Raw genomic sequence first — 115,343 nt, 5'->3', positions numbered from 1 at the left:
CCGCTCGGCCACCGGCCAGGCCCCGTACGACGTAGGTCATGTGCTGGAGGTCTCCCGCACGCGGCACAGGGGGCGAGGTCCGGCCTCGTACCGGATCTGTGGCGGAGCCCCGCTCACAGGCTCACAGAGTGCGTCGTACGCCCGCCTGGCGTTCCAGGTCGCGCAGTTGCACCGCCAGGTTGCCCTGCACGGCGTCGTGGGCGGGGCCCCGGCGGCCCACGGGCAGGACCTCCTCGCCCCTCATGTCCTCCAGCATGAGGGCGAACGCCGCGTACAGCGCGGCCAGGGCCAGGAGCATGCCGAGTGCTCCGGAGATGTGGCCGAGCCAGGCGACGCCGGTGAGGTTGGCGAGGGCGGCCACGGCGAACCTCGGGACGGCGACGCAGAGGACCAGCCACATCGACCGCTTCCGATGGGCGACGGACGCCATCATGAGGGCGAAGGCGGCGAACACGAGGTTGAGCACGCCGAGCACGCGCACGCCCGAGGGCGGGTCGAACGCCAGCACGAGGGAGCTGGCCAGCCAGGTGCCGGAGAAGCAGGCCATCAGCGTCGCGGCGAGCACGTCCCGCGCTCCGAAGGCGAGGATGCCGACGATCAGTTGCAGGACGAAGGCCGGGAAGACGGTCAGGGCCACCGCCAGGTGGGCGTCTTCGCCCAGGAGCCCCAGCTGCATGCTTCCGACGATGAACGAGGCGATCGCCACCGAGAAGAAGCCGACCGGCATGGGGGTGGCGATGGGGCGGAGGGTGATGCGGGTCATCGGGCGCAGGTCCCGCTCGAAGTGCCTGCCGGCCTGGTGGGTCGGCTCTTCGGGCGGTTCGGAATCGTGAGGCACGGGTTCTCCTGTGAGGTTCCGCTCGGGGAACGGTACGGATCGGCACGGGCTCCGGGTCCGGGTTCGCCCGGGCGCGGACCAAGACCGGGACCGGGCCCGTGCGCCGATCAAGCGCGGGCCCACCGGTGATGCCGCCGCCGGCGAACACGCCGCACACCCCGGTGGCGTACGGCGGAGCGCCACGGCGCGGGCAAAGCCGCGCGGAGGAACCGGGTTCGTCCGTGCGGCCGGTTCCGCCCGGTGGCCCGGATCTGGTCAGGCGCTGTGCAGGGCTGCGTGGAGGGTGTCGGCGGCCAGTGTGATCGCGGCACCGGCGGCATGGGTCCCGCGCGGGGCGTCGAGCATTCCGGAGTGACCTTCCCGACGGTAATCCCGTCCAGCGCGATGTCTTCTCCGAGAGTGCACCGCTCCTGTCCCCGCCGCGCACCGGCCGCCGGGACCTTCTCTTGCCGGACGTTCCACGTCGCAGGAGAGCGGTGCGCGCTGAGGCGAAGTCCAGTGCACTCGCGTGCGATCGCGCCGGACGGGGCCTGCCTATCGTGACGGTGCGGCAGTCGCCCCCGCACCGTCCGGTGTGTGACCTCGCTTTTCTCGAGGCCTCGCCGTGTGCCGGCGGGCCGATCGCCGTCCGATTCCATCGGCGATGCCTTCCCCGGTGCCGACGTCGCCGGGTCCCGCCTGCCGCGCCACGCAGCGGGTCGAAGCCGCTTTTCCCCAAGGGAGTCCCAGAAGATGTCAACAATGCCCGTCGGCGGGCTGGTTCCCCGGCCCGTCGAGGACGCCGCCGATCTGGTCGTCCGCAACGCGAAGATCCACACCGGGGACCCGGCACGTCCGCACGCCGAGGCGCTGGGCATTCGCGACGGCGTCATCACGGTCATCGGCGACGACAGGGACGTGGCCGGGCACATCGGCCCGGAGACGAAGGTGGTCGACGCGCTCGGGCGCCGGGTGATCCCCGGCCTCAACGACTCCCACCTGCACGTGATACGCGGCGGCCTCAACTACGTGCTCGAACTGCGCTGGGACGGCGTGCGCAGCCTCCGTGAGGGACTGGCGATGCTGCGGGAGCAGGCCGCCCGCACGCCCAAGGGCCAGTGGGTCCGGGTGGTCGGCGGCTGGTCGGCGGAGCAGTTCGCGGAGCGGCGGCTGCCGACCGTGGCCGAGCTGAACGCCGCCGCCCCCGACACGCCCGTGTTCGTCCTGCACCTGTACCAGTCGGCCGTGCTGAACCGGGCGGCGCTCAAGGCCGCCGGCTTCACCAAGGACACGCCCGACCCCAAGGGGGGCCAGATCGTGCGGGGCCGCGGCGGTGAGCCGACCGGCATGCTGCTGGCCGCTCCCAGCGCCCTCATCCTCTACTCGACCCTCGCCAAGGCGCCGGTGCTGGAGGGCGAGGACAAGAAGACGTCCACCCGTCATTTCCTGCGCGAACTCAACAGGTTCGGCCTCACCTCGGCGATCGACGCCGCGGGCGGTTTCCAGAACTTCCCCGACAACTACTCGACCGTCATCGAACTGGCCAAGGCGGGCCGGTTGTCGATGCGCATTTCCTACCATCTCTTCCCGCAGACACCCGGCCAGGAGATCGACGACCTCACCCGCTGGATCGAAACGGCCCGGCCCGAGGACGGGGACGCATGGCTGCGGCTCAACGGCGCGGGTGAGAACCTCACCTGGGCGGCGGCCGACTTCGAGAACTTCACCCAGCCGCGCCCGGAACTCTCCTCCGGCTACGAGGTGGAATTCGAGAAGGCGGTCCGTCTCCTCATGGAGAACGGCTGGGGATTCCGGCTGCACGCCACCTACGACGAGACCATCCGCCGTGACCTCGGCGTCTTCGAGAAGCTCGCCGCGGAAGGGCTGTTCCCCGCCGGGAACCGGTGGCTCTTCGACCACGCGGAGACCGTGTCCGTGGAGAGCCTCGACCGCATCAACGCCCTCGGCGGGGCGATGTCCGTGCAGAACCGTCTCTCCTTCCAGGGCGAGGCGTTCCTGCGACGCTACGGGCCGGGAGCGGCCGCCGACGCCCCGCCGATCCGGGCGATGCTGGACCGCGGCATGACGGTGGGCGCCGGCACCGACGCCACCCGCGTCTCGACCTACAACCCCTGGGTCGCCCTGCACTGGCTCGTCAGCGGCCGCTCCGTCGGCGACCTCACGCTGCGCCCGCCGGCCAACCGCGTCGACCGGCGGACGGCGTTGACGATGTTCACCCACGCCGGAGCGAAGCTGACCGGCGAGGACGACGTCAAGGGCGTCCTCAGGCCCGGCTGCTACGGCGACCTCGCGGTGCTGTCCGACGACTACTTCACGGTGGCCGAGCCGGAGATCGCCGGGATCGAGTCGCTGCTGACCGTGACGGGTGGCCGCATCGTCTACGCCGCCGCCGAGTACGAGGGGCTCGACGAGGAACTCCCGCCGGTACCGGCCTGGAGCCCGGTCGCGCGTTTCGGCGGCTATCAGGCTTCCCGTCGTACGGCGCTCTCCGGCGCCCGGCAGGCGGAACTGCTCGGCGAAGCCGTCGCCGAATCGGAGCGGCACCGCCGGTGGCGCACCGCGCGGGGCCTGGCCCCCGAGGCCACGGGGACCCCCTTCGACCCCTGCTTCGACCTCTGAACCACCGGAAGCCTCCCGCCCGCCGGGCCCTCCTTCCGGTCCACGGCTCCGTCCGCTCGGACGGTTCCGCACGGCACGGTGATCGTCCGCGCCGTCACTTTCCCGAGAAAGGCACCTCGCCATGGTCAACATCGCCGCCGTCACCGCCGCCCCCAGCCCCGACCTGCTCACCCCGGACAACTGCGCGGTGCTGTTCGTCGATCACCAGCCGCAGATGTTCTTCGGCACCGGCAGCGGTGACCGCACCGCCATCGTCAACTCCACCGTGGGCCTGGCGAAGGCCGCGAAGGTGTTCGACGTCCCGGTCGTCCTGAGCACCGTGGCCGCCGAGTCCTTCTCGGGCCCGCTCATGCCGCAGCTGGCCGACGTCTTCCCCGAGCAGAAAATCATCGACCGCAGCACCATGAACGCCTGGGAGGACGTGAACTTCGTCGAGGCGGTCAAGGCCACCGGCCGCGAGAAGCTCGTCATCGCCGGTCTGTGGACCGAGGTGTGCGTGGTCCTGCCGGCCCTCTCCGCGATGGCCCAGGGCTACGAGGTCTACGTCGTCACCGACGCGTCCGGCGGCGTCAGCCCGCAGGCCCACGAGCACGCCGTACAGCGCATGATCCAGGCCGGTGCCGTCCCCGTCACCTGGGTGCAGGTGCTCCTGGAGCTCCAGCGGGACTGGGCCCGCACCGGGACGTACGCCGCGGTGGGCGACGTGGTCAAGGCGCACGGCGGCGCCTACGGTCTCGGCATGGTCTACGCGCAGGCCGTCATCGGCGCCCACGCCGCGGGCTGACCCCCACCACGGACACGTAGGAACAGGCAGGAACAGGCAGGGACTTGATGGACGCTGGACTGTTGATCCTGCGGCTCGTGACCGGACTCCTCGTCGCCGGGCACGGTGTGCAGAAGGTGAGCTTCCACCTGGGAGGCAAGGGACTGGCAGGCGGGACCGAGGAATTCCGCGCGGACGGCTTCCGCGGCGGCCGGCTCACCGCCCTCACCGCGGGAGCCGGCCAGATCGGTGCCGGCCTGTTCCTGGCGGCCGGCCTGCTCACCCCGCTGGCCGCGATGGCCGCCATGGGCGTGATGACGGTCGCCGGCACCGTGAAGTGGCCCAACGGACTCTGGGTGCAGAACGACGGCTACGAGTACCCCCTGGTCCTCGTCGTCGTCTCCGCCGCGCTGGCCCTGACCGGGCCGGGGCGGTGGTCCGCGGACCACGCGCTGGCCGTCACCCCCTGGCCGGTGTGGATTTCCGTGGCCGCGGTCGTCATCGGGCCGGTGAGTGGCCTGCTGACCCGCGTGGTTCTGCACCGGGCGGCTCCCCCGGCAGAAGGGACGCCTCACCCGCGGCCGGCCCCCTGACGGATTCCGGATGCGGCTGCCCGCCCGTCGCCCTGTGAGGCGGGCGGGTGCCTGGGTCCGTACCGGCGCGGGCAGCTCGTACGACCGCGCCGCGGTCGTGGGCCTATTGAGGTCACCCCCTTCGCGGAGCGCATAGGGCATGGGGCATGGGGCAAGTGGCCCGGGCCCGGCGGGGCACCGGTGCCCTCACCTGGGGCCTGTACCATGACGGCCAGGATCCCGGCCACTTCATCGAGAGCCACGTCGTCGCCTCGTGGTCCGAGCATCGCGCGCAGCACCACGTCCGGCTCACCCTCACCGGCCGGCGTCAGGAGGACCGGGCCATCGTCTTCTCGCCCCCCGGCACCCGCCTGGAAGTCCCCCCACGCCTTCGGCACGTCCGGGGACCCTGTCGTACCGGAGGACACCGGGGCGCCCTCGTCCTCGCCGCGACCGGGACCGGGACCGGGACCGACGGCCGACGGCCGACGGCACCTCACAGAAAGGAGACACGCCCGGTGGGCGATGTCGAGAAGAGTCTTGCGAAGTCGTTCGGCGTCACCGCGGCCGAGGACGCACGGGCCGGGAACGACCCGGACATCGACGTCCTCACCCCGCGGGACGTCCCGCTCGGCGGCCCCCGGGCGATGAAGGTACGGCGCACCCTGCCGCAGCGTTCCAGGACCACGATCGGCGCGTGGTGCTTCGCCGACCACTACGGCCCCGAAGACGTCGCCGTCACCGGCGGCATGCACGTTCCGCCGCATCCGCACACCGGTCTGCAGACGGTGAGCTGGCTGTTCAGCGGCGAGATCGAGCACCGGGACAGCCACGGCGTCCACGCGCTGGTGCGGCCCGGCGAACTGAACCTCATGACCGGCGGGCACGGGATCAGCCACAGCGAGGTCTCGACCTCCCGGACCACGGTCCTGCACGGCGTCCAGCTGTGGGTGGCCCTGCCGGAACGGCACAGGAACACGGGGCGCGACTTCCAGCACCACGTACCCGAGCCGGTGCGTGTCGACGGGGCCGAGATCCGGGTCTTCCTCGGTTCGCTGGCCGGAGTCACCTCTCCCGTGTCGTCCTTCACTCCCCTGCTCGGTGCGGAGGTCCTCCTGGAGCCCGGAGCCGGCGTCACGCTCGCGGTGGACCCCTCCTTCGAGCACGGTCTCCTCGTCGACACGGGCCCGGTCCGCCTGGCCGGCACCCTGCTGGCCCCGGCGGAGCTGGGATTCGCCGCCGAGGGGAACACCACGCTGACCCTGGCCAACGCATCGGATGAGAGGGCACGGTGCGTGCTGCTCGGCGGGACACCGTTCGAGGAAGAGATCGTCATGTGGTGGAACTTCATCGGCCGCGGCCATGAGGAGATCGCGCGGGCCCGGGAGGACTGGCAGAACGCCTCCGCGCGCTTCGGCACGGTCGAGGGGTACGACGGCGAACGCCTTCCGGCCCCCGAACTGCCCCACAGCATCCTCAGGCCACGCGGAAACCCGCCCCGCCGCTGACCCCCGGCAACCGAAAGGACTTCCGACCATGACCGACACCGACACCACGCCGACCGTCGAACGCGTCGACACCCGGCACCGCTACGAGATCCACGTCGGCGGACAGCGCGCCGGCCTGACCGCCTATCGTGACCGCGACCGGCAGCGGGTCTTCTTCCACACGGAGATCGACGACGCGTACACGGGCCAGGGCCTGGCCGGCCGGCTGATCCGGGAGGCGCTCGACGACGTGCGCGCCTCGGGCATGCGCATCGTGCCCGTCTGCCCCTTCGTGGCGGCCTACCTGTCGAAGCACGACGCGTACGACGACATCACCGACCCCGCGACCCCGGAGGTCGTCCAGTGGCTGGAGGCGGAACTGGAGCGCTCGTCGAGCCGGTCGTAGGCTGACGGACCCGCGTGCGGGGCGCGACCCGCACACCACCGGGACAGCATGACCGTCGACGGCCGGCACCGGCGGATCCGCGTACGCGCCGACGACCTCGGCGCCCGCTTCCCGGGCCTGCTCGACCCGATCCTCCACTACGCCGCGCCCGCGCCGGCGGCCGACGGGTCCGGATGACCCCGAGCCGGACCGGACGGCGGCCCGGCCCGTCGGCCGCTCCCCGGGACTGTTCGCCGGCCACTCCCCGGGGCTGACGAGTCACCCGAGCCCGGAGCCGCCGGGGAGCAGCAGTGCCGAGTCCGTGTGGAGGGTCATGCGCACGGGTGTGAACGTGGTGGCGGCCACCGGGGACCGGCCGGTGCCGGGGTTGCGGGCGTAGCGCGGATGGGCGCCCGCGCTGATCTGCCAGCGTATGCGGTGCCCGGCGGGGAAGCGGTGGGCGGTGGCGCTCATCGCCACGGCGACCTGCGAGGGCGCGTCTCCGGTCGTCCGAAGGCGGCCCAGCCCGTCACAGACGTTGACGGAGCGGCCCTGCGCGTCCACGTCGCACAAGCGGGTGAAGACGTCGGCGTGCCCGGTGTCCGTGGAGACGCTCAGCCGCGCGGAGACCGGACCCAGGACGTCCACCGGCTCGGTCAGCGGCGGACCGGTGAACGTCAGGACGTCGTCCCGGGCCTCCAGCCTGCTGTTGTCCCGGGGACCGGCGGTGCGGGAGAGCAGCGGGCCGCCCAGGGACGGGGTGGGGTCGGCCGGGTCGTAGCGGAACGTCGTCAGCGGTGCCGAGTCGGTCGGGGCCTGCCGGATGAGCCGGCCGCCGGGGGCGGGGTACCACGGGGTGGCGGCCTCGGCCGGCGGCCAGTCGTCGAGGTCCCGCCAGGCGTTCTCACCGCCGACATGCGCGCGCACCGTGGTGGGACGCAGGCCGGACGGGTCGGCGCACAGATGGGCGCGCAGCCAGGCGAGACTCTCCGCGAACACCTCGGGCCACCCCTGCTGCAGGGCGGAGGTGTGGGTCCAGGGGCCGACGAGCAGGGCGGTCTCGCAGCCGGCCCGACGCAGCCGGCCGTACTGCTCGAAGGTCTGGTCGGCCAGCGCGTCGTGCCAGCCGGTGATCAGGGCCGTGGGCACGCGGAGCCGCTCCGCCGACCGGTCCAGGGACGCGCCGTGCCAGTAGGGGTCATGGGGGTCGGGGTGTGACATCACGTCGTCCAGCCAGGGAATCTCGCCGCCGAGGGCGGACGCGTATGCCCCGCGCAGCGGCCGGGCGGTGGTGACGGCGCGCAGGCGGCGCTGGAGGCGCAGGGTCGCCCTCAGGAACGGCGCCATGCCCTGGTGCTGGTAGGTCATGCCCACGCCGACGGCGAGGGCGTTCTCCAGGCGCAGCGCGCCGTCCGCGTAGAACAGGCCGTAGGGGTCGTGCAGTCCCACCTGCACCACCATCGCCTTGAGCTCCGGCGGCGGGTCCAGGGCGAGGGCCCACTGCACGTACCCCAGATAGCTGGGGCCGACGGTTCCGAGTGTGCCGTTGAACCAGGGTTGCCCGCGCAGCCAGGAGACGGTGGCCCGGCCGTCCGCGGCCTCGTTGCGGCACAGGTCGAACGCGCCGCCCGAACCGCCGGTGCCGCGGCAGCTCTGCAGGACGACGTGAAAGCCCTGTTCGGCGAAGAGCAGGCCGTACATCGGAGACCACGGCAGGCCCCGGCCGTACGGCGAGCGGACCAGGAGGGTGGGGAGGTCGCCCTCCGCGCGCGGGAAGTAGTGGTCGGTGATCAACGGGCTGCCGTCGGCGGCGGGCACCACCAGCCCCGGCTCCCATCCGACGGCGTGCCGCTTCGCCGGCAGACCCCGCCAGAGCGCCCTCATCATCCGTGCGGACAGCGGCGGTCGACCTGCGGGTGGCGCCCAGGCGGATGCGGCCACGGCGTCGGGCGTGGGTGTGGGTGTGGACATGGTTCCCCTCCTCAATTCCGTACGATGTACGAGAATAGAGGATGCTTGGATGGCCCTCACACGAGCCGCCTCGACGACCAGCGGAAAGGAACGCGTGACCGTGCCCCCTGCCGAGGGTTCCGGCGCCCCGGGCGTCGACCCCGCACAGCTCTGGCTGCGTCCCACCGAACCCCGCAGGGGGCGCAGACCCTCCTTCAGCCGGGAAGCGATCACCGCGGCAGCCGTCGCCCTGGCGGACACGGAAGGGCTCGAAGCGGTCACCATGCGGCGGGTGGCCGCCGAGATCGGTGCCGGCGTCATGTCGCTCTACACCTACGCCCCCGACAAGGAGACCCTGCTGGAACTGATGGTCGACCATGTCAGCGGCGAACTGACGGTTACGGACCCGCCCACCGGCGACTGGCGCTCCGATCTGAAGACCATCGCGCACCTACAGCGTGCCCACATGCTGCGCCACCCCTGGCTGCCCGCCGCCCTGGCCACCCGCCGCGTGCCGGGCCCCAACACACTGGCCTTCCTGGAGCACGCGCTCGCCGTCCTGCGGCCCACCGGACTGGACGGTGCGGCGAAGCTGGAGATCTTCGCCCAGCTCACCGCGTTCGTGGCCGGACACGTCGGCCACGAGATCGCGCAGGCCGCGGTCTCGCGGTCCCCGGACAGGGCCGCGGCCGAGGCCCGCTACCTCGCCGCCGTCGCCGCCGACGGCCACCACCCGGAACTCGCCGAAGCCCTCGCCGCCCCCGGCCTCCCCCTCACCCCCGAGGCCACCTTCAGCCGGTTCCTGGGCCGCCTGATCGACGGCCTCGACGTCACTCACTGACACCCGAGGGGCAGCGGCCCCTTCCAGCAGGCCCCGGGACCGGCACGCACTCCACACCGGCGGACCCCAGCCGTCCGGCCGTCGCGTCCCGGCCGGTTGTCCCGTGTTGCTACGGTCCCGTGCGCAGCGGTGTCCGCAGGGCGAGAAGCGCCACGTCGTCGTCATTGGCGGCAGGGCGGACCCTGTGCAGCAACTGGTCGCTGAAGGAGGCGAGAGGACGGCGGACGAGCGCTGCCGCGTGCCGTCGAAGCCGTGACAGTCCCTCGTCAAGGCTGTGGCCCGGCTGCTCGATCAGGCCGTCGGTGTACAGCAGCAGGGTCGAGCCCGGCGGCAGCAGGACGGTTCCGTCGGTGCGGGGGACACGGATTCCGGTGCCCAGCAGAAGCCCATGGCCGTCGGTGAGGTACTCGGCCAGGCCGTCGTGGCTGACCAGGAGCGGCGGGGGGTGGCCGGCGTTGCTCCAGGAGAGTTTCCAGTGGCCTTGGCCGGCCTCTTCGATCCTGGCGAAGACCATCGTGGCCATGGTGACGTCGGTGATGTGCTGGAGCGCCTCGTCCAGGCGGTCGACGATGCCGCTGGGCGGCTCCCGCAGGGCCCAGGCGTAGGCGCGGAGCATGTTGCGCAGCTGCGCCATGCCCGCGGCGGCCTCCAGGTCGTGGCCGACCACGTCTCCGACGGCCAGCGCGGTCGTTCCGTCGGGCAGGGAGAAGGCGTCGTACCAGTCACCGCCGACGTGCGAGGCATCGGGTGCGGGCAGGTAGCGCACGGCCATCTGGAGTCCCGGCACGCGCGGCATCTGCGGCAGCAGATGGTTCTGCGTGGTCTCGGCGACCTTGCGCTGACGTTGGTAGAGGAGCGCGTTGTCCAGGGCGAGTCCGGTCCGGCGGGCGATGTCCTCGATCAGGGGAAGATCGGCCGGAGTGAAGTCTCCCGGTACCTCGGCGCGGCCCAGGGTCAGGGCTCCCAGGACCCTGCGCGTACTGCGGATGGGAACGATGGCCGCCGAGCGGATGCCGGTGGCCTCGAACAGACGGCGCTGCTCGACCGCGATACCGGAATCCGGTTCCCGCCGGTACGTCTGTGGACCCGCCACGGTGGACGCGGCTCCGCGCAGCGCCCTGGACAGGGGCAGGGGGGACTCCTGCGGAATGGGCGGCATGGGCCCTTGGAGGTCCTCGCGGCACACCAGCGTGCCGCCCTCGGCGTGGACCACCGCGGTACGCGAGACTTCGCCCCGCTCGGTGATCAGATCGACGACGGCCCAGTCCGCCAGCCGGGGCACCACCAGGGCCACCAGCCGGCGCAACGCCTCCTCCACGTCAAGCGTCGAGGTCAGCCGTGTGGTGGTCTCGGCCAACAGCGCCAGCCGTTCGAGCTCCGACAGTTTCCGGGGCGCCGACCGCGAGGGCGGTTCCGCCTCCTCTTCGCTCCGCGGCGCGTGGAAGAGGACCAGCGTGCCCGGTTCGCGGCCACCGGTGTCGTACGGGGTGATCAGCCAGGAGATGGGCAGTACGGTGCCGTCTCCGCGCGCGAAGTAGTCCTGCTCCCCCTGCGCGGTTCGCGCCGCGTGGAACTGCTGCCGCATGCCGCACCGGGCGGCCGGCACGGACTGGCCGTGCGCGTCGCGGTGCAGCAGGTCGTGCGCGTCACGGCCGAGCAGGTCCTCGGCACGGCACGCCAGCAGTTCCAGGGCGTGGGAGTTGACGGCCACGATGCGGCCGTTCTCGTCCACCACGTAGGCTCCGGTCCCGATGGCTCGCAGCGCCTCGTCGAGCCCTGGACCAGGTCTTTCCGAAGACCGCCTGCGGGTGGTCCCGGATTGCTTCGGCCCCGCCATCTGCTCATCTCCTTGCTCGTCGTCCACCTCCGCGCAGTCGGCGGCACAGCCCGTTGGACGGCATATGCCTCCTCTGATGCCCGGGGCAGGTGAATTCAGCCACGCCGCTGTCGGCGGCCCGGAGGTCCCTGACGGCGAGGCACCCGGCCACTCCCCGGGTTCCTCCGCTCGGCCCCCGCTACCCCGTCGCCGTTCGCGTGCGGGGCCATGGGCGTAGCGTCGAAGGAGTGAGGACGGGGTGTGTGACGGCCCCCGCCCTCACACGCCGTACCCGGCGGTGCGCTGCGCGTAGTGGATTCCGTTTGCGGCGCTCCCCGGTCACCGACCGTCCGCGACGAACTCGCCACGGTCGGGGAACCCGGGCCACCCACGGTCGTCTCCAGGTTCCAACGTCCTGCGCCTCACCGCTCCCGCCTGGGACACGGCTGCCCGGACCGGACGGGAACTCCTCGGCTACGACGCGGGAGTGATCGTTCCCACGCGCAGATACTCGGCGAACTTGATGTGGTCCAAGGACGCGTAGTCCTCTTCGGTGCCGGGCGGCTCGGAGCCGGACTCGGAAACGAAGGTGAACCGTTCCGAGTTCTTGACGTCGAACGCGCCGTACTCCTGCAATGCCTTGGCGACTATCCGCTCGTACGGTTCGAGCGAGGTGTCGGCGTCGATGTCGTACGCGCGATCCAGCCAGATGAACTGCCCTTCGCGCCAGCGGCCCCCTCCCCGGCCATCGCTTCCGACAGCCGGGAAGACGTACTGGCTGCTGTTGTCCGGGGTGCCGAAACAAAGGGCGTGGTCAATGCGTCCGGCCTTCCAGTCGGCGCGGGTGATCATCCCGGCCAGGCGGGAGAAACCGCTGCCTGTGGCCTGGCCCTTGTCGGAGACCGACGCGCCGCGCGTACGGGACACCGCTCCCCATTCACAGCTCGGCTTGCCGTCATGCACCTCGGCCCGCCAGCATTCCAGCGAGCGCCCGTCCGGTGTGATCACCACCGTCCACTGGCGCTCCTTCGGAGCCTGCCAGGCCGCGTCCCAGGGGAAGTCGATGCCCTCGAATGGATCGGGTCCCCATTGACCGACATGCTTTCGCGGCGTGACCGTGTAGGTCGGGGTGCCGGTGGTGGCTCGGTACACAAGGGGACTGGCCTTGCCGGTATGCAACTCCACGCGCCCCAGGCCGAGCAGGTCGGTGACCATCCGCGCGGAGTCCGACACCGGGCGGGGGTGCGGATGACGTTGATTGAAGACATCGTCGTCGGCGAAGAAACGCATGGCATGACCGGTGGAGTCCGGCCGTGACGACTCGCGGTCGAGCCGATGGGCGACGACGGCCCCGACGGCCGTCAAGGCGAGCGCGACGGCCCCGGCGACGGCGACGACGGGCCACCGGCGCCGCCGCGCCGGTGCGGTACCGAGTCCGGCCTCTGCCGCCCGCCACCGGTGTTCCCATTCCGCCCGATCGCCGCCGCAGGCCTCGGCATAGGCCAACGCGACCTCAAGAGGCGGTAGTTGCCCGCCCCGGGCGGCGGTGGACAGAGCACCGGGCGACTGCCCCGTACGTGCGGCCATCTGACGGTACGTCGGGTTGCCCGCGGAGTCGCGCAGAGCACGTAACTCTTCCGCGAACCGCTTCACCGGATCCTCCACCGGGTCGTCCGATCGAGGCGGTGGTGCTGCGGCCATCTGTCCGCCCTCCAAGCCGTGACCTGAGGTCTTCCACATGTGACATACGGTCAGTTACCGTGATTTTAGGGCTCGTCCAGCCGATGATGTGACTCCTTGCGACCCGATCCGTAGGCGCGGAACGATGTACGGCGGCGTGTCCGAAGACCAGGACGCCGGCTTCCGCGAGCCCGCGCGGCGGGCGTACCGCGGAAGGGTGGTCTGCGTGGATCAAGGATGGGCGGCCGTGGCAGGAGCCGGAGTGGCCGTCGTCGGCACCCTGTGCACCTCGTGGCTGGCCCAGGTGACCGCTCGCCGGCAGACGCGTGACCAGGGCGCGGTCGAACACAGCCGGGTCCTGCGGAGCGAACGTCTGGAGGCGTACCTGGCATTCATGAAGGCAGCGGAACCGGTCGACGGCGTGCTGCACCGGGTCGCGCATCAGGACGGTCCGCGAGTCGCCGTGTGGAATTCCCCGCCCGCGGCCGACGTGCTGGACGAAGCCCTGGTCGAGCTCGGTGCCGCGGTCGACGCGCTCTACAAGGCGCAGGCGCGGCTCGATCTGATGGGGCCGAAAGCCGTGGCCGTGGAAGCCGTGAACGTGTGGTCGGAGGTGAGATCCCTGCGGATGTACCTCGAAGGAGTGCGTCACGACATGCGTGCGGGCGGCCCGTCGGCCGATGGCTATCGCACCGGACTGCAGGCCGCGGTGGACGCGGTGGAGGTAAGCCGGGATCGCTTCGCCCAGCGCGCTCGCGAGGTGCTGGAGGCGCCGCCGTGAGGGCCGTTCACGGCCGGGGGGCCAGGCCCCGGCCCTCGTAGCGGACGTACTCGGGTACTCGGGTCGGGGGCCGGTGCGGCGAGTGGGGCGCCTCCTGTTCGCGGGTGGTGAGCCTGCTCGAAGGTGGTGGGCCTGCTCGGAGGGCCGACTGGTCCGTCATGGCGAGGGCCCGCTGGTCGGCGCATCGCCCGGCCGGCCCTCGTCCGGTGCGCGGCTACCCGGCCGCCCGGGTCTCCGCTTCGCGCCTGAGGTTGTCGACCCACTTGCGCAGGGAGTTGTCGAGCGCGGCCTGCAAGGCTGCCCGGTCGGCGAGGACCGGGGCGCCCGACCAGGACTCCTCGGTGTGGACGAGGACGCCGTTCCTGGTCGGGGTGAAGGTCCACACGTGGACGGCGGTGATGCCCTGGGCCGGGCCGCCCCAGACCAGGCGCTTGCCGTAGTCGGCCTGCTGCACGGTGGAGGTGATGTCCAGGCCCTCGGTGCTCCAGCGGAAGACCGAGCCGGGACGGAGACGGCCGGGAGTGTCCTTGACCACGACGTCCACGTCGGGCTGCCACGACGGCCAATTGGCGACATCGGTCTGCACCTTCCAGATCGTGTGGAGCGGCGCGTCGATCAGGATGCTGTCACGGGTGATCACCGGCGCACTCAAGTCGATGTTCACATCGGCGGTGTGCCGGGTGGCGGCGCCGGCCCTGACGGGGTCTTCGTCGGTGAGGGCGGCGGCGGTGCCGGTAGTCGCAAGGATGAGCGTAGAGGTCAGGACGGCGGACTTGGCCGCGGTGGTGACACGCATGATGCCTGCCTTAGAAAGGGGTTCGAGGAACCGTTGTCAAGTGGGCGACAGGGCGGTGGGGCCGAGGGAGAGGGACGACTCGAGCGGACGCCTCGGGCAGCCGGCGTAGTGGTCAGCCGGTCTGCTCGCCCAAGCCGTGGGTCGTCCATCTGAACGAGTCGCCGGGCAGCAGTGAACCGTCCGGCTTCGCCTCGTCCACGCCACGTCCGCTCCACCCAGGAGTCGATGTCGGCGTGCAGCGGCGAGCGCGAGAGGGGCCCAATCGCCGGGGGACGTGTGTGTGCCGGTCCCGCGTGACGCGTCAGGCGCGCAGGACGACCTTTCCGGCCACGGTGCCGGACTCGGCCAGCCGCATCGCTTCGGCGGCCTGGGCGAGGGGCAGTTCGGCGGCGATCCGGGCGGTGATCTCACCCCGGCGCAGGGCTTCGAAGACCTCGGTGAGGTCGTCGCGCAGCCGGGCCCGGAAGCGGTCGCGGTTCAGGGCGCGGCCGGCCCAGACGTTGAAGAAGCAGGCGTGGCGGCGGTTGGGCAGCGTGTTCCAGAGCCAGACGCGGGCCAGCAGCTTGAGGACGGGCCACTGCTTGGAACCTTCGTCGTCACGGGTGGAGGCGCTGCCGTAGGAGACGAGCGTGCCGCCGGGGGCGAGCAGGCCCCAGGAGTCGACGATGCTTCGGCCGCCGACGTGGTCGAAGACGGCGTCCACGCCGCGCGGGGCGAGTTCCCGGACGCGGGCGGGGATGTTCTCGGTGCGGTAGTCGATCGGGATCACCCCCTGTTCCCGCAGGGCGGTGTGGTGGCGTGCGGAGGCGGTCCCGATCACCCGCGCGCCCGCGGCCAGGGCGAGCTGGACCAGGACGGACCCCACACCACCGTTGGCGCCGTGCACCAGGACGGTCTGACCGGCGCGCACGCGGGCCTTGCGGTGCAGCATCTGCCAGGCCGTGATGCCATTGATCACCACGGTCTCCGCTTCCGCGGCGCCGACCCCGTCCGGGACGGGCACCAGGTCGGCGACGTCGAGGACCACGTGGCTGGCCCATCCGCCGATCTTCAGCAGCGCGGCCACCCGGGTGCCGGCCAGGCCCGCGTCGACCCCCTCGCCGGTCGCCGCCACGGTGCCGACCAGGTCGTAGCCGGGGACGAACGGGAAGGGCGGCTGGTCGTAATAGCGGCCGCGGCGCATCTGCTGCTCCGCGAACGAGACACCGGTGGCTTCCATACGGACGACGACCTGGCCCGGGCCGGCGGTCGGCACCGTCCCGTGCCGCACCTCCAGCCCCTCCGGCTCGACCTTGCCCGGCAGCACGACCTCGACCATCGCTGCGGCGTTCATGATGCCCTCCCTTGACTCCCGCCAGCCCTGTGAGTGGCTGGTGCGTTCGTTAGAAGTTATAACTCCATGCGCGAGTGACGGTCAAGCACATTCGTAATAGGGTCTAACGAAGAACGTCGACGGCCCGCCCGGCCGGCAGCCGGCTCCCCCACCAAAGGAAGGACATCCAGATGACCGCCGCGGCCAAGGAGACCCCACGCGAGCGCTACCGCGCCCAGCTACGGGCGGAGATCAAGGAACGCGCCTGGGAACAGATCGCCGCCGCCGGGGCGCCGGGACTGTCCCTCAACGCCATCGCCAAACAGATGGGCATGAGCGGGCCCGCGCTGTACCGGTACTTCGCCAACCGGGACGAACTGATCACCGAACTGATCCGCGACGCCTACCGCGGCCTCGCCGACACCATCCGCACCGCCGCCGCATCGGGTGCCGATCTGGCCGGCCTCGGGCACACGCTGCGCGCCTGGGCCCTGGACGACCCCCAGCGTTACTTCCTCATCTACGGCACACCGGTCCCCGGCTACCACGCCCCCGACGACATCACCGCGATCGCCTCGGAAATCATGCACGCCCTCCTCGACGCCGCCCAGCCGACCGCCGCTTCAACCCCTCCCGCGGCGGAGGTGGCCCGCCTCGAATCCCACCTAGCCGAACACCGGCAGTGGGCGGGCGACCACCCCGCCTCCCCGACGGCCCTGCGCCGCGCCCTGCACTTCTGGACCCGCCTGCACGGCGCCCTCTCCCTGGAACTGGCAGGCCACTTCACCGGCATGGGATTCGACCCGGCCGAACTGTACGAGAACGAACTGCGGCACCTGACGCAGTGAGGGGGCGGCCACGGCGACCCCGCCGGGGCCGCGGGCGGCACGAGACGGCCCGGGCCGACCGCGGAACGCCGCCCCGGCCAGTAACAAGGCCAGTGACAAGAGGCCCTTGTGACCATCTCGCACCGCACGCAAGGTCCGTACGCCCGACCGGAACACCACGTAGGGCAGAAGCCACACAGCCACGTGCGACGCGACTTGCCACATGGCTGTCCTACAGAACAAGCGCCCTGCGAGCGTCAGCAGTCCGAGGAAGCACGGACACAGCTTGCGACGTTGTCGCTACACCCGCCTGGTCCGCAGCTCAGGAACCCTTCTCGGCAGGCTCCAAAATCGCCACGCACTCCACATGATGTGTCATCGGAAACAGATCGAACGCCCGCAGCGTCCGTACCCGGTAGCCGCCCTCGCGGAAGTACCCCAGGTCCCGGGCCAGCGCAGCGGGATCGCAGGCGACGTAGGCGATGCGGCGGGCGCCGAGGGAGGAGAGGTGGGCGACCGTCGTGCGGCCGGCGCCCGCCCTCGGGGGGTCGAGGACGATGAGGTCGACCTCCGTGATGCCGGTGCGCGGCAGGACCGACTCGACCTTGCCCTGCTCGATGCGGACCCGCGGGAAGTCGGCCAGGTTGTGCCGCGCGTCCTCCACCGCCCGCTTGCCCGACTCGATGCCGAGGACCGCGCCCTGCTCGCCCAGGCGGTCGGCGAGGGCGCCGGCGAAGAGGCCGGCACCGCAGTAGAGGTCCAGGGCCATGTCGCCCTTGCGCGGCAGCAGGCCCTGCATCACCGCCGTGACCAGCGTGTCCGCCGCCTTCGGGTGGACCTGCCAGAAACCGCCGCCTCCCACCCGGTACGTACGGCCGTCCGCGCGCTCGCGCACGAAGGGCCGGCCGTGGACGCGGTGCACACCACCGGACTTCTCGTCCACCCGCAGGACCGACACCGGCCGGTCCAGCTCGACCAGCGGCAGGCGGGCGCCGGGGCGCGGGGTGAGGACCACCTGGCGGTCCTGCGAGCCGGTTGCCGCGATCGCCTCGACCGACTCCATGCCGGTCCAGTCCCGCTTCTCGATGCCCAGCTCGCTCACGCCGGCCGCCGCGATCATGCAGTGGTCGATCGGCTCGACCTCGTGCGAGCGGTGGCGGCGCAGGCCCGCCTTGCCCGTGGAGGCGTCCACCGCGTACTGCACCCGCGTGCGCCACTGCGGCACCTGGCCGGCGGGCAGCTTGTCGCCCTCGGCCGGGACCACCGTGCCGTCCCAGCCGGCCTCCTCCGGGGTGAGGCCGGCCAGCCGCTGGAGCTGTTCGGCGATCACGTCGGCCTTGAGGCGGCGCTGGGCGCCCGGCTTGGCGTGCTGCCAGTCGCAGCCGCCGCAGCGGCCGGGGCCGGCGAAGGGGCAGGGGGCCTCGATGCGGTCCTTGGACGGCTCCAGGATCCGTACGGCGTCCGCGCGCAGGAAACGCGCGCCCTCCTCGCCCTCGGTCACCCGGGCCACCACGCGCTCGCCGGGCAGCGCGTGCCGGACGAACAGCACCTGTCCCTCGGACGTACGGGCGATGCAGTGGCCGCCGTGGGCGACGGGGCCGATCTCGACCTCGTACTCCTCACCCACCAGAGACACCGGAGACTTGGTCGGTTCTGCCTGCATGGTGGGACGACTCCAGATCGAAGAGAGAAGAGAAGAGAAGTGGAAGGAGAGGGGCGGGGTGGTCGGCCGATGGTCGACAGCCCACCAGTCTACGGCCTTCCCGTCCCCCTCGGTTCCCATCGAGCGGCTCGCCTCGGCCCCCGCCGGACGGCCGCCCAGGCCCCGTCGGAGCCCTGACCCGAGCCCCGGCGGACGGCGGCTCCCCTCACTCCTTCCCCGACGGCTCCTTGGGCCGCTCCACGGCGGGGCCCCGGCGGACCGCGCCCGGTGCGCTCCACTCCTGGCGCTTGCGGGCGCGGGCCCGGGCGGCCTCGGAGGAGGCGAGCTGGTAGGGGACGGAGGTGACCATCACCCCTGGCGTGAAGAGCAGGCGGCCCTTCAGGCGCAGGGCGCTCTGGTTGTGCAGCAGGTGCTCGTACCAGTGGCCGACCACGTACTCGGGGATGATCACGGAGATCGCGTCGCGCGGAGACTCCTTGCGCAGGCTCTTGACGTACTCGATCACCGGGCGGGTGATCTCCCGGTACGGCGAGTCCAGCACCTTCAGCGGTACGTCGATGCCGCGCCGCTCCCACTCCTCGCGCAGCGCCTTCGTCTCGGCCGGGTCGACGTTGACGGTCAGCGCCTCCAGGGTGTCCGAGCGCATCAGCTTGGCGTAGGCCAGGGCGCGCAGTGTGGGCCGGTGGATCTTGGAGATGAGGACGACGGAGTGGACCCGGGAGGGGCGGACCATGTCGTCGCTCGGGCCCTCGGGTGCGGCGATCTCCTCGGCGACCCGGTCGTAGTGCTTCCGGATCGCGGTCATCGTCGCGTAGAAGATGCACATGCCGAGCAGGGCCACCCAGGCGCCGTGCGTGAACTTGGTGACCAGCACGACCACCAGCACCAGGCCGGTGAAGAAGGCGCCGAACGCGTTGATCGCGCGGGAGCGGATCATGTGGCTGCGCTTGGCCGGGTCCTTCTCCGCGGCCAGGTGGCGGTTCCAGTGCCGGACCATGCCGGTCTGGCTGAGCGTGAAGGACACGAACACGCCGACGATGTACAGCTGGATCAGGCGGGTGGAGTCGGCGCCGTAGATGAACACCAGCAGCGTGGCCGCGCCGGCGAGCAGCACGATGCCGTTGGAGAAGGCGAGCCGGTCGCCGCGGGTGTGCAGCTGGCGCGGCAGGTAGCGGTCCTGGGCGAGGATCGAGCCGAGCAGCGGGAAGCCGTTGTAGGCCGTGTTGGCGGCCAGGAACAGCACCAGCGCGGTGGCGGCGGCGAGCAGGATGAACAGGAAGCTGCCCTTGCCGAAGACCGCCTCGGCGACCTGTGAGATCACCGGGTTCTGGACGTAGTCGGGGCCGACCGGGATGCCGTGGTGCAGCAGGTCGGTGGCCGGCGTCTCGGCCATGCGGACCTTCGTCGTCATGGCGAGGGCGATGATGCCGCAGAACATGGTGACGGCGAGCAGGCCCATCATCGCGAGGGTGGTCGCCGCGTTCTTCGACTTGGGCTTGCGGAAGGCCGGGACGCCGTTGGAGATGGCCTCGACGCCGGTGAGGGCCGCACAGCCAGAGGAGAAGGCGCGCAGCAGCAGGAAGACCAGCGCGAAGCCGGCGAGGCCCTGGTGCTCGGCCTTGATGTGGTAGTCGGCGGTGGGGGCGCGCATGGTGTCGCCGAGGACCAGGTCCCGGAAGGCGCCCCACAGGATCATGATGAAGACGCCGCCGACGAAGACGTACGTCGGGATCGCGAAGAGCTTGCCGGACTCCTTCACGCCGCGCAGGTTCATCAGCGTCAGCAGCACGATCACGGCGACCGCGCAGAGCACCTTGTGCTCGACGACGAAGGGGACCGCGGAGCCGAGGTTCTCGATGCCGGAGGAGATGGAGACGGCGACGGTCAGGACGTAGTCCACCAGCAGGGCGCTGGCCACGGTGAGCCCGGCCTGGGGGCCGAGGTTGGTGGTGGCGACCTCGTAGTCGCCGCCGCCGCTCGGGTAGGCGTGCACGTTCTGCCGGTAGGAGGCGACCACGGTGAACATCAGCACGACGACCGCGACGGCGATCCAGGGGCTGAAGTGGTACGCCGACACGCCCGCGATGGACAGGACCAGCAGGACCTCCCCCGGCGCGTAGGCGACGGAGGACAGCGGGTCGGAGGCGAAGACGGGGAGTGCGATGCGCTTCGGCAGGAGGGTTTCACCCAGCCGGTCACTGCGCAGTGCGCGCCCGATCAGGATCCGTTTGGGCACGTCGGTCAGTTTGGACACGAGAGAGGATCGTAAGCCTTCGGTCTGGCGCCCGCCCACCCGGCGTGCGCTATCTGTCTCACGAGTGAAATCGGGGGCACGCGGAACTTCGGAATCCGTGGTGGCGGGTGCCCGCCGTGCCCCGGGGGCAAACGCCCCCTGTCACCGCACCCCGGGGGCCGTCCGCGCCCGCCCGCCGCGCCGGTCGGGGCCCCGCCCGTACCGTCCGGCCTCGGAATCCAGACCTCCCGGGCGTGCTCAGGATCACTCGCCGTATCACTCGCCGGCGGCTCGCTCCGTGCCGGGCAGGGGGGTGGGAGGCGCGTGGCGCCCGTGTGTAGCTTTGGGCCTCTGTCTGAGACCCTGATGCTTGAGCAGTAACTTTTGGACACCGGAAGGACGGTCGTGCACATCGTCATCATGGGCTGCGGAAGAGTGGGTTCCGCTCTTGCCCAGACCCTGGAGCAACAGGGCCACACGGTCGCCGTGATCGACCAGGACCCCACCGCCTTCCGCCGGCTCGGCCCCGGCTTCGGGGGCCGCCGGGTCACCGGCGTCGGCTTCGACCAGGACACGCTGCGCGAGGCGGGCATCGAGGAGGCCGGCGCCTTCGCCGCGGTCTCCAGCGGTGACAATTCCAACATCATCTCCGCGCGCGTGGCCCGCGAGATGTTCGGCGTGGAGAACGTGGCGGCCCGCATCTACGACCCCCGGCGCGCCGAGGTCTACCAGCGGCTGGGCATCCCCACCGTGGCCACGGTCCGCTGGACCGCCGACCAGATGCTGCGCCGGCTGCTGCCCTCGGGCGCCGAGCCGCTGTGGCGCGACCCCACCGGCGGAGTGCAGCTCGCCGAGGTGCACGCCTCCGCGAAGTGGGTCGGCCACAAGATCAGCAAGCTCCAGGAGGAGACGGGCGTCCGGGTGGCGTTCCTGACCCGGCTGGGCGAGGCGGTCCTGCCCACCTCCCAGACGGTGCTGCAGGAGGGCGACCTCGTGCACGTGATGATGCGGACGGACGACGTGGACAAGGTCGAGGCGGCGTTCGCCAGTGGCCCGGAAGAGGAGGGCGGTCACTGATGAGGGTCGCCATTGCCGGGGCCGGCGCGGTCGGCCGCTCGATCGCGGGCGAGCTGCTGGAGAACGGCCACGAGGTCCTGCTGATCGACAAGGCGCCGACCGCCATCTCGGTCGAGCGCGTCCCGCAGGCGGAGTGGCTGCTCGCCGACGCCTGTGAGATCACCTCCCTGGACGAGGCGGCGCTCCAGCGCTGCAACGTCGTGATCGCCGCGACCGGCGACGACAAGGTGAACCTGGTCGTCTCGCTGCTGGCGAAGACCGAGTACGGCGTCCCGCGCGTCGTCGCCCGGGTGAACAACCCCAAGAACGAGTGGCTGTTCAACGAGGCCTGGGGCGTGGACGTGGCCGTCTCCACCCCGCGGCTGATGTCCGCCCTGGTCGAGGAGGCGGTGAGCGTCGGCGACCTGGTCCGGCTGCTGCGCTTCAGCCACGGCGACGCCAACCTGGTGGAGCTGACCCTGCCCGAGGAGTCGGCGCTGGCCGGCACCCAGGTGGGGGACGTGGAGTGGCCACAGGACACCTCCCTGGTCACGATCATCCGCGGTACCCGGGTGCTGACCCCCTCCAAGGAGGACTCCCTGGAGCCGGGCGACGAGCTGCTGTTCGTGGCCGCCCAGGCCCGGGAGGAGCAGCTCGAGGAACTGCTGTCGGTGCGGCGCGAGAGCTGAGCCCGGGCAGGCGAGAGCCGAGCCCAGGCACACGGAAGGGCGCCCTTGGTGACAAGGGCGCCCTTCGTCGTCGTAAGAGGGCTGCTCACGCCCTCGCGGCGCTGCCGTCCGTCGTCGTACGCCGGCTGCTCACGCCTCCCGGCGGTGCCGCCCCCCGTGCGGCTCTCCGGTCGTCTCGGCCCCGGCCGGGGTCTCGGCGGCGAGGGCCGCCTTGCGCTCCTTCTCGGCCTTCTGCGCCTCCTCCTGCGCCTCCATCTCCGCGAACACGTCGATGGGCGCGGGCGCCTTGGCCAGGAAGACCCAGGTGAGCCAGACCGCGAGCAGGAACGGCGGGATCTTCAGGGCGATCAGGACCCAGCCGAGCTGGGTGGTGTCGGCCCACCAGTACAGCGGGAAGAGGATCGCGCACTTGGCGAGCAGGATCAGGCCCCAGGCCCAGCTCGCCTTGGTGTACGCCTTCTTGCGGCCCGGATTGCGGGTGCGCCAGGAGAGGTTCTCCTTGAAGACCGGGCCCAGGATGAGGCCGATCAGGGGGACCCCGGCGAGCGCGGTGACGACGTACGCCACCGCCAGTCCGAGCGTGTAGAGCATGCCGGGGAGGTAGAAGTTCTTCGCGTCGCCGGTGAACATCGCGAAGGCGACACCGAAGGCCACGCCGAAGACACCGCTGAAGGCGTGCTTGACCGTGTCCCGCATGACCAGCCGGACCACGACCAGCACCAGGGAGACCGCCAGCGCGGCGATCGCGGACAGGTGCAGGTTCTTGTTGATCGTGAAGACCGTGACGAAGAGCAGGCCCGGCACGACCGTCTCGACCATGCCGCGGACCCCGCCGAAGGCCTCGAAGAGCGCCGCCTCGGTCACCACGCGGGCGTCTTGGGGCTGAGTCTGGTCGGTGTCTTCGGTCGGCTTGTCGAGGGACGTCACCGGCTACTCCCGTCCGAGGGGTCGCAGTTCGTATTTCGGGTTGAACAGCACCCGGCGGCCCCGGCTCATCGAGATCCGGCCCGATGCGATCAGCTTGCGCCCCGGTTCGATCCCGACGATGGAGCGCCTGCCGAGCCACACGACGTCCAGTGCGGCGGAGCCGTCGAAGAGTTCGGCCTCCAGGGCCGGGACTCCGGCACGCGGACGCAGGGTGACCGTGCGCAAGGTACCAGTTACGGTGACGATCTGCCGGTCGTGGCAGTCGCCTATCTTGATGCAGCCCGCCGTCTCGGCGTCCTCGCGCAGCTCCTCCGACTCCAGGTCCTCCTGCGACGAGGAGAGCCGGTCGAGCATGCGCCGGAACCGGCCGGCCGGCTTTTCGGAACGAGGAACAGCAGTCATATGTGAAGCGTACCGGGGCCGCCGACAGGGCCGACAGGGCGCTGAGCGGGCCCGGCGGCTCACTTCTCGAACCGGTAGCCCATCCCCGGCTCGGTGATGAAGTGCCGCGGACGCGACGGGTCGGCCTCCAGCTTGCGCCGCAGCTGGGCCATGTACACCCGCAGATAGTTGGTCTCGGTGCCGTACGACGGCCCCCACACCTCCTGAAGCAGCTGCTTCTGGCCGACGAGGCGGCCGGTGTTGCGCACCAGCACCTCCAGCAGGTGCCACTCGGTCGGGGTGAGCCGGACGTCCTTGCCGTCGCGGTGGACCTTCTTCGCGGCGAGGTCGACGGTGAAGGCCTCGGTCTCCACGGTCGTCGGCTCGTCCTCGCCCGTCCCGGCCGGCTCGGCCCGGCGCACCGCGGCGCGCAGCCGGGCCAGCAGCTCGTCCATGCCGAAGGGCTTGGTCACGTAGTCGTCGGCGCCCGCGTCCAGCGCCTCCACCTTCTCGTCGGAGGAGTGCCGGGCGGACAGCACCAGGATCGGCACGCGGGTCCAGCCGCGCAGGCCCCGGATCACCTCCACGCCGTCCATGTCGGGCAGGCCGAGGTCGAGGACGACCACGTCGGGGTGGCGGGAGGCGGCGAGATCGAGCGCGGTCCTGCCGTCGGGGGCCGCGTCCACCTCGTACGCGCGTGCCTTGAGGTTGATCACGAGGGCGCGCACGATCTGCGGCTCGTCGTCGACCACGAGCACCCGGGTCATATGGTGTGCCTTTCCGGTTCGGTAGGGAATTCCCCGGCGGGGAGCGGCTCGGGGCGCGTAGCCGCCGCGCACAGGCTCAGCACCATGGTGAGCCCGCCGCCCGGCGTGTCCTCCGCGGTGAGGGTGCCGCCCATGGCCTCGGCGAAGCCCCGGGCGACGGCGAGGCCGAGCCCGACGCCGGCGCCGCGCGGGGCGTCGCCGTAGCGCTGGAAGGGCTCGAAGATCCGCTCCTTGGCCTCGTCCGGCACGCCCGGCCCGCGGTCCACCACGCGCACCTCGACCCGGTCGGCGATGGCGCTCGCGGCCACCAGGACGCGCCGCCCGGGCGGACTGTACTTGACGGCGTTCTCCACCAGGTTGGCCACCGACCGCTCCAGCAGCCCGGGGTCCACGGCGACCATCGGCAGCGTCTCGGGCACGTCCAGGCCGACGCTGTCCTCGGGCACGCCGCCCAGGGCCATCGGTACGACCTCGTCCACGTCGATCTCGCGGATCAGCGGCGTCACCGTGCCGGTCTGGAGGCGGGACATGTCGAGGAGGTTGCCCACGAGGTGGTCGAGCCGGTCGGCGCCCTCCTCGATGCCCTGCAGCAGCTCGGCCTGGTCCTCCTCGGACCAGGCCACGTCGTCGGAGCGCAGGGAGGACACGGCGGCCTTGATGCCGGCCAGCGGGGTGCGCAGATCGTGGCTGACGGCGGCCAGCAGGGCGGTGCGGATGCGGTTGCCCTCGGCGAGCGTACGGGCCTGGTCGGCCTCCTCCTGGAGGCGCCGGCGCTCCAGGACCACGGCGGCCTGGGCGGCGAAGGCGGCCAGCACCCGGCGGTCCGCGGCGGGCAGCACCCGGCCGGTGAGCGCGAGCGCCATGTGGTCGCCCACGGGCATGTCCACGTCGGCGTCCTCGGGGCGCTCCAGCGGCGGCCCGAAGCCGGCCCGGCCCGCGCAGGTCCAGGGCGCCACGTCGCCGGCCCGCTCCAGCAGCGCGGCGGACTCCATGGCGAAGGTCTCGCGGACCCGTTCCAGCAGCTCCTCCAGGCTGGTCTCGCCGCGCAGCACGTTGCCGGCGAGGAAGGAGAGGATCTCCGACTCGGCGCGCAGCCGGGCCGCCTGGTCGGTGCGCCGGGCGGCGAGGTCCACCACCGAGGCGACCGACATGCCGACCCCGAAGAAGATCGCGATGGCCACGATGTTCTTGGGGTCGGCGACGGTCAGCCGGTGCAGCGGCGGGGTGTAGAAGTAGTTCAGCAGCAGCGAGCCGAAGGCCGCCGAGGCCAGCGCGGGCAGCAGACCGCCGAGCAGGGCCGCGGCGACCGTGACGGCCAGGAACAGCAGCATGTCGTTGGCGAGGCCGAGGCCGGCGGTGTTCAGGCCGAGCGCGAGGACGACGGGGCCGGCCAGTCCGACCGCCCAGCCCCACAGGATCCGGGCCCGCCCGAGCCGGCCGCCGCGGGCCACGGGCAGCCCCCGGCCCTTGGCGACCTCCTCGTGGGTCACGATGTGCACGTCGAGGTCGGGGCCGGAGTCCCGGGCGACCGTGGCGCCGACGCCGGGCCCGAAGACGTACTGCCAGGCCTTGCGGCGCGAGGAGCCCAGCACGATCTGGGTGGCGTTCACCCCGCGCGCGAAGTCGAGCAGCGCGGCCGGTATGTCGTCGCCGACCACATGATGGAACGTTCCGCCAAGGTCCTCCACGAGCGTCCGCTGGACGGCCAGCTCCTTCGGGGAGGCCGAGGTCAGCCCGTCGCTGCGGGCGATGTAGACGGCCATGACCTCGCCGCCGGCACCCTTCTCGGCGAGCCGGGCGGCCCGGCGGATGAGGGTGCGTCCCTCGGGGCCGCCGGTCAGGCCCACCACGATCCGCTCCCGGGAGCCCCATATCGCCGAGACCCGGTGCTCGCTGCGGTACGCGTTCAGGTACTCGTCGACCCGGTCGGCCACCCACAGCAGCGCCAGCTCGCGCAGGGCGGTCAGATTGCCGGGCCGGAAGTAGTTGGACAGGGCCGCGTCGACCTTGTCCGGCGCGTATATGTTGCCGTGGGCCATGCGGCGGCGCAGCGCCTGCGGAGACATGTCGACCAGCTCGATCTGGCCGGCCCGGCGGACGACCTCGTCGGGGACGGTCTCCCGCTGGCGCACCCCGGTGATCGACTCCACGACGTCGCCGAGTGATTCCAGGTGCTGGATGTTGACGGTGGAGACGACGTCGACACCGGCGGCCAGCAGCTCCTCCACATCCTGCCAGCGCTTGGCGTTGCGGGAGCCCGGGACGTTGGTGTGGGCCAGCTCGTCCACGAGGGCGACGGCGGGGGCCCGGCGCAGCACCGCGTCCACGTCCATCTCCTCGAAGACGGCGCCCCGGTACTCCAGCCGTCTGCGCGGCACCTGCTCCAGGCCGTGCAGCAGCACCTCGGTGCGCGGCCTGCCGTGGTGCTCCACGAACGCCACCACGCAGTCCGTGCCCCGCTCGGTACGGCGGTGTCCCTCGGCGAGCATGGCGTAGGTCTTGCCCACGCCCGGTGCCGCACCGAGGTAGATCCGAAGCGTGCCGCGTCCCATGCCCACATTGTCTTTCCGTGCCCGAACCCTGCGCAGCGTCGACCTTACGGCCGCCCGGCGGACCGATCAGCCCCGGAGGGACGAGCGGGGGGCAACTTTGACGCAACCCTGACGAGACGCGCCCCGAAGGGGCGCGGGGAACTGCGCGAGCGACCACATCGGCGCCGCACCCGGCAACGGACAGGCGCCCCGAAGGGCGCGCCCCCGCAAAAAACGGGCCGCGCCCTTCGAAGGCACGGCCCGTACATCCCTGCTGAACTCAGCGGAGCGCCTAGCGGACTTCCGTGATCTCCGGGCCCCGCTGCAACTGCCCCATCCCGCCGGAGAAGCGCGAGCCCTCCTCCTGCTGGACACCCTCGGGCACCATCTGCGCGTCGTTCGGCAGCTTGAGGACGATCGGGTCGCGCGGAGCCATCGGGCCCTCGCCGCGCACCACGACCGTGTCGCGGAAGATCTGCTCCAGCAGTCCGGCGGCCTCCGGCTGCACCGCGCCCTGCCCGGAGATCACACCGCGCAGGAACCAGCGCGGGCCGTCGACGCCGACGAACCGGACGACCTGGAAGCCGCCGGTGCCGTCGGGCAGCTGCACCGGCACCCGGGCGCGCAGCTCCCAGCCGAGCGGACCCTCGACCTCGTCGACGATGCCACCCTGCTGGGTGATGCCGGACGCGATCTCCTCGCGTACCTCGGCCCAGATGCCCTCGCGCTTGGGCGCGGCGAACGCCTGGAGCTGGATGGCGCTGTCGCGCAGGACGACGGTGGCGGCGACGATGGCGTCCCCGGCGACCTCGACCCGCAGCTCCATGCCGTCGACGCCCGGCACGAACAGCCCGCCGAGGTCCACGCGGCCCTCGGCCGGGTCGCGTACCTCGCCGCTGTCCCACGGCCCGTCGGGCCGGGGTCCGGGCTCCAGCCGGAGCCGCTCGCGCCCAACCTCCTCCTCGTCCGCCTCGGTGTCGACGCTGTCGACGACCTGCTCGGCCTCGCCGGCCGCGTCCTCGGCGGCACCCTTCTTCTTGCGACGTCCGAACACGTCACTGTCCTTCCCGGTCGGATACGACCGAAGCGTATCGATTCCCACCCGTCGGACCGCCTACGGCGGCCTGACCGCTTGTGCCGCTGTCGCCGCCCACCGCGGCATGGCCGCCGGTGGACCCGAAGCCCCCCTCGGCCCGCGCCGAGCCGGGAAGTTCCGCGACCTCCTGGAAGCGGACCCTCTCGACTTGCTGGACGACCAGTTGGGCAATCCGGTCGAAGCGCTCGAACCGCACGCTCTCGCGCGGGTCGAGATTCACCACGATCACCTTGATCTCCCCACGGTACCCGGCATCAACCGTCCCCGGGGCATTCACGAGGGCGACACCGCAGCGGGCGGCGAGGCCGGACCGCGGGTGCACGAACGCCGCGTACCCCTCCGGCAGGGCGATCGACACTCCCGTGGGCAGTACGGCGCGCTCGCCGGGCGCCAGCTCGCAGGGCTCGGTGGTGCGCAGATCGGCCCCGGCGTCACCCGGGTGTTCGTACGCCGGGAGCGGGACGTCGGGGTCCACCCGGCGGATCAGCACGTCGAGGGGGCTACGGCTCACGGGTTCACCTCGAAGGCGCGGGTGCGCCGGATCTGGTCCGGGTCGTTCATGGCGGCCTGGATCTCCTCCCGGCGGCCGTGGTCGATGAAGTGGTCCACCTTGACCTCGATGAAGAGGGCGTCGGCGCGGACGGCGACCGGGCCGTCCGGGCCGCCGACGCGTCCGGTGGCGGTGGAGTAGATCTTGCGTCCGGCGACGGCGGTGACCTCGGCCGCCAGGAACAGCGTGGCGCCCACGGGCACGGGCCGGACGAAGTCCGTCTCCAGCCGTCCGGTGACGGCGATGGTGCGCAGCAGCCAGTTCAGCGAGCCGAGGGTCTCGTCCAGGGCCGCGGCGAGCACTCCGCCGTGGGCGAGCCCCGGGGCGCCCTGGTGGGCGGGGCGCACGGTGAACTCGGCGGTCAGCGAGACGCCCTCGCCGGCCCGGGCCGCCAGGTGCAGTCCGTGCGGCTGGCCGGGGCCACAGCCGAAACAGTGTTCGTAATGGGCACCGAGGAGTTCCCCGGGCGCGGGCGCGTCGGGGTGCCGTATGGGCTTGCCCGCGTCGGCGGGAGGCTGAAGAGCTGCGGAACTACCACTCACAGGCGCAGACCTTACCCGCGCATCCGCCCCTGACGGATCCCATGCCAAGCTAGGTTTCATGCAGCTCTCCGCCACCCCCTACGAAGAACGTCTCACGGCTCCCCGCTCGTGGTGGGTGATCAGCCTCCTGGTGGGCGTCTCGCTCGCCCTGATCCTGCTGCCGTTCGGCACCCTGCCCCTGCTCGGCGGCCTGGTCGGCGGTACGGCCGCGGCGGCCGTGGTGGCGAGCGCCTACGGTTCCCCGCGCATCCGGATCGTGGGGGACTCGCTGATCGCGGGCGAGGCCAGGCTGCCGGTGTCGGCGCTGGGCGCGACGGAGATCCTGGACGCCGAGGAGGCCCGCGCCTGGCGGACGTACAAGGCGGACACCCGTGCCTTCCTGCTGCTGCGCGCCTACATCCCGACGGCGCTGCGCGTGGAGGTCACCGACCCGGAGGACCCGACGCCGTACCTGTACCTGTCGACGCGGGAGCCGCAGAAGCTCGCCGCGGCGATCGACGCGGCACGCAAGGCGCACGCCTAGAACGCCCGGCTGACGCGGCGGCTAAGGCTCTTCGGGAAGCCCGGGCAGTTCCAACGGACGTTCCGGCTGCTCCAGCGGTGGCAGCTCCGGCAGCTCGTCCCAGGGCACCCGCAGCTTGCGCAGGTCCGCCCGGACGCGGTCGGCGAGCTTTCTGGTCTCCCGGCGGTTCACCACCGCCCCGACCGCGGCCCCGACCAGGAACGGCGTCAGGTTGGGCAGGTTGCGGACCATCCGCTTCATGATCCGCTGGCGCAGTTCGCGCTTCATCCGGCCGCCGAGGGCCGTGTCGTACGTCGACGGCTTCGTCACGTCGATGCCGCGCTCCCCCGACCAGGAGGACAGATACGCGGCGGTGCGGACCTTGAGGTTGCCGGGCGGGCGTACGCCGTAGACCTCGTGCAGTTCGGCGATCAGCTTCAGCTCGATCGCGGCGACCCCGGTGATCTCCGCGGCCAGTTCGGTCGGCATCGCCGGGGGTACCGGCAGCATCGCCGCCGCCCCGATTCCGGCGCCGACCGTGGAGGTGCCGGCCGCGGCGCCCTTCACCAGCTTGTCGGCCAGCTCCTCGGGCCCGAGGCCGGGGAACTGGCGGCGCAGGGTCGCGAGGTCGCGTACGGGGACACGCGGGGCGATGTCGATGACGCGGTCCGCGAGGTAGGCGAGGCCCGCACGGGCCCGGCTGCCGCCCCTGCGGGCGCCTTCCCGGGCCAGGTCCCGGGCCTTGTCGCGGATGACCATCGCCCGGCGCCGGGCGACGGGTGCGGGGTGCTGGGCGGGTGCCAGGGGGCCGTCCTGGTCCGCCGCCGGTCCGAGCGAGGCTCCCGCGCCGGGTGAGCCCCGCTCGTCGTCACGCGCGCCGTGCGGGCCGTCCAGCGGCCCTTGGTCCGCTTTCCCCAGGGGGAAGCGGCGCTTCCGGGGAGGGGTCGAGCCAGACATGGCCGACCCGTCCTCAGTCGCAGTCGCGGCAGATCGGCTGACCGTTCTTCTCCCGGGCCAGCTGGCTGCGGTGGTGCACCAGGAAGCAGCTCATGCAGGTGAACTCGTCCTGCTGCTTGGGCAGGACCCGGACGGCCAGTTCCTCGTTCGAGAGGTCCGCGCCGGGCAGCTCCAGGCCCTCTGCGGCCTCGAACTCGTCGACGTCCACCGACGAGGTGGACTTGTCGTTCCTCCGGGCCTTCAGCTCTTCAAGACTGTCCGAGTCGACGTCGTCGTCGGTCTTGCGTGGAGTGTCGTAATCGGTTGCCATATCGCTCTCCCCCTCTGGGTGTCTGCGGTGTTCTCCAGCGCACGTAACGCGTGAGAGGCCGGACTTGTGCCCGACCTGAAGCGGAGATTTTGCCTCACATCAAGGTCTGTTACTCAATCGACACCCAATCCGACCCCTCAGGAGTGATCGGCTTGGATGGCGGTGAGGACCGTACACGGTCCCGATGCCGCACCTCAAAGGCGCCCCACCGTGTACTTCCCGTGATCAACGCCCTTGAAAACCAGGACATTCCCGGCTTTCCATTCGTCACCATGATCACTCTCCGTGCATGGCCGGAAATCTGTCCATGTGACTGATCACACAAAGAAGCGTCCGTTCGGCGGCTGGAAAATTCCGCGTAGAGCGAACACGGCCCGCGTGTGTCCGTCCGCGTCACATGGGCAGAGTGACACACATCTCCAGGCCACCACCCTCCCGGGGACGGGCGTGGATGTGGCCGCCGTGCGCCCGGGCGACGGACCGGACGATGGACAGGCCGAGGCCCACGCCCTTGTCGCTGCCCGTGCGCTCGGTGCGCAGCCGGCGGAACGGCTCGAAGAGGTTGTCGATCTCGTACGCCGGCACCACCGGCCCGGTGTTGGAGACCGTCAGCACCGCCTGTCCGTGCTCGACCTCGGTGTTCACCTCGACCCAGCCCTTGTCCGGCACGTTGTAGCGCACCGCGTTCTGCACCAGGTTCAGCGCGATCCGCTCCAGCAGGACGCCGTTGCCCTGGACCACGGCCGCTTTGCGCTCGCCCCGCAGAGCCACGCCCTTGACCTCCGCCTCGGCGTGCACCTGGTCGATGGCCTGCGTGGCGACCTCGGCCAGGTCGACCGGTTTGCGTTCCACGATCTGGTTGTCGCTGCGGGCCAGCAGCAGCAGCCCCTCGACCAGCTGTTCGCTGCGCTCGTTGGTGGCCAGCAGCGTCTTGCCCAGCTGCTGGAGCTCCATCGGCGCGTTCGGGTCCGACAGGTGCACTTCGAGGAGCGTGCGGTTGATCGCGAGCGGGGTGCGCAGCTCGTGCGAGGCGTTGCCGACGAAGCGCTGCTGCGCCGTGAAGGCCCGCTGGAGCCGCTCCAGCATGTCGTCGAAGGTGTCCGCGAGCTCCTTCAGCTCGTCGTCGGGGCCGTCCAGCTCGATCCGGCGGGACAGGTCCGAGCCGGCCACCTGGCGGGCGGTGCGGGTGATCCGGCCGAGCGGGGACAGCACGCGGCCGGCCATCGCGTACCCGAACGCGAAGGCGATCACGGCCAGCCCCAGCAGGGCCAGCAGGGACCGGCTGAGCAGGTTGTCCAGGGCCGCCTGGCGCTGCTGGTCGACGCAGTGGGCGATCGCCTCGTTGAAGTCCGACAGCGACAGCGGGCCGGAGTTGATCGCGGTGACCGCGGGGCAGTTGTCGCTGGTGACCCGGATCGACGTACCGCTGACGATCTTGAACAGCGGCTGGTTGCCGGTGCTGATCGCCTGCGCGGCCAGCAGGTAGATGATCGACAGCAGCAGGATGCCGGCGATCAGGAACATGCCGCCGTACAGCAGCGTCAGCCGTATGCGGATCGTCGGACGCAGCCACGGGAAGGGCGGCTGCGGCCTCCTGGGGTCCCAGGTGGGCTTCGGCGGCGCCTGGGGCGGCGCGGGTGTCGCGGCCACGGGATCAGATCCGGTAGCCGGAGCCGGGCACGGTGACGATGACCGGCGGCTCGCCCAGCTTGCGGCGCAGCGTCATCACCGTCACCCGCACCACGTTGGTGAACGGGTCGGTGTTCTCGTCCCACGCCTTCTCCAGCAGCTGCTCCGCCGAGACGACGGCGCCCTCGCTGCGCATCAGCACCTCCAGCACCGCGAACTCCTTGGGAGCGAGCTGGACCTCCTTGCCGTCGCGGAAGACCTCGCGGCGGTTGGGGTCGAGCTTGATGCCGGCGCGCTCCAGGACCGGCGGCAGGGGCACGCTGGTGCGGCGGCCGAGGGCCCGCACGCGCGCGATCAGCTCGCTGAACGCGAACGGCTTGGGCAGATAGTCGTCGGCGCCGATCTCCAGGCCCTCGACACGGTCGCTGACGTCACCGGAGGCGGTGAGCATCAGCACGCGCGTGGGCATGCCCAGCTCCACGATCCTGCGGCAGACGTCGTCGCCGTGCACGAGCGGGAGGTCGCGGTCGAGGACGACCACGTCGTAGTCGTTGACGCCGATGCGCTCCAGGGCGGCCGCACCGTCGTACACGACGTCGACGGCCATGGCCTCCCGGCGCAGTCCGGTGGCCACCGCATCGGCGAGCAGTTGCTCGTCCTCGACGACGAGTACGCGCACGTCGCTTGTCCTTCCTGTGTCCACCCGCGTAGCGCGCCGCGGGCGCGTGCGGGCAGGGGTCTGCGTTGGGGTGAGACCCCCATCCTGCCCTTTTCGGCCATAAGTCGGCTGTAAGGCGGCCTCCGGGACCGCAGGGACACGGGTTGCGGGGCGGGAATACGAGAATTTCTCCCGCGGTTAGGTTTCCCCGGAGGGGAGCGGGGGGAGGACGGCTTTACACCCCGCGATCACGCTCTGCATGTGCCGCAGCACCATGCGGCACTCCGCCTTCCGCTTCCGCAGAGCGGGCGTGGGTGTCCGGCACCGTCGCCGCCCGGCCGGGCAGCGCTGGGCACCCGCGAGAGCCGTGATCGCCCCTTCCATACGGCACACCCCCGTGCCACCGACCCACGACCCAGGACGAGGGGGCGCAGCATGGACGCTTTCACCTCAGGACTTCTGCAGCGCATAAGGGCGACCGAGTCCGACCTTTCGCGGGCTCGTGACGAGGGCGACGACTTCCTTGTCGAAGTGGAGCAGGCGGAACTCGACGACCTGCGCCGCCTCGCCGCCGAACACGGTGTGGAGGTCGGCGCGTCACGCGTCTGATCGGCCCGAGCGCGACGAGGGACCCCGGCGAATCCAGCGCCGGGGTCCCTTCGCGTGCGTCCGTCGGCCGGGCCTCTGACCAGGTCGATCCGGTCAAGTCCCGGACGCGGTCCCGGACGCGGTCAGTCGTGCCAGGCCCCGAAGTCCTCCAGCAGCCGCTGGAGCGGCTCGAAGACCCCCGGGGCAGCCGCGACCGTCAGCTCCCGTGAGAGCGGCTCACCGGGCCGTCCGCCGGTCAGCGCGCCGGCCTCCCGGGCGATGAGGTCCCCGGCCGCGAAGTCCCACGGGTGCAGGCCCCGCTCGTAGTACCCGTCGAGCCGGCCGCAGGCCACGTCGCACAGGTCGACCGCCGCCGAGCCGCCGCGCCGGATGTCCCGTACCAGCGGGATCAGCCGGGCGGCCAGCGCTGCCTGGTGGGCGCGGACCTCGGCGACGTAGTTGAAACCGGTGGAGATCAGCGCCTGGTCCAGCGGGGGCGCGGGCCGGCAGGCGAGCGCCCGCTCGCCCTCCCACGCGCCCGTGGCCCACGCGCCGCCGCCGCGCACCGCGTGGTACGTCTCGCCGCGCATCGGCGCCGCGACGACCCCGACGACGGTCTCGCCGTCCTGCTCGGCGGCGATGGACACCGCCCAGGTCGGCAGCCCGTACAGGTAGTTCACCGTGCCGTCCAGCGGGTCGATCACCCAGCGGACGCCGCTGGTGCCCTCCGCGGAGGCCCCCTCCTCGCCGAGGAAGCCGTCGTCGGGGCGCCGGCCGGAGATCAGATCGGTGATCAGCTTCTCGGCCGCGATGTCCATCTCGGTGACGACGTCCACGTTGCTGGACTTCGTCCTGGCCACGGCCAGGTCGCTGGGGCGGCCGTCGCGCAGCAGCTCGCCGGCCCGGTGGGCGGCCTCGCGGGCGAGGGCAAGCAGGTCCCGGTGCAGGGGGTCGGTCACGGCTCTCCTCACGCGTAGGGGCCGTCAGCGCCCGCGGCGGCGGGGCGCGGGGTGCGGGCCGGGCAGCAGCCGACCGGGCAGACGTCGTGGCTCGGGCCGAGGGCGCCCAGGGCGCAGGGGGTGACCTCCCGGCCGCGCTCCACGGCGGCCCGCTCCAGGATCAGTTCGCGCACGGCGGCGGCGAACCGCGGGTCGGCGCCCACGGTCGCCGAGCGGCGCACCGGCAGGCCCAGTTCCCCGGCCTTGGCCGTCGCCTCGGTGTCGAGGTCGTACAGGACCTCCATGTGGTCGGAGACGAAGCCGATGGGGGCCATGACGACGGCGGGGACGCCGGCCGCGTGCCGCTCCTCGAGGTGGTCGCAGATGTCGGGCTCCAGCCACGGGATGTGCGGGGCGCCGGAGCGGGACTGGTAGACGAGCTGCCAGGGGTGGTCGACGCCGGTGCGCTCGCGGACGGCGTCGGCGATCAGCCGGGCCACGTCCAGGTGCTGGGCCACGTACGCGCCGCCGTCGCCGTGGGACTCGACGGGGCCGGAGGTGTCGGCGGCGGCGGTCGGGATGGAGTGGGTGGTGAAGGCGATGTGGGCCCCCGCGCGGACGTCCTCGGGCAGGTCGGCCAGGGCGCGCAGCACGCCGTCGGTCATGGGCTCGACGAAGCCGGGGTGGTTGAAGTAGTGCCGCAGCTTGTCCACGGCCGGTACGTCCACGCCCTCGGCCTGGAGGGTGGCCAGCGCGTCGGCGAGGTTCTCCCGGTACTGGCGGCAGCCCGAGTAGGAGGCGTAGGCGCTGGTGGCCAGGACCAGGACGCGGCGGCGGCCGTCGGCGGCCATCTCCCGCAGGGTGTCGGTCAGATACGGCGCCCAGTTGCGGTTGCCCCAGTAGACGGGCAGGTCCAGGCCGTGTGCGGCGAAGTCCTCGCGCAGGGCCTGGAGCAGGGCGCGGTTCTGGTCGTTGATCGGGCTGACCCCGCCGAAGAGGAAGTAGTGCTGCCCCACTTCCTTGAGGCGTTCCTTGGGGATGCCGCGCCCGCGCGTGACGTTCTCCAGGAACGGGACCACGTCGTCCGGGCCTTCGGGGCCGCCGAAGGAGAGCAGGAGCAGGGCGTCGTACGGGGTGGCATCGAGCGCGTCTGGCATGGGTCGATCCTGCCACCCGGCACTGACAGCGGGGAAACAGCGGTGCGACGAGTCGGATTCGGCCCATTCGTGGCCATTTGTCCGCACGGCTCGTATTGGCACATTCCGGACCACCGTCACGGGTTCACTTAGGGTGCCCTTACTTGTAAGCTGTATCGGCTCTACTCGCGCCTTACCGAACCGTTTCCGGAGACCCCGTGCCCAGCCCCTACAGAGCCTTGTTCGCCGCGCCCGGCACCAAGGCCTTCTCCGCCGCCGGACTCCTCGGCCGGATGCCGCTGTCGATGATGGGCATCGGCGTGGTCACGATGGTCTCCCAGGTCACCGGCCGGTACGGTCTCGCGGGCGCCCTGTCGGCCACCCTCGCGCTGTCCGCCGCCGCCATCGGACCGCGCGTCTCCCGGCTGGTGGACCGCCACGGACAGCGCCGGGTGCTGCGCCCGGCCACCCTGGTGGCCCTGACCGCGGCGGCCGGGCTGCTGCTCGCGGTCCGGTTCCGGTGGCCGGACTGGGTGCTGTTCGTCTGCGCCGCCGGGACCGGCTCGGTGCCGAGCCTGGGCGCGATGATCCGGGCCCGCTGGGCCGCGCTGTACCGGGGCACGCCCCAGCTCCACACCGCGTACTCGTTCGAGTCGGTGGTGGACGAGGTCTGCTTCATCTTCGGGCCGATCGTCTCCATCGGCCTGTCCACGGCCTGGTTCCCGGAGGCGGGCCCGCTGCTGGCCGCCTGTTTCCTCGCGGCCGGCGTCTTCTGGCTGACCGCCCAGCAGGCCACCGAACCGGTGCCGCACCCGGACGAGCGGCACGGCGGCGGCAGCGCCCTGCGCTCGGTGGCGCTGCGGGTGCTGGTGGCCACCTTCGTCGCCACCGGGTCGATCTTCGGCGCGGTGGACGTGGTCACCGTCGCCTTCGCCGACGAACGCGGCCACAAGGGCGCCGCGAGCGTCGTCCTCGCGCTGTACGCGGCCGGTTCCTGCGTGGCCGGCCTGGTCTTCGGACTGCTGCGCTTCGGCGGGGCGCCGGAACGCCGCTGGCTGCTGGGCGTGACGGGGATGGCCGTGAGTATGATCCCCCTCCTACTGGTCGGAAACCTGCCGCTTCTGGCCGTGGCGCTGTTCGTTGCGGGGCTGTCCATCGCACCGACGATGATCACGACGATGTCCCTCATCGAGGAGCACGTACCTCGCGCGCGGCTCACCGAGGGCATGACCTGGGTGAGCACCGGCCTGGCGGTCGGTGTCGCGCTCGGCTCCTCCGCGGCCGGCTGGGCGATCGACGCGGCCGGGGCGCGGGCCGGGTACGGGGTTCCGGCCGTGTCCGGGGCCGTCGCGGTCGTGGTCGGTTTCCTCGGGTACCGCCGGCTGCGCAGGCCGGCCGCGGGGCGGGGAGGCACCGTTGAGCAGCACAGCGAGCGGGACGTACGGAACCTGGCGTAACTGGGGCGGCAACGTCTCCGCGCGGCCCGCCCGGCAGGTCGCGCCGGCCTCGGTGGAGGAGCTGGCCGCGGCGGTGCGCCGGGCCCGGGAGGACGGCCTGAAGGTGAAGGCGGTCGGCACCGGGCACTCCTTCACCTCGATCGCCGCCACCGACGGCGTGCTGATCCGCCCTCACCTGTTGACGGGCATACGCGACATCGACAGGCGGTCCATGACGGTCACGGTGGAGGCGGGCACCCCGCTCAAGAGGCTCAACGCCGCCCTCGCGCGCGAGGGTCTGTCGCTCACCAATATGGGCGACATCATGGAGCAGACCGTCTCCGGAGCCACCAGCACCGGCACCCACGGCACGGGCCGCACCTCCGGCTCCATCGCCGCCCAGATCAAGGGGCTCGAACTCGTCACGGCCGACGGTTCGGTCCTCACCTGCTCCGAGAAGGAGAACCCCGAGGTCTTCGCCGCCGCCCGGATCGGCCTGGGCGCCCTGGGCGTCGTCACCGCGATCACGTTCGCCGTCGAGCCCCTCTTCCTGCTCACCGCGCGCGAGGAACCGATGCCGCTGGAGCGGGTCCTGTCGGAGTTCGACCAACTGTGGGCGGAGAACGAGCACTTCGAGTTCTACTGGTTCCCGCACACCGGGAACACCACCACCAAGCGCAACAACCGCAGCGCGGGTCCCCGGCGGCCGGTGGGACGGGCGGCCGCCTGGTTCGAGGACGAGTTCCTCTCCAACGGGGTGTTCCAGGTGGCCCAGTGGGCCGGCCGGGCCGCGCCGGCCGCCGTCCCGGCCATCGCCCGGATCTCCAGCAGGGCCCTGTCCGCGCGGACCTACACCGACATCCCCTACCAGGTCTTCACCTCGCCGCGCCGGGTGCGCTTCGTGGAGATGGAGTACGCCGTCCCGCGCGCCGCCCTGGTGGAGACCCTGCGCGAGCTGCGGAGCGTGGTCGACCGCTCGGGGCTGCGGATCAGCTTCCCGGTGGAGGTGCGCACCGCCCCGGCCGACGACATCACCCTGTCCACCGCCTCCGGCCGGGACAGCGCCTACATCGCCGTGCACATGTACCGGGGCACGCCGTACCAGGCGTACTTCACGGCCGCCGAGCGCGTCTTCACCGCGCACGAGGGACGTCCGCACTGGGGCAAGGTGCACACACGGGACGCCGAGTACTTCTCCGGGGTGTATCCGCGCTTCGGCGAGTTCACGGCGTTGCGGGACCGTCTGGACCCGGACCGGCTGTTCCAGAACGACTATCTGCGGAGGGTCCTGGGGGCGTAGGCGCCGTGGCGGACGCACCGGGCGCGCTGGGCGTGGGGCTCGGGGTGGCGGGGGCGGACGGGGTGGCCGGGGTGGCGCTCGGGGTACCGCCGGACCCGCCGCCCGGCTCGCCGCTTTGGGAGCCGCCCGGGGAGGCGCCGGGCGTCGGGGACGTGCTGTGCGCCGTGTCACCGCCGTCTGCCGGAGTGTCCCCCGGGGACGGTGTGTCCGACGGGGCCGGTGTGTGGTCGGACCGGGTGCCGGAGGAGGTCCGGCCGGTGACGGCGTCGCTCACGGTGGTGCCCTTGCCGCCGCTGAAGCTGTTGCCGGAGACCAGTTCGTACGTCGTGATACCGGCCATCGTGACCCCGAAGACCAGGGCGGCGGCGACCAGCGGGCGGCGCCAGCTCTTCACCCGCGCGCGGTAGACGGTGCCCTCGGTGAACTCCCCCGGCGCCGGCACCCCCTGTTCCCGCGGCCGGGCCGCCACCACCGCCTTCTCCCTCAGCTGCTCCCCGGTGCGCTTGAAGAAGTGCTGGAAGACCGTTCCGCCGCAGGTGGCGAGGACGCTGACCACGCCGGCGCCGAGGATCGTGCCGTACACCCCGAAATACGAAGCGAGTTTGGCCGCCACGACCGCCGCCAGGGCGCTGCCCGCCACCTGGGGGACGTTCAGATCGATCCGCTTGCGCCCCGTATCGGGTGTCTCACGCATACCCGGAACTTGCCTGCCTTTCCCGTACTTGATCGACATTGAGCGACCGACTGCACGAGAAGGGGACGTACGGACGAAACCATTAGTTCCGTTTCTGGCGATTGCGTGAACTTCACCACGTCATGATCGACAAAACCGGTTGCGAACGGCCAAGTCGCACCCCTTGCGAGAAGTTGGCCAGCGCGCCAATCCACGCACGTGGCCCGAATGGAGTACTGTTGCGAGCCCTGGGTCCGGTCTCCCACCAGGGGATCCGCGGCCCCGCTGGATCACCGGGAGGGGACTAGTTGCACAGGGTGACGGAGTTGGTCACTCAGCGTGGCGAACAGGTAACCGTGCCATAACGGCGGTCCCGGGCCCGCGCCCGACACGCCGGGCAACTCGGCAAGGTTGTGGCAGGCTGCACCCGGGCAGGCCACACTCGACTAGCGGAAGCAGCGACGCACGTGACGTCGGCAGGCACCACCCGGGAGGTCCCCATGCCCGAACTGCGTGTCGTGGCCGTCTCGAATGACGGCACACGGCTGGTGCTGAAGGCTGCCGACTCCACGGAGTACACACTCCCGATCGACGAACGGCTGCGCGCGGCCGTGCGCGGCGACCGGCCGCGTCTCGGCCAGATCGAGATCGAGGTCGAGAGCCATCTGCGCCCGCGGGACATCCAGGCGCGGATACGAGCCGGGGCCACCGCGGAAGAGGTCGCGCAGCTCGCCGGCATCCCCGTCGACCGGGTGCGGCGCTTCGAGGGGCCCGTGCTGGCCGAGCGCGCCTTCATGGCCGAGCGCGCCCGCAAGACCCCGGTCCGCCGCCCCGGCGAGAACTCCGGCCCGCTGCTCGGCGAGGCCGTGCAGGAACGGCTGCTGCTGCGCGGCGCCGACAAGGACACCGTGCAGTGGGACTCCTGGCGCCGCGACGACGGCACCTGGGAGGTGCTCCTCGTCTACCGGGTCGCGGGCGAACCGCACTCGGCGAGCTGGACGTACGACCCGCCCCGGCGGCTCGTCCAGGCCGTCGACGACGAGGCGCGCTCGCTGATCGGCGAGTCCGACGACCTCGCCGCGCCCGAGCCGAGCTTCCCGTTCGTCCCGCGGATCGCCCGGCTGCCCCGCGAACGCTCGATGGACCGTGCGCTCGAACGGGTGGACCGGGAGCGGCCCGCGCTGTCCGCGCAACCGCCGGAGCCGGCCGAGGAGAGCACGGGCGAGCGCGACTCGCTGACCAGCCTGCTGGAGGCCGTACCGAGCTTCCGGGGCGACCTCGTCGTCCCGGAGCGCCCGGCGGAGTCCGCGGAGGAACCCGACGACGAGCCCGCCGCCGAGGAGCCGCCGGCGCCCGCCGCCTCGGCCGGCTCCGCCTACGCGGACGTCCTCATGCCGCGCTCCGTCGGCAGTCACCGTGACCGGCTCGTCGGCGCGACCGACCGCCAGGCCGAGGCCGACGGCGTCCGCCCCGGCCGCCGCGCCGCCGTGCCGAGCTGGGACGAGATCGTATTCGGCACCCGCCGCAAGAAGCAGGAGTAGGCAGCCGAAGGGGGGCACGCGCGTGTGCCCCCCTTCGCCGGTTTCCCGGCCCTGGCGCTAGCGCGGGTCCGCCCCCACCGCCACCGGACGCGACGGGTCCGAGGACCACTCCGACCAGGAGCCGACGTAGAGGGCCGCCGGGATGCCCGCCACCGCCAGCGCGAGCACCTCGTGGGCGCCGGAGACGCCCGAACCGCAGTACACGCCCACCTCGGTGTCCCCGGACACCCCCAGGGCCTTGAAGCGGTCCCTCAGCTCCGCCGCGGGCAGGAAGCGGCCGTCGGGGCCCACGTTCTCCGTGGTCGGCGCCGACACCGCGCCCGGGATGTGCCCGCCGACCCGGTCGACCGGCTCCACCTCACCGCGGTACCGCTCCCCCGCGCGGGCGTCCAGCAGCACACCCGTGCGGGCCAGCTCGGCGGCCCCGTCCGCGTCCAGCAGCCCCCCGGCCGCCGGCGCCGGCGTGAAGTCGCCCTCGGCCGGGACCGGCACCTCGGTGGACAGCTCACCCCGCCAGGACGGCAACCCGCCGTCGAGGACCCGCACGTCCGGGTGACCCGTCCAGCGCAGCAGCCACCACGCGCGCGCCGCCGCCCAGCCCTGCCCGCCGTCGTACACGACGACCGGCCGGCCCGCCGACACGCCCGCGCGGCGCATCGCGGCACCGAACGCGGCGAGGTCGGGCAGCGGATGCCGGCCTCCCGTGCCCGGGGCGCCGGCCAGCTCCCGGTCCAGGTCGACGAAGACCGCGCCCGGGAGGTGCCCGGCCGCGTACTCGGCCCGGCCGTCGAAGGCCGGCGCGCCGGCCGCCTTGGCCAGGCTCAGCTGCCAGCGCACGTCCAGCAGGACGGGTGGGTTGTCACCGGTCAGCGCGGGCAGAAGTTCGGATGCGGTGATGATGGCTGTCATGGGGTCCATCCATACGCCAGGGGTGGCCGCGTCGTCCAGGTCCGGCTACTCTGCTCGGCCGGACAGGCTCGATCACGGACCGTACGGGATCGAGCACGTGGTGTACCACTGACGGACACCCGTCGGCCATCGTCAAGAAGCGGCGAAAGACGGCGGATCGGGCATCCTCTCGTCAGGTACGGCGAGCGGCGCGGTACGGCCCCGCGGCCCGCCGGAGGATGCGGGGACCGGCACGGGCGTGCGCGCCGACGGCGCGGACACCCCTTGCGGGGAGCGGAAGCGAACACGGCCACCGCGAGGGGCCGGGGAGAGAGTGATCGATGACCGAGGCACGGGAGCCGGCCGGTCCGCACGCGCGGCGTCTGCCCGGCACACCCTGCTGGGTGAGCCTGATGGTGCACGGGCTGGATGCCACCGAGGAGTTCTACGGCGAGCTGTTCGGCTGGGAGTTCCGGCCCGGTCCGCGGCAGCTCGGCCCGTATGTGCGGGCGCTGCTCGACGGGCGGGAGGTGGCGGGCGTGGGCCGGCTGCCGACGGAGCGCCGGCTGCCGGTCGCCTGGACGCCGTACCTCGCCTCGGACGACGTGGACCGGACCGCCGACTCGGTTCGGCTGTGCGGCGGCACGGTGGCCGTCGGCCCGCTGGATGCCGCGGAGGCCGGGCGGATGGCGATCGCCGCCGACCCTTCCGGGGCGGTGTTCGGGATCTGGCAGGGCGGCGCGCATCCCGGCGCGGCCCTGACCGGGGTGCCGGGCACCCCCGTGTGGAACGAACTGCTCACCTTCGAGACGGAAAGCGTCACGAAGTTCTACACGAGCGTCTTCCCCTACGAGGAGGAGCCGGTGGACTCCGCCGGTGACGACTGTCTGACCCTGCGTCTGGACGGCCGACCGGTGGCCGGGCTGCACGGTGTGGGCCAGGACCTGCCCCCGGACCGGGGGCCGCACTGGCGGACGCACTTCGAGGTCGCCGACCTGGACGCGACGCTGCGCCGGGTGGCCGGGCTGGGCGGCCGGGTCCTCGCACCGGCGCACGACGGGCCGCACGGGCGGGTGGCGACGGTGGCGGACCCGGAGGGCGCCGAGTTCTCGGTGGTCCAGGATCCGCGCTGAGCCCTCAGGAGGGCGAGACGGGCAGCACGTCCGGGGACAGGGCCGCCGCGCGGGCCGTCGCGGCGGTCATCCGGCGCCGGTGGTGCCGGCGGCACAGCACCTCGTAGCCGACCTCGCCCGCGGACTGGTTGACGTCCCCCACGACCACCTGGGCGCCCTCGACGACCATCTCGCCGTCTATCGTGCGGGCGTTGTGCGTGGCCCGGGCGCCGCACCAGCACAGCGCCTCCACCTGGAGCACCTCGATCCGGTCGGCCAGCTCCACCAGCCGCTGTGAGCCGGGGAACAGCTTGGAGCGGAAGTCGGTGGTGATGCCGAAGGCGAAGACGTCCAGGCCGAGGTCGTCCACCACGCGCGCGAGCTGGTCGATCTGCTCGGGCGCGAGGAACTGCGCCTCGTCCGCGATCACATAGTCGGCCCGGCCGCCCTGGGAGAGGTGCTCCACGAGGTAGGCGTACAGGTCCTTGCCGTCCTCGACCTCCACCGCCTCGGTGACCAGGCCCAGCCGGGAGGACAGCTTGCCCTCGCCCGCGCGGTCGTTCCGGGTGAAGATCACGCCCGCCAGGCCGCGCGCGGAACGGTTGTGCTCGATCTGCAGAGCCAGCGTCGACTTCCCGCAGTCCATCGTTCCGGAGAAGAACACCAGCTCGGGCATGAGGGGTTGAGCACCTTTCGGCGAAAAGGGAGGGGCGGGGGGCGGGTCAGGGACGTACTTCGAGCAGCGGGACGAGCTGTTCCGCCGGGGTCATCGAGCCGTGGTTGCCGACCAGCGCCGACTCCTTGGGCTCCCGCTCGGAGGCGATGATCAGTACGTCGTCGTGCGCGGCGGCGATCACGTCCCCGATCCGCGGGTACACGCGCTCGTCGCATGCGCCGGGCGGCCCGAACCAGCCGGCCTCGATCGCCTCGTCCCGCGAGGCCACCCAGAACTGCTCCCCGAGCACCTCGCGCCACACGGCCAGCACGTCGTTCTCGGCGCCCGGCACCGCGTAGACGTGCCGGGCCCGGCCCTCGCCGCCCAGCAGGGCGACCCCGGCGCGCAGCTCCCAGTCCGTGTCGAAGTCGAGGCGGTGCTCCTCGTCGAACGGCACGTCGACCATGCCGTGGTCGGCGGTGACGTACAGGGCGCTGCGCGGGGGCAGCTGCTCGGCCAGCCGCTGGGCCAGCCGGTCGACGTACATCAGCTGGCCGCGCCAGGTGTCGGAGGCGATGCCGTAGCGGTGCCCGGAGCCGTCCAGTTCGGCGTAGTACGTGTACACCAGCGCGCGGTCGCCGGCGGCCAGCTGCTCGGCCGCGAGGTCCATGCGCTCCTCGCCGGTGAGCCGCCCGTGGAAGGTGCCGCCGCTGAGCGCGACCTTGGTGAGCGGGGTGTGCTGGAAGGCGGGCGAGGTCACCTGGGCGGTGTGCACCCCGGCCTGGTGGGCCAGCTGGAACACGGTGGGGTACGGCTGCCAGGCGCCCGGTTCGGTGTACGGCTGCCAGCGGAGCTGGTTCATCAGCTCGCCGGTGGCCGGGTTGCGCACGGCGTATCCGGGCAGACCGTGGGCGCCGGGCGGCAGACCGGTGCCGACGGAGGCGAGGGAGGTCGCGGTGGTCGCCGGGTAGCCGGCGGTGAGCGGGCGGCCGGTGCCGCCGCGGGAGCCGCCGAGCAGGGAGGTCAGGAAGGGGGCCTCGTCCGGGTGGGCCCTGAGCTGCTCCCAGCCGAGGCCGTCGACCAGGAAGACGCAGACCCGGTCGGCGGGGGTCAGCTCGCCGATCGTGGGGGTCAGGCCGGGAACGCCGAGGCCGGCGGCCAGGGTGGGCAGCAGGTCGGCCAGGGAGCCGCTGCCGTACTCGGGCAGCGGCGCGGTGTCCAGGGCGAGGGGTTCCGGGTGGTCCCAGGCGGAGAGCTGGGACATCAGCGGGTGAGGTCCGCGGTCGCCTCCGAGATGGCCTGCGCGAAGGCGAGCGCCTGGCGCACCGTCTCCGGGCCGTCCCCGGCCTCGCTGACGCGCAGGCTGAGGTCGTCCGCCGTGGAGCTGCCCGTGTAGCCGTGGTCGGCGTCGCAGTTGGGGTCGCCGCAGGCGGCGGGCTCCAGGTCGATGCGGTTGACCGCGCCCCAGCCGATGGTCAGCACGACCTCGCGGGGCAGCGTGCCCGGCGTGTACTGCTCGGGGTTGGCGACCACCCGGCTGACCACGACCGACGAGACCCGGTCGAGCTTCACGGACTCGGTGGAGGTGGTGGCGTACGGCGTCGGGGAGGTGCTGTCGGCGGCCTGCTCGTCGGTGTGGCTGACGATGAAGCGGTTGCCGGTGAGGACCAGCACGGTGACGTGCCGGCGGACCTCGTTCTGGTCGAACGTCGTCTCCTGGTGGACCAGGTACGACCGGACGGGCTCGCCGCCCACAGCGGCCTCCACCGCCTCGGCCACGAGGGCCGGGTAGTAGCCGCTGCGCTCGATCGCCGCGCGCAGCCCCTGGGTCGTCGTACTGGTCTTGGCCATGGCGTCCATCCTAATCCGTGGGCAGGGGCAGTCCGGGCCAGTCGGACGGACCGGGGCGGGCGTGGCCGGAGGGTTCGGGACGGCGGCGGGGCTCCTCAGTAGGCCGGCATCGTGCGCGGGCCGAGGTCGTCGCGGGCGGGCGGGGGCGCGAGCCGTACCGTGGCGCCGAGGACGCTCACGCCGTGCGGGGCGACGACGACCGGCTCCAGGGTGACCGCGACCACCTCCGGGTGGTCGTCGACCAGCCGGGACACCCGGAGAAGCAGCCTTTCCAGGGCGGGGGTGTCCACGGGCGTGGAGCCGCGCCAGCCGAAGAGCAGCGGTGCGGTGCGGATGGAGCGCACCAGCGAGGTCGCCTCCCGGTCCGTGACGGGGATCAGCCGGTGGGCCATGTCCCCGAGCAGCTGGGAGGCGGCGCCGGCCAGGCCGAAGGACAGCACGGCCCCGGCCGCCGGGTCGATCACCGCGCGGACGACGGTGTCCACGCCCCGGGGCGCCATCGCCTGCACCACCGGGCGCAGCTCCTGCGGCGGCCCGAACAGCTCGGTCAACTCGGCGTACGCCCGCAGCAGTTGTTCCTCGTCCGCGAGGTCCAGCCGGACTCCGCCCAGGTCGGCGCGGTGCCTGAGGTGCGGGGCGGTCGCCTTGAGGGCCACCGGGTAGCCGAGCGCGCGGGCGGCGTCCACGGCGGCCTCCGGGCCGGGCGCGGGCAGGGCACGGCGGACGGGGATGCCGTACCGGCCGAGCAGCTCGCAGGTGTGGTCGGCGGAGAGCGTGAGCCCTTCGCCGCGGGCGAGCAGCTCGCCGATCAGCCGGGCGGCCCCCTTCTCGTCGATGTCGTCGAACTCCGGCACCTTCCCGGGGTCGGCCGCCTCCCGCCGCCACCGCGCGTACCTCACGGCTTCGGCGAGCGCCCGCACCGCGCGTTCGGCGGCGGGGTAGGCGGGGATGAGACGGGTGTCGTCCTGGGGTGCGGGGGGTGCGGGGGGTGCGACGGCTTCGGTGGCAGCAGCGGGCGGCGGTCCCGCCGTCTCGCCCCACGGTCGCTCCGCTCGCGCACCGGGCACGGGGTCCGCGCGGTGGGCCGGAGGGGCGCCGGTCCCCACGCCGGGCGTCTTGTCGGCGGCTCCCGGCGCCGTGCTCGTCGCGGCCGACAGTGCCTGTGCCAGGCCGCCCAGCTCGACATGGACCACCAGCACCGGCTTGCCCGGCACCGCCGCCGCGGCCGACCGCAGCGCCTCCGCCAGTTCCACGTCCCCCGGCGAGCCTTCCCCGATCGCGGGGATCGCCGTGACGACGACGGCGTCGTTCGTGTCGTCGGCCAGCGCGCCGGCCAGCGCCCGGTGGAAGTCCTCCGCCGTCGCCCCGGTCGTCAGGTCGACCGGGCGGGCCGGCCGCAGCCCCTCCGCCACACACCGGTCGTACGTCAGCACGCCCAGCGACTCGGAGTTGCCGAGGATGGCCACGCGCGGTCCGGCGGGCAGCGGCTGGCGGGCGAGCAGCAGCCCCGCGTCGACCAGCTCGGTGATGGTGTCGACCCGGATCACCCCGGCCTGCCGCAGCAGCGCGGACACGGTCTCGTAGGGCAGCCGGGTGGCGCGTACCGCGTGTCCCTGCGGGGCGGTGCCGGTGCCCTGCACGACGACCAGCGGCTTGGCCGCGGCCGTCCGCCGGGCGAGCCGGGTGAACTTGCGGGGGTTGCCGATGGACTCCAGGTACATGAGCACGACGTCGGTGTCCGGGTCGTCGTACCAGTACTGCAGGACGTCGTTGCCGGAGACGTCGGCGCGGTTGCCGGCGGACACGAACGTGGAGACGCCCGTGACGCCGGTCACCCCTCCGCCGCGCCGGTGCAGCCGGGACAGCAGGGCGATGCCGATGGCCCCGGACTGGGCGAAGAGCCCGATGCGGCCGGGGCGGGGCGGCTCGGGGGCGAGCGAGGCGTTCAGCCGGACGTCCTCGGCGGTGTTGATGATCCCGAAGGCGTTGGGGCCGATGAGCCGCATGCCGTGGGCGCGCGCGGCCCGGACGAGCGCGCGCTGCCGTTCGCGCCCCTCGGGCCCGCTCTCGGCGTATCCGGCGGACAGGACGACCAGCCCCTGGACGCCGTGTTCGCCGCACTCGGCGACCACGGCGGGCACGTGTTCGGCCGGTACGGCGACGACGGCGAGGTCCACGTGCCCGTCGATGTCGCGCACCGAGCGGTACGCGGGCACCCCGTCGATCTCCTTGAGGTCTTCGGGGAAGGCCTTGTTCACGGCGTGCAGCGGGCCCTCGTAGCCTGCCTCGCGGATGTTGCCGAGGATGCCGCGGCCCACCCCGCCGGGGGCGCGGCCGACGCCGACGACCGCGACCGAGCCGGGTGCGAGGAGCCGCCGTACCGAGCGGGCCTCGGCGCGCTGCTCCCGGGCGTGCTGCACGGCCATGGACCGGTCGGTGGGTTCGAGGTCCAGCTCCAGGCGTACGACGCCGTCCTCGAAGCTGCGCTTCTGGGTGTAGCCGGCGTCCGTGAACACCTTGATCATCTTGGTGTTGGCGGGGAGCACCTCGGCGGCGAAGCGGCGGATGCCGCGCTCGCGCGCGACGGCCGCGATGTGTTCCAGGAGGGCGGAGGCGACCCCGCGGCCCTGGTGGGCGTCCTGGACCAGGAAGGCGACCTCGGCCTCGTCGGCGGGCGCGGAGGCGGGCAAGCCGTCGGTGCCGATGCGGTCGTAGCGTACGGTGGCGATGAACTCGCCGCCGATGGTGGCCGCGAGTCCCACCCGGTCCACGAAGTCGTGGTGCGTGAAGCGGTGGACGTCCTTGGCGGACAGGCGTGGGTACGGCGCGAAGAAGCGGTAGTACTTCGACTCGTCCGAGACCTGCTCGTAGAAACTGACCAGACGGTCGGCGTCATCGACGGTGATGGGCCTGATGCGCGCGGTGCCGCCGTCGCGCAGCACCACGTCCGCCTCCCAGTGGGCGGGGTACTGGTGCCGGTCCTGCCGGTCCGCCGAGGTGTGCATGGGCCCCAGAGTAAGGGTCGCGTACGACAACGGCGCGAGGCAGTCTATGGGGGCGACGCCGGACCGAGGCCGCGGTCCGGGGTCGCGCCGGGGCGGTCCTTCGGGTCCGCTCCGGGCACGCTTCACGATATGGGAAACTGGTCTAGACAACCTGAGCACTGAAGGGCAGCAACACATGGCTGAGCGCCGCGTCAACGTCGGCTGGGCCGAGGGCCTCCACGCCCGCCCCGCCTCTCTCTTCGTCCGAGCCGCCACGGCCACAGGCGTCCCGGTGACGATCGCCAAGGCCGGGGGCAACCCCGTCAACGCGGCCTCGATGCTGGCCGTCCTGGGTCTGGGCGCCCAGGGTGGCGAGGAGATCGTCCTCGCCTCCGACGCCGAGGGCGCCGACGCCGCCCTGGACCGTCTGGCCAAGCTGGTCTCCGAGGGCCTGGAGGAGCTGCCCGAGACCGTCTGAGCGGGACCGGGAAGCCGCGCCGTCCGTACCGGGCGGCGCGGCTTCCGCGTTCTCACCGCCGGTTGTGCCGGTGCCTACGGCCCTTCGCCCGGCCGAATTCTCGCGGAACCTCCTGCCGGGCGGGCCCGCCCGAACCTCCGCGACCGTGAATTCCCGGCACCGCGAAAGGGGCGGCAGACCAAAGGGCGGCACATCAAAGGACGGCACGCCAAAGGGCAGTCTGCGAAAAAGGCAGCCCGCAGAAATGGCGGCAGAAAGCACCACCGCCGAATAACTCCTCTTTGTATACGGCGCCCGTGTTAATGCCGCAGGCCCGACATGTTTACGGCATGTTGCGAAGTCCTCACACGCTCGCCGGCGACGGAGAAGCGCAGCCGGTGCGCGCCCGTCGCGCGCTCGGCGTGCAGTGCCGTCAGCGCACGCGCCCGTTCGCCGTCCCCGCGCGCCACCGCGTCCACGATCGCGCCGTGCTCCGCCCAGCACTCCACCGGGCTCACCGGGGGCTCCACCGCGTACATCCAGGCGATCTTGTGCCGCAGCTGGGTCAGCACCGCGGTCAGCGAGGGGCTGCCGCAGGCCTGGGCGAGCGTCTCGTGGAACCAGCCGCCGAGCGAGCGCAAGTCCTCGCTGTGGCCCTTCCTGGCCCGCTCCTGGCCCAGCCGGACCAGGCCGCGCAGCACCTTCAGATGGGCCTCCGTGCGCCGCTGGGCGGCCCGCGCGGCGCCCAGCGGCTCCAGCAGCGTCCGCATCTCCAGCACGTCGGCGGCCTCCTGCTCGGTCGGCTCGGCCACGCACGCGCCCGCGTGCCGGCGCGTCACCACGAACCCCTCGGCCTCCAGCGTGCGCAGCGCCTCGCGGACGGGGACGCGCGAGACGCCGTAGCGACGGGCCAGGACTTCCTCGGTGAGCCGGCTGCCGCGCTCGTAGACACCCGCGACGATGTCGTCCCGGACAGCGGTGCACACCGAGTGCGCCGGAACACGCATGACCGACCTCCGCTTTAATCCCCGTGAAACGCCGACGCTGGACGCGTATCCCGTGACTCTATTCCAATGGGCCGGAATTTCCGATGGCGGGCGGTAATCCATGGATATTTTTTGGACAACGAGTCCGGCGGACGGCGCGAAAAACGGCGAAAGCCCCGGCTCGGTGAGCCGGGGCCGCCGAAAACACGCGGGGCGTCAGATCCGCACGCCGTGCCCGCGGAGGTAGGCGACGGGGTCGATGTCCGAGCCGTAGTCGGGGGTCGTGCGGGCCTCGAAGTGCAGGTGCGGGCCGGTGACGTTGCCCGTGGCGCCGGACAGACCGATCTGCTGGCCCGGCTCGACCTGCTGGCCCACCGTGACGCCGATGGAGGACAGGTGCCCGTACTGCGTGTACATGCCGTCGGCCATCCGGATCACGACCTGGTTGCCGTAGGCGCCGCCCCAGCCGGTGGCGACGACGGTGCCGGCGCCCACCGAGTGCACCGTGGTGCCGCTGGCCGCGTGGAAGTCGATGCCGGTGTGCGAGCCGGAGGACCACAGGGAGCTGGAGGCCTGGTAGGCCGTGGAGACGTAGGAGTGCGCGATGGGGGCGACGAAGGTGTTCAGCCGGCGGCGCTCGGCCTCGCGCGCGGCGCGGACCCGCTCCTCCTCGGCCCGCTCGGCGGCGGCCTTGGCCGCGGCCTCCTCGGCCGCCTTGCGGTCGGCGGCCTCCTGCTGGGCGGTGGCCTGCGCGTCGATCTGCGCGGCGACGTCCTCGGTGGCGGCGAGGACCGGCGTGAGGCCGGTCTGGTCCACGGGGTTGCCGGCGGCGACCGCCGGGGAGGCGGCGAGGGTGCCGATGACACCGGTGGTGGTCAGGGCCGCGACGCCGGCCGCCTGAGCGGTGGTGCGCTTGACCCGGCCGGGCTTGCGGTGCTTCCCGGTGGCGCACATGAACGCCATGAAGTGGCTGGTCCTTTCCTTCCCTCTCGCCTACCGGGTTAGCTGACGGGTTCGGAGCAGGAAGGTCTCCTACGGGCCCCCTCGCGCTCGCGCGGGCGCCCGATTCACCCCAGGGACGGTGGGTCCCCGGCTCCCCTGGCTCGCGCCGTACGGGGACTCGGCGATGGCTGTCCGGTGCCGCGGGCGCGGCGCACTGCCTGACGAACAGCCCGGACGACGCTACGGCGGCCCGCTTTCGATCCTCAAACGGATCCGGTGTTTTGTAGCGCATCCCACAGGTCAGACAGGCAACCTCCGCCCCAAAACGGGCATCTGAGGGAGCGAGTGGAACAGCGTGGGGCCCTGACGGCTCGTAAGTCGTCAGGGCCCCACGCGCGCGTGCGCCGGATGCGCCGGGCCGCTACCCGGCCGGAACCACGGTGCGGGCCGCTACTCGGCCGGAACCACGGTCACCTCACCGATGCCGAGCGCCTCGACCGGCGCCTTGATCCGGGAGGCGTCGCCGACGAGAACGGTCACCAGGCGGTCCACCGGGAAGGCGTTCACGACGGCCGCGGTGGCCTCCACCGTGCCCGTGGCGGCCAGCTGCCGGTACAGCGTCGCCTGGAAGTCGTCCGGCAGGTGCTGCTCGACCTGGTCGGCCAGTGTGCTCGCGACGGCCGCCGCGGTCTCGTACTTCAGCGGCGCCACGCCGACGAGGTTCTGCACGGCGACGTCCCGCTCGGCGTCGGTCAGACCCTCCGCCGCGACGGTGCGCAGCACCTTCCACAGGTCCTCCAGCGCCGGGCCGGTGTTCGGCGTGTCCACGGAGCCGCTGATGGCGAGCATCGACGCGCCCGTGCCGTCCGGCGCGGACCTGAGGACCTGTCCGAAGGAGCGCACGCCGTAGGTGTAGCCCTTCTCCTCGCGCAGGACGCGGTCCAGGCGGGAGGTGAGGGTGCCGCCGAGGCAGTAGGTGCCGAGCACCTGGGCGGGCCACACGCGGTCGTGCCGGTCGGGGCCGACCCGGCCGATGAGCAGCTGCGTCTGGACGGCGCCGGGCCGGTCCACGATGACCACGCGCCCGGTGTCGTCGGCGGTCACCGGCGGCACCGGCCGCGGCTCGCCCGGGGTGCCGGTCCAGGCGCCCAGGGTGTCGCCCAGCAGCGCGTCCAGGTCGATGCCGGTCAGGTCGCCGACGACGACCAGGGTGGCCGTGGCGGGCCGCACATGGCGGTCGTAGAAGGCGCGTACGGCCGCCGCGTCGATCTTCTCGACGGTCTCCTCGGTGCCCTGGCGCGGCCGGGACATGCGCGAGGCCGCGGGGAACAGCTCCTTGGAGAGCTCCTTGGCGGCCCGGCGGGAGGGGTTGGCCAGCTCGTGCGGGATCTCGTCCAGGCGGTTGCGGACCAGGCGCTCGACCTCGCTCGGGGCGAAGGCGGGCGCGCGCAGCGCGTCGGCGAGCAGGCCGAGGCCCTTGGCCAGGCGGGAGGCCGGGACCTCCAGGCTGATCCGGACGCCGGGGTGGTCGGCGTGGGCGTCCAGGGTGGCGCCCGCGCGCTCCAGTTCGGCGGCGAACTCCTCGGCGGAGTGCTGGTCGGTGCCCTCGGAGAAGGCGCGCGCCATGATCGTGGCGACGCCGTCCAGGCCGGCCGGCTCGGCGTCCAGCGGCGCGTCCAGCAGCACCTCGACGGCGACGACCTGCTGGCCGGGGCGGTGGCAGCGCAGCACGGTCAGGCCGTTGTCGAGCGCGGTGCGCTCGGGGGCCGGGAAGGCCCAGGGCTTGGCCTCGCCGGGCCGCGGCTGGGGGTGGAACTCCATGGTGGCGAGCTCGGTCACTTGGCCGTCTCCTCGTTCTCGGTCTCGTCGCGGCCCGCCTCTACGGTCGCTTCCTGCTCCGGGTCCTCCGGCACATCGGCGTCGGGGGCGGCCTCCGGGGACTTCGGTTCGTAGACCAGGACCGCGCGGTTGTCGGGCCGCAGACGCGCCTTGGCCACCTCTTGGACCTCCTCGGGGGTCACCTCCAGGACCCGCTGGACGGCGGTCAGGGCGAGCTGCGGGTCACCGAACAGGACGGCGTACCGGCACAGTTCGTCGGCGCGGCCGGCGACCGTGCCGAGCCGGTCCAGCCACTCGCGCTCCAGCTGGGCCTGGGCGCGCTCCATCTCCTCGGGGGTGGGCCCCTCCTCGGCGAAGCGGGCCAGCTCCTCGTCGATGGCGGCCTCGATCACCGGCACCTCGACGTCCCCGGAGGTCTTCACGTCCAGCCAGCCCATGGAGGGCGCGCCGGCCAGGCGGAGCAGGCCGAAGCCGGCGGCGACGGCCGTGCGGTCGCGGCGCACCAGGCGGTTGTACAGGCGGGAGGACTCGCCGCCGCCGAGGATGGTCAGGGCGAGGTCGGCGGCGTCGCACGCGCGCGTGCCGTCGTGCGGGAGCCGGTAGGCGGCCATCAGGGCGCGCGCCGGGACCTCCTCCACGACGACCTCGCGCTTCTGCTCGCCGATGACGTCCGGCAGGGAGCCGTCGCGGGGCGCGGGCTTGCCGTCGTGGGACGGGATGGAGCCGAAGTACTTCTCGATCCAGGCGAGGGTCTGCTCGGGGTCGATGTCGCCGACCACGGAGAGCACCGCGTTGTTCGGCGCGTAGTAGGTGCGGAAGAACCGGCGGGCGTCCTCCAGGGTGGCCGCGTCCAGGTCCGCCATGGAGCCGATCGGCGTGTGGTGGTACGGGTGGCCCTCCGGGTAGGAGAGGGCGGTCAGCTTCTCGAAGGCGGTGCCGTAGGGCACGTTGTCGTACCGCTGGCGGCGCTCGTTCTTGACGACGTCCCGCTGGTTCTCCATGGACTCCTCGTCCAGGGCGGCCAGCAGCGAGCCCATGCGGTCGGCCTCCAGCCACAGGGCCAGCTCCAGCTGGTGGGCGGGCATGGTCTCGAAGTAGTTGGTGCGCTCGAAGCTCGTGGTGCCGTTCAGCGAGCCGCCGGCGCCCTGCACCAGTTCGAAGTGGCCGTTGCCCTTGACCTGCGCGGAGCCCTGGAACATCAGGTGCTCGAAAAGGTGAGCCAGGCCGGTACGCCCCTTGACTTCGTGGCGGGAGCCGACGTCGTACCAGAGGCAGACCGCCGCCACCGGGGTCAGGTGGTCCTCGGAGAGCACCACGCGCAGACCGTTGGCCAGGCGGTGCTCGGTCGCTGCCAGGCCCCCGGAGCCTGCCTCGGCTGTGGTCGTGTGACCCATGGGCATGTACGTCCCTTCGCGAGCGGAGGCGGTTGATGGAAACCGCGGTTGTGCTGCCGTTCCTGCCACTGTATGCAAAGCGTGCGGGGCCTTCGCGAAGTTCCCGCGGACGTACGCCGACAGCGGATCGCGTACGCTGCGTCGGACCCCTTCCCGGACGGTTCCGCGGCGCTGGGGGCGCCCCCGCCGCCAGGCGGAGGCCCGGGCCGGCCGGACCGGGTCGTGCACGGGTTGTCAGTGCCTCGGTCCACAATGGTCGGCGTCAGATCCGTCAAACGCTTCAGCACCAAGCGCCCCGTAGGCGAGCGACCAGATCAGAAGGAGCCAGGCAGCGATGGCCCGCCGCAGCACGAAGACCCCGCCGCCCGACGATTCGTTCGAGGAGAGAATCCTCGACATCGACGTCGTGGACGAGATGCGTGGCTCCTACCTCGAGTACGCGTACTCGGTCATCTACTCGCGCGCCCTGCCGGACGCCCGTGACGGCCTGAAACCGGTGCACCGCCGGATCGTGTACCAGATGAACGAGATGGGCCTGCGCCCCGAACGCGGCTATGTGAAGTGCGCGCGGGTCGTCGGCGAGGTCATGGGCAAGCTGCACCCGCACGGCGACGCGTCGATCTACGACGCGCTGGTGCGCATGGCGCAGCCCTTCTCCATGCGCGTGCCGCTCGTCGACGGCCACGGCAACTTCGGTTCGCTGGGCAACGACGACCCGCCGGCCGCCATGCGGTACACCGAGTGCCGGATGGCCGAGGCGACGGGCCTGATGACCGAGTCGATCGACGAGGACACGGTCGACTTCGCGCCCAACTACGACGGCCAGGAGCAGGAGCCGGTGGCGCTGCCCGCCGCCTTCCCGAACCTGCTGGTCAACGGTGCCTCGGGCATCGCGGTCGGCATGGCGACGAACATGCCGCCGCACAACCTGCGCGAGGTGATCGCCGCCGCCCGCCATCTGATCCGGCACCCGAACGCCGACCTGGACGCGCTGATGAAGCACGTCCCGGGCCCCGACCTGCCCACCGGCGGCCGGATCGTGGGCCTGGACGGCATCCGGGACGCGTACGCGACCGGCCGCGGCACCTTCAAGATCCGCGCGACGGTGTCCATCGAGAACGTCACCGCCCGCCGCAAGGGCCTGGTGGTCACGGAACTGCCGTTCACGGTCGGCCCCGAGAAGGTCATCGCGAAGATCAAGGACCTGGTCAACGCGAAGAAGGTCCAGGGCATCGCGGACGTCAAGGACCTCACCGACCGCGAGCACGGCCTGCGCCTGGTCATCGAGATCAAGAACGGCTTCGTGCCGGAGGCGATCCTGGAGCAGCTGTACAAGCTGACCCCGATGGAGGAGTCCTTCGGCATCAACAACGTCGCCCTGGTCGACGGCCAGCCGCTCACGCTGGGCCTGAAGGAGCTGCTGGAGGTCTATCTGGACCACCGCTTCGACGTGGTCCGGCGGCGCAGCGAGTTCCGCCGCGGCAAGAAGCGCGACCGGCTGCACCTGGTCGAGGGCCTGCTGACCGCGCTGGTCGACATCGACGAGGTCATCCGGATCATCCGGTCCAGCGACAACTCGGCGCAGGCCAAGGAGCGCCTGATCGAGCGCTTCTCGCTGAGCGAGGTGCAGACGCAGTACATCCTCGACACGCCGCTGCGCCGGCTCACCCGGTACGACCGGATCGAGCTGGAGGCGGAGAAGGACAAGCTCACCGCGGAGATCGAGGAGCTGACCCGGATCCTGGAGTCGGACGCGGAGCTGCGCAAGCTGGTCTCGGCCGAACTGGCCGCCGTGGCGAAGAAGTTCGGCACCGACCGGCGCACGGTCCTGCTGGAGTCCGCGGCCACGCCGGTCGCCGTGCCGCTCCAGGTGGCCGACGACCCGTGCCGGGTGCTGCTGTCGTCGACGGGGCTGCTGGCCCGTACGGCGACCGACGCGCCGCTTCCGCAGGCGGGTGGCAAGCGGGTCAAGCACGACGTGATCGTCTCGGCGGTGCGGACGACCGCGCGCGGGGTGATCGGCGCGGTGACCTCGGCGGGCCGGCTGCTGCGGATCAACGTGGTCGACCTGCCGCAGCTGCCCGAGCCGACGACCGCGCCGAACCTCTCGGGCGGGGCCCCGCTGGCGGAGTTCGTCTCCCTGGAGGACGACGAGACGGTGGTCTGCCTGACCACGCTGGACGAGTCGTCGCCGGGTCTGGCGCTCGGCACCGAGCAGGGTGTCGTCAAGCGGGTGGTGCCCGACTATCCGTCCAACAAGGACGAGTTGGAGGTCATCACGCTCAAGGAGGGGGACCGGATCGTCGGCGCGGTGGAGCTGCGCACCGGCGAGGAGGACCTGGTGTTCATCACGGACGACGCGCAACTGCTGCGTTTCCAGGCCTCCATCGTGCGCCCGCAGGGCCGTCCGGCGGGCGGCATGACGGGCATCAAGCTCGCCGAGGGCGCGAAGGTGATCTCCTTCACGGCGGTCGACCCGGCCGCCGACGCGGTGGTGTTCACGGTGGCGGGCTCGCGCGGCACGCTGGACGACTCGGTGCAGACGACGGCCAAGCTGACCCCGTTCGACCAGTACCCGCGCAAGGGCCGGGCCACCGGCGGGGTGCGCTGCCAGCGGTTCCTGAAGGGCGAGGACTGCCTGTCGCTGGCCTGGGCGGGCCCGGCCCCGGCGCGGGCGGCACAGAAGAACGGCACCCCGGCGGAGCTGCCGGAGCCGGACCCGCGCCGGGACGGCTCGGGCACGTCGCTGCCGAAGACGGTGGCGGTGGTGGCGGGGCCGGTGCTCTAGGCGGTCCGGACAGCACACCCGGACGGTCCGGCACGGGCTGGACCGTCCGGCACAGGCTGGATGCGCCCGGCACAGGCCGGATGCGCCCGGGCGGCGGCCGCCCCTCGGCGGGCGGTCCGGGCGGCGGCTACTCCACGGCGGGCGGTTCCTCCACGTCGGCGTCCGCCTCGTCCGGTCCCTGTACGTAGCGCAGGACGCCCCACATGCCGTGCTCGTCGGCGTGCGGGGCGTCGTTCCCGCACGCCTCCAGTTCCTTGCGGAGTGCGTCCGCGTCGATGCCGGAGCCGATCAGCACGAGCTGGGTGAGGCGTTCGTCGCCGGGCGCCCAGGGTTCCGGGTAGAAGCGCAGGAACCGGCCGACGGCGTGTACGGCGTAGCGGTTGGCCGCGTCGTACGGCCCGAAGTCGACGTAGCCCTTGATCCGGTACAGCCCTTCGGGCCGGCTGTCCAGGAACCGCATGAGCCGGCGGGGTTCCAGGGGGACGGCGGAGGTGACGGACGCGCTGTCGTAGCCGGTGTGCAGGTGACCGGCGTGGTGCGGGTCGTCGTGGTCGTGCAGGTCGTCGAAGGACAGCTGGCCGACGCGCTCCTCGGTGGGCCGGCAGTCGAAGAGGAACTCGGGGTCGATCCGGCCGTAGGTGGCGGGGACGACGGCCGCGCGGTCGGTGAGCGAGCGGACGAGCCCGAGGATCCGGTCCGCGTCGCCCGCGCGGTCGAGCTTGTTGACGACGACCAGGTCCGCGAGGGCGAGGTGCCGGTCGGTCTCGGGGTGCTTCGCGCGGGTGTCGTCGAACTCGGCGGCGTCGACCACCTCGACCAGGCCGCCGTAGACGATGCCCGGGTGCTCGCTGGCGAGGACCATGCGCACGAGTTCCTGTGGCTCGGCCAGCCCGCTGGCCTCGATGACGATCACATCGATGCCGGCGGCAGGCGCGGCGAGCCGGTCCAGGTAGACATCGAGTTCACTGGCGTCCACGGCGCAGCACAGGCAGCCGTTGCCGAGCGAGACGGTGGAGTCGCCGAGGGCGCCCGCGACGGCCATGGCGTCGATCTCGATGGCGCCGAAGTCGTTGACGATGGCCCCGATGCGGCTGCCTCCGCTGCGATGCAGCAGGTGGTTGAGGAGCGTGGTCTTCCCGGAGCCCAGGAAACCGGCGAGTACGACGACCGGGATCTGCCGCGGACTGCCGCCGCTTGCCAAGCTGTTCCCCAACGGGCGACCTCTCAGACGTACCAGCGCGCACCGGCTCGCGCCCCGTGCGCGGACGGGCATGGACGGAGGGTCCAGGATACGAGCGGCCCGCACCGGCTCCGGGCCCGGGCTTGATCCGATCGTCAATAACCGGGTCAACGTTGCTTGAATCAACACTCGCCGATCAATATGTGCAGAGGCGGCTACGGTGACCCCCATGCGCGATCACGACACCGCTCCCCACCACCCCGGGCGCCGGCTGACCACCAAGGAGACCGCCGAACTGCTCGGTGTGAAGCCCGAGACGGTCTACGCGTACGTGAGCCGCGGCCTGCTCAGCAGCAGACGCGAGTCCGGCGGCCGGACCAGCACCTTCGAGGCCGGGGAGGTCGAGGCGCTCGCCCGCCGCAACCGCCGGGAGGCCGCCGGGAGCCCGGGCACCGGCGGCGAACTGTCCGTCCGCACCCGCATCACGCTGATCGAGCAGGACCGGTACTACTACCGCGGCGTCGACGCGGTGGAGCTGGCCGGCCGCCACTCCTACGAGGAGGTCGCGGAGTGGCTGTGGACCGGCCGGCCCGCGCCGGGGGCGACGTTCACCGCGCCCGAGGCCACCGTCGAACTCGCCCGCCGCGCGGTGAAGGCGCTGTCCGGACACGCCTCCGCCGTCGACCGGCTGCGGGTGGCGGCGATCGCCGCGGCGGCCGAGGACCCGCTGCGCTTCGACCTGTCCGAGGAGGCCGTGCTGCACACGGCGCGCACCCTCATCCCCACCCTCGTCGCCGCGCTGCCGCCGGTCGGGTACGACCACGAGGACGACGGTCCGCTGGCCCACCGCCTGTGGGCCCGGCTGACCGGCCGGCCGGCCGACGAGGCGTCCCTGCGCGTCCTGGACACGGCGCTGTCCCTGCTGGCCGACCACGACCTGGCCGCGTCCACCCTCGCGGTCCGGGTCGCCGCCTCGGCCCGGGCGCACGCGTACGCGGCCGTCTCGGCCGGGCTCGGTGTGCTGGAGGGCCCGCTGCACGGCGCGGCCGGCGGCCTGGCCCACCGGATGCTCCTGGACGTGCTCGACCAGGGCACGGCGGTCCCGGTGATCGCCGAAGAGCTGCGCGCGGGCCGCCGCGTCCCCGGCCTCGGCCACCGGCTGTACACCGGCGAGGACCCTCGCGCGCGGGTGCTGTTCGAGCTGCTGGAGCGGATCCCGCGCGCGGAGTCGCCGCTGCTCGCGGCCCGGGACATCGTCGCCACCACCGCCCGGCACACCCCGCTGCACGCCAACGTCGACCTGGCGCTCGCGGTGTTCACCGTGTCCTGCGGCATGCCGGCCACGGCCGCAGAGACGATCTTCGCCGTCGCGCGGACCGCGGGCTGGATCGCGCACGCCCTGGAGGAGTACGGCGAGCGCCCGCTGCGCATGCGCCCCAGCGGGCACTACGTCGGCCCGCGCCCGCCCCGCCCCCTCCCGGAGTAGGGCACGGCGGGCCCGCAAGTCAGCACGGGGGAAGTCAGGTTAGGCTCACCTCTGTGAGTAGGTGTGCGACCGTGTCCCGGGTGCTCGACGAGCCGGTGTCCGGTACGGCTGCCACGGCGACGACGTGGCTGCTGCTGGAACAGCCGGGCCCGTGGGGTGCCAAGGCCCTGACGTCCAGCCATCTCGATCCCGCGCTGGGCCGTGCGCTGGAGGCCGCCGCCGACGGAACCGGCGTGCGGATCGCACTGATCCGCCGTCCCGGACGCCACGCCGACCCCGGGCCGCCCCCGGTGCGGCAGGTGTACGCCGCGCACACCGTCCCCGGGCGGGTGTGGCTGCACGGCGCCACCACCGTCGAGCCGCGAAACCTGCTGGGCCTGGACTTCGCCGCGCTCGGCGCGGGCGACCACCGGTCCTTCGGCGCGGTGCTCGGCGGGCGGCCCCACCAGGGTGATCCGCTGGCCCTCGTGTGCACCAACGGCAAGCGCGACCGCTGCTGCGCCCTCCTGGGCCGCCCCCTCGCCACCGAGCTGGTCGCGTCGGGAGTGCGCGGCGTCTGGGAGGTCACCCATCTGGGTGGACATCGGTTCGCTCCCACGGTGCTCGTCCTGCCGTACGGCTACGCCTACGGGCGCGCCGGCGCCCACACCGTGAAGGAGGCCCTGCACGGCGTCCAGGAGGGGCGCGTGCTGGTCGAGGGGTGCCGGGGGTGTTCCGCGTGGGAGCGGCCCGGCCAGGCGGCGGAGCTGGCCGTGCGGACGGCCGCGGACGAGTACCGGGCGGCTGTGCTGAGCGTCGTACGGACCGAGGGCACAGCCCCGCGCTGGGAGGTCACCGTCGCCCACGCCGACGGCCGCCGGTGGCGGGTCACCGTGGCCCAGGGCGCGTCGCTGCCGCCCCGCCCGGAGAGCTGCGGCGCGGAGGTCCTCGGCACGCCCGCGCGGATGGACGTGGTCGAGGTGCGCGAGCTGCGGCCGACGGCGCTGGCGTGCTGACCCGGCGCGTGCCCCATCCATGTTGATCAATAGTTGATCAAGAGATCCACACCACACCCGCTGGGGGCTTCCGGCCGCCCCACGTACCGTCGTGGGTATGCGCTCCACTCCCCCCGTACGCCGTCTGCGCCTCGGTCTGCCCCGGCGGATGTTCTCCCAGGTGCTGCTGATGCAGGTGGCGATCGCCGCGGGGGTCGCGGTGCTCGCGACCGGGCTCTTCCTGGCGCCGCTGAGCAAACAGCTGGACCAGGAGGCGATGCGGCGGGCGCTCGCCATCGCCGAGACCACCGCGCAGGACCCGCAGATCGCGGAGGGCGTCCGCACCACCGCCCCGAGCGGCAACGGCCCCGTGCAGCGGGAGGCCGAGCGGATCCGGCGGGCCACGCACGCCGAGTACATCGTGGTGCTGGACCGCGACTGGGTGCGCTGGTCGCACCCCACGCCCTCGGAGATCGGCCGGCGCGTCTCCACCGATCCCTCCGACGCCCTGTCCGGCAAGGAGGTCATGGAGATCGACCAGGGCACCCTGGGCCGCTCGGCGCGCGGCAAGGTGCCGCTGTACGACGCCGGTCACCACGTCGTCGGCGCGGTCTCGGTCGGCATCGCCTACGACAGTGTGCGGGCGCGGCTGATCAGCGCCATCCCGGGACTCTTCGCATACGCCGGCGGTGCCCTGGCGGTGGGCGCGCTGGCCGCCTGGCTGATCTCCCGGCGGGTCCAGCGGCAGACCCGGGACCTGGCCTTCTCCGACATCTCGGCGCTGCTCGCGGAGCGCGAGGCGATGCTGCACGGCATCCGGGAGGGGGTGGTGGCGCTGGACCGGGGCGGCCGCGTCCGCCTGCTCAACGACGAGGCACGACGGCTGCTGGCGATCGGCGACGAGGCCCTCGGGCAAACCCCGGACGAGGCCCTCGGCGCGGGCCGTACGACGGATGTGCTGGCCGGCCGGGTGACCGGCACCGACCTGCTCACCGTGTGCGGCCAGCGCGTCCTGGTCGCCAACCGTACGCCCACCGGGGACGGCGGTGCCGTGGCCACCCTGCGCGACCGCACCGAGCTGGAGCAGTTGGGGCGCGAACTGGACTCCACGCGCGGGCTGATCGACGCGCTGCGCGCCCAGGACCACGAACACGCCAACCGCATGCACACCCTGCTGGGGCTGCTGGAGCTGGAGATGTACGACGACGCCGTGGAGTTCGTGGGCGAGGTGGTCGGGGATCACCGGGCCACCGCCGAGCAGGTCGCGGAACGGATCCGGGACCCGCTGCTGGCCGCGCTCCTGGTGGGCAAGGCGACCGTGGCGGCCGAGCGCGGCGTCGCCCTGTGGGTGTCGGAGCACACCCGGCTCCCGGACCGGCTGGTCGATCCGCGGGGGCTGGTCACGGTGGTGGGCAACCTCGTCGACAACGCCCTCGACGCGGTCGCGGCCACCCCGCACGCGCGCGTGGAGGTCGAATTGCGCGCCGAGGGCCGTACGGTCGTCCTCCGGGTGCGCGACACCGGCCCCGGAGTGCCGGAGGACCAGCGAGAGCTGATCTTCACGGAGGGCTGGTCCACCAAGAAGCCGCCCGCCCACGGCAAGCGGGGGATCGGACTCTCCCTGGTCCGGCGGCTCGCCGAGCGGCAGGGCGGGAGCGCGACCGTGGGCCCGGCGGCCGGCGGCGGCGCGGAGTTCACCGTGGTACTGCCCGAGGCGCTGGCCGAGCCCCGACTGGTGCCCGCGGGGTCCGGGGAGCCCGCGGGGACCTCCGCGGTCGCCGTCACCGTCGCCGAGGAGGAGGCGTGATGATCGAGGTACTGGTCGTGGACGACGACATCCGTGTGGCCCGCGTCAACGCCGCCTACGTCGAGAAGGTGCCCGGTTTCCATGTGGCCGGCGAGGCGCACAGCGCGGCCGAGGCGCTGCGTCAGGTGGAGAGCCTGCCACGGCTCGATCTGGTGCTGATGGATCACTACCTGCCCGACGACACCGGTCTCGCGGTGGTCCGGGAGATGCGCCGGCGCGGCCACCAGACCGACGTGATCATGGTGACGGCGGCGCGGGACGTGTCGACCGTGCAGGCGGCCATGCGTCAGGGGGCGTTGCAGTACCTGGTGAAACCGTTCGCCTTCGCGGGGCTGCGGGCCAAGCTGGAGGCGTACGCCAAGCTGCGGCGCACCCTGGACGGCGGCGGCGAGGCGGAGCAGGCGGAGGTGGACCGTATCTTCGGCGCGCTGTCCGCCCCTTCGGAACCCGAGTTGCCCAAGGGGCACTCCCCCACGACGGCCGAACTGGTGCGCCAGGCGCTGCTGAGCGCCGAACGCCCGCTGTCCGCACAGGAGATCGCCGAGCGGACGGGGGTGAGCCGGCAGACCGCCCAGCGGTACCTGAAGCTGCTGGAACGCACCGGCCGGGCCCGGCTGACCCTCAAGTACGGCGACGCGGGCCGCCCGGAGCACCGCTATGTCTGGGCGAGCCACGCCTGAGCGCACGGCGGACGGCGGGCGGCGGGCGGCGGACGTCGGTCACTCGACCGCGCTGACGAACTGTGTCGTGTAGCTCCTGATCAAGCCGGCCTCGGCTTTCTCGGCGGCGCTGTGGGTGGACATTCACTTGAGCGTCTTGACGAATGCGTTGACCGACTTTTGGCAGGTGGATGACCTTGTCCAGGCCGCCGGCCATGATCTCGAGTCACCGGGTGGGCGGCTTCGCCAGCCCCTTGCTGTAGGCGTACCGCACGGCCTGCGCCCGGTCCTTCAGGCCCGCCTTGGCGAAGAGGTTGTTGATGTGGGTCTTCACGGTCGCGGTCGACACATGCAGTCTGCGAGCGATCTGCTGATTGCTGAGCCCCTCGGCGATCAGCACCAAGACCTCGCTCTCCCGGGTGGTCAGCCCGTCGGGCGCCTGACCGGCCGCTGGTACGGGCTCGGGCTCCGGTCGCGACAATCGCTCCAGCAGCCGTCTCTGGACGCTCGGCGACAGTCCCGCGTCGCCCGACAGCACGCTGTGCACGGCACGCACGATCTCGTCACCGCCCGCGTCCTTGGTCAGATACCCCCGGGCGCCGGCCCGCAACGCGGGAAACAGCGACTCGTCGTCCGAGAAGGTGGTGAGCACCACGACCTGGGTCCCGGGGTACTGCGCCCGGATCCGCCGGGTGGCCTCCACGCCATCACAGCGCGGCATCCTCAGATCCATCAGGACGACATCCGGCGCGAGTTCACCGACCAGCCGCACAGCCTCCTCGCCGTCGCCCGCGGCTCCCACGACCTCCACACCGGGAAGCAGCCCCAGCAGCATCACGATGCCCTCACGAACCACGGTCTGGTCGTCGGCGACGACCACCCGCGCGATCTTCTCCTGCCCCTCCGTCTCTGTCATACGGGCACCTTCAGTGTCACCACGAACCCTTCTCCGACCGGCCCCGCGTCCAGCGAACCGCCCAGCAGTTCGGCGCGCTCTCGCATGCCCAGCAGACCGTACCCGCCTCCGGATCCGTCGAGTTCGCCCGGCCGGCCACCCGAATCCCGGACGTTGAGGGTGACTTCGTGCTCGCTGTAGTCGAGCCGGACATCCACTCTGGCGCCATGAGCATGCTTGCGGACGTTCGTCAGCGCCTCCTGTGCCACCCGCCGCACGGCCTGGGACGCCTCGGCCGACAGGGGTCTGCGTTCACCCGTGACGGTGACCTCGGCGCCGTCGGCCGTCCGGGCGAGTTCGGTCAGGAAGTCCTCCAGCGGGGTCAGCTCGCCGCGCAGCGCGGACAGCGCCTGCCGGGTCTCGGCGAGTCCGTCCCGGGCCATTCCCCGGGCGGCCACCACCCGCTCCAGGATCCGTTCCCGGTCCGCTCCGTTCTCGATCAGCAACCGGGCCGCCTCCAGGTGCACGAGCTGCGCCGAGAGGCTGTGTGCCAGTACGTCGTGGATCTCCCGTGCGATGCGGGCCCGCTCGGCGAGCGCCGCGGACTCGGCCTCGGCCTCACGGGCGGCGCGCTCCTGGGCGAGCAGCCGCTGCGCATTGCCCCGGGCTTCCGCGTCCAGCCGCAGGACGTACCCGGCGAGGGCCAGGCCGGCCACGGTCGCGGCCGCGGTCAGCCAGGCGTCGTCGGTGAACGCGGAGTATGAGGCCAGCGCCGCCGTCGCCACGGGGACCGCTGTGCCGAGCGGCAGCCGTTCCAGCGCGCTGACTCCGCAGCCGCACCAGATGACGAGGGCCGGCCCGTTGAATCCCGTCGCCTCGGCGGTGGCCGCGATGCCGAGGAGCACCCCCATGAGCGCGAGGGACGGCACCAGCCGGTGCTCGTAGGTCGTCCGGAAGAAGGCCCAGGAGACGAGAGCGGCGAGGGCCACCCCCGCCGCCGCCGTGAGCGCCCCCCACGGGCCGACGTGCCGCTGGCTGAAGGCGGCCCACAGCAGCATGGACAGCACCAGCAGGCGGACCGTCCAGGCGAGCAGCCGCCGGGGCCGGCTGAGGCCTATAGGGCCGAGCGCTTCGCGTGACGGCCAGCGCGTCCAGGCGTTCTCTGTCACACGCGCTCCTTCCAGGCCGACGGGTTGTCGCCACCGTATGCCGGGGCAAGGCGCCTCGCTGGGGCGAAGGACTGGGCCCGCCAGGCCAGGATCCCGCCGCGGACCAGCAACGTGCCGGCGAGGCCGAGCATCAGCGCGGAGCTGTCCTGACGCAGGCCGAGTGCGGCGCCGAAGGCGAAGACACCGGCTCGCAGGGCTATGCCCACGGTCCATACGGCGATGCTCGCCTTGGTGCTCTTGGTCCACACGGTGCCGTCCGGCGCCGTCCAGAGCCGGGTGGTCCAGCCCCAGCCCACGCCGGTGGCCAGGCCGATGACGAGTTCGGCCGTGAGCAGGGCGGCGGATTCCGCGCGGTGGTGGGCGTCGAGTATGCCGGGTTCGCGCAACGCGATGACGACGAGGACCACGGGCAGCAGCCACCAGCGCCGGTCCGTGGCGATCGCGCGGGCACCGAACTGCCTGGCGATCACGACGGCGACGACGGCCACGATCGCCAGCGCGTTGACGAGCCCGGACATCCAAGCCTCCGTGAGCGGGAAGGGGGGTCGGAGCGAGCGCTGCCGACGCCTTCAAAGCTACGGAAATTCGCAGGTCGGCTGATCGGACCCGGGGTGGATCACGGGTGGAAACCCAGAGCGGCCCGCCTCCACCCACGGGTGGAGAAACGCTCCGGGTCGGAGGCTGGGGAGGCATCGGGGCCGGAGGGAAGGGGACGGAGGCGAGGGAAGGCGGACGGGGCGACGGGCGGAGTGAGAGCCGCGTGGGGCCCTGCGGCGCGGTGCGCTGAGGTGCGATGCGTGGGCGCGGGGACGCGGAGGTGCGGTAGGCAGGGGTGCGGTGGGCAAGGGCCCGCTGACCAGGTGGGCGGGGCCAGGACGGAACGGGTGCGAGCAGGACGGAGGCCGGCGGCGACACCTGCGTTCCTCGTCGGCGGCTCCGCCCGTCGAGCACCCGACCGCACAGCGCCCGACCCGACAGCAGGCGGCCCAGGCCGGTCCGGCACCGGCACCGCCCCGCCTCAGCCCTGACCGTGCACCCACGGCCCCAGGCGGGCCCCAGCCGCTCCCGGCCAGGTCCCGCCCACCGCGCCAGCCGGTCACCGATCGATCCGGCCGGCCAGCCGCTCCCATCCCGTCGGCCGGGCCGCTCCCATCCTCGGCCCAGCCGCTTTCGCACATGTCGGCCGGCGCCCGGCGCGGCGGCTACGCGTCGATGCGGGACCGGTCCAGCGTCGCGGCCGAGCTGGAGATGAACTCCTTGCGGGGAGCCACGTCATTGCCCATCAGCAGGTCGAAAACCTGTTCGGCGGCCTCCAGGTCGGAGAGGTTGATGCGGCGCAGGGTGCGGTGGCGCGGGTCCATCGTGGTCTCGGCCAGCTGGTCGGCGTCCATCTCACCCAGGCCCTTGTAACGCTGGATGGAGTCCTTGTACCGGATGCCCTTGCTCTGGAACTCCATGAGCTTGTCGCGCAGCTCGCGGTCGGAGTACGTGTAGACGTACTTCTCCTGGCCCTTCTTCGGCTGGATCAGCTCGATGCGGTGCAGCGGCGGCACCGCGGCGAAGACCCGGCCGGCCTCGACCATGGGCCGCATATAGCGCTGGAACAGCGTGAGCAGCAGGCAACGGATGTGCGAGCCGTCCACGTCGGCGTCGGTCATCATGATGATCTTGCCGTACCGGGCCTGGTCGATGTCGAAGGTGCGGCCGGAGCCCGCTCCTATGACCTGGATGATCGCCCCGCACTCGGCGTTCTTGAGCATGTCGGTCACCGACGACCGCTGCACGTTCAGGATCTTGCCGCGGATCGGCAGCAGGGCCTGGAACTCGGAGTTGCGCGCCAGCTTGGCCGTGCCGAGCGCGGAGTCGCCCTCGACGATGAACAGCTCGCTGCGGTCGACGTCGTCGCTGCGGCAGTCGGCGAGCTTGGCCGGCAGGGAGGAGGACTCCAGGGCGGTCTTCCGGCGCTGGGCGTCCTTGTGCTGGCGGGCCGCGACCCGGGTGCGGGCGGCGGCGACCACCTTCTCCATGACGACCCGGGCCTGGGCGGCGGCGTCACGCTTGGTGGCCGTCAGGAACGCCTTCAGCTCGCTGCCGACCACGTTGTTCACGATGCGGCGGGCCGCCGAGGTGCCGAGGACCTCCTTGGTCTGCCCCTCGAACTGCGGCTCGGCCAGCCGGACCGTGACGACGGCGGTGAGACCCTCCAGGGCGTCGTCCTTGACGACGTTGTCCTCGGCCACGCGCAGCAGCTTCTTGGCGCGCAGCACGTCGTTCAGCGTCTGGGTGAGGGCCTGTTCGAAGCCGGCGACATGGGTACCGCCCTTGGGGGTGGCGATGATGTTGACGAACGACCTGACCGTCGTGTCGTAACCGGTCCCCCAGCGCAGCGCGATGTCGACGCCCAGTTCGCGAGTGACCTCGGTCGGTGTCATCTGGCCGTGTTCGTCCAGAACCGGGACGGTCTCCTTGAAGGTGCCCTTGCCCGAGAAGCGGAGGATGTCGCAGATCGCCTTGTCGTTCGCCAGGTACTCGCAGAACTCGCTGATGCCGCCGTCGAAGCGGAAGGACTCCTCCCCCTTGCTGCCGCCCTCGCCGAGGCCGAACTCGTCGCGGACGACGATGGTCAGGCCCGGGACCAGGAACGCGGTCTGCCGGGCGCGCTGGTGCAGGTTCTCCAGGGAGAGCTTGGCGTCCTTGAGGAAGATCTGGCGGTCGGCCCAGTAACGCACGCGCGTGCCGGTGCGCGTCTTGGGGATCTTCTTGGTCTTGCGCAGGCCGCTCTTGGCCTCGAACTTCGCTTCGGCACCGTCGGCGGCGAAGGCACCGGGCACGCCCCGCCGGAAGCTGATGGAGTGCGTGTGGCCACCCCGGTCCACCTCGACGTCGAGGCGGGCGGAGAGCGCGTTGACCACGGAGGCGCCGACGCCGTGCAGGCCGCCGGAGGCGGCGTAGGAGCCGCCGCCGAACTTGCCGCCCGCGTGCAGCTTGGTCATGACGACCTCGACACCGGACAGGCCGGTCCTCGGCTCCACGTCCACGGGGATACCGCGGCCGTTGTCCCGCACCTCCACGGAGCCGTCGTCGTGCAGGATCACCTCGATGCGGTCGCAGACACCCGCGAGGGCCTCGTCCACCGAGTTGTCGATGATCTCCCACAGGCAGTGCATGAGACCGCGGCTGTCGGTCGAGCCGATGTACATGCCGGGGCGCTTGCGCACGGCTTCCAGGCCCTCGAGGACGAGCAGGTGCCGCGCGGTGTAGTTGGAACCGTCGCGGTCTGCTCCTGCCAGCAGCGCTGTGGACGGCACGGACGTCTCGGCGGTCACGCGGTTCGCTCCTCGCTGAATTTCAGATGGCCCCCTTCTGGGTAAGGGGGCGGCTTCGGTCGCCGCTCAGAGGGTACCGAGCCCTGGTAGAGCCGGTGTAACGCCACCCTCGTCGGCACCTCACACTAGTCCAGCCTCGCATGCTTGTTCGATCCCTCGATGGAGTGAAGCACATATCACGTTCCCTTTGGGGCATGAACCATTTAGGCTCCGGGCACGTCCTCATGAACAACCGGCAACCCAGCCGGGAGGACGAGACAGCAAGAGAGCGCGAACCCGTAAGCACCCAAGACACGCAATACGGCACATTCGCCGCCAACGGGCAACACACGACCGTCCCCGGAAAAAATTTTTCGCGGAAAGGCCACGAGCGGGAACGTTTTCGGGCTGGTTGGATGTTGACCCTGGTACGACAGCTCGTCGAGCTAGAGAAGAGGCGACGTGACTACTGTTCTGACCCCCGCGAGCCCGCTGACGGCCGCCGATCGCTGCGACCGCTGCGGCGCCCAGGCATACCTGCGCGTCGTCCTGCTCAGCGGCGGAGAACTGCTCTTCTGCGCCCACCACGGTCGCAAGTTCGAGCCGGAACTCAAGAAGATCGCCGCTGAGATACAGGACGAGACCGAGCGACTGACGTCCGTTCAGGGCCCCGCTTCCGAAGAAGAGCGCTGAATCTCGCACACACGACGAGCCAGCCCCGGCACAGGCCGGTGATCGGGCGGCCGTTCCTCACCAGGAGCGGCCGCCCGTGCTCATACCCGCTCGAACGCGCTAAGAGCCGCCAGGAGGCCGTTTGCGGGCCCCTGTGGCCGGCTCCAGCGCTCGTACGATCCCGGAGACACGCGTGTAGACGCCGGGGTGCTCCGGGCGCCCACAGCCGCTTCCCCACGACACGAGGCCGATGAGCCGTCCCGCGGCCACCAGCGGGCCTCCGCTGTCCCCCTGGCAGCCGTCCGGCCCTCCGGCGACCTCGCCGGCGCACAGCATCGTGCCGGCCCGGTAGGTGCCCTCGGGGCCGCCCGGGTAGGCCGTGGCGCACACGTCGTCGGAGAGCACGCGTACGTGTGCGGCCCGCAGTCGCCGCGCATAGGCTCCCTCGCCGGTCGTGTCGCCCCAGCCGGACACCAGTGCCTGCGTGCCGGGCCGGTAGGCCGGGTCGCCCTCGCCGGCCATGGTGATGACCGCGCTCCGCGGCAGCGGCCGGGCGAGCACGACGACCGCGAAGTCCCCGGAGTTGGTCGCGAGGTCGAACCGGGGGTTGAGCCGGATCTCCCGTACGGCGATCTCCTCGCCCTGCGATGACAGCAGGTCGGTGCGGCCCGCGATGACCTTGAGGTCACGCACCCGGTTCGGCGGCACCCCGAGGGCTTCCTCGCTCAGACAGTGGGCCGCCGTGAGCACCGTCGTCCGCCCGATGGCCGCGGCTCCGCAGAACTGCCCCGCCCGCGCTCCGCCGAACAGGTCACGACTGGCCAGCGCGACCGTCCACGGGGCTTGGGAGACGTCTATCGGGAAGCCCCCCACGACCACGCCGCCGGCGGCTGCGGGGGCCGCGCCCGCCAGCGGTACGGCGGCCATGGCAGCCGCCAGGGCCAGCGGCCGGACCAGTGCCCGGGTAAGGGAACGGCGCATGCATGCTCCTCACTCTCAGGTCTTCCTGGGGGACCCAGAGTGATCCATCGAGCGGGATCGCGCAGCACGAAGGCCCGGCTCCCACGAGGGGAACCGGGCCTTCGCCGTCGTACTGTGCGACCTGGCGGAGCCGTCGCGGCCTAGTCCAGGTAGTCGCGCAGCACCTGGGAACGCGACGGGTGGCGCAGCTTCGACATGGTCTTGGACTCGATCTGACGGATGCGCTCACGCGTCACGCCGTAGACCTTGCCGATCTCGTCGAGGGTCTTCGGCTGGCCGTCGGTGAGACCGAAGCGCATGGAGACGACGCCGGCCTCGCGCTCGGACAGGGTGTCCAGCACCGAGTGCAGCTGCTCCTGGAGGAGCGTGAAGCTGACCGCGTCGGCGGGCACGACGGCCTCGGAGTCCTCGATGAGGTCACCGAACTCGCTGTCGCCGTCCTCGCCCAGCGGGGTGTGCAGCGAGATGGGCTCACGGCCGTACTTCTGGACCTCGATGACCTTCTCCGGGGTCATGTCGAGTTCCTTGGCCAGCTCCTCCGGGGTGGGCTCGCGGCCCAGGTCCTGAAGCATCTGGCGCTGCACGCGCGCGAGCTTGTTGATGACCTCGACCATGTGCACCGGGATACGGATGGTGCGGGCCTGGTCGGCCATGGCGCGGGTGATCGCCTGACGGATCCACCAGGTGGCGTACGTGGAGAACTTGTAGCCCTTGGTGTAGTCGAACTTCTCGACCGCGCGGATCAGACCCAGGTTGCCCTCCTGGATGAGGTCCAGGAACAGCATGCCGCGGCCGGTGTAGCGCTTGGCCAGGGAGACCACCAGACGGAGGTTGGCCTCCAGGAGGTGGTTTTTGGCGCGGCGGCCGTCCTCGGCGATGATCTCCAGCTCGCGCTTGAGCTTCGGGGCGAGCTTGTCCGCGTTGGCCAGCTTGTCCTCGGCGAAGAGACCCGCCTCGATGCGCTTGGCCAGCTCGACCTCCTGCTCGGCGTTGAGCAGGGGGACCTTGCCGATCTGCTTCAGGTAGTCCTTGACCGGGTCGGCGGTGGCGCCGGCCGCGGCGACCTGCTGCGCGGGCGCGTCGTCCTCGTCCTCGTCGGACAGGACGAAGCCCGCGGCCTCGGTGCCCTCGGGCTCGTCGGCGACCTTGGTGTCCTCGAGGACCTCTTCTTCGAGGAGCTCGACGTCGTCCTTCTTGGCGGTGGTCTTCTTGGCGGCCGTCTTCTTCGCGACGGTCTTCTTGGCGGTCGCCTTCTTGGCGGCCGTGGTCTTCTTGGCCGCGGCCTTCTTGGCGGTTGCGGCATCCTCGGCGGAATCGGCTGCGGCCGCGGCGGTGGGTGCCGCGGGGGCGGCCGTGGTGGCGGTGGCCTTCCTGGTGGTCACCGTCTTCGCCGCGACCGTCCTGGTGGCGGTGCGCTTGGCCGGGCTCTTCGCTGCGACGCTCTTGCGGGTGCGCTTGGGCTCTGCGGCACTGACCATCAGCGTCACACCCTCTTCCTCAAGAATCTGGTTGAGGCTGCGCAGTACGTTCTTCCACTGAGTGGCCGGAATCTGGTCAGCTTCGAAGGCCCGACGCACATCGTCGCCGGCGATCTGCCCCTCAGCCTTTCCCCGCTCAATGAGCGCCATGACAGAGACGGACTCGGCGATCTCCGGCGGGAGCGTACGGGATGTGCTGGCCGACACGAACAACCTCTCGGAACGTTGGAAAACGGCTTCCGGCACCGTCCACTGCGGACAGGAGCCGACCACCGGCCTGGGGATGGGCCGACGGCGCGGGCGGGGGCCGGGAAGTTGCACAGCGCCATGCACGGCGTCCGTATTCCCTCCGCGGCTATCACCTCTTAGGTCATCGCGCTGTCTCCACGAGCGTTACGCCCATTCTGCGTGGCCCGAGTCACACCCCGTAAGTGGTCAAAAGCGGTCAGACGTGTACAGACGAGATCATTAGTGGTCGCCATCCCGGTCGGGCCCCGTCGGCAGGGGGCCTGCCGCATCGCCGGACTCCGCCGGACTCCAGAAGGTCCGGCGAGGTCCGGCGGCGGCCCGTACCCGGGCCCGGCGCCGCCGCGAGCACCACTGGGACGTCACACACTGGCGACCGCACCGCGTCCCTCGCGGGTCAGTGCTCGCGCGGGGCGGGGACCACGCGCTCCACCTCGGGGAGGACCGTCAGCAGCTGACGCATGGCCGTCTCCGCCGCCGCGGCGTCGCCGGTACCGAGGGCGTCGACGATCCGCGCGTGCTGGGCGAGGGACGTCTCGTTGGGGCGGTCACAGGCGGTGACCGGGCCGCCGGAGACCTGGAGTGCCGCCGAGACGATGCCGGAGAGGTGCTCCAGCATGCGGTTGCCCGCGATCTGGATCAGCAGCGAGTGGAACTCGGTGTCCGCGCGCGCGTAGGTGAGCGCGTCGCCCTGCGCCATGGCGTGACTCATGATCTCGACCATGTCGCACAGGCGCTGCTGCACCTCCTCGCGCCCGTGTCCGGCGGCGAGGCGGGCGGCCAGCGGCTCGATCGTCCAGCGCAGTTCGTTGAGCTCCCGGCGCTGGTCGTCGCGCTGCGGCCCGAAGGCCCGCCACTCGATGATGTCCGGGTCGAGGAGGTTCCAGTCGCTGACGGGACGCACCCGCGTGCCGACGTTCGGGCGGGCGCTGACCAGGCCCTTGGCCTCCAGGACCCGGAGCGACTCGCGGACGACGGTGCGGGAGACCTCGAAGCGCTGGCCGATCTCCTCCGGCACCAGCGGTCGGTCCGCGCCCAGATCGCCGGAGACGATCATCTGTCCGAGCTGCTGGACGAGTTGGCCGTGCAGCCCGCGTCCGCGGTTGGCCGCGGCCCGCCGGCCGACCCGGCCCAGCTCGGGTTCCCCGCCGTCCCAGGCAGGTGCGCCGACGCGGTCGGCCACTGGGCCTTCGGCGTAGGGGTAGCGGTCGAGTTCGCCCGGGCCGACCAGACCTGAGTCTGTGGAGCGGGCGGCGGTCATCATGGTGTGCGCAAGGGTACTCACGGATCCTTTGTCGGCGCCGCCTCCAACTCCCTTGAGGTCTTTGGTGAAAAGCACACGAAAGGGTGATCGCTCACCCCGTCGCAATTGACGCCTTATCGGAAAGAAACGGGCTACCTGCGGGGAGTTGCAGGCAAAGCGGGACCAGAAGTGAACGAAGTGTGGTCAGCGCAGCCGGGTCCGCATCGCCGTGACCAGATACGCGCAGAGGAGACCCGCGAGCGACAACGTCAGTGCGCCGCCCACGGGTTGGGCGAGAACCCGCGCGGCGGCGAGCAGGTACCGCTCCCCGCCGAAGGGCCACTGCAGCAGGAAGACCTCCCGCATCCGCACCGGGAAGTCCGCCGCCATGCGCACGGCCGGGCCCTGGAGCGCCTTGTGGACGAGGGGTACGACCAGGACGGGCACGGCGAGGACAGCGGCCAGCCCGGCCGTGGTGGACCGGAACACGCCGGCCGCCAGCACCCCGGCCCAGGAACAGCCGACGACCAGTCCGAACCAACTCGCCGCCATCGAGAGCCAGTCCGCGGGAACTTCCGTCAGCTCCCGTCCGTAGACGATGTAGAGCGCCTCGGCGTCGCAGCCCAGGGTGAGGAAGGCGAGCAGTCCCGCGGTGGCTCCGGAGACGAGCAGCTTCGCGGTGAGCAGCCCCAGCCGGCGGGGGACGGTGCCGCGGTCCGCCGCCAGGGCGGGATGACGGAACTCGTCCCCGAAGGCCAGCGCGCCGAGCAGCCCGGCCCCGAGTGCCGCGGGCGGCAGCGGCAGCTCCCGCGGCCAGGCCGCGAACAGTCGTGCCTGCGGGGTGTGCCCGATCCTGGCGAGGAGTACGGCGGTGAGCGCGGACACGACGAGTACGGCGCCGCAGGTGAGGAAGCCGGTGCCGATACCGGCGGCGCGCCGGATCTCGTAGCGGAGGGGGCGCAGCGGGCTCGCTGCGGGGCGGACGGCGATGGGGGGCGGGAGGGGCGAGCTGACGGCGGCGGTGCGGTCACCGTCGGAGCGGTCGGCGTGGTCGTCCCGTTTCCTCCGGGCGCCGGGGTTCCTGGCTCCCGGAAGGAGGAGACGAGTGCCGGGGCGGGTCGCCGCGGGGGCGGGCGTGTCGTCGCGCTGCGACCCGGGTGCCGACGCGACCGCGCCGGATCCGGTCTCCGGGGTGGTCGCCGAACCGGTGGACCGGCCGTCACTGCCGCTCTCCCCGGCACCGGCCGCGGCCTCGGCCCGCGGCCGGTCGCCGTTGCCGCCGTTCCGGGCGCCGCGCCCGGCGTCGGCGTTCCGGTGCGGCTGCCGTGCGGCTCTTTCCCGCGCCTCGTCCACCGTGCCGTTCGCACCCGGCGCGGTGACGGCATGCGCCGTACCGTCGGCCGGGAGCGCCGCGACGGCCTGAGCCGCGTCGCGCGGTGCAACGCTGGAGGCGCTCACGGGGTGAGCCGGCTCGACACGCCGAGCAGCGCCGTGGGTCCGTCCCGCCTCGGCGTCGTCCGACCGCTGAGCGGCCGAACGGCCGGACGCCCACTTCCCTTCGGTCATCGGGGACAGGTCGGCCACCGCCCCCTGGGCACCCGGAGTCGGCGGCACGGCCGTGGTGCGCTTCCCTTGTCCGGCCGGGTGCCCGGACGCCGTGCCGTCCCCCGTCGAGAGGCCCCGCGCTGGTGTGTGGGGTTCCGGCGTGGACTGGTCCGGGTCCGTCGAGTGGGATCCGGCCGCCGCCCGGCCGGGCGAGGCGGTACGCGGCTCCGTCACCGGCTCGGCGGTGCCTGGTTCCGCAGTCGGGAAGCCGGCCTTCGTGGTCTCGCGTGGGACGGCGGACCTCGCGTGGCGCAACCCCGTCGACCCTTCGCGCGCGCTCCGCCCCGGGGCTTCGGGTGCTCCGCCGAATCCGGCCTCGCGGCCGTCGAGGGCGGATTCCGCCACCGCGTGACCGCGTTCCTCCGGCACTCGGCCGGCCTGGGCGGGTTTCCGCCCCCCGTACGAGACGCCGGCCGCCGCCGGGCGCCGACCCGGCCGGGCCCACCGGTTGGCAGGCGGTGAGTCCGGTGCGGGCGGACGCGGTTCGGCGGGGCGCGTGCCGTCGTCGCCCCCGGCACCGGCCCCCGGCCCCATGTCACCCACTTCGTCGGCGAGTTGGTGGACGAGGATGCCGTGACGGAAGGCGATCTCCCCGACATCGGCGGTCGTGCTGCCGTACACCGACAGGCGGTTGCCGCCCTCGCGTACGACTTCGACGGAGCGGCGGGCAGTACGGGCGTCCTTGGCCAGCAGGGCCGCGAGGCGCGCCGCGTGGGGGCTGCGGACGGCCACTCGCCGACGCAGCCGGGTGCGGGCGAACACCCTTGCCTCCTGGTCGGCGACGAGTCTGCCGCCGTCGAGCGTGACGACCCGGTCGGCGGTACGCGCCGCCTCCTTGGGTTGGGCCGTGGTGAACAGCACCGTGCCGCCTTGGTCGGCATGGGCCCGCAACATGCCGTGCAGCCACTGGGTCTCCCGGGCGGAAAGGCCGTCGGTGGGTTCGTCCAGGACGAGCGTGTGCGGGTCGGGCAGCAGGGCACAGGCGAGACCGAGTCTGCGGTCCATGCCGCGTGACAGCGTGCCGAGACGTTCCTCGCGGAGGCTGACGAGACCGACTACTTCGAGCACCTCGTCGGCCCTCCGCGCGGGAACTCCCGACGCCGCGCACAACATGCGCAGATGACCGCGGACCGAGCGGGCGGGATGGCCCGGCACATCACCGAGGAGTACGCCGACTTCCCGCGCCGGGTGGGCGATCCGGTGCAGGGGCCGGCCTCTGAAGTAGGTGATGCCGCACCCCTGTTGGAGCTCAAGCATGAGTTTGAGCGTCGTCGTCTTGCCCGCGCCGGCGCGTCCGAGGAGCGCGGTGACGTGCCCGGCACGCGCCTCGAAGGAGACATCGTCGACGGCGGGCGGATGCGCCTTGCGGGGGTTGCTGGTCAGTCCGAAGGCCTGGATCACCTGCAGCAAGATAGCGCGACATGTCTGGTTTTTCGGGTATAAGGCGATTTGCGGAAAGGCGCCGTGCGGCCCGCCTCCTCCCTTTTCCGCCGTTCGACGGAGTCCGCACCCGACTCCTACAGCCTGGCGGCGTGCGGGCGACGGGCGGCAGGTGGCAGGCAGACGGGGAGCAGTAAGAGGCCAGGCCGGTAGCGAGTTGCGGGCAGCGGGCAGCGGGCAGCGGGCAGACGATCGCCGGTGCCGCTTTCCCGTGTCTCAGACCTCGGGGCGCAGCATCGGCGGGTTGAGCAGCGTGGCGCCGCCGGCCCGGAAGAGCTGGGCCGGCCGTCCGCCCTGGCGCGTGGTCGTCCCTCCGGTGGGGACGAGGAATCCGGGGGTTCCGGTCACCTTGCGGTGGAAGTTGCGCGGGTCGAGCGCGACGCCCCACACCGCCTCGTACACCCGGCGCAGCTCACCGACCGTGAACTCGGGCGGGCAGAAGGCGGTGGCCAGCGACGAGTACTCGATCTTGGAGCGGGCGCGTTCCACTCCGTCCGCGAGGATCCGGGCGTGATCGAAGGCGAGCGGTGCCACGGGTTCGCCGTCACGGCCGTAGCCGCCCTGCTGGAGCAGTTCCTCGACCGGGGCCCAGCGCGCATTGCTGGCGTCACCGCCGGCGCGCGGTGCGGGCAGGTCGGGTGCGAGCGCGAGATGCGCGACGCTGACCACGCGCATACGCGGGTCCCGCTCGGGGTCGCCGTAGGTGGCGAGCTGCTCCAGGTGGGCTCCGTTGTCCTGGGCCGGGGCAGCGGGGTCGTGGGCGCACAGCCCGGTCTCCTCGGCCAGTTCGCGCGCCGCCGCCTGGGTCAGGTCCTCATCGGCCCGTACGAAGCCTCCAGGCAGTGCCCAGCGCCCCTGGAAGGGAGGCTCGCCCCTGCGTACCGCCAGCGCGCACAGGGCATGGCGGCGCACGGTCAGCACGACCAGGTCCACGGTGACGGCGAAGGGCGGAAAGGCTGACGGGTCGTAGGGCATGCCGCGATCATAGTCGTCTTCCTGACGATAAACACTCCCTCGGCCGCCGCATCGGTGGTGGTCCTGTTTCGTTCCGGAGTGGCGCGCTGAGCCGGGTTCCTTTCGTCGGCTGGTGGCTCGCGCGCGGTCATCTGTCTCGGCCCGCAGGCTCCGGTCCGTGACCGAACGGGATGCGCCGCGCCTCCTTGATGCCGAGCCCCCGCCCCTGGTCCGCGTTCCTGGCGGGGGCTCCGAACAGCCGGGCGAGACGCTCGGTACGGCTCGTGCGGCGGGCCCGGAGCCAGCCGACCCGTGCAGAGCAGGCCGACCGTGAGCAGGCCCGTGCAGAGGAGGTGGACGGTGCCGGCGGTCAGGCGTGGCACGGGCCGGCCGTCCGGAGCCGGGGCAGCGGCCGGGCATCCGCCAGCACGGTTCTCCACCCGGACGCCGGCGCGGAAAACCGGCGTGGCGGCGGGCCGGCGTCCATGACCAGCGGGCCGTCCTCCGTCACCGGGAGACTGTCGCCGATGGCCAGCAGGCCGTCCCCCATAACCGTTCGCCGGGCCGGCGAACGGTGCCCTGTCCCGTTGCCGGGGCCATTGCCGCCAGGGACGCTGCTCGTGCGGGCGCGGGCCGGCGGGTGCTCATTCGTCGTCCTCGGTCCGCGGGCGACCGCCCTCCGACGGCACACCGCCGGTCGGGGTGTCGCCGGGGTCGGTGGTACGCGAGCGCCGGGTGCTCGCTCCCCGGATGCCGGGCCTGGCGGCTCCGGGCCCGGTCGGCCGGGGGCGGGAGCCGGCCGGCCTGCGTCGGTCCGTCTTGGTCCGGGCTGTGGGGCGGTGGTCGTCGCCGTCCGCGCTCCGGGTGCGGCGCCTGCGCTGTCCGGCCGGCCGGGGACCCGGAGCCGGGCCGTCCGCCGGGGTCCGAGGTGCCGGGACCGGGTTCCGCGTGGCTTCGGCGAGCGTCCGCTGCGGCGCCGGATCCGTTTGCCGCGCCGCCCGCACCGGCGCGGTCCCCGTGCTCTGCGTGCTCTGCGTGTTCTCCGTGCTCTGCGTGTCCTGGGCGCGCAGGCAGCGGCGGACCGCCTCCGGGTCGAGCCCCTCGTTGCACGCCTGGTGCAGCAGGCGGGCGAAGAGGTAGTCGGGATCCGCGCCCAGTGCCATGGCCAGCGCCTCGCGCGCCTCCAGTTCGTCGCCCGTGGACCAGGCGACCCAGCCCGCCAGGGTCAGCGGTGCGGCGGCGTGTTCGCTGTAGGGACCGACGCAGCGGCGGGCCAGGGCGCGCCAGAGCCGCAGGGCCGGGCCCGCGACATCCCCTTCCATCCAGGCGGCGGCCCGGTCGCGGGTCGTACGGTCCTGGAGTCCGAGGATGAGGGCCGCCGCCTCGTCGGCACCGAGGAGACCGTCGTCGCGGACGTCCGCCGGATGGGTGCCGGAGACCGGTGCCGCCGCGGCGAAGCGGCGGATGATCCGCTCGGCGAGGACGAGGGTCTCCCGCGCCACCTCCTCGCGGGTCCCCTCGTCCAGGATGCGGGGCACCAGGCTCATGCCCGCCGTGTCGAGGGCGATCTCCTGGTCGAGCGCCGCGGCGGACTCCCAGGGTTGCAGCCTGGCGCGGAGTTCTTTCAGTGTGCCGCGGACCTGGAGGCCGGCGTAGGTGGCCGCCGCGGCGAGTACGGAGGTGCCGGGCAGGCCCATCGGGGAGCCGTCCTCGGGGCAGCAGCCCTTGACCGGGCAGCAGTACGACCAGTAACGCCCGTCCGAGATGCACAGTGCCTCGACGACGGGCACGTCCAGGCTTCCGCACTCGGTGCGCATCAGCTGGGCCAGCCTGGTCAGCCGTCGCTTGACCTCCCGGCCGGACTCGCCGGGGCCCGGTTCCTGGCAGACAAAGGCCACCATGCCCTCGGGCCGGGCGCCGCGCCGCTCGCTGCCGGTCACCAGCCCGCGGGCCAGCTGCCGGGCGGCGGCCTCCCAGTCCTCCTCGTTCGCCGGGATGCCGAGCCGGGCCCGGCCGCCGAACCTGCCGCTGCCTCCCCGGTCGTGCAGGGCGACGAGCACCATGCTGTCCTCGGGGCGGTAGCCGAGCAGGTAGGGCAGGGCGTCGGCCAGTTCCGCGGGGGTGCGCAGGGTGACCTGCGCGGTGTGGTCGGCCGGTCCGGCCGACGGGTCGTGCCCGGAGATGTCGCCGTTTCCGAAGGGTCCGGCGGTTTCGCTGTGATTCGTCATGCGCCGACAATCTCGCGGATTCCAATATTCCGCTTGAGGGCCTGTGGATAAGTCCAATCAGGGACACGACAACCGCGACAGCGCTGCCAGGGTTATCCACAGACTCGGCCCGGGCCCGCCCGGTTGTCGGTGCGGTCCTGTTGTATGGAACGCATGGAACACACGAGCAACGCGGATCTCCGGGCCGAAGCCGATGCCGTTCTCGCCCGGCTCGTCGGGGACGCGACGGGCGCCGCCCGGCTGCGCGAGGACCAGTGGCGGGCGATCGAGGCGCTGGTCGCCGACCGGCGCCGGGCCCTGGTCGTACAACGCACGGGCTGGGGCAAGTCCGCGGTGTACTTCGTCGCGACCTCGCTGCTGCGGGCCAGAGGAAGCGGCCCCACGGTGATCGTCTCGCCGTTGCTCGCGCTCATGCGCAACCAGGTGGAGGCCGCGGCCCGGGCCGGTATCCACGCCCGGACCATCAACTCGGCCAACACCGAGGAGTGGGACGCCGTCCAGGCCGAGATCGCGGCGGGCGAGGTCGACGTGCTGCTGGTCTCGCCGGAGCGGCTGAACAACCCCGACTTCCGCGACCAGGTCCTGCCCAAGCTGTCCGCCGCCACCGGCCTGCTGGTGGTGGACGAGGCCCACTGCATCTCCGACTGGGGCCACGACTTCCGTCCCGACTACCGCCGCCTGCGCACCATGCTCGGCGACCTGCCGTCCGGCGTCCCGGTGCTGGCCACCACCGCCACGGCCAACGCGCGGGTGACCGCGGACGTCGCCGAGCAGCTCGGCACAGGCGGCACGATGGACGCGCTGGTGCTGCGCGGACCGCTGGACCGGGAGAGTCTGAGCCTCGGTGTGCTGCGGCTGCCGGATGCCGCGCACCGGATGGCCTGGCTCGCCGACCACCTCGACGACCTCCCGGGCTCCGGCATCGTCTACACCCTCACCGTCGCCGCCGCCGAGGAGGTCACCGCCTTTCTGCGGCAGCGCGGACACACCGTCGCCTCCTACACGGGCAAGACGGAGAACGCCGAACGGCAGCAGGCCGAGGAGGATCTGCTCGCCAACCGCGTCAAGGCCCTGGTGGCCACCTCCGCCCTCGGTATGGGCTTCGACAAGCCGGATCTCGGTTTCGTCGTCCACCTCGGCTCGCCCTCCTCCCCCATCGCCTACTACCAGCAGGTCGGCCGGGCCGGCCGCGGCGTCGCCCACGCCGAGGTACTGCTGCTGCCGGGCAAGGAGGACGAGGCGATCTGGGAGTACTTCTCCTCCCTGGCCTTTCCCTCCGAAGAGCTGGTCCGGCGCACCCTCGACGTCCTCGCCCGGGCGGACGGGCCCCTGTCGCTGCCCGCCCTGGAACCACTGGTGGAGCTGCGCCGTTCCCGGCTGGAGACCATGCTGAAGGTCCTCGACGTGGACGGGGCGGTGCGACGCGTCAAGGGCGGCTGGACGGCCACCGGGCAACCGTGGTCCTACGACGCCGAGCGCTACGCATGGGTGGCCCGGCAGCGCGCGGCCGAGCAGCAGGCGATGCGCGAGTACGCCACCACCACCGAGTGCCGGATGGAATTCCTCCAGCGCCAGCTGGACGACGAGGGCGCCAAACCATGTGGCCGCTGCGACAACTGCGCGGGGCCGCGCTTCACCTCCGGCCTGTCCCCGGCGGCTCTGGACGCCGCGCGCAGCGACCTGGGCCGCGCCGGGGTGGAGGTGGAGCCCCGGCGTATGTGGCCGACCGGGCTCCCGGCCATCGGCATCGGCCTCAAGGGCCGCATCCCGGCGGGGGAACAGGCTTCCGCGGGGAGGGCTCTGGGACGCCTGTCGGACATCGGCTGGGGCAACCGGCTGCGTCCCCTGTTCGCGCCGCAGACACCGGACGCGGCGGTGCCGGACGACGTGGCGCAGGCCGTGGTCGGCGTGCTGGCCGACTGGGCCCGTGGTCCGGACGGTTGGGCCTCCGGTGCGCCCGACGCCCCGGCCCGGCCGGTGGGCGTGGTCACCATGGCCTCGCGCAGCCGGCCCAGGCTGATCCACTCGCTGGGCGCCCGCATCGCCGAGGTCGGCAGACTGCCCCTGCTCGGCTCGGTGGAATACTCGGGAGACACGCCCCGGCTGCCCCGCAGCAACAGCGCACAGCGGCTGAAAGCGCTCGACGGCGCGTTGACGGTGCCGCCCGACCTGGCGTCGGCGCTCGCCGCGGCCGGCGGCCCGGTGCTGCTGGTCGACGACTTCACGGAGACGGGCTGGACCCTGGCCGTCGCGGCGCGTCTGCTCCGCAAGTCCGGGGCGCATGCGGTGTTGCCACTGGTTCTCGCCGTCCAGGGATGAGTGCGGTCCAGGGATGAGTGCGGCGGCGTCATCCCTGTTCGCGGCTGCCGCGCGGCCGTTCGCGGCGGCCCGCCGGACGGGGCCGCAAAGGGGGCAGGCGTCGATGGCCCAGCCTTGGGGTAGGAGGGATATAAGCCACGCACTACCAGATAACACTCGGCGGCGCCAATTGCTCGTTGCCGCAACCAAGTTCGACAGGAAGAATTGAGGTCCGCTACCCGCACGACTCACCCGTGATCCGGTTGGGCTCCGCTGCGGCGCGCGCTCCCCCGAATCCGACCTCGCCCGCAGTGTGGGCGCGTAGCCGAAGGGAGGAACGTGACCTTCGGATTCGCATCGTCCTCGGCGGCCTCGTTGTCGACGCCGGCGTCCGACACCTCCGCCAGTCGCCTGCTTGAGCCCGCGGAGTGGGCCGCCGCCGGGATCCCTTTGCTGCGCAACCCTCGTGAGGTCGTCAGCGGCCTGCATGCCCGCCACCACCCGAAGCCGCTCACGGCGGTCGTGGCGGTGCTCGACCCGGACGAGCGATTGCGGGCGAGCGCCTCGTTCACGCGCCGTGCGGCCCCGGCCGACGGCTGGATGTTCCGCAACACGCTGCTCGCGCAGTTGCGCCGGGTGATTCCGCACGACCTGCGCCGCCGCACCCCGGTGCGCACGGCGGTCCTGCTCTACTGCCGTGAGGGCGACGCGCGTTGGACCGAGGAGGACGGCGCCTGGATGTGGGGGCTGCGTGATGCCTGCACACTGCACGGGCTGCGCTGCGGGGCGTACATCACGCTGACCCACGACGGCTGGCAGGTGCTCGGCGAGGGACGCGGGGGGCGCCGGCCGAACGCCCACTCGGCCCCGGAGCCGTTCGCCACATCGGAAGCCCCGCCGCTCGCGCCACGCACCGGCGGCCCGGTCTCCGAGGTGCTGAGCCGGGCGGCGGCTCGCTGACCGGCGCGGTACGGGCGGTACGACGGTTCGCGCCACCGACCGGGGGCTGCTGCGGCGCGTCCGGTCGGCGCGCGACGGCCGGCGGCGAAGCGGTGTCCGCGCGGAGCTGTCCCGAGGAGCACCGGCGGACCTGCCTTTCCGAGCCCGGGGAGCCCTGTGCGACCTGCGGAATCCGCCCAACGGAAGCTTTGAGTGGCCTACGGCATCCGTCCGTGAAAGCCCTGAGCGACCCGCGGCATCCGTCCCCGGAAGCCCTGAGCGACCCGCGGGATCCGCCCCGGCAAGCTCTGAGTGACCTGCGGCATCCGCCCCGGCAAGCTCTGAGTGACCTGCGGGATCCGTCCAGGGAAGCCCTGAGTGACCGCGGGATCCGCCCGGTGCGCCCTGAAGACAGCCGCAGTGGTGCGGGCCGCACCGGTGGGGTGCGGGTCCGGCCCGACAGGCATCGCCATGGCGGCCCGGATCACTTCCCCGGCACGATGCCGGCCGGCGCTCCCGGCCATCCCCGGAAGAACGGACCCGGCGGCATCATGGCCGCCGCCTGTCGTGCGGACACATCAGGCCCGTCGTCCGGGCACGCCAAAAGCCGCACCGTGCGGATTCCGCCGGAGCGGCTCCTTCGGCCCCTCGGTGTCCCGAGGGGCCGGACGCGACTCAGACGCCCGCGCCCAGCACCGAGTTGATCTGCTGCGGGTCGCCGCAGACGATCAGCAGGGCACCGGCACGGGAGTGGGCCAGCGGCAGGGCGGTGGCAGCGGCGGAGGCGGGGCCTCCGTTGACGGCCACGACGACCACCGGGCGGGTGGCGGCGCGGGCGGCGACGGCGGCATCCGCGTAGAACACGTCGTCACCGGCGTCGTGCTGCGCCCAGTAGGACGCTTCACCGAAGGACAGTTCGTGTTCGGCCCACGGGTGCTGGGCACCGGTGGTGAGCACGAGCACGTCGCCGGGGGCGCGGCCCGAGTCCAGGAGCAGGTCCACCGCCTCCTCGGCGGCGTCGAGCGCACCCTCGGCCGAAGCCGGGATCAACTGGATCTGCGGGCTCGCCGCGGCGGCGGGAGCGGCCGGACCGGAAGGGCCGGGATTGGCCGGAGCCGCGTCTCGCGGTGTGCGCTGCGCCGGCGGCGTGGGCCGCAGAGGGCCGGGACGACCGGGGCGGGACGGAGCCGCGGGGCGGGGGCCGGGTACGGGGCGGGGGGTCGGCGCGGTGCGGCCGCTGGCCGGCGTGGCGCGGGGACCCTGGGCACTCTCGTGAATCTGAGGCTCCTCGGGAATGAGAGGCATGAGCTGATTTTTATCAAACGTTGGTGCGGCGCGGATGACCGGGTGGCACATCAGTGCGATCGGAACCGTCAGAAATCGAAGCCGAGCTGACCTTCGATTTCCGGAACGCTTCCGTCCGCCCAGCTGCGGACCTTCTTGAGGTGCCGCCACTGAGGCAACGCATCAAGATACGCCCACGACAAACGGTGGTGCGGGGTGGGCCCCCGCTCCGCCAGTGCGGCCTTGTGCACGGGCGACGGATACCCGGCGTTGTCCGCAAATCCGAAGTCTGCATGGTCGACACCCAGTTCGGCCATCATTTTGTCGCGCTGAACCTTGGCGATCACCGACGCCGCCGCTACGGCCACGCACGACCGATCGCCCTTGATCACCGTGCGGACCTGCCAGGGAGCGCCGAGGTAGTCGTGCTTCCCGTCGAGGATCACGGCGTCCGGGCGGACCGGCAGGGCGTCCAGGGCACGGACCGCGGCCAGCCGCAGAGCGGCCGTCATCCCCAGGCCGTCGATCTCCTCGGGGGAAGCATGCCCCAGCGCGTAGGCCGTCACCCATGACCGCAGGATCTCGGCGAGTTCGGTGCGGCGCTTGAGCGTGAGCAGCTTGGAGTCGGTCAGACCCTCGGGCGGGCGGCGCAGTCCGGTGATCGCCGCGCAGACCGTGACGGGACCGGCCCAGGCGCCGCGTCCCACCTCGTCGACACCGGCAATGACCTTCGCTCCGGTCGTGGCGCGCAGGGAGCGCTCGACGGTGTGAGTAGGCGGTTCGTACGGCATGGCGCCCTTAGCGTACGCCGCCGGGATCGACGTGCGACACCCCGGTCTCCCGAGGGATGCGAAGGGCGCCGGAAGGGGCCGTCAGGCTCCGTAGGGCCGCAGCAGCGGAAGCACCAGCTGGTCAACCATGCCTTCAAGGTCTTGGTCGTTCCATTCGCTGGCGCACATCTTCGACCGGTACATCATCATGGCCGGGATGGCGTCGAAGACATAGCCGTTGGCCGCGTCCTCCCGGACCTCTCCTCGCTCTATTCCACGGACGATGACCTCGCGCACCAGCTCGACGGTCGGCTCCACCACACTTCCGAGGATCACTCCCTCGAAGCGCTCCGCCTGCACCTGGTCGCATTCGTGAATAACCGATCGCAGAGCGGCGCCGGGCCGCGAGTACATGATCTGCCGCACCTGCCGGCACAGGGTGAGCAGATCCTCGCGCACGCTGCCCAGGTCCGGGGCCCGCTCCACCCGGGGCAGGCCGGACACCAGGGCGTCCGCGACCAGGTCCTCCTTGGAGGACCAGCGGCGGTAGACCGCCGCCTTGCCGGTGTGGGCGCCGGCCGCGACGCCTTCCATGGTCAGCCCCTTCCAGCCGACCGTGCTGAGCTGTTCCAGAGCGGCGTCGAGGATCGCCCGTTCCAGTACCGCACCGCGCCGGCGGGGGGAAGCCGTTCCGGAGGGCGCGGCCGTACAGCGCGAGGTAACCATCTGTGTTTCTCCAGCATGCGAGGTGAGCGAGGTTTCCGGGGGAGTGACGCGGCGCCGCAGCAATGGGGGACGCGGGCGCGACGCGCGCTTAAGTGAACGCTTGCGTTCACTGTCGGGGACTCACTACGGTGGGCGCGACAGTGAACGCGAGCGTTCACTAACGCCTGTATGGGGAACCCATAGTGACAACCTCTCAGCTTCTCACAGACGATCAGAAATCGGGCGCGGCCCGTCGGGGAGGGCACCCCGGCATCGCACTCACCGTCATCGCGGCCAGTCAGCTCATGGTGGTACTCGACGCGACGATTGTGAATATCGCGCTCCCGCACATTCAAGAAGCGCTCAGCTTCAGCACGACCGATCTGACGTGGGTGGTCAGCGCCTACACGCTCACCTTCGGCGGCCTGCTGCTGCTCGGTGCGCGGGCCGGTGACATCCTCGGCCGCCGCCGGGTGTTCATGACCGGCATCCTGCTGTTCACCTTCGCCTCGCTGCTGGGCGGCCTGGCCCAGGAGCCCTGGCAGCTGCTGGCCGCGCGAGCCCTCCAGGGTGTGGGCGGCGCGATAGCGTCCCCCACGGCGCTGGCGCTGATAACGACCACCTTCCCCGAAGGCCCGGAACGCAACCGGGCCTTCGGCGTGTTCGCCGCCGTTTCGGCGGGCGGCGGCGCCATCGGCCTGCTGGCGGGCGGCATGCTCACCGACTGGCTCGACTGGCGGTGGGTGCTGTTCGTCAACGTGCCCATCGGCGTGCTGATCGCGTCGCTCGCGCCGTTGTACATCAACGAGTCCGAGCGTCATCCGGGCCGCTTCGACCTCGCCGGCGCGCTGACCTCCACGGTCGGCATGGCCTCGCTGGTGTACGGGTTCATCCGCGCCGCGGAGGAGGGCTGGCGGGACGGGCTCACGATCGGGTCCTTCGCCGCGGCCGTGGTGCTGCTGCTGGCCTTCGTCTTCATCGAGAGGCGGGCGAAGGAGCCGATCACCCCGCTGCGGATGTTCGCGGACCGGAACCGCTGGGGCACGTACGTGATCATGCTGAGCCTGGCCGCGGCGATGTTCGGCATGTTCTTCTACATCGTGCTGTTCGTGCAGAACGTGCTCGGCTACAGCGCCATCAAGGCCGGTTTCGCGTTCCTTCCGGTGACGGCCGCGATCGCGATCGGCGCGGGGTTGTCGCAGCGTTTCCTTCCGGTGCTCGGCCCCAAGCCGTTCATGATGGCCGGCGCGGCGCTGGTGGCGGTCGGTCTTGGCTGGCAGACCTTCATCCAGCCGGACAGCACCTATGCGGGCGGGGTGCTGGGCCCGATGCTGGTGTTCGGCTTCGGTATGGGCCTGACCTTCGTGACGGCCACCGTCACCGCCGTGTCCGGTGTGGCCCCGCACGAGGCGGGCGCCGCTTCCGGGCTGCTCAACGCCATGCAGCAGGTCGGCGGTTCGCTCGGGCTGTCCATCCTGACGACCGTCTTCGGGTCGGCCGCCACCGACGAGGGGAAGGAGCAGCTGCCCCGGTTCCTCGCCGGTGCCTCGCCGGAGCAGAAGGCGGAGTTCGCCAAGACGCACCAGATGCCCGCGCCGTGGGGGAACGAGGTGCTGGCCCATGGCATTTCCACGGCCTTCATCCCGGCCGCCGCGATGGCCGTGCTCGCCTTCGTCACCGCCTGGCTGGTGCTGAGGGTCCGCAAGAGCGACCTGGACTCCCTCGCGGGCACGGCGGGCCCGCACCTGGGCTGAACCGGGAGGCGCCGCGCGATGCCGCGGCCGGCCGGACCGCCGCCGGGCGACAAACGGCCCTCGCGGAGATCCGGCCGGCCGCACCCCGCTCGGCAGAGCCCACGAGAGGAGCAGGAGCAGGGCCCGGAGCACGGCGGACAGCAGCGCCCGAGCCGGCCCCCGGCCCCGCCCCGGCGGCACGGCCGGTACCAGCACACCGGATGGCATCTCTCCTCCCCTCCGTCCCCCTCGTGCTCGCCGCCCCGCCGGACGCCCCGGACCCGGACGCAGCGGGCAGCGGATTATCGGGACAACGAGCGGCGGTCACGGAGAGTTCCCAACGAAAACGGAGAGTTTCGATGTGCGGACGCGGGCCCGGCCGGGCTCGCGTGGCGACGGAGCCGTCAGGCGCCGGTGGGCACCCAGTCCGGCAGGGCCTCGGTGCGCTCGGCCCACTCGGCGGGCGGAGTCCCCGCCCTGCCCGCGGCCAGCACCCCGCCCACGATCGCGCAGGTGGTGTCCACGTCCCCGCCGACCTGGGCGGTGGTCCAGAACGCCGTCTCGTAGTCGCCGAGGGACCGTGCGGCGGACCAGAGGGCGAAGGGGACGGTGTCATGGGCGGTCGTACGGCGACCGCAGCCCAGGACGGCCGCAACGGTGACCGCGTCGTCGTAGTCGAGCATGTCCCGGGCCCGGCGGAGGCCCTGGCCGACCGCGCTCTTCGGTACGAGCGCGATGACGCCGTCGAGCAGGGCCTCGGGGGCGGGCGGGCCGTCCGGGGAGCCGGCGAACGCCGCCGCGGCGGCCACGGCCATGGCGCCGACCACGGCTTCCCGGTGCTGGTGGGTGGTGTAGGCCGAGATCTCCGCCTGGTGGGTCGCCTGCTCCGGGTCGTCCGCGTACCACGCGCCCAGGGGCGCGATCCGCATCGCCGCGCCGTTGCCCCAGGACCCCTGGCCGTCGAAGAGCCCGGCGGCCAGCCGGCGCCAGTCCTCGCCCTCCCGGACCAGGCGCAGCAGCCGGTTGACCGCGGGGCCGTAGCCCCGGTCGAAGTCGTGGTGCTCGGCGAAGGAGTGGGCGAGCGCGTCCTGGTCGATGCGCTGGTGGGCGGCGAGGACGGCGACCACCGAGCAGGCCATCTCGGTGTCGTCCGTCCACTGCCAGGGGCCCGCGGGCAGCTCGCGGCGCTTGAGCAGGGGATAGTGCGCGGGGACGAAGAACTGGGAGCCCAGCGCGTCCCCCACGGCCAGTCCGCGCAGGCTCGTCAGAGCGCGCGCCAGGCGCCCGGAGGAAGAGGAGTCAGCGGTCATCGCCCTGCCACTTTATCCGGTGACCCACTGCGGCACCGGCTCGCGCCAGCGTTCGAAGGGCCGGTCGAGTGTGTACTTGCCGTCCTCCCCGAGAACGAGCATCCGCATCTCGGCGTTCCCCGGGTTGGACAGCGACTCGAATTCCGCGACCGTCCAGTGGAACCAGCGCATACAGAACAGCCGCATGGCGAGCCCGTGGGTCACCAGGAGGACGTTCGGAGGATGGTCGGGGGCCTCGAAGCTGCGGAACAGGCTCTCCAGGAAGCCGCCGACCCGGTCGTACACATCCGCGCCGGACTCACCCTGCGGGAACCGGAAGAAGAAGTGCCCGTACGCGTCCCGGTACGCCTTCTGCAGGCGCACGTCGTCGCGGTCCTGCCAGTTCCCCCAGTCCTGCTCGCGCAGCCGGGGCTCCTCCCGGACCCGTATCAGCTCGGGGTCGAGGTGGAAGGCGCGGAGGGTCTCGTGGGTACGGCGGTACGGGGAGACGTACACGCTGACCCGCTCCCGGCCGAACACCTCGCGAAGCCGCTTCCCGGTCTCCTCCGCCTGCCGCCATCCGCGCTCGGTCAGCGCGAGGGCGTGGTCGGGTTCGCGCTCGTACACGGAGTCGTCGATGTTGCCCGTTGACTCGCCGTGCCGGACAAGGACGATGCGCCGTGGTCGTGCCATGCCGAAACCCTAGAGCGTACGGCGGCGCGTCGAGCACTCGTACGGGCTCCATACGGCGTAGGTCACATGAATTCGGCGTCCCGGGCCGCTGCCCGGGACGCCGCGGGATCGCCCACGGCCGCCGCGTTCGCTTCCTCCAGCCGTCACGCGCCTGCTCCTCCAGCCCTCACGGGTCTCAGACCGTCCAGGACGGCTCCAGGTCCACGATGTCGCCGGAGAGTGCCGCGATGTCCGCCTCGGTCTGGGCGCGCAGGGCGAGGCGCTCCACGCGCTCGGTGCGGTACTTGCCGTGCTCGGCCGCCGAGCGCCACATCGACAGGATCAGGAACTCGTGTTCGGGCGCCTCGGCGAACATGCCGCGGATCATGCCGGGCGAGCCGGCCATGGCGGGGTTCCAGACCTTCTCCTGCATGAGCGTGAAGTGCTCCACGCGCTCCTCGCGGACCGTGCACAGGGCCACCCGGATCAGATCGGCGTCGGTGAACCGCGGCTCGAATCCGGTCTTCACGTCGAAGCGGTATTCGAACAGCTTGACCTGGGCGTCCTTGAAGGTGCCGGACTGGGCGGCGGCCAGCCGGTCGTGGGAGCGGGCCATGAAGGAGTCGTAGAAGGCGCGGCTCTCCCAGAAGGCGAAGAGGTGCGCCACGCCCGGCCGCTGCCGGCTCCATCCCCCGCCCTGTCCCCGGAAACCCGGCTCCCCCGGAAGCCCCGCCCATTTCCGCTGCCCCCGCTCGAACCCCCGGCGGTCCACCACGGTGCAGCGAATCCACTTGACCAGCACCGCGCCATCGTACGGCCACCGGGCGTGGCGTCGGTCACGTCTTTGCGGAGATCGTCCGCGCGTGCGTGCCCCGTTACATGGCACGATGGACAACACACCCCGGCCGCAGGGAAGTTGGGGTCGAGTCACAGCGGAAGGGGGAAGCCTGGGTGACCGGCTTCAGCAAGGGAATCCGCAAGGTCGAGGTCGCGCTCAAGTGGGACCCCAGTCCGGCGGGCCACTCGCCGACCGATCTCGACATCATCGCCGCGACCTTCGTCTCCGGTGACGCGTACGGGGATCCGGCCTATCTGGTGCACTTCGACAGCCGCTCGCCGGACGGCACGATCACCCTCAACCGCGACAGCACGGACGGCAAGGGGTTCGGCTGGGACGAGGTCATGACGCTCGAACTGGACCGGCTCGACGGCCGCTACGCGCGCGTGGTGGTGGGCGCCGTCATCCAGCAGCGGTACGGGCGCACGTCGTTCGCCGACGTGCTGCGTCCCGCCCTCCGCATCCGTGAGGGCTACACCGTGCTCGCCGAGGACGACTTCGGCTCGGTGGCCGGGTCGACGGCCGCCGCGGTCGCCGAGTTCGTCCGGGACGACTCCGGCGAGTGGACCTTCCACCCCGGCCTGCACGGCTTCGACGAGGACCCGGCGACCTTCACCCGGGTCATGGGCCGGGCGCACCGGCCCTGACGTCCTCCTCGCACGCGTAAGGGGCGCCGGCCATGGCCGGCGCCCCTTACCTCACTTCACGAACGGCGTGTCATCAGCTGCAGCCGCTGGTCGAGCCGCAGCCCTCGCAGATGTAGCAGGAACCGGCCCGCTGCATCTTCGTACCGCAGGAGAAGCACAGCGGGGCGTCGGCCTGGATGCCCAGCTGCATCTCCACCAGCTCGGCGCTGGTGTGGGCCTGCTTCGGGGCGGGCTTGGCCGCCTCGGTCTCGGCCTTCGGCGTGGCGACCGCCTTCAGCTCCTGGGCGCGCGGCGCCGACTGGGCCAGGCCCTCGACGTCCACCTCGTCGTCGTCGATGGACTGCTCGTAGGAGCCGGTCTCCAGGTGCCGCTGGCGCTCCTCGGCGGAGTGGATGCCGAGCGCGGAGCGGGTCTCGAAGGGCAGGAAGTCCAGCGCCAGGCGGCGGAAGATGTAGTCGACGATCGACTGCGCCATCCGCACGTCCGGGTCGTCCGTCATGCCGGCCGGCTCGAAGCGCATGTTGGTGAACTTCGAGACGTACGTCTCCAGGGGCACGCCGTACTGGAGGCCGACGGAGACGGCGATGGAGAAGGCGTCCATCATGCCCGCGAGGGTGGAACCCTGCTTGGACATCTTCAGGAAGACCTCGCCCAGGCCGTCGTCCGGGTAGGAGTTGGCCGTCATGTAGCCCTCGGCGCCGCCGACGGTGAAGGACGTGGTGATGCCGGGACGTCCCTTCGGGAGGCGCTTGCGGACCGGACGGTACTCGACGACCTTCTCGACCTTGGTCTCGACGGCCGCGGGCTCCTCGGCCTTCTTCTCGTCCGCCGGCTCCTTCTTCTTGGCGGAGAGCGGCTGGCCGACCTTGCAGTTGTCGCGGTAGATCGCGAGCGCCTTGACGCCCAGCTTCCAGGCCTCGAAGTAGATCTCCTCGACCTCCTCGACGGTCGCCGTCTCCGGCATGTTGACCGTCTTGGAGATGGCGCCGGAGATCCACGGCTGGATCGCGGCCATCATGCGGACGTGACCCATCGGGGAGATGGCGCGCTCGCCCATGGCGCAGTCGAAGACCTCGTAGTGCTCCTGCTTGAGGCCGGGGGCGTCGATCACATTGCCGTGCTCGGCGATGTGGGCGACGATCGCCTCGATCTGCTCCTCCTGGTAGCCCAGGCGGCGCAGGGCCTGCGGGACGGTGCCGTTGACGATCTGCATCGAGCCGCCGCCGACGAGCTTCTTGAACTTCACCAGCGCGAGGTCGGGCTCGACACCGGTGGTGTCGCAGGACATCGCGAGACCGATGGTGCCGGTCGGCGCGAGGACGGACGCCTGGGAGTTACGGAAACCGTTCTTCTCGCCGAGCCGCAGCACGTCCTGCCAGGCCTCCGTGGCGGCGGCCCAGACCGGGGTGTCCAGGTCGTCCATGCGCACGGCCGTGGCGTTGGCGTCGGAGTGCTGCTTCATGACGCGCTTGTGGGCGTCGGCGTTGCGGGCGTAGCCGTCGTAGGTGCCGACGACCTCGGCCAGCTCGGCGGAGCGGCGGTAGGCCGTACCCGTCATCAGGGAGGTGATCGCGCCGGCCAGGGAGCGGCCGCCGTCGGAGTCGTAGGCGTGGCCGGTGGCCATCAGCAGGGCGCCGAGGTTGGCGTAGCCGATGCCGAGCTGGCGGAAGGCGCGGGTGTTCTCGCCGATCTTCTGGGTCGGGAAGTCCGCGAAGCAGATCGAGATGTCCATCGCGGTGATGACCAGCTCGACGACCTTCTGGAAGCGCTCGGCCTCGAAGGACTGGTTGCCCTTGCCGTCGTCCTTCAGGAACTTCATCAGGTTCAGCGAGGCCAGGTTGCAGGACGTGTTGTCCAGGTGCATGTACTCGCTGCACGGGTTCGACGCGGTGATCCGGCCGGACTCGGGGCAGGTGTGCCAGTTGTTGATCGTGTCGTCGTACTGGATGCCCGGGTCGGCGCAGGCCCAGGCGGCCTCGGCGATCTTGCGGAAGAGCGCCTTGGCGTCGACCTCCTCGATGACCTCACCGGTCATACGGGCACGCAGGCCGAACTTGCCGCCGTCCTCGACCGCCTTCATGAACTCGTCGTTCACACGGACCGAGTTGTTGGCGTTCTGGTACTGGACGGACGTGATGTCGTCGCCGCCCAGGTCCATGTCGAAGCCCGCGTCGCGCAGGACGCGGATCTTCTCCTCTTCCTTGACCTTGGTCTCGATGAAGTCCTCGATGTCGGGGTGGTCGACGTCGAGCACGACCATCTTGGCGGCGCGGCGGGTGGCACCGCCCGACTTGATGGTGCCGGCGGAGGCGTCGGCGCCGCGCATGAAGGAGACGGGGCCGGAGGCGTTGCCGCCGGAGGAGAGCAGCTCCTTGGAGGAGCGGATCCGCGAGAGGTTCAGGCCGGCGCCGGAGCCGCCCTTGAAGATCATGCCCTCTTCCTTGTACCAGTCGAGGATCGACTCCATGGAGTCGTCGACGGACAGGATGAAGCAGGCAGAGACCTGCTGGGGCTGCTTGGTGCCGACGTTGAACCAGACGGGGCTGTTGAAGCTGAAGATCTGGTGCAGGAGAGCATACGCCAGCTCGTGCTCGAAGATCTCGGCGTCGGCGGGAGAGGCGAAGTACTTGTGGTCCTCACCGGCCTTCCGGTACGTCTTCACGATGCGGTCGATCAGCTGCTTGAGGCTGGTCTCGCGCTGCGGGGTGCCGACGGCACCGCGGAAGTACTTGCTGGTGACGATGTTGACCGCGTTCACCGACCAGAAGTCGGGGAACTCGACGCCACGCTGCTCGAAGTTGACCGAGCCGTCGCGCCAGTTGGTCATGACGACGTCACGGCGCTCCCACGTCACCTCGTCGTACGGGTGCACGCCGGGGGTGGTGTGGATGCGCTCGATGCGCAGTCCCTTGGTGCCCTTGGCTCCCTTGGCGCGGGAACCTCGTGCCGGACCGCTCGCCGTCTCTGTCATGCCGCCTCCCTACGGGCGAAAACGCCCTGAAATGCCCCCGTTGTTCCCGTGGGCACATGTTCCTGTCTTGCGTCGCGGGCACCCTCAGCCGCCGCCCGCGACAGGTCTGTGTTCGCCGCCGTACGGCCGGAACCCGGTTCTCCGTCCGGATTCCGGTCCGCCGGTCAGTCGGCGGCGTGCGCGGGCTCGGGAACCTGCGTGGTCCCGGCCGGCCCGCGATGGTCTTCCTGGCTCCCCGCGCCGGCGTCTTCCTCGTCCGCGGCGGGGCGCGTCGCCTCCCTCAGCTCCGCGATGGCGGCCTCGAAGTCCTCGAGCGAGTCGAACGCCCGGTAGACGGAGGCGAACCGCAGGTAGGCGACGAGGTCCAGCTCCTGCAAGGGGCCGAGTATGGCCAGTCCCACGTCGTGGGTGGTCAGCTCGGCACTTCCGGTCGCGCGCACCGCCTCCTCGACCCGCTGCCCGAGCAGGGCGAGCGCGTCCTCGGTGACCGGCCGCCCCTGGCACGCCTTGCGCACGCCATTGATGACCTTGGTACGGCTGAACGGCTCGGTGACTCCGGACCGCTTCACCACCATGAGCGAGCACGTCTCCACGGTCGTGAAACGACGGGAGCAGTCAGGACACTGGCGGCGCCTGCGGATGGACGTGCCGTCGTCGGTCGTACGGCTGTCGACCACGCGGCTGTCGGGGTGCCTGCAGAAGGGGCAGTGCATGTTCTCCAACCCTCCTCACAGCAGACTCGTCAGCCTCGTCTGACCCACAGGCCTCGCGAAGCAGCCCTAAGCATAGGCGATCGGTGAGCCGTCTCCGACCGGGGGGACCACAACTTGTGGGCCGCTGTAGCCATCCAACCACTACATGTGGGGATTGGCTCATTCACCAAGGCAGACACGCGTGTCGCACCGGAACGGCGCCCGGGGGCCGCCGATGACCAGCCGGTGACCAGCCGACGACCAGCGGGGACACGCGGGCGCGCGGCCGTGTCCCCGCGGGGACACCGGGGATACGGTGGGCGCCGAGGGCAGCACGCGCGGCACTCCCGCGCGGATGGGGCCCCGGATACCGGACTGCGATATTCCGGATGGCAGACTGGGGGCGCCGCTCACGAGGCGAGCGACTCCAGCGGTGAAGAGTACAACAATGGGCGCTTTTGTCCGCCGAGTGTCGCGCCAGCCATACACCTGGACACCTGATCACGTCAGGCGAAACGCACTTTTTCACTCGAACGTGTGTTTGGCGCAACCTTTCGAAAGCAACTACCGTTGTGCAGCAGGGAGACCATCGAGAGGGGCCGCCGTGACCACCACCGCAGACAGTGCCACCATCACCGCCCAGGACCGCTCCCAGGGCCGAGTCGAGCCGGTACACGCGATGAACGAAGCCACGAATCCCGAGGGAAACAAGCGCTCCCTGCCGGGCCGACCTCCAGGCATCCGGGCGGACAGCTCCGGACTCACCGACCGGCAGCGCCGGGTGATCGAGGTCATCAGGGACTCCGTGCAAAGGCGCGGTTACCCGCCGTCGATGCGGGAGATCGGCCAGGCCGTCGGCCTGTCCAGCACCTCCTCCGTCGCCCACCAGCTGATGGCACTGGAGCGCAAGGGCTTCCTGCGCCGCGACCCCCACCGCCCGCGCGCCTACGAGGTCCGCGGATCGGACCAGGCCGTCACCGTGCAGCCCACGGACACCGCCGGCAAGCCCGCCGCGTCGTACGTCCCGCTCGTCGGCCGCATCGCCGCCGGTGGCCCCATCCTCGCGGAGGAGTCCGTCGAGGACGTCTTCCCGCTCCCCCGCCAGCTCGTCGGTGACGGCGAGCTCTTCGTCCTCAAGGTCGTCGGCGACTCCATGATCGAGGCCGCGATCTGCGACGGCGACTGGGTCACGGTGCGCCGCCAGCCGGTCGCCGAGAACGGCGACATCGTGGCCGCCATGCTCGACGGCGAGGCGACCGTCAAGCGCTTCAAGCGCGAGGACGGCCACGTCTGGCTCCTCCCCCACAACGCGGCCTACGAGCCGATCCCCGGCGACGACGCGACCATCCTGGGCAAGGTCGTCGCCGTGCTGCGGCGCATCTGACCGCTGCGGACGACGAGCCCCACCCGGCTCGCTCCCTGACCGGGCCCCGGAACCCCTGCGCCGGTTCCGGGGCCCTGCTCGTCCCCGAGCCCGTCGCCAGGCGCCGCCTGGGAAGGGGTGGCCGCACGGGCCACCCAGGTCACTTCCCTTCCGTCTCCTTCGCCGCCGCGTCGATCGCCGCGAGCGACCTGCGCACCTGGTTACGGTCCGTGGTGTACCAGAAGTCGGGCAGTGACGCCTTGAGGTAACCGCCGTAGCGCGCGGTCGCCAGCCGCTGGTCCAGTACGGCGACCACGCCCCGGTCGCCGGAGGCCCGGACGAGGCGGCCGGCGCCCTGGGCCATGAGCAGCGCCGCGTGGGTGGCGGCGACCGCCATGAAGCCGTTGCCGCCGGCGTCCTCGACCGCCTTCTGGCGCGCGCTCATCAGCGGATCATCGGGGCGCGGGAACGGGATCTTGTCCATGACGACCAGCTGACAGCTGGGACCCGGGACGTCGACCCCCTGCCAGAGCGACAGCGTGCCGAAGAGGCAGGTCTTCGGATCGGCGGCGAAGTTCTTGATCAGCTCGCCGAGCGTCTCCTCGCCCTGGAGCAGGATCGGGAACTCGGGAATCCGGGAGCGCAGCTCCTCCGCCGCGAGCTGGGCGGCCCGCATGGACGAGAACAGGCCGAGGGTGCGCCCGCCGGCCGCCTGGATCAGCTCGGTCAGCTCGTCCAGCATGTCGGCGCGGTCACCGTCACGCGCGGGGCGCGCCAGGTGTTTGGCGACGTACAGGATGCCCTGCTTGGGGTAGTCGAACGGCGAGCCGACGTCGATGCCCTTCCACTGCGGCAGGTCCTCGCCCTGCGTGCCCTCCGGGCCGAGCCCCAGGGAGGCGCCGACGCCGTTGAAGTCGCCGCCCAGTTTGAGCGTCGCCGAGGTGAGGATCACGGACCGGTCGGCGAAGAGCTTCTCCCTGAGCAGGCCGGAGACCGACATGGGGGCGACCCGCAGGGAGGCGCCGAACCGGTCGTGCCGCTCGTACCAGACGACGTCCCACTCCGAGCCGTTCAGCACCCGTTCCGCCACGTCGTGGACCGTCTCCACCGAGGCCAGCGCCTGCTTGCGGACCGCGTCCTCGTCCTGGACGGACTTGTCCCGGGTCGCGCCGATGGCGGAGATCACCGTGCGGGCGGCGTCCCGCAGCTGCATCAGGGCGTAGCCGAGGTCCTCCGGGATCTCCTCCAGGCGGCCCGGAAGGGCGAGTTCCATGAGCCGCTCGAAGCCCTCGGCGGCGGTCTGGAGCTGGTCGGCGGCCTTCTCGTTGACCAGCTTGGCGGCCCGGCGCACGGCGCGGTTGACCTGGCCGGGGGTGAGTTCGCCGGTGGCGACGCCGGTGACGCGGGAGACCAGTTCGTGCGCCTCGTCCACGATCAGCACCTCGTGCTGGGGCAGCACCGGGGCGCCCTCGATCGCGTCGATGGCCAGCAGGGCGTGGTTGGTGACCACGACCTCGGCGAGCTTGGCCCGCTCACGGGCCATCTCCGCGAAGCACTCGGCGCCGTACGCGCACTTCGACGCGCCCAGGCACTCCCGCGAGGACACCGAGACCTGGGCCCAGGCGCGGTCCGAGACGCCGGGAGTGAGGTCGTCCCGGTCGCCGTCCTCGGTCTCGTCCGCCCAGTCCCGCAGCCGCAGCAGGTCCTGCCCCAGTTTGCTGGTGGGCGCGGCGGCCTCGAACTGGTCGAAGAGGCCCTCTTCCTCGTCCTGCGGCATGCCCTCGTGCAGGCGGTGCAGGCACAGGTAGTTCGACCGGCCCTTGAGCATGGCGAACTCCGGACGGCGGCGCAGCAGCGGATGCAGGGCGTCGACCGTGCGCGGCAGGTCCCGCTCGACGAGCTGGCGTTGCAGGGCGAGCGTGGCCGTCGCGACGACCACTCTCTCTCCGTGCGCGAGCGCGGGCACGAGATAGCCGAGCGACTTGCCGGTACCGGTGCCGGCCTGGACCAGCAGGTGGGTTCCGTCGTCGATCGCCTCGGCGACCGCTTCGGCCATGGTCACCTGGCCGGGGCGCTCCGTGCCGCCGACGGCGGCGACGGCGGCATGCAGGAGTTCGGAGAGGGAGGGCTTCGTCATAGCCTGACCACCCTACGGCCCCGCACTGACAAACGGGGGGCGGTGACGGGGACGGGGGGCGGGATCACGGCCGGGGCTCCTGGGGGCGGGGCGGGATCGGGGCGGCTGGAGTGGTGAGCGCGCGCTTACGGGGCGCTACAGCACTGCGCGCAGGTCCCGGTCCCGGATCATGAGGGCGGCCCGCTTGCCGGGCAGGTCGATCTCGGCGGCGAGCCGGAAGCCCGCGCTCAGGAACGCGGCGATGGAGGGGGTGTTGCGGAGATCGGGTTCCGCCACCACGCGTGGGCAGGTGGGACGCCGGTCGAGGATCAGGCCGGCCACGGATCCCAGCAGGGCGGAGCCCAGTCCTCGTCCCCGGTCCGCCGCCTCGCCGATGAGGAGATGGATCCCGGTGTCGTGCGGCCGGGCGGGGTAGCTGCGGGCCAGGGGGTCCAGGTCCGCCCGGTAGATCTCCCAGTAGCTCATCGGGGTGCCGTCGAGAACGCCGAGGCACGGTACGCAGTGCCCGTCGCCGTGGAGTTGGGCCCGTAGGTGGTCCTCCGTCCGGCGCGGGGGCCCGGCGAGTTCCCAGAAGTCGGCGACGACCGGGTCGTTCATCCAGCGGTGGACGAGCGGCAGGTCTTGGTCGACGCGTACGGGCACCAGTTGGAAGGAGCCGACGGGAGTGCGGACCGCGCCCCACGTGGCGATCCGGTCCAGGGGGCCGGCCGTCGCCCCGGCGCGGAGGGCGAGGAACTCGGCGGGCAGCCGCAGATCCAGCGTGTCCTCGCTGCCCGGGTCGTCGTCCTCCGCGGTGAACGGGCCGAACGGGGAGTGCCGGGGACCCGTCGTGCCGGGCCGTGGGCCGACGCTGTTCGGGTGGGCTGGGGCGGGACCGGTTCCGGCGGCCAGGTCGGTGGCGGGCACGGTGCTCTCCTCTCGGGAGACGAGGTGGGTCATGTGCGTAGGTCGCTCAGGAATGAAGGGGGTTGGCGATGGTGACGTAGACGGACTGGGTGTCGACCGGTCCGGCGAGTTCGTCGAGGCCGTGCAGCCGGGTCAGCAGGTTGGCCTTGCAGCGCAGCACGGGCGAGTCGAGCAGGCGGCCGGGCAGCGAGCCGCACAGGGGGGCGGGCCCCGCGGCCAGGGTGGCCAGGAAGCGGCGGAAGGCCGCGAGGAGCAGGCGCTCGTCGGCGAGGCCCTGGGAGCCGAAGGCACCGATCAGACCGAACACGTTGTTGACGGCGAGGTAGTAGGCGAGGCGTTCGTCGACGACGTCGTCCGGGACGAAGGTGTCGCTGCGGTCGCCGATGCCGGGCAGCCGTGCCGTCAGCTCTTCTCGCCGTGACGCGCGGAAGTAGTAGCCCTGGTTGTCACGGTAACGGCCGCCGATGGGCCAGCCGTCGCCGTCCAGCAGGAGCAGCGTGTTCTGCTGGTGGGCTTCGAGCGCGACGCCGGCCTCGCCGTCCAGCCGGAGGACGGGGCGGACGACATGCTCCAGGTAGCGCAGGAACCACTCCGCCGCCACCGCGCCGACGGGCCGGCCGGTACGTGCCGTGAGCCGCGCGAGGAGGTGGGCCAGGCGGGACCGCACCGGCCAAGTGGCGGGCCGTTCCGCCGCGTCGGGGTGCGGTACGGCGAGGGGGCGGGGGGACACCAGTCCGGCGACACAGCCGGCGTCGTCGGCCGGGGTGAACGGGTTGTGCCGGATCACCACGTCCAGTCCCGGCACGGGCAGGCCGTCCGGGTCGTCCACGGCGAGCCAGGCCGGGTCGCGGACGATGTCGAAGCCCGGGTGGGCCGTGCGCCACCGGCCGGCGAGGCCGGTGCGCAGCAGCCGGTGCACCTCGACGCCCCGGTGGAGTTCCTTGCGCAGGTTCTCGCGGCGGGAGTTGGTGATGCGCAGGGCCAGCGAGAGCTTGAGCATCGCGGGGGCGCCGGAGCGGTGGACGGTGCGTACGGAGGAGGTGGGGTGCCAGGGAGCGCCGAGGGGTCCGAGGTCGCGGAGCAGCCCGGAGTCGAGCAGTGCGGCGACGGCCGGGCGGTGCCGTACCTCGCGTGCCTGCCAGGGGTGCAGGGGCAGCGCGGTGTAACCGTCGGGCAGCTCCAGGCCGGTTCCGGCGAGGCTGCGGACGAGCCGGCCGGCGGGCACGGGACGGCCGCGCTCGGTCCAGGCCGAGTCGGTCGCGAGGAGGCAGGGGGCGACAGCCAGCCAGTGCAGGGGGAAGGAGCCGTGCGACTCCGGTGAGTACCGGTCGGCCTCGGCCTCGGTCAGGCCCTCCCGGCTCTTGGGCGCCGGGTGCAGCGGGTGTCCGAGGAGGAGGGCTTGTTCGGCGCTGAGGAAGAGGTCGGGGCTGTCCGCGGGGTGGGCGCGCCGGTACCGGATGAACTCGGCGGTGCGGCGGACCGAGTCGGCGACCCTGGCCACGAGATCGACGCCCGCAGGCAAGTCGGTGTGGGCGGCGGGCGTACGGCCGGTGCCGCCGGAGCCGGTCGCGCCGTCCCGGTCGGTGCGGGGGCCGGGTGGGGTGGGTGCCGTCCTGCCCGGTGGGCCGGGAGAAGTGGGGGTTTCCCTGGTCAGGAGTGCCGCGAGGGTCACGGCGTCGACGGGTGGCGCGGTGCCGGGGGCGGACGCGAGGCGGGGTGGGCCGAAGCGGTGCCAGCCCGTCGGGGACCAGTACCGCACCGGTGCGATGAGGGCGGTGCCGCTGGCGGGCAGCGGGATGGTGATGCTCGCGGTGGCGGGGGCGGCGAGGCCGGTCTCGCGGACCCAGCACCGCAGGAGGTTCTCGACGGCGGCGGCCTGGGCCGCGGTGTGCGGGTCGGGGTCGTCCAGGGGGTCGGGGCCGGGCACCGTCCGTCGGCCGGTGTCCGCCGCCCGCCTCTTCTGCTGGGGGACGGAGTCGGTGAGCGGTACGGCGGCGGGCGGGGTGCCGGAGTCTCCCTGGTCGTCGGGGGCGCCGGAGCGGCCGTCGGGGTGGGGAGTGGCGTTCATGACGGCTCCTGCGGGGCTGGGGTGCGGGGTGTCGCGGGCTGGTCAGGTCGCCGCCCGGTCCCTCGTCGGGCGGACCGGACGGTGTGTGGGAGGCCTGTGCGGCGTGGCCGGCGGGCGGTGCCGGCCCGGGTGCCTGGAAGGGCAGGTGGTGACGCCTCCCGAGGAGGTTCCCGGAGCCGGCGGCCGGGTGCGGCGCGCGTGGTCCTCAGCCGTCGCCGGGGTGTCGTTGCCGGTGGGGGCCGTGGGTCTCGTGGTCGCGGGCCGCCGCCGTGATCGCGTCGGTCAGGCGGTCGAGTACCGCCTCCGCCTGTTCGTCGCTGATCGTCAGCGGCGGCAGCAGCCGGACCACGGACGCGTGCCGGCCGCCCAGTTCGACGATCAGTCCGCGCCGGAGGCACTCGCGCTGGACCGCGGCGGCGAGCCCGGGCGCGGGCGGGTGCGGCGTACGGGCGGCGGGGCCCATGGCCGTATCGAGGGCCGTGGGAGCCGTACGGGCGTCAGATACCGCGCGGCCCCCGGGATCATCGCCAACGCCCGGACCACCGCCGCCCCCGGTCAGGTCACCGACGCCCCCAGGACCGCCCGGTCCCCCGCACGCGGACGCTCCCGGCTCGCGCCGCTCCGGCTCCGGGGTCACCAGTTCGATGCCGATCATCAGCCCGCGGCCCCGTACGTCTCCCACGCACGCGTGCTCACGGCCGAAGTCCGCGAGCCGGCCGAGCATGCGGGAGCCGAGGGCGGCGCCGCGTTCGGCGAGGCCGTTCTCGCGGACGTAGGCGAGGGTGGCGGTGCCCGCGGCCATGGCGAGCTGGTTGCCGCGGAAGGTGCCGGCGTGGGCGCCGGGTTCCCAGGTGTCGAGGTCGTCGCGGTAGACGATCACGGCCAGCGGGAGGCTGCCGCCGATGGCCTTGGACAGGACCATGACGTCGGGGGTGACGCCGCTGTGGTCGACGGCCCAGAAGGCGCCCGTGCGGCCGACCCCGGTCTGGATCTCGTCGGCGATCAGCGGGATGGAGCGGTCCGCCGTGAGCCGGCGCATTCGGCGCAGCCAGTCGTCCGGCGCGGGGATCACCCCGCCCTCGCCCTGGACGGGTTCGAGGATCATCCCGGCGGGCTGCGGTACGCCCGACTTGGGGTCGTCGAGGAGGGACTCGGCCCAGCGGGCGGCGAGTTCGGCGCCGGACGGGCCGCCGACGCCGAACGGGCAGCGGTAGTCCTGCGGGTAGGGCAGGCGGGCCACCTGGACGTCGGGGGCGCCGCCCGAGACGGCCAGCGCGCCGGCGGTCATGCCGTGGTAGGCGCCGGCGAAGGCGAGGATGCCACAACGGCCGGTCGCGGCCCGGACCAGTTTGAGGGCGGCCTCGACGGCGTCGGTGCCGGCCGGCCCGCAGAACTGGACGCGGGCGCGGTCGGCGAGGCCGGGCGGGAGGGTGCGGAACAGTTCGGTGACGAAGGCGTCCTTGACCGGGGTGGCGAGGTCGAGGACGGACAGCGGGGCGCCCGAGTCCAGGACCCCGCGGATGGCTTCCAGCACGACCGGGTGGTTGTGGCCGAGGGCGAGGGTGCCGGCGCCGGAGAGGCAGTCCAGGTAACGGCGGCCGTCGGCGCCCTCGATGGTGAGCCCCCGGGCCCGCACGGGGACGATGGGCAGGGCGCGGGCGTAGGTGCGCGCCGAGGACTCGCGCGCCGACTGGCGTCTGAGGATCCCCTCGTGCGGGCCCCGCGTTTCTCCGGATGTGGCTTGGGCCATCGACTCCGTTACGGCCACGGCGCGTCGTCCTCCCGGCTGGTCAAGGGCGAGTCGGTGCTCGGGGACCGGACGCCGACGGCCGGTTCCACCGGCTACAACCCCCGGCCGTTCGGCCGGTTACGGGGTGGCCCGCAGATCCTTGACCGGAAGGTGAGGAAAGCCTTCCCGTAGCACTTCCCGAAAACCGGCGGACGGCAGCGCACCCGTGCCCGCCCGGTGCGGTACGGCCCTGTTCAGGCGGCCTGTGACGGAACCGTTGCCGTCCGGGCAGAACTCCCCCACAGCGACCGCATAGTGTGTGATGCCGTTCCCAGAAGGTCGCGGAACCGGCGTGAACCCTCCATGGGTTGGCCGCCGGTGCCGGGGCCGAAGCGCCGAGTTCCTTTCACAGCAAGGGGAGTCAAGACCATGCGATCCATACGGCCGTCGTTCACCGCTCGGCGAGGAAGGGGCGGTCGCCGCACCTCGGCCTCGCTGACGGCGGTCGCCCTCGTCTCGGCGCTGGCGCTGACCGCCACCGCCTGTGACAGCGGCGGTGCCGACGACGGCAACCCGGGCGCCAACGCGAGCGCGGCGGGCTCCCGTGACGGAAAGATCCGTATCCCCGACGACCTCAAGCGCAGGCTCAAGGAACACGGGATCGACATCGACAAGTGGAAGAACGGCGCCTGGAAGGACTGGAACAAGGACGACTGGCTGCGCGAGGCCAACGACTTCATCAACCCGGTCATCAACGGTCTGTGGGACCCGGACCGGATGCGGGAGGCCGAGGAGCCGGACCAGGGCGTCGACGACAACGACCTCTCCGGTGACCAGGGGGTGACGGACCCGACGCCGCAGCCGGTGAAGGCGCGGGCGGTCGACGCGCCGTACCACGCCAACGCGGCCACGTCGGGCAAGCTGCTCTTCGACTCGCCCGAGGGCACCATGGTCTGCTCGGCGACGGTCGTGCGGGACCCGGCGCACCCGGGCAAGTCGAACCTGGTCTGGACGGCCGGTCACTGTGTGCACGCCGGCAAGAAGGGCGGCTGGTACCGCAACCTCGCCTTCGTGCCGTCGTACAACGACCAGGCCCTGTCGGCGGCCGCGCTGCAGAACGCGAGCCGGTCCCAGGTCGCCCCGTACGGCGTGTGGTGGGCGGACGCGGCGAAGACCTCGCAGCAGTGGATCAGCGAGGGCGGCAAGACCGGCGGTGCCGGTGCCGCGTACGACTTCGCCGTCATCCATGTGACGCCGGAGCAGGGCGGTGACGGCAAGTCGCTGGAGGAGACGGTCGGCGGAGCGCTGCCGGTGGACTTCGACGCGCCGGCCGTGGCTAACGTGGGCAGCGTGACGGCGTCCGGTTACCCGGCGGCGGCGCCGTACGACGGCGGGCTGCTGTACCAGTGCCAGGACGAGCCGGGCCGGCTCTCCCTGGAGCGGTCCGACCCGACGATGTACCGGATCGGCTGCACGATGACCGGTGGTTCGTCCGGCGGCGGCTGGGTGGAGACCGGCGCCGACGGCAAGCCCGCGCTGGTGTCCAACACGTCCATCGGCCCGGTGAACGCGGGCTGGCTGGCCGGTCCCCGGCTGGGCGAGGTGGCCAAGGGCGTGTACGAGTCGGTGAGCGAGCAGTTCGCCGGGCGGTGAGCGTGACACCGCGGTGAACGTGACACCGCGCTGAGCGTGACGAGGGCCCGTCACCCCGGGTGGGGTGACGGGCCCTCGCGGCGCCGTGGGTCAGGCGGAGACCGGCGTGTACGGCGCCAGGTCCGACGCCAGTTCCTCGTGCACCCGGACCTTGAGCAGGGTGCCCTCCGCGGTGTGCTCCTCGGAGAGGACCTCGCCCTCGGCGTGCGCACGGGCGACCAGCTTGCCGTGGGTGTACGGCACGAGCGCCGTGATCTCGACCGCGGGGCGGGGCAGCTCGTCGTCGATCCGGGCGAGCAGCTCCGCGATGCCCTGGCCGGTGCGCGCCGAGACGGCGATCGAGCGCTTCTCGACCCGCAGCAGCCGCTGGAGCACCAGCGGGTCGGCCGCGTCCGCCTTGTTGATCACGACGATCTCGGGCACGTCGGTGGCGCCGACGTCCCGGATCACCTCGCGCACGGCGGCGAGCTGCTCCTCCGGGTTCGGGTGCGAGCCGTCCACCACGTGCAGGATCAGGTCGGAGTCGCCGACCTCCTCCATGGTGGAGCGGAACGCCTCGACCAGGTGGTGCGGCAGGTGCCGGACGAAGCCGACGGTGTCGGCCAGCGTGTACAGCCGGCCGCCCGGGGTCTCGGCCCGGCGGACGGTCGGGTCCAGGGTCGCGAACAGGGCGTTCTCGACCAGGACGCCGGCGCCCGTGAGGCGGTTGAGCAGGGAGGACTTGCCGGCGTTGGTGTAGCCCGCGATGGCCACGGACGGCACCTTGTTGCGCCGGCGCTCCTGGCGCTTGACCTCGCGGCCGGTCTTCATGTCCGCGATCTCCCGGCGCATCTTCGCCATCTTCTCGCGGATCCGGCGCCGGTCCGTCTCGATCTTGGTCTCACCGGGGCCACGCGTGGCAAGGCCGCCGCGACCGCCACCCATCTGCCGGGACAGCGACTGACCCCAGCCGCGCAGCCGCGGCAGCATGTACTGCATCTGCGCGAGCGCGACCTGCGCCTTGCCCTCGCGGGACTTGGCGTGCTGGGCGAAGATGTCCAGGATCAGGGCCGTACGGTCGATGACCTTGACCTTGACCACGTCCTCCAGCTGGATCAGCTGGCCCGGGCTGAGCTCGCCATCGCAGATGACGGTGTCGGCGCCCGTTTCGAGGACGATGTCACGCAGCTCGGCGGCCTTGCCGGAGCCGATGTAGGTGGCCGCGTCGGGCTTGTCGCGGCGCTGGATGACGCCGTCGAGCACGAGCGCGCCCGCGGTCTCGGCGAGGGCGGCCAGCTCCGCGAGGGAGTTGTCGGCGTCCTGCGCGGTGCCGGTGGTCCACACGCCGACGAGCACGACCCGCTCCAGGCGGAGCTGGCGGTACTCGACCTCGGTGACGTCTTCCAGCTCGGTGGACAGGCCCACCACACGGCGCAGGGCCGCGCGCTCGGAGCGGTCGAACTGGTCGCCGTCCCGCTCGCCGTCGATCTCGTGGCTCCAGGCGACGTCCTCTTCCATCAGGGCATCGGCCCGAAGGCCCTCGGGATAGGCGTGCGCGAGGCGCTTGGTGTCCTGGGAAGGGGAAGAAGAGGAGGTCATTGGATCCTTACGTCGATGGGGTGGCCGTTGCGGCGCCGGTACGGCGGTTCTACCCGGCCGTTCGCCTTGTTCAACGTACGGGTACCCCGGGAGATTCCCGTGTCCCGTACGTGCGCCGACCCGTAGATGGTCGCACGGGACGGCACGTCTCGTCATCGGGTTATCGCTTCAGGTGGGGCTCGGCCGCCTTGGGCGCCGCGGTCGGCTTCCAGTCCGGGTGGCCGGGCATCGGCGGGGTCTTCTCGTCGTACAGCCAGGGCCGCAGGAAGCCGTCGAGGTCGCGGCCGGCGACGGCCGAGGCCAGCCGGACGAAGTCGGCGGTGCCGGCGGTGGCGTCGCGGTGCCGCTGGACCCAGAGCCGCTCCAGCCGTTCGAAGGCCGGGCGGCCGATCTCCTGCCGCAGGGCGTAGAGGATGAGGGCGGCGCCGTCGTAGACGTTGGGCCGGAAGAGGTCGATCTTCTGGCCGGGGGCGGGCGGCTTGGGCCGGGCGGGCGGGCCGCCGGCCGCGCGCCAGCGGTCGGAGGCGCCGTACGCGGCCTTCATCCGCGCCTCCAACGGCCGGTTCGCCCTCTCCTCGCTGTACAGGGCCTCGTACCAGGTGGCGTGTCCCTCGTTCAGCCAGACGTCGGACCAGGCGCGCGGGGTGACGCTGTCGCCGAACCACTGGTGGGACAGCTCGTGCACCATGATCGACTCCAGGTACCACTCGGGGTAGCCGGGCTCGGTGAACAGGCTCTTCTCGAAGAGGGAGAGGGTCTGGGTCTCGAGTTCGAAGCCCGTGGACGCCTGTGCCATGAGCACGCCATAGGTTTCGAAGGGGTACCGGCCGACCTTGCTCTCCATCCAGGCGACCTGGTCCGGCGTCTTCGCCAGCCAGGGTTCGAGGGCCTCGCGGTCGGCGGCGGGGACGACGTCGCGCAGGGCCAGCCCGTGCGGCCCCTCGCGGCGGACCACGGCGGAGCGGCCGATGGAGACCTGGGCGAGTTCGGTGGCCATGGGGTGCCGGGTGCGGTAGGCCCAGGTGGTGGTGGCACCGTTGCGGTCGGTTCCGGTGGGCAGGCCGTTGGCGACGACCGTGTAGGCCTTGGGCGCGGTGACCCGGAAGCTGAACATCGCCTTGTCGGACGGGTGGTCGTTGCAGGGGAACACCAGGTGGGCGGCGTCGGCCTGGTTCGTCATGGCGAGGCCGTCGGCGGTGCGCACCCAGCCGCCCTGCCGGTCCTCGCCGTAGACGGGGTCGCTGGTGTGCCGCACGGTGATCCGGAACCAGCGGCCCTCGACGAGCGGGTGGCGCGGGGTGACGACCAGGTCCTCGCCGGCACTGGTGAACCCGGCCGGGAGTCCGTCGATCTCGACCGAGCGGACGGTGCCGTGCGTGAAGTCGAGGTTGACGCGCTCCAGGTCGGCGGTGGTCCTGGCGTCGATGGTGGTCACGGCCTCCAGCGGCTTGTCCTGGGCGGTGTAGGTGAAGTCCAGGGCGTACGAGGCGACGTCGTAGCCGGGGTTGCCCAGGTACGGGAAGAGCCGGTCGCCGACACCGAGGGGCTCGGCCGGGGCCGCGGCGGCGACGAGGCAGAGCGAGACGGCGGAGGCCAGCAGGGCCGCCTTGCGGTACCGGTGCCTTCCGGTCCGGGCGGAGCCGGGCTCGCCCGGGGACGGGAAGTGGTGCGGGGAGGTCTCGGACCGGAGCCGGGGGCGGAGACGGAAGCGGGGGTTGAGCGGCATGGACCACCGCTACCAGGGCGGACCCGCCGCGCGGCGGCGACGCGCGTCCGGCCCACTCGAACGGGTAGCCCGGACGCGGTCGTCAGGGGGCGGTGCGCCGGACGCGCGTCGCCGGGACCGGGACAACGTCGGCCGGCCGGGCGGGGGGGGCGGTCGGGGCCCGGTGCCGTCAGGAGGCCGGTGGCTGGTGCTGGGCGCGGCCCACGTCGTACACCCCCGGTACGTCCCGCATGGCGCGCATCAGGGCCGGGAGGTGGGAGGCGTCGGGGAGCTGGAGGGTGTAGGTGTGGCGCACCCGCTGCTGGCTGGGGGGCTCGACGGTGGCGGAGACGATCTCGGCGCCCGCCAGGGCGATGGCCTCGGTGAGGTCGGCGAGCAGATGGGGGCGGCCGAACGATTCAGCGATCAGGGTGACCCGGCACTCGGCGGTGTCCCCCCAGCGCACGCCGATCTCCGCGCGCCCCAGGCTCTTCATGCGTGCCACCGCCGCGCACTCCGCGCGGTGCACGGTCACCACTCCCCCGCGCACCGCGAACCCGGTGATCTCGTCCGGTGGTACGGGCGTACAGCACCCGGCGAGCCGTACGGCGGCGCCGGGCCGGTCCGCGAGGACGTCGGCGCGCCGGGGGCGCGGGGCGTCCGCGGGGGTGGCGGCCGTGGCCTCCCGGGCGTGGGCCGCGGTCCCGCCGTCCCGGGCCGCGGTCGCGCGGGCCGGGGCGGAGTCCCGGTCGCCCGGCCCGGCCGCGCCGGCGTCGTCGCCGGTGCCGCCGCCGGGGTGGGTGGCGAGCCAGCGCTGGATGGCGATGCGGGCGGCCGGTGTGTGGGCGTGGTCCAGCCATTCCCGGGACGGCTCGGAGGCGGGGTCCTGGCCCATCAGGAGCTGGACGGTGTCGCCGTCGCGCAGGACCGTGCTGAGGGTGGCGAGCCGGCCGTTGACGCGGGCGCCGATACAGGCGTGCGCGTCCTCGCCGTACTGCGCGTAGGCGGCGTCCACGCAGGTGGCTCCCTCGGGCAGGCCGAGCGTGCCGCCGTCGGGGCGGAAGACGGTGATCTCGCGGTCCTGCGCGAGGTCCTCGCGCAGGGTGGACCAGAAGTGGTCGGGGTCGGGGGCGGCCCGCTGCCAGTCGAGGAGACGGGAGAGCCAGCCGGGACGGGTGGGGTCGACCCGCTCGCCCTCGGCCGGGGACGCGTCGTGCGCGGGGGCGTCGGAGGCCCCGGACTCGGGGGCGGGCGCGTACGGGTTGCCGAGGGCCACGACACCGGCCTCGGCGACCTTGTGCATCTGGTGGGTACGGATGAGGACCTCGACCATCTGGCCGTCGGGCCGGGCGACCGCGGTGTGCAGGGACTGGTAGAGGTTGAACTTCGGTACGGCGATGAAGTCCTTGAACTCGGAGACCACCGGTGTCAGACAGGTGTGCAGTTCGCCGAGGACGGCGTAACAGTCCGCGTCCTCGTTCACCAGCACCAGCAGGCGGCCGAAGTCCGTGCCGCGCAGCCGGCCGCGCTTGCGGGCCACCCGGTGGACGGAGACGAAGTGCCGGGGGCGGATGAGGACCTCGGCCGGGATGTCGGCCTCGCGCAGCACCCCGCGCACCTCTTCGGCGACCTCGGCGAGCGGGTCGCCGGGGCGGGCGGCGTTCTTGGCGATCAGGTCGCGGGTGCGGGCGTACTCCTCGGGGTGGAGGACGGCGAAGACCAGGTCCTCCAGCTCGGTCTTGAGGGCCTGCACGCCGAGGCGCTCGGCGAGCGGGATGAGGACGTCACGGGTGACCTTGGCGATCCGGGCCTGTTTCTCGGGGCGCATCACACCGAGGGTGCGCATGTTGTGCAGGCGGTCGGCGAGTTTGATCGACATCACGCGCACGTCGTTGCCGGTGGCGACGAGCATCTTGCGGAAGGTCTCCGGTTCGGCGGCGGCTCCGTAGTCGACCTTCTCCAGTTTCGTGACGCCGTCGACCAGGTAACGCACCTCCTCGCCGAACTGCTCCCGCACCTGTTCGAGCGTCACATCGGTGTCCTCGACCGTGTCGTGCAGCAGAGAGGCCGTCAGGGTCGTGGTCTCCGCGCCGAGTTCGGCGAGGATCAGGGTCACGGCGAGCGGGTGCGTGATGTACGGCTCGCCGCTCTTGCGCATCTGGCCGCGGTGCGAGGACTCGGCCAAAACGTAAGCGCGGCGCAGGGGTTCGATGTCGGCGTCGGGGTAATGGGCGCGGTGCGCCTCCACCACATGGCCGATGGCGTCGGGCAGTTTGTCGCGGGTGGCGGAGCCGAGCAGCGCGGCGCGGCCGAGGCGGCGCAGGTCGATCCGGGGGCGCGCCTTTCTGCGCGGCGCCGCGGGCGCCGCGGACGCGGTGAGCGCCTGCGGCACCGGGGGCACCGCCGGACCAGCGGTCGCAGGGTTCGTGGCCTCCGCACTCATGGGCACCTCCGGCTCGTGGACCGGCGGACGGAGTCCCGGGGCACACGCGGCTCAGGGTTGGCGGCATTCCCCCGTCCGTGCCGGTGCTTGATGCTACCGAGCCCGTCGGCCCCGACCGACCGCCTCCGGGCGAGCGTGAAACGGATCACCCATTCGAGCGACGAAATCGAGGTTTAAGTTTTCGGTCAGTCGAGAGTCTGCGCCATCCAGTCGGCGTCGATCTCGCCCTCGGCGACGATCACGGCCGGTCCGGTCATCTCGATCTCGCCGTCCGGCCGCTCGGTGATGACCAGGCGTCCGCCGGGCACGTCGACGGTGTACGTGGCCGGGGTGCCGGTGACGGCCGGGTCGGCGCCGTCCCGGCGGGCGGCGGCCACGGCGACGGCGCACGCGCCCGTGCCGCACGAGCGGGTCTCGCCGGAGCCGCGCTCGTGCACCCGCATGGCGACGTGGCGGGGGCCCCGGTCGACGACGAACTCGACGTTCACGCCGTCCGGGTAGGCGCTCGCCGGGCTGACCGGCGGTGCGGTGCGCAGATCGCCGGCGTGCGCCAGGTCGGCCACGAAGGCCACCGCGTGCGGGTTGCCCATGTTGACGTTGCGCGCGGGCCAGCTGCGCTCGCCGACGGCCACCGTGACGTCCCCTTCGGGGAGGCGGGCGCGGCCCATGCCGATCGTGATGTCACCGTTCTTCGCGATGTGGACGGTCTTCACGCCCGCGCGCGTGGCGATCGCGACATCACCTTCGGACACGAGTCCGGCGTGCTGGAGGTAGCGCGCGAAGACACGGGAGCCGTTGCCGCACATCTCGGCGATCGAGCCGTCGCCGTTGCGGTAGTCCATGAACCACTCGGCCTCGCCGGCCATCGCCCGGGCCTCCGGGTGCGCCGCGGACCGTACGACGTGCAGCACGCCGTCGCCTCCGATGCCCGCCCGGCGGTCGCACAGCGCGGCCACGGCGGCCGGGGACAGGTCGAGGGCGTTCTCCGGGTCCGGGACGATCACGAAGTCGTTCTCCGTGCCGTGACCCTTGAGGAAGGCGATCCGTGTGCTCATTCCTCGATCGTACGGGAGGGCGCCGACAGCGGGCCGGGGCAGGCCGGGCGGCTCAGCGGAGCCTCGCGACCCGCCAGACGGCGAGGACGACCACCAGGGCCACCAGGAGGACGTAGCCGAGGACGACCCGCCAGTCCGGGCGGCGGCCCGAGCCGCGCGGGGGCAGGCCCGGCCAGGTGTAGCCGACCCGGCGGGCGGCCATCATGCCCCAGCCCGCGGCGCAGGAGCAGATCAGCAGACCGAGCATGGCGATGACCGCGCCGCTGTCGCCGAAGTCGAAGGCGAGCGGGAAGGCGAACATCAGGGAGCCGACGGCGCCGAGGCCCACGATGGGTGCCAGCTGCCAGATGCGCAGCCGGCGCTGCGGGCGCAGTTCGACCTCGACCTCCGGGCCGCCCGGGTACATCTCCTCGGGCGCCGGTCCGTCGGCGGTGACACCGCCCTGGGTGTCGTCGGGGCCGTCGTCGGCGAGACGGCCGTCGGTCAGGCGGTCCGCGGACAGCGGGTCCGCGGACAGCGGGTCCGCGGACAGCGGGTCGGCGGCAAGAGCGTCGACGGCGAGGGGCTCACCGGGGAGGGGGTCCGCCGCCAGGGGGTTTCCGGCCGGATGGTCGTCCGTCGGGCCGGGGCCGGACGGGCTGCCGAGCGGACGGCCGGCGTGGGCCCCGCCCGCGCGGGAGCCGTGCGTCCCGGGGCGGTACTCGTGCGGGTGGTCCGCGCCCGGGCCGGGGTCGTCACTCTCCGCGGTGACGGGCTCGGTGCTTTGTGCGGTGTCGCGAGGGCCGGCCTCCATCGCCACGCGCCCTCCCAACTAGGCTCCACTTGGTCGATCGAAGCTCGATGATGGCACGGCGCCACAGGCCGCGATGACCGGCGGCGCATCCCGATGCCATGACGTGATCAGGCTGTAACCGGTCGTTCGACCAACGCCAGGGCCTGCTGCGGAAGTTCCCCGCGATCGGCGGCGGCCCCACTCAACCAGTGCACCCTGGGGTCCCGCCTGAACCACGCATCCTGGCGGCGCGCGAAGCGCTTGGTGGCACGCACGGTCTCGGCCCGCGCTTCCGCTTCGGTGCACTCCCCGGCCAGCGCCGCGAGTACCTGCTGGTAGCCGAGCGCGCGCGAGGCCGTGCGCCCCTCGCGCAGCCCCTGCGCCGCAAGTGCGCGCACCTCGTCCACGAGGCCCGCCTCCCACATCCGGTCCACGCGCCGCGCGATGCGGTCGTCCAATTCCGGACGGGCGACGTCGACGCCGATCTGGAGGGTGTCGTACACCGATTCGTGGCCCGGCAGATTGGCCGTGAAGGGCCGGCCGGTGATCTCGATCACCTCCAGCGCGCGGACGATCCGGCGGCCGTTGCCCGGCAGGATCGCGCGGCCGGCCTCGGGGTCGGCGGCGGCCAGCCGGGCGTGCAGGGCGCCCGGGCCGCGCAGCGCCAGCTCCTCCTCCAGCCGGGCCCGGACCTCCGGGTCGGTGCCGGGGAACTCCAGGTTGTCGACGGCTCCCCGCACGTAGAGGCCGGAGCCGCCGACCAGGATGGGCCAGCGGCCCTCGGCGAGCAGTGCGTCGATCCGCGCGCGGGCCAGCTTCTGGTACTCGGCGACCGAGGCGGCGACCGTCACGTCCCAGATGTCCAGCAGGTGGTGCGGGACACCGCCGCGCTCCTCGGGCGTCAGCTTGGCGGTACCGATGTCCATCCCCCGGTACAACTGCATGGAGTCGGCGTTGACGACCTCGCCGCCGAGTTGCTGGGCCAGGAAGACACCGAGATCGGACTTTCCGGCCGCGGTGGGTCCTACGACGGCGATGACACGGGGGGCGACGGGTGCACTGCTCACCGCACCAGTCTCGCAAACGTCCGCGAGACGCCTCGAAGCAGTCGGCCGCCGACGGGCATCACCGCGTACCCGCTGGGTAGGAGCGGGACGACGCGTTGGATCGCCCGCACGAGTACCGTATGGAGTGAATACGGGCACATTTGCCCGGTTTCGCTGCACGGTTTCCCGGCAGGCGGACGGCGCGGTCGGCGAGCAACGTCCGCGGGCAACCCCCGCGAGGGAAGGTGGACCCATGGGTCTGATGGACAACATGAAGGCCAAGCTGGGCCCGGCCAAGGACAAGGTCTCGGACCTCGCTCGGCAGCACGGGGACAAGGTCCAGCACGGGATCGACAAGGCCGCCAAGGCTGTCGACGAGCGGACCAAGGGCAAGTACAGCGACAAGATCCAGGCAGGCACGGGCAAGGCCAAGGAGGCCATGGACCGCCTCGCGCACAAGGACGACCCCACGGCGACTCCCCCGACTGGGCCGGCGCCCGACCCCACGACCCCGACCCGCCCGGAGGGACCGCCGCCGACTTCGTGAGGGAGTTCAGGACCAGGTAACGACCAGATACCCCACCCCGTACGGCGCGTCCTCGTAGAGCAGCGTGCCGGTGAGGTGGGTGTCGTGCGCCGCGCCGGCGAGGATCTGCCAGGGGGCGCGGCCGGCGGCCTTCAGTTCGCGCGCGAGCACCGGGTCCAGCGCCCGCAGGGCCGCCACGTCGGCGGCTCCGAGCGCCCGTGCCGCCTCCGCGTCGAAGGGTGCCGCGCGCTCGTCCAGGTACCCGGGCGCCTTGAGGGTGCGGCAGGCGCTGGCGTCCCCCATCACCAGCAGCGCCACCCGGCCGGCCCGGCCGGCCAGCTCCCGGCCGGTCTCGGCGCACCGCTCGGGCTCCAGTGTGTCGGCGACGCCGAGCCCTTCGACGGGGGCGTCCGCCCAGCCGGTCCGCTCCAGCAGCCAGGCGCCGACGGCCAGCGAGACGGGCAGTTCCCGCTCCGGGGCGGCGCCGGTGACCGGCCCCAGGTGTACGTCGACGTCGACCCCGAACCCGCGGAACGTGCCCGGGGTGCCCTGCGGGAACGGGCCGCGCCCGCCCGGCTCGGCGGTGCCGACGACCACCAGCAGGTCGGGGCGGGCGGCGGCCAGCACGCCGAGGGCGTCCGAGCAGGCCGCGCGGGCGGCGTCCAGTTCTGGTGCGGCACCCGCGGCGACCTCGGGCACGAGCAGCGGAGGGCAGGGGCAGACTGCGGCGGCGACAAGCATGGTCGGCAGGTTAACTCCCCGCCCGGACCGGCCAAGCGCCACCCTCGGTCACCGAGGGTGCACGGCCCGGATGCCCGGACACCCGCAGGGGGCTCGGACGCCCGGACACCCGTAGGGGCTCGGACGCCCGGGTACCCGTACGACTCCAGGCGCGCGGCGACCCGTACGACCTACTCCACGCGCGCGGAGACCTGTACGACTTCAGGCGCCCGGCCCCCGTACGACCCCGGTCCTCGGCCCTTGCGCCGGCAGGGCTCAGTCGCAGCCGCAGCCGCTGCCCGCCGACACCGGGAGCGGCTCGGGTGCGCCGATCTTCGGCAGGCCCAGCATCACCCCCGCCGGCTTGGCGGTCTGCGCCGCGTTGCGCTTCTCCCAGGCGTCGCCCGCGCGCGTGCGGCGCACGGCGAGTACGGGGCCCTCGGCGAGGAGGTGGTGCGGGGCGGCGTAGGTGACCTCGACGGTGACCACGTCGCCGGGGCGGACCTCCTGGTCGGGCTTGGTGAAGTGGACCAGGCGGTTGTCGGGGGCGCGGCCGGAGAGGCGGTGGGTGGCGCCGTCCTTGCGGCCCTCGCCCTCGGCGACCATCAGCTCCAGCGTGCGGCCGACCTGCTTCTTGTTCTCCTCCCAGGAGATCTCCTCCTGGAGGGCGACCAGCCGCTCGTAACGCGCCTGGACGACCTCCTTGGGGATCTGGTTCTCCATGGTCGCGGCGGGGGTGCCGGGGCGCTTGGAGTACTGGAAGGTGAACGCCTGGGCGAACCGGGCCTCGCGGACGACGTGCAGCGTCTGCTCGAAGTCCTCCTCGGTCTCGCCGGGGAAGCCCACGATGATGTCGGTGGTGATCGCGGCGTGCGGGATGGCGGCCCGTACCTTCTCGATGATCCCCAGGTACCGCTCCTGGCGGTAGGAACGGCGCATCGCCTTCAGGACCGTGTCCGAACCGGACTGGAGCGGCATGTGCAGCTGGGGCATGACGTTCGGGGTCTCGGCCATGGCCGCGATCACGTCGTCCGTGAAGTCGCGCGGGTGCGGGGAGGTGAAGCGGACCCGCTCCAGGCCCTCGATCTTCCCGCAGGCGCGCAGCAGCTTGCTGAAGGCCTCGCGGTCGCCGATGTCGGAGCCGTAGGCGTTGACGTTCTGGCCGAGCAGCGTGATCTCCGAGACGCCCTCGCCGACGAGGGTCTCGATCTCGGCCAGGATGTCGCCGGGGCGGCGGTCCTTCTCCTTGCCGCGCAGCGCCGGGACGATGCAGAAGGTGCAGGTGTTGTTGCAGCCGACGGAGATCGACACCCAGGCCGCGTAGGCGCTCTCGCGGCGGGTCGGCAGCGTGGAGGGGAACGCCTCCAGGGACTCGGCGATCTCCACCTGCGCCTCTTCCTGGACGCGGGCGCGCTCCAGCAGGACGGGCAGCTTGCCGATGTTGTGCGTGCCGAAGACGACGTCCACCCAGGGCGCCTTCTTCACGATGGTGTCGCGGTCCTTCTGCGCGAGACAGCCGCCGACCGCGATCTGCATGCCGGGGCGGGACGCCTTCTTCGGCGCGAGCCGGCCGAGGTTGCCGTAGAGCCGGTTGTCGGCGTTCTCCCGGACCGCGCAGGTGTTGAAGACGACGACGTCCGCGTCCCCGTCCGCGCCCTCGGGGGCCCGCACGTATCCGGCCTCTTCGAGCAGCCCGGCCAATCGCTCGGAGTCGTGGACGTTCATCTGGCACCCGTAGGTGCGGATCTCGTAACTCTTGGGGGCGGGAACGTCCACTGCCGGGCTCCGGTCGCTGCTGCTGGTCATGCGTTCCAGG

The 115,343-nt window shown here is 72.3% G+C and carries 93 protein-coding genes and 1 riboswitch; of the genes, 31 read left to right on the top strand and 62 right to left on the bottom strand.

Annotated elements, in window-relative coordinates:
• Window positions 1–121: 121 nt before the first annotated feature.
• Window positions 122–838 carry a GPR1/FUN34/YaaH family transporter gene (locus IH25_RS0115240; protein WP_030609223.1) on the bottom strand — a complete coding sequence of 239 codons (717 nt, stop codon included), beginning with the start codon at window positions 836–838 and terminating at the stop codon, window positions 122–124.
• Between the two features lie 732 nt (window positions 839–1,570).
• Here IH25_RS0115240 and IH25_RS0115230 point away from each other — a divergent pair.
• The 6 genes from IH25_RS0115230 (at window position 1,571) to IH25_RS42820 (ending at window position 6,862) form a co-directional block, all read left to right on the top strand.
• A complete protein-coding gene (locus IH25_RS0115230; protein ID WP_030609220.1) occupies window positions 1,571–3,457 on the top strand; it encodes an amidohydrolase in 1,887 nt (628 codons plus the stop codon).
• Window positions 3,458–3,578: 121 nt separating this feature from the next.
• The gene (locus IH25_RS0115225) at window positions 3,579–4,241 is read left to right on the top strand and encodes a hydrolase (protein WP_030609217.1); all 663 of its coding nucleotides are present in this window, start codon (window positions 3,579–3,581) and stop codon (window positions 4,239–4,241) included.
• Between the two features lie 47 nt (window positions 4,242–4,288).
• Complete coding sequence (locus tag IH25_RS0115220; protein ID WP_030609215.1) at window positions 4,289–4,813, top strand: DoxX family protein; 525 nt, start codon at window positions 4,289–4,291, stop codon at window positions 4,811–4,813.
• A 578-nt stretch (window positions 4,814–5,391) separates the two neighbouring features.
• Complete coding sequence (locus IH25_RS41915) at window positions 5,392–6,300, top strand: pirin family protein (RefSeq protein ID WP_245172798.1); 909 nt, start codon at window positions 5,392–5,394, stop codon at window positions 6,298–6,300.
• 28 nt (window positions 6,301–6,328) lie between these two features.
• Window positions 6,329–6,685, top strand: coding sequence for a GNAT family N-acetyltransferase (locus IH25_RS0115210; RefSeq protein WP_030609208.1), 357 nt, complete (start codon window positions 6,329–6,331; stop codon window positions 6,683–6,685).
• A 48-nt stretch (window positions 6,686–6,733) separates the two neighbouring features.
• The gene (locus tag IH25_RS42820; RefSeq protein WP_280842484.1) at window positions 6,734–6,862 is read left to right on the top strand and encodes a hypothetical protein; all 129 of its coding nucleotides are present in this window, start codon (window positions 6,734–6,736) and stop codon (window positions 6,860–6,862) included.
• An 81-nt stretch (window positions 6,863–6,943) separates the two neighbouring features.
• On the opposite strand, the gene IH25_RS0115200 is transcribed toward IH25_RS42820, so the two are convergent.
• Window positions 6,944–8,548 (bottom strand): CocE/NonD family hydrolase, encoded by a 1,605-nt coding sequence (locus IH25_RS0115200; RefSeq protein WP_245172797.1) that lies wholly within the window; start codon window positions 8,546–8,548, stop codon window positions 6,944–6,946.
• A 136-nt stretch (window positions 8,549–8,684) separates the two neighbouring features.
• Between IH25_RS0115200 and IH25_RS0115195 the strand changes: the two genes are divergently transcribed.
• A complete protein-coding gene (locus tag IH25_RS0115195; protein ID WP_078844254.1) occupies window positions 8,685–9,455 on the top strand; it encodes a TetR/AcrR family transcriptional regulator C-terminal domain-containing protein in 771 nt (256 codons plus the stop codon).
• Between the two features lie 109 nt (window positions 9,456–9,564).
• On the opposite strand, the gene IH25_RS0115190 is transcribed toward IH25_RS0115195, so the two are convergent.
• The gene (locus tag IH25_RS0115190; protein ID WP_030609196.1) at window positions 9,565–11,292 is read right to left on the bottom strand and encodes a SpoIIE family protein phosphatase; all 1,728 of its coding nucleotides are present in this window, start codon (window positions 11,290–11,292) and stop codon (window positions 9,565–9,567) included.
• Between the two features lie 453 nt (window positions 11,293–11,745).
• Window positions 11,746–13,011 carry a helix-turn-helix domain-containing protein gene (locus IH25_RS42965; protein ID WP_078844253.1) on the bottom strand — a complete coding sequence of 422 codons (1,266 nt, stop codon included), beginning with the start codon at window positions 13,009–13,011 and terminating at the stop codon, window positions 11,746–11,748.
• A gap of 202 nt (window positions 13,012–13,213) precedes the next feature.
• Between IH25_RS42965 and IH25_RS0115180 the strand changes: the two genes are divergently transcribed.
• Window positions 13,214–13,732, top strand: coding sequence for a hypothetical protein (locus IH25_RS0115180; protein ID WP_030609191.1), 519 nt, complete (start codon window positions 13,214–13,216; stop codon window positions 13,730–13,732).
• A gap of 214 nt (window positions 13,733–13,946) precedes the next feature.
• Here IH25_RS0115180 and IH25_RS0115175 read toward each other — a convergent pair whose 3' ends face one another.
• Both IH25_RS0115175 and IH25_RS0115165 read right to left on the bottom strand, forming a co-directional pair.
• Window positions 13,947–14,528: an SRPBCC family protein gene (locus IH25_RS0115175; protein WP_030609188.1), complete on the bottom strand. Its 582-nt coding sequence runs from the start codon at window positions 14,526–14,528 to the stop codon at window positions 13,947–13,949.
• Between the two features lie 301 nt (window positions 14,529–14,829).
• Window positions 14,830–15,861: a medium chain dehydrogenase/reductase family protein gene (locus tag IH25_RS0115165; protein ID WP_030609185.1), complete on the bottom strand. Its 1,032-nt coding sequence runs from the start codon at window positions 15,859–15,861 to the stop codon at window positions 14,830–14,832.
• 170 nt (window positions 15,862–16,031) lie between these two features.
• On the opposite strand from IH25_RS0115165, the gene IH25_RS0115160 reads away from it, so the two are divergent.
• Window positions 16,032–16,688 (top strand): TetR/AcrR family transcriptional regulator, encoded by a 657-nt coding sequence (locus tag IH25_RS0115160; RefSeq protein WP_030609182.1) that lies wholly within the window; start codon window positions 16,032–16,034, stop codon window positions 16,686–16,688.
• A gap of 301 nt (window positions 16,689–16,989) precedes the next feature.
• Here the strand turns inward: IH25_RS0115160 and IH25_RS0115155 are convergent, their stop codons facing one another.
• Together IH25_RS0115155 and IH25_RS0115150 are read right to left on the bottom strand one after the other, a co-directional pair.
• A complete protein-coding gene (locus tag IH25_RS0115155; protein ID WP_030609177.1) occupies window positions 16,990–18,330 on the bottom strand; it encodes a class I SAM-dependent RNA methyltransferase in 1,341 nt (446 codons plus the stop codon).
• Window positions 18,331–18,535: 205 nt separating this feature from the next.
• Window positions 18,536–20,584 carry an APC family permease gene (locus IH25_RS0115150; protein WP_030609173.1) on the bottom strand — a complete coding sequence of 683 codons (2,049 nt, stop codon included), beginning with the start codon at window positions 20,582–20,584 and terminating at the stop codon, window positions 18,536–18,538.
• 384 nt (window positions 20,585–20,968) lie between these two features.
• Between IH25_RS0115150 and IH25_RS0115145 the strand changes: the two genes are divergently transcribed.
• Both IH25_RS0115145 and IH25_RS0115140 read left to right on the top strand, forming a co-directional pair.
• Window positions 20,969–21,640 carry a potassium channel family protein gene (locus IH25_RS0115145; RefSeq protein WP_030609170.1) on the top strand — a complete coding sequence of 224 codons (672 nt, stop codon included), beginning with the start codon at window positions 20,969–20,971 and terminating at the stop codon, window positions 21,638–21,640.
• Window positions 21,640–22,308, top strand: coding sequence for a potassium channel family protein (locus IH25_RS0115140; protein WP_030609167.1), 669 nt, complete (start codon window positions 21,640–21,642; stop codon window positions 22,306–22,308). Before IH25_RS0115145 ends, IH25_RS0115140 begins: the two co-directional genes overlap by 1 nt.
• Window positions 22,309–22,437: 129 nt before the next feature.
• On the opposite strand, the gene IH25_RS0115135 is transcribed toward IH25_RS0115140, so the two are convergent.
• The 7 genes from IH25_RS0115135 to IH25_RS0115105 form a co-directional block, all read right to left on the bottom strand.
• Window positions 22,438–23,235, bottom strand: coding sequence for a DUF3159 domain-containing protein (locus IH25_RS0115135; protein WP_030609164.1), 798 nt, complete (start codon window positions 23,233–23,235; stop codon window positions 22,438–22,440).
• A gap of 3 nt (window positions 23,236–23,238) precedes the next feature.
• On the bottom strand, window positions 23,239–23,637 hold the full coding sequence (locus tag IH25_RS0115130; protein ID WP_078844252.1) for an OB-fold nucleic acid binding domain-containing protein: 399 nt from the start codon (window positions 23,635–23,637) through the stop codon (window positions 23,239–23,241).
• Window positions 23,638–23,696: 59 nt separating this feature from the next.
• On the bottom strand, window positions 23,697–24,383 hold the full coding sequence (locus IH25_RS0115125; RefSeq protein WP_030609160.1) for a response regulator: 687 nt from the start codon (window positions 24,381–24,383) through the stop codon (window positions 23,697–23,699).
• Window positions 24,380–26,935, bottom strand: coding sequence for a sensor histidine kinase (locus tag IH25_RS0115120; RefSeq protein WP_030609158.1), 2,556 nt, complete (start codon window positions 26,933–26,935; stop codon window positions 24,380–24,382). Before IH25_RS0115120 ends, IH25_RS0115125 begins: the two co-directional genes overlap by 4 nt.
• 271 nt (window positions 26,936–27,206) lie before the next feature.
• Complete coding sequence (locus IH25_RS0115115) at window positions 27,207–27,968, bottom strand: DUF3710 domain-containing protein (RefSeq protein ID WP_030609156.1); 762 nt, start codon at window positions 27,966–27,968, stop codon at window positions 27,207–27,209.
• 1 nt (window position 27,969) lies between these two features.
• Window positions 27,970–28,521, bottom strand: coding sequence for a dUTP diphosphatase (gene dut / locus IH25_RS0115110; RefSeq protein WP_030609154.1), 552 nt, complete (start codon window positions 28,519–28,521; stop codon window positions 27,970–27,972).
• Window positions 28,518–29,102, bottom strand: a complete 585-nt coding sequence (locus IH25_RS0115105) for a PaaI family thioesterase (RefSeq protein ID WP_030609152.1) — start codon at window positions 29,100–29,102, stop codon at window positions 28,518–28,520. Before IH25_RS0115105 ends, dut begins: the two co-directional genes overlap by 4 nt.
• Before the next feature lie 58 nt (window positions 29,103–29,160).
• Here IH25_RS0115105 and IH25_RS0115100 point away from each other — a divergent pair, with 58 nt between their 5' ends.
• A complete protein-coding gene (locus IH25_RS0115100) occupies window positions 29,161–29,625 on the top strand; it encodes a DUF3093 domain-containing protein (protein ID WP_030609149.1) in 465 nt (154 codons plus the stop codon).
• A gap of 21 nt (window positions 29,626–29,646) precedes the next feature.
• Here the strand turns inward: IH25_RS0115100 and IH25_RS0115095 are convergent, their stop codons facing one another.
• The 4 genes from IH25_RS0115095 to IH25_RS0115080 form a co-directional block, all read right to left on the bottom strand.
• Window positions 29,647–30,561, bottom strand: coding sequence for a hypothetical protein (locus tag IH25_RS0115095; RefSeq protein ID WP_030609146.1), 915 nt, complete (start codon window positions 30,559–30,561; stop codon window positions 29,647–29,649).
• Window positions 30,562–30,574: 13 nt separating this feature from the next.
• Complete coding sequence (locus IH25_RS0115090; RefSeq protein ID WP_003997302.1) at window positions 30,575–30,871, bottom strand: DUF4193 domain-containing protein; 297 nt, start codon at window positions 30,869–30,871, stop codon at window positions 30,575–30,577.
• Window positions 30,872–31,264: 393 nt separating this feature from the next.
• Window positions 31,265–32,521 (bottom strand): sensor histidine kinase, encoded by a 1,257-nt coding sequence (locus tag IH25_RS0115085; RefSeq protein ID WP_030609141.1) that lies wholly within the window; start codon window positions 32,519–32,521, stop codon window positions 31,265–31,267.
• A 4-nt stretch (window positions 32,522–32,525) separates the two neighbouring features.
• A complete protein-coding gene (locus IH25_RS0115080) occupies window positions 32,526–33,179 on the bottom strand; it encodes a response regulator transcription factor (protein ID WP_007387794.1) in 654 nt (217 codons plus the stop codon).
• A gap of 414 nt (window positions 33,180–33,593) precedes the next feature.
• On the opposite strand from IH25_RS0115080, the gene IH25_RS41625 reads away from it, so the two are divergent.
• On the top strand, window positions 33,594–33,767 hold the full coding sequence (locus tag IH25_RS41625) for a hypothetical protein (protein ID WP_167345744.1): 174 nt from the start codon (window positions 33,594–33,596) through the stop codon (window positions 33,765–33,767).
• Window positions 33,768–33,889: 122 nt separating this feature from the next.
• Here the strand turns inward: IH25_RS41625 and IH25_RS0115070 are convergent, their stop codons facing one another.
• Window positions 33,890–34,705 (bottom strand): inositol monophosphatase family protein, encoded by an 816-nt coding sequence (locus IH25_RS0115070; RefSeq protein ID WP_030609138.1) that lies wholly within the window; start codon window positions 34,703–34,705, stop codon window positions 33,890–33,892.
• Window positions 34,706–34,713: 8 nt separating this feature from the next.
• The gene (locus IH25_RS0115065; protein WP_030609135.1) at window positions 34,714–35,841 is read right to left on the bottom strand and encodes a ferrochelatase; all 1,128 of its coding nucleotides are present in this window, start codon (window positions 35,839–35,841) and stop codon (window positions 34,714–34,716) included.
• A 197-nt stretch (window positions 35,842–36,038) separates the two neighbouring features.
• On the opposite strand from IH25_RS0115065, the gene IH25_RS0115060 reads away from it, so the two are divergent.
• Together IH25_RS0115060 and IH25_RS0115055 are read left to right on the top strand one after the other, a co-directional pair.
• Window positions 36,039–37,277, top strand: coding sequence for an MFS transporter (locus IH25_RS0115060; RefSeq protein WP_030609132.1), 1,239 nt, complete (start codon window positions 36,039–36,041; stop codon window positions 37,275–37,277).
• Window positions 37,237–38,556, top strand: a complete 1,320-nt coding sequence (locus tag IH25_RS0115055) for a D-arabinono-1,4-lactone oxidase (RefSeq protein ID WP_030609130.1) — start codon at window positions 37,237–37,239, stop codon at window positions 38,554–38,556. Before IH25_RS0115060 ends, IH25_RS0115055 begins: the two co-directional genes overlap by 41 nt.
• Here IH25_RS0115055 and IH25_RS0115050 read toward each other — a convergent pair.
• A complete protein-coding gene (locus IH25_RS0115050) occupies window positions 38,480–39,250 on the bottom strand; it encodes a hypothetical protein (protein ID WP_030609128.1) in 771 nt (256 codons plus the stop codon). The two genes, IH25_RS0115055 and IH25_RS0115050, sit on opposite strands and share 77 nt — an antisense overlap.
• A gap of 479 nt (window positions 39,251–39,729) precedes the next feature.
• Between IH25_RS0115050 and sepH the strand changes: the two genes are divergently transcribed.
• Window positions 39,730–40,770, top strand: coding sequence for a septation protein SepH (gene sepH / locus IH25_RS0115045; RefSeq protein WP_030609126.1), 1,041 nt, complete (start codon window positions 39,730–39,732; stop codon window positions 40,768–40,770).
• A gap of 57 nt (window positions 40,771–40,827) precedes the next feature.
• On the opposite strand, the gene IH25_RS0115040 is transcribed toward sepH, so the two are convergent.
• Window positions 40,828–41,679, bottom strand: coding sequence for a sulfurtransferase (locus tag IH25_RS0115040; protein ID WP_030609124.1), 852 nt, complete (start codon window positions 41,677–41,679; stop codon window positions 40,828–40,830).
• A gap of 320 nt (window positions 41,680–41,999) precedes the next feature.
• On the opposite strand from IH25_RS0115040, the gene IH25_RS0115035 reads away from it, so the two are divergent.
• Window positions 42,000–42,791 (top strand): VOC family protein, encoded by a 792-nt coding sequence (locus tag IH25_RS0115035; RefSeq protein ID WP_030609121.1) that lies wholly within the window; start codon window positions 42,000–42,002, stop codon window positions 42,789–42,791.
• Window positions 42,792–42,795: 4 nt separating this feature from the next.
• On the opposite strand, the gene IH25_RS0115030 is transcribed toward IH25_RS0115035, so the two are convergent.
• The 4 genes from IH25_RS0115030 to IH25_RS0115015 form a co-directional block, all read right to left on the bottom strand.
• A complete protein-coding gene (locus IH25_RS0115030; RefSeq protein ID WP_030609118.1) occupies window positions 42,796–43,446 on the bottom strand; it encodes a thymidine kinase in 651 nt (216 codons plus the stop codon).
• 46 nt (window positions 43,447–43,492) lie between these two features.
• Window positions 43,493–44,689: an alkaline phosphatase family protein gene (locus tag IH25_RS0115025; protein ID WP_030609115.1), complete on the bottom strand. Its 1,197-nt coding sequence runs from the start codon at window positions 44,687–44,689 to the stop codon at window positions 43,493–43,495.
• Complete coding sequence (locus tag IH25_RS0115020) at window positions 44,689–45,276, bottom strand: DUF5998 family protein (protein WP_245172793.1); 588 nt, start codon at window positions 45,274–45,276, stop codon at window positions 44,689–44,691. Before IH25_RS0115020 ends, IH25_RS0115025 begins: the two co-directional genes overlap by 1 nt.
• A gap of 95 nt (window positions 45,277–45,371) precedes the next feature.
• Entirely contained in the window at window positions 45,372–48,281 is a 2,910-nt protein-coding gene (locus IH25_RS0115015) for a bifunctional acetate--CoA ligase family protein/GNAT family N-acetyltransferase (RefSeq protein ID WP_030609108.1), read from the bottom strand.
• Window positions 48,282–48,456: 175 nt separating this feature from the next.
• On the opposite strand from IH25_RS0115015, the gene IH25_RS0115010 reads away from it, so the two are divergent.
• A complete protein-coding gene (locus tag IH25_RS0115010; RefSeq protein WP_030609104.1) occupies window positions 48,457–48,738 on the top strand; it encodes an HPr family phosphocarrier protein in 282 nt (93 codons plus the stop codon).
• 299 nt (window positions 48,739–49,037) lie between these two features.
• Here IH25_RS0115010 and IH25_RS0115005 read toward each other — a convergent pair whose 3' ends face one another.
• From IH25_RS0115005 to IH25_RS0114990, 4 genes are all read right to left on the bottom strand, one after another.
• Window positions 49,038–49,724: a GntR family transcriptional regulator gene (locus tag IH25_RS0115005; RefSeq protein WP_030609102.1), complete on the bottom strand. Its 687-nt coding sequence runs from the start codon at window positions 49,722–49,724 to the stop codon at window positions 49,038–49,040.
• 195 nt (window positions 49,725–49,919) lie between these two features.
• Entirely contained in the window at window positions 49,920–50,666 is a 747-nt protein-coding gene (locus IH25_RS0115000; protein WP_030609098.1) for a M23 family metallopeptidase, read from the bottom strand.
• A 12-nt stretch (window positions 50,667–50,678) separates the two neighbouring features.
• Window positions 50,679–50,839: riboswitch (cyclic di-AMP (ydaO/yuaA leader) on the bottom strand.
• Window positions 50,840–51,095: 256 nt separating this feature from the next.
• Window positions 51,096–52,484 (bottom strand): M16 family metallopeptidase, encoded by a 1,389-nt coding sequence (locus tag IH25_RS0114995; protein ID WP_030609095.1) that lies wholly within the window; start codon window positions 52,482–52,484, stop codon window positions 51,096–51,098.
• On the bottom strand, window positions 52,481–53,884 hold the full coding sequence (locus IH25_RS0114990; RefSeq protein ID WP_030609092.1) for a M16 family metallopeptidase: 1,404 nt from the start codon (window positions 53,882–53,884) through the stop codon (window positions 52,481–52,483). The genes IH25_RS0114995 and IH25_RS0114990 overlap by 4 nt, the downstream gene beginning before the upstream one ends.
• Window positions 53,885–54,212: 328 nt before the next feature.
• On the opposite strand from IH25_RS0114990, the gene IH25_RS0114985 reads away from it, so the two are divergent.
• A complete protein-coding gene (locus IH25_RS0114985) occupies window positions 54,213–56,666 on the top strand; it encodes a DNA gyrase/topoisomerase IV subunit A (RefSeq protein ID WP_030609088.1) in 2,454 nt (817 codons plus the stop codon).
• A gap of 127 nt (window positions 56,667–56,793) precedes the next feature.
• Here the strand turns inward: IH25_RS0114985 and IH25_RS0114980 are convergent, their stop codons facing one another.
• The gene (locus IH25_RS0114980; protein ID WP_030609085.1) at window positions 56,794–57,879 is read right to left on the bottom strand and encodes a CobW family GTP-binding protein; all 1,086 of its coding nucleotides are present in this window, start codon (window positions 57,877–57,879) and stop codon (window positions 56,794–56,796) included.
• A 196-nt stretch (window positions 57,880–58,075) separates the two neighbouring features.
• Between IH25_RS0114980 and IH25_RS0114975 the strand changes: the two genes are divergently transcribed.
• From IH25_RS0114975 to IH25_RS0114960, 4 genes are all read left to right on the top strand, one after another.
• On the top strand, window positions 58,076–59,332 hold the full coding sequence (locus IH25_RS0114975; protein ID WP_030609082.1) for a citrate synthase: 1,257 nt from the start codon (window positions 58,076–58,078) through the stop codon (window positions 59,330–59,332).
• Window positions 59,333–59,385: 53 nt separating this feature from the next.
• Window positions 59,386–60,327, top strand: coding sequence for a sucrase ferredoxin (locus IH25_RS0114970; RefSeq protein WP_030609078.1), 942 nt, complete (start codon window positions 59,386–59,388; stop codon window positions 60,325–60,327).
• A gap of 97 nt (window positions 60,328–60,424) precedes the next feature.
• Window positions 60,425–62,113, top strand: coding sequence for a sensor histidine kinase (locus tag IH25_RS0114965; RefSeq protein ID WP_030609076.1), 1,689 nt, complete (start codon window positions 60,425–60,427; stop codon window positions 62,111–62,113).
• Entirely contained in the window at window positions 62,113–62,793 is a 681-nt protein-coding gene (locus tag IH25_RS0114960) for a DUF7342 family protein (protein WP_030609073.1), read from the top strand. Before IH25_RS0114965 ends, IH25_RS0114960 begins: the two co-directional genes overlap by 1 nt.
• A 205-nt stretch (window positions 62,794–62,998) precedes the next feature.
• Here IH25_RS0114960 and IH25_RS0114950 read toward each other — a convergent pair whose 3' ends face one another.
• The 4 genes from IH25_RS0114950 to IH25_RS0114935 all read right to left on the bottom strand — a co-directional run bounded on the left by IH25_RS0114950 (window position 62,999) and on the right by IH25_RS0114935 (window position 68,162).
• Complete coding sequence (locus IH25_RS0114950; RefSeq protein ID WP_030609071.1) at window positions 62,999–63,688, bottom strand: response regulator transcription factor; 690 nt, start codon at window positions 63,686–63,688, stop codon at window positions 62,999–63,001.
• The gene (locus IH25_RS0114945) at window positions 63,685–64,836 is read right to left on the bottom strand and encodes a sensor histidine kinase (RefSeq protein WP_030609069.1); all 1,152 of its coding nucleotides are present in this window, start codon (window positions 64,834–64,836) and stop codon (window positions 63,685–63,687) included. The genes IH25_RS0114950 and IH25_RS0114945 overlap by 4 nt, the downstream gene beginning before the upstream one ends.
• Window positions 64,833–65,354, bottom strand: a complete 522-nt coding sequence (locus tag IH25_RS0114940) for a CcdC protein domain-containing protein (RefSeq protein ID WP_030609067.1) — start codon at window positions 65,352–65,354, stop codon at window positions 64,833–64,835. The genes IH25_RS0114945 and IH25_RS0114940 overlap by 4 nt, the downstream gene beginning before the upstream one ends.
• A 684-nt stretch (window positions 65,355–66,038) precedes the next feature.
• Window positions 66,039–68,162: a DNA gyrase/topoisomerase IV subunit B gene (locus IH25_RS0114935; RefSeq protein ID WP_030609065.1), complete on the bottom strand. Its 2,124-nt coding sequence runs from the start codon at window positions 68,160–68,162 to the stop codon at window positions 66,039–66,041.
• Between the two features lie 441 nt (window positions 68,163–68,603).
• Here IH25_RS0114935 and IH25_RS0114930 point away from each other — a divergent pair, with 441 nt between their 5' ends.
• Window positions 68,604–68,834: a DUF7455 domain-containing protein gene (locus tag IH25_RS0114930; RefSeq protein WP_030609063.1), complete on the top strand. Its 231-nt coding sequence runs from the start codon at window positions 68,604–68,606 to the stop codon at window positions 68,832–68,834.
• A 99-nt stretch (window positions 68,835–68,933) separates the two neighbouring features.
• Here the strand turns inward: IH25_RS0114930 and IH25_RS0114925 are convergent, their stop codons facing one another.
• The 6 genes from IH25_RS0114925 to IH25_RS0114895 all read right to left on the bottom strand — a co-directional run bounded on the left by IH25_RS0114925 (window position 68,934) and on the right by IH25_RS0114895 (window position 78,988).
• Window positions 68,934–69,794, bottom strand: coding sequence for a serine protease (locus tag IH25_RS0114925; RefSeq protein WP_030609061.1), 861 nt, complete (start codon window positions 69,792–69,794; stop codon window positions 68,934–68,936).
• A 140-nt stretch (window positions 69,795–69,934) separates the two neighbouring features.
• A complete protein-coding gene (locus IH25_RS0114920) occupies window positions 69,935–71,479 on the bottom strand; it encodes an RNA polymerase sigma factor (protein WP_030609056.1) in 1,545 nt (514 codons plus the stop codon).
• A gap of 436 nt (window positions 71,480–71,915) precedes the next feature.
• Entirely contained in the window at window positions 71,916–72,803 is an 888-nt protein-coding gene (locus tag IH25_RS0114915) for a FadR/GntR family transcriptional regulator (RefSeq protein ID WP_078844249.1), read from the bottom strand.
• Window positions 72,804–72,965: 162 nt separating this feature from the next.
• Entirely contained in the window at window positions 72,966–75,767 is a 2,802-nt protein-coding gene (locus IH25_RS0114910; protein WP_030609049.1) for an ABC transporter ATP-binding protein, read from the bottom strand.
• 255 nt (window positions 75,768–76,022) lie between these two features.
• Window positions 76,023–76,781, bottom strand: coding sequence for an NUDIX hydrolase (locus tag IH25_RS0114905; protein WP_030609046.1), 759 nt, complete (start codon window positions 76,779–76,781; stop codon window positions 76,023–76,025).
• A 623-nt stretch (window positions 76,782–77,404) separates the two neighbouring features.
• Window positions 77,405–78,988, bottom strand: a complete 1,584-nt coding sequence (locus IH25_RS0114895; RefSeq protein WP_030609040.1) for a DUF4192 domain-containing protein — start codon at window positions 78,986–78,988, stop codon at window positions 77,405–77,407.
• Window positions 78,989–79,141: 153 nt separating this feature from the next.
• On the opposite strand from IH25_RS0114895, the gene IH25_RS0114890 reads away from it, so the two are divergent.
• Both IH25_RS0114890 and IH25_RS0114885 read left to right on the top strand, forming a co-directional pair.
• Entirely contained in the window at window positions 79,142–81,307 is a 2,166-nt protein-coding gene (locus IH25_RS0114890) for a RecQ family ATP-dependent DNA helicase (protein WP_030609036.1), read from the top strand.
• 318 nt (window positions 81,308–81,625) lie between these two features.
• Window positions 81,626–82,246: a hypothetical protein gene (locus IH25_RS0114885; RefSeq protein WP_030609033.1), complete on the top strand. Its 621-nt coding sequence runs from the start codon at window positions 81,626–81,628 to the stop codon at window positions 82,244–82,246.
• A 654-nt stretch (window positions 82,247–82,900) separates the two neighbouring features.
• Here the strand turns inward: IH25_RS0114885 and IH25_RS0114875 are convergent.
• From IH25_RS0114875 to IH25_RS0114865, 3 genes are all read right to left on the bottom strand, one after another.
• On the bottom strand, window positions 82,901–83,530 hold the full coding sequence (locus tag IH25_RS0114875; RefSeq protein ID WP_078844248.1) for a hypothetical protein: 630 nt from the start codon (window positions 83,528–83,530) through the stop codon (window positions 82,901–82,903).
• A gap of 68 nt (window positions 83,531–83,598) precedes the next feature.
• Window positions 83,599–84,300 (bottom strand): ribonuclease HII, encoded by a 702-nt coding sequence (locus IH25_RS0114870; protein ID WP_030609014.1) that lies wholly within the window; start codon window positions 84,298–84,300, stop codon window positions 83,599–83,601.
• Between the two features lie 81 nt (window positions 84,301–84,381).
• On the bottom strand, window positions 84,382–85,005 hold the full coding sequence (locus IH25_RS0114865; RefSeq protein WP_030609011.1) for a TetR/AcrR family transcriptional regulator: 624 nt from the start codon (window positions 85,003–85,005) through the stop codon (window positions 84,382–84,384).
• Window positions 85,006–85,187: 182 nt separating this feature from the next.
• On the opposite strand from IH25_RS0114865, the gene IH25_RS0114860 reads away from it, so the two are divergent.
• Complete coding sequence (locus IH25_RS0114860; RefSeq protein WP_030609008.1) at window positions 85,188–86,738, top strand: MFS transporter; 1,551 nt, start codon at window positions 85,188–85,190, stop codon at window positions 86,736–86,738.
• Window positions 86,739–87,121: 383 nt separating this feature from the next.
• Here the strand turns inward: IH25_RS0114860 and IH25_RS0114855 are convergent, their stop codons facing one another.
• The 3 genes from IH25_RS0114855 to IH25_RS0114845 all read right to left on the bottom strand — a co-directional run bounded on the left by IH25_RS0114855 (window position 87,122) and on the right by IH25_RS0114845 (window position 89,480).
• Window positions 87,122–88,027, bottom strand: coding sequence for an ADP-ribosylglycohydrolase family protein (locus IH25_RS0114855; protein WP_030609005.1), 906 nt, complete (start codon window positions 88,025–88,027; stop codon window positions 87,122–87,124).
• Window positions 88,028–88,039: 12 nt separating this feature from the next.
• Window positions 88,040–88,699 (bottom strand): histidine phosphatase family protein, encoded by a 660-nt coding sequence (locus IH25_RS0114850; RefSeq protein ID WP_030609003.1) that lies wholly within the window; start codon window positions 88,697–88,699, stop codon window positions 88,040–88,042.
• Between the two features lie 175 nt (window positions 88,700–88,874).
• Window positions 88,875–89,480 carry a YdbC family protein gene (locus IH25_RS0114845; protein WP_030609001.1) on the bottom strand — a complete coding sequence of 202 codons (606 nt, stop codon included), beginning with the start codon at window positions 89,478–89,480 and terminating at the stop codon, window positions 88,875–88,877.
• A gap of 149 nt (window positions 89,481–89,629) precedes the next feature.
• Here IH25_RS0114845 and IH25_RS0114840 point away from each other — a divergent pair, with 149 nt between their 5' ends.
• Window positions 89,630–90,163 (top strand): TerD family protein, encoded by a 534-nt coding sequence (locus IH25_RS0114840; RefSeq protein ID WP_030608998.1) that lies wholly within the window; start codon window positions 89,630–89,632, stop codon window positions 90,161–90,163.
• Between the two features lie 73 nt (window positions 90,164–90,236).
• Here IH25_RS0114840 and IH25_RS0114835 read toward each other — a convergent pair whose 3' ends face one another.
• Entirely contained in the window at window positions 90,237–93,134 is a 2,898-nt protein-coding gene (locus IH25_RS0114835; RefSeq protein ID WP_030608995.1) for a vitamin B12-dependent ribonucleotide reductase, read from the bottom strand.
• A gap of 164 nt (window positions 93,135–93,298) precedes the next feature.
• Window positions 93,299–93,847, bottom strand: coding sequence for a transcriptional regulator NrdR (gene nrdR, locus IH25_RS0114830; protein WP_030608990.1), 549 nt, complete (start codon window positions 93,845–93,847; stop codon window positions 93,299–93,301).
• A gap of 583 nt (window positions 93,848–94,430) precedes the next feature.
• Here nrdR and lexA point away from each other — a divergent pair.
• Window positions 94,431–95,210, top strand: coding sequence for a transcriptional repressor LexA (lexA, locus tag IH25_RS0114825; RefSeq protein WP_030608987.1), 780 nt, complete (start codon window positions 94,431–94,433; stop codon window positions 95,208–95,210).
• Window positions 95,211–95,349: 139 nt separating this feature from the next.
• Here lexA and IH25_RS0114820 read toward each other — a convergent pair whose 3' ends face one another.
• From IH25_RS0114820 to IH25_RS0114805, 4 genes are all read right to left on the bottom strand, one after another.
• The gene (locus IH25_RS0114820; RefSeq protein WP_030608984.1) at window positions 95,350–97,326 is read right to left on the bottom strand and encodes an ATP-dependent DNA helicase; all 1,977 of its coding nucleotides are present in this window, start codon (window positions 97,324–97,326) and stop codon (window positions 95,350–95,352) included.
• 135 nt (window positions 97,327–97,461) lie between these two features.
• Window positions 97,462–98,232, bottom strand: a complete 771-nt coding sequence (locus tag IH25_RS0114815; RefSeq protein WP_030608980.1) for a GNAT family N-acetyltransferase — start codon at window positions 98,230–98,232, stop codon at window positions 97,462–97,464.
• Window positions 98,233–98,278: 46 nt separating this feature from the next.
• Window positions 98,279–100,300 (bottom strand): IucA/IucC family protein, encoded by a 2,022-nt coding sequence (locus tag IH25_RS0114810; protein WP_030608976.1) that lies wholly within the window; start codon window positions 100,298–100,300, stop codon window positions 98,279–98,281.
• A gap of 205 nt (window positions 100,301–100,505) precedes the next feature.
• On the bottom strand, window positions 100,506–102,050 hold the full coding sequence (locus IH25_RS0114805; RefSeq protein ID WP_078844247.1) for a diaminobutyrate--2-oxoglutarate transaminase family protein: 1,545 nt from the start codon (window positions 102,048–102,050) through the stop codon (window positions 100,506–100,508).
• A gap of 408 nt (window positions 102,051–102,458) precedes the next feature.
• Here IH25_RS0114805 and IH25_RS0114800 point away from each other — a divergent pair, with 408 nt between their 5' ends.
• Window positions 102,459–103,682, top strand: a complete 1,224-nt coding sequence (locus IH25_RS0114800; RefSeq protein ID WP_030608972.1) for a trypsin-like serine peptidase — start codon at window positions 102,459–102,461, stop codon at window positions 103,680–103,682.
• 90 nt (window positions 103,683–103,772) lie between these two features.
• Here IH25_RS0114800 and hflX read toward each other — a convergent pair whose 3' ends face one another.
• The 6 genes from hflX to miaA form a co-directional block, all read right to left on the bottom strand.
• Window positions 103,773–105,260, bottom strand: coding sequence for a GTPase HflX (gene hflX / locus IH25_RS0114795; RefSeq protein WP_030608970.1), 1,488 nt, complete (start codon window positions 105,258–105,260; stop codon window positions 103,773–103,775).
• 160 nt (window positions 105,261–105,420) lie between these two features.
• Complete coding sequence (locus IH25_RS0114790) at window positions 105,421–106,986, bottom strand: M1 family metallopeptidase (RefSeq protein ID WP_107058382.1); 1,566 nt, start codon at window positions 106,984–106,986, stop codon at window positions 105,421–105,423.
• Between the two features lie 169 nt (window positions 106,987–107,155).
• Entirely contained in the window at window positions 107,156–109,408 is a 2,253-nt protein-coding gene (locus tag IH25_RS0114785; RefSeq protein ID WP_030608966.1) for a RelA/SpoT family protein, read from the bottom strand.
• A gap of 185 nt (window positions 109,409–109,593) precedes the next feature.
• On the bottom strand, window positions 109,594–110,463 hold the full coding sequence (dapF, locus tag IH25_RS0114780; RefSeq protein WP_030608964.1) for a diaminopimelate epimerase: 870 nt from the start codon (window positions 110,461–110,463) through the stop codon (window positions 109,594–109,596).
• Between the two features lie 52 nt (window positions 110,464–110,515).
• Window positions 110,516–110,995 carry a hypothetical protein gene (locus IH25_RS0114775; RefSeq protein WP_030608962.1) on the bottom strand — a complete coding sequence of 160 codons (480 nt, stop codon included), beginning with the start codon at window positions 110,993–110,995 and terminating at the stop codon, window positions 110,516–110,518.
• A 368-nt stretch (window positions 110,996–111,363) separates the two neighbouring features.
• Window positions 111,364–112,302 (bottom strand): tRNA (adenosine(37)-N6)-dimethylallyltransferase MiaA, encoded by a 939-nt coding sequence (miaA, locus tag IH25_RS0114770; RefSeq protein ID WP_030608960.1) that lies wholly within the window; start codon window positions 112,300–112,302, stop codon window positions 111,364–111,366.
• A 232-nt stretch (window positions 112,303–112,534) separates the two neighbouring features.
• Here miaA and IH25_RS0114765 point away from each other — a divergent pair, with 232 nt between their 5' ends.
• Entirely contained in the window at window positions 112,535–112,828 is a 294-nt protein-coding gene (locus IH25_RS0114765; protein ID WP_030608958.1) for an antitoxin, read from the top strand.
• A gap of 6 nt (window positions 112,829–112,834) precedes the next feature.
• On the opposite strand, the gene IH25_RS0114760 is transcribed toward IH25_RS0114765, so the two are convergent.
• Window positions 112,835–113,548: a class III extradiol dioxygenase subunit B-like domain-containing protein gene (locus tag IH25_RS0114760; protein WP_030608955.1), complete on the bottom strand. Its 714-nt coding sequence runs from the start codon at window positions 113,546–113,548 to the stop codon at window positions 112,835–112,837.
• Window positions 113,549–113,803: 255 nt separating this feature from the next.
• A complete protein-coding gene (miaB, locus tag IH25_RS0114755) occupies window positions 113,804–115,333 on the bottom strand; it encodes a tRNA (N6-isopentenyl adenosine(37)-C2)-methylthiotransferase MiaB (RefSeq protein WP_030608953.1) in 1,530 nt (509 codons plus the stop codon).
• Window positions 115,334–115,343 lie beyond the last annotated feature (10 nt).

Source organism: Streptomyces achromogenes subsp. achromogenes (assembly GCF_000720835.1).
Classification (GTDB): domain Bacteria; phylum Actinomycetota; class Actinomycetes; order Streptomycetales; family Streptomycetaceae; genus Streptomyces; species Streptomyces achromogenes.
The sequence above is the reverse complement of the archived record's forward strand: the minus strand, read 5'-3'. Positions and strand labels throughout refer to the sequence as shown.

Coding starts and splice junctions, on each gene's coding strand:
- IH25_RS0115090 (WP_003997302.1), bottom strand. CDS start 30,871: ATGGCAACCGATTACGACACTCCACGCAAGACCGACGACGACGTCGAC.
- IH25_RS0115030 (WP_030609118.1), bottom strand. CDS start 43,446: ATGCCCGAGCTGGTGTTCTTCTCCGGAACGATGGACTGCGGGAAGTCG.
- IH25_RS0115190 (WP_030609196.1), bottom strand. CDS start 11,292: ATGGCGGGGCCGAAGCAATCCGGGACCACCCGCAGGCGGTCTTCGGAA.
- IH25_RS0114765 (WP_030608958.1), top strand. CDS start 112,535: ATGGGTCTGATGGACAACATGAAGGCCAAGCTGGGCCCGGCCAAGGAC.
- IH25_RS0115040 (WP_030609124.1), bottom strand. CDS start 41,679: ATGACAGCCATCATCACCGCATCCGAACTTCTGCCCGCGCTGACCGGT.
- IH25_RS0114940 (WP_030609067.1), bottom strand. CDS start 65,354: ATGTCCGGGCTCGTCAACGCGCTGGCGATCGTGGCCGTCGTCGCCGTC.
- IH25_RS0115140 (WP_030609167.1), top strand. CDS start 21,640: ATGAGGGTCGCCATTGCCGGGGCCGGCGCGGTCGGCCGCTCGATCGCG.
- IH25_RS0115230 (WP_030609220.1), top strand. CDS start 1,571: ATGTCAACAATGCCCGTCGGCGGGCTGGTTCCCCGGCCCGTCGAGGAC.
- IH25_RS0114805 (WP_078844247.1), bottom strand. CDS start 102,050: ATGGCCCAAGCCACATCCGGAGAAACGCGGGGCCCGCACGAGGGGATC.
- IH25_RS0115175 (WP_030609188.1), bottom strand. CDS start 14,528: ATGCGTGTCACCACCGCGGCCAAGTCCGCCGTCCTGACCTCTACGCTC.
- IH25_RS0115020 (WP_245172793.1), bottom strand. CDS start 45,276: ATGGCCAAGACCAGTACGACGACCCAGGGGCTGCGCGCGGCGATCGAG.
- IH25_RS0115050 (WP_030609128.1), bottom strand. CDS start 39,250: ATGCGTGAGACACCCGATACGGGGCGCAAGCGGATCGATCTGAACGTC.
- IH25_RS0114855 (WP_030609005.1), bottom strand. CDS start 88,027: ATGACCGCTGACTCCTCTTCCTCCGGGCGCCTGGCGCGCGCTCTGACG.
- IH25_RS41625 (WP_167345744.1), top strand. CDS start 33,594: ATGGACGCTTTCACCTCAGGACTTCTGCAGCGCATAAGGGCGACCGAG.
- IH25_RS0114925 (WP_030609061.1), bottom strand. CDS start 69,794: ATGCGCCGTTCCCTTACCCGGGCACTGGTCCGGCCGCTGGCCCTGGCG.
- IH25_RS0115095 (WP_030609146.1), bottom strand. CDS start 30,561: ATGTCTGGCTCGACCCCTCCCCGGAAGCGCCGCTTCCCCCTGGGGAAA.
- IH25_RS42820 (WP_280842484.1), top strand. CDS start 6,734: ATGACCGTCGACGGCCGGCACCGGCGGATCCGCGTACGCGCCGACGAC.
- IH25_RS0114790 (WP_107058382.1), bottom strand. CDS start 106,986: ATGCCGCTCAACCCCCGCTTCCGTCTCCGCCCCCGGCTCCGGTCCGAG.
- IH25_RS0114850 (WP_030609003.1), bottom strand. CDS start 88,699: ATGGCACGACCACGGCGCATCGTCCTTGTCCGGCACGGCGAGTCAACG.
- IH25_RS0115195 (WP_078844254.1), top strand. CDS start 8,685: ATGGCCCTCACACGAGCCGCCTCGACGACCAGCGGAAAGGAACGCGTG.
- IH25_RS0114870 (WP_030609014.1), bottom strand. CDS start 84,300: ATGCCGTACGAACCGCCTACTCACACCGTCGAGCGCTCCCTGCGCGCC.
- IH25_RS0114950 (WP_030609071.1), bottom strand. CDS start 63,688: ATGACAGAGACGGAGGGGCAGGAGAAGATCGCGCGGGTGGTCGTCGCC.
- IH25_RS0115130 (WP_078844252.1), bottom strand. CDS start 23,637: ATGACTGCTGTTCCTCGTTCCGAAAAGCCGGCCGGCCGGTTCCGGCGC.
- IH25_RS0114965 (WP_030609076.1), top strand. CDS start 60,425: ATGCGCTCCACTCCCCCCGTACGCCGTCTGCGCCTCGGTCTGCCCCGG.
- IH25_RS0115225 (WP_030609217.1), top strand. CDS start 3,579: ATGGTCAACATCGCCGCCGTCACCGCCGCCCCCAGCCCCGACCTGCTC.
- IH25_RS0114800 (WP_030608972.1), top strand. CDS start 102,459: ATGCGATCCATACGGCCGTCGTTCACCGCTCGGCGAGGAAGGGGCGGT.
- IH25_RS0114960 (WP_030609073.1), top strand. CDS start 62,113: ATGATCGAGGTACTGGTCGTGGACGACGACATCCGTGTGGCCCGCGTC.
- IH25_RS0115010 (WP_030609104.1), top strand. CDS start 48,457: ATGGCTGAGCGCCGCGTCAACGTCGGCTGGGCCGAGGGCCTCCACGCC.
- IH25_RS0115100 (WP_030609149.1), top strand. CDS start 29,161: ATGCAGCTCTCCGCCACCCCCTACGAAGAACGTCTCACGGCTCCCCGC.
- IH25_RS0115000 (WP_030609098.1), bottom strand. CDS start 50,666: ATGGCGTTCATGTGCGCCACCGGGAAGCACCGCAAGCCCGGCCGGGTC.
- IH25_RS0114835 (WP_030608995.1), bottom strand. CDS start 93,134: ATGACAGAGACGGCGAGCGGTCCGGCACGAGGTTCCCGCGCCAAGGGA.
- IH25_RS0115125 (WP_030609160.1), bottom strand. CDS start 24,383: ATGACCCGGGTGCTCGTGGTCGACGACGAGCCGCAGATCGTGCGCGCC.
- IH25_RS0115035 (WP_030609121.1), top strand. CDS start 42,000: ATGACCGAGGCACGGGAGCCGGCCGGTCCGCACGCGCGGCGTCTGCCC.
- IH25_RS0115210 (WP_030609208.1), top strand. CDS start 6,329: ATGACCGACACCGACACCACGCCGACCGTCGAACGCGTCGACACCCGG.
- IH25_RS0115155 (WP_030609177.1), bottom strand. CDS start 18,330: ATGCAGGCAGAACCGACCAAGTCTCCGGTGTCTCTGGTGGGTGAGGAG.
- hflX (WP_030608970.1), bottom strand. CDS start 105,260: ATGACCTCCTCTTCTTCCCCTTCCCAGGACACCAAGCGCCTCGCGCAC.
- IH25_RS0114990 (WP_030609092.1), bottom strand. CDS start 53,884: ATGCCCATGGGTCACACGACCACAGCCGAGGCAGGCTCCGGGGGCCTG.
- miaB (WP_030608953.1), bottom strand. CDS start 115,333: ATGACCAGCAGCAGCGACCGGAGCCCGGCAGTGGACGTTCCCGCCCCC.
- IH25_RS0114785 (WP_030608966.1), bottom strand. CDS start 109,408: ATGAGTGCGGAGGCCACGAACCCTGCGACCGCTGGTCCGGCGGTGCCC.
- IH25_RS0114865 (WP_030609011.1), bottom strand. CDS start 85,005: ATGGTTACCTCGCGCTGTACGGCCGCGCCCTCCGGAACGGCTTCCCCC.
- IH25_RS0114905 (WP_030609046.1), bottom strand. CDS start 76,781: ATGCCCTACGACCCGTCAGCCTTTCCGCCCTTCGCCGTCACCGTGGAC.
- IH25_RS0114760 (WP_030608955.1), bottom strand. CDS start 113,548: ATGCTTGTCGCCGCCGCAGTCTGCCCCTGCCCTCCGCTGCTCGTGCCC.
- IH25_RS0115160 (WP_030609182.1), top strand. CDS start 16,032: ATGACCGCCGCGGCCAAGGAGACCCCACGCGAGCGCTACCGCGCCCAG.
- IH25_RS0115165 (WP_030609185.1), bottom strand. CDS start 15,861: ATGAACGCCGCAGCGATGGTCGAGGTCGTGCTGCCGGGCAAGGTCGAG.
- IH25_RS0115025 (WP_030609115.1), bottom strand. CDS start 44,689: ATGTCCCAGCTCTCCGCCTGGGACCACCCGGAACCCCTCGCCCTGGAC.
- IH25_RS0114890 (WP_030609036.1), top strand. CDS start 79,142: ATGGAACACACGAGCAACGCGGATCTCCGGGCCGAAGCCGATGCCGTT.
- IH25_RS0115220 (WP_030609215.1), top strand. CDS start 4,289: ATGGACGCTGGACTGTTGATCCTGCGGCTCGTGACCGGACTCCTCGTC.
- sepH (WP_030609126.1), top strand. CDS start 39,730: ATGCCCGAACTGCGTGTCGTGGCCGTCTCGAATGACGGCACACGGCTG.
- IH25_RS0114810 (WP_030608976.1), bottom strand. CDS start 100,300: ATGAACGCCACTCCCCACCCCGACGGCCGCTCCGGCGCCCCCGACGAC.
- IH25_RS0115015 (WP_030609108.1), bottom strand. CDS start 48,281: ATGCACACCTCGGCGGACCGGCAGGACCGGCACCAGTACCCCGCCCAC.
- nrdR (WP_030608990.1), bottom strand. CDS start 93,847: ATGCACTGCCCCTTCTGCAGGCACCCCGACAGCCGCGTGGTCGACAGC.
- IH25_RS0115120 (WP_030609158.1), bottom strand. CDS start 26,935: ATGGGACGCGGCACGCTTCGGATCTACCTCGGTGCGGCACCGGGCGTG.
- IH25_RS0114875 (WP_078844248.1), bottom strand. CDS start 83,530: ATGCCTCTCATTCCCGAGGAGCCTCAGATTCACGAGAGTGCCCAGGGT.
- dapF (WP_030608964.1), bottom strand. CDS start 110,463: ATGAGCACACGGATCGCCTTCCTCAAGGGTCACGGCACGGAGAACGAC.
- IH25_RS0114985 (WP_030609088.1), top strand. CDS start 54,213: ATGGCCCGCCGCAGCACGAAGACCCCGCCGCCCGACGATTCGTTCGAG.
- IH25_RS0114820 (WP_030608984.1), bottom strand. CDS start 97,326: ATGACGAAGCCCTCCCTCTCCGAACTCCTGCATGCCGCCGTCGCCGCC.
- IH25_RS0114895 (WP_030609040.1), bottom strand. CDS start 78,988: ATGACGAATCACAGCGAAACCGCCGGACCCTTCGGAAACGGCGACATC.
- IH25_RS42965 (WP_078844253.1), bottom strand. CDS start 13,011: ATGTGGAAGACCTCAGGTCACGGCTTGGAGGGCGGACAGATGGCCGCA.
- IH25_RS0115200 (WP_245172797.1), bottom strand. CDS start 8,548: ATGAGGGCGCTCTGGCGGGGTCTGCCGGCGAAGCGGCACGCCGTCGGA.
- IH25_RS0114975 (WP_030609082.1), top strand. CDS start 58,076: ATGCGCGATCACGACACCGCTCCCCACCACCCCGGGCGCCGGCTGACC.
- IH25_RS0115065 (WP_030609135.1), bottom strand. CDS start 35,841: ATGCCAGACGCGCTCGATGCCACCCCGTACGACGCCCTGCTCCTGCTC.
- IH25_RS0115005 (WP_030609102.1), bottom strand. CDS start 49,724: ATGCGTGTTCCGGCGCACTCGGTGTGCACCGCTGTCCGGGACGACATC.